Here is a 115343-nt window from a genome sequence, read left to right on the forward strand (position 1 = left end):
TTTTTCGCCCCTTCCTCCTTTTTACCACTTTATTCTTTCTCCTCAGAGTGGGTTTCTACGTTTATGGGCTCTACTTTCTTTTCTTCCGCGGACTCACCGCGGAAGGCCGGAGCTAAAGCCTGCATTAAATGATTCAGGCTTTCGCCGTCTTTGAGTAAATTCATGAGATTAAAACCGGAACCTTTTGCCCCATCTTGTTTCGGATTAACAAATACATCCGCATACTGTAATAATTCGGCAATCTGACCGAACTTCTCCATGCTGTCTGCGATATCTTTTAACTGGCCGGACATCGTTTTGAGGTCAACTTTACCAAACAGGGAAGTTAAGGAAAAACCTTTGTCTTTTTTCTGCAGGCTTTCTTGAGCCAGTCTTAATTTTTCTTCCGCTTCTTTTTCTTTTGCTTTACGCTTTTTATGCCGATGATGACGACTCATATTCTCACTTCCTTCCGCTAACATAATATGTTTTTTTTATTTTTTTGGTGCCCTCTGTAGGATCGGGTGAAGTGAATCCTGGTTTAATAATTTTAGGAAGGATCCATATTTTATTTTTGCTGATCCCGGATGCCGGGAAGAGCGGGTGGGGTTTTCTAAGAGAAAAGCTGCATCCGGAGGACCGAATGCAGCTGTATCAAGTTGGGTGCCATATGTGATTAGTCGTTTAGCACACAGCAGCAGAGAAATTCAAGAACAATCAGGATGATGATCAGATCAACGATGTCGTCAAACATCCCGTTGCAGCCGCCGAGACCGCCTAAAATGCCCATTATGTGATCCTCCTTTATAAATTAGCAGATGCCGTGATCGCCAAGTACGCAAGAGCAGAGGAACTGAAGCACAATCAAGATGATGATTAAGTCAATGATGCAGTCAAAATTGCAGCCGTTGCTTAAACCCCCTAAAATACCCATTTTTTGGCCTCCCTTCTTCAAAATTAATCATGGCCGGATTAGCATTCGCTTTGAACTTCTTCTTCTTCTTCGTCACAGCTTAAAACTCCGCATAAGAATTGAAGAACAATCAAAATGATAATCAAGCAGATAATATTTCCAAATACGTTATTGTTGCAACGATCTGTAACAGCTTCCACTACGGCACAACGTTCTTCTTTTTTGTGGTGGTGGCATTTTTTGCCCATTATGCAACCCTCCTTTCACATTCTGCAGTCATGAACGATAGACCCCGGACTGGAGGACCTTCGTTTTGTCATAGTACATGTTATGAGACTTGACTGATGTTTGACACAATTTGTAGCTAAGAAAAATTATGGAAAAGAAAAATGTTCTCGGGCCTGTCCTGAGGAACCAAATGAAGTTTTCAAAAAATTCTTCTCTTGGAAAAGTATTTTTCTTTTTCGGGGAAGTGATTTATAATGGTGACTGAGTTGTATTGTTGTATTATTTTGTATCTTAAAACGGACTGAGGGATCTAGAGGTGCAAATAAGTGGAATTTTAATCGTTTTCTCACCGTTTTTCGTGTTTATCCCACAACTTGTGCTGTTATATCAATTAATTTCCCGGAAAGAATGGATTCCTAAGAGTTCCTGGACGGCGGGGCTCGGTCTTTTGTTTTTCTGGTCTTTTTTTGTTGGCATTATCAATACCCAGGTGTTCTCCGTTTTGTCGTCCTTGATGTTCTTAGGGTATTTTTCCGTGAGCAGTTTTATAGACAGAAACTGCAGCACTGTGGAGCAGATCGAAGAATTACTCCGATACATATTTCTTTTAACACTGGGTTCCGCTCTATTTGGTCTTTTGGAAAATATGGGCCTGATCAGCCATGCCCCCGCCTGGTGGAAATATTTATTTGGTTTCGTGACCTTGGTGGAAAACGAGGAAAACCTTTTTCGCATTACGGGCACCTTCGGTAATCCCAACCTGGCTGCTTCCTGGTATGCGGTGATGATTCTGGTGGGGTATTATTTTTATCAAAAATCAGGGAAGCAGGAAAAGCCTTGGTTTTTCTGGGGAATCCTGTTACTGGTTGCCGTACTGGTTATGACCGGTTCCCGAGGAGCGTTGATTGGATTACTGATGGGGCTGGTGGTTTATGATCTTTTGGCGGGAAATACTTTTCAGATGGTGATTCGATTACTGGTTTTTGTGTCCATTTTTGCATTTTTGTTTAGCTTTCCGGAATTGTTCCCCCGGGGGGATCTTTTATCCTCCACCATTGATCTGAGGTGGGCAATTTGGGAAAACTGTTTTAACATGTTCTTAAAAAAACCCCTCACGGGATGGGGGATTATGGGGATTTATTTTGCGGATAACAATGTTTATCAGTACTTGCGGGTATTGCATGCCCATAATATGCTGATTTCTTTAGCGGTGATGCTGGGATTAGGCGGCATCCTCATCTTTGTCTGGATGGAAGGAAAATTATTACAGAACCTATGGCTGTTGTTCAGAGATAAATGCCCCCTGGTACCTTTGCTGGCCGGTGTTCAGACCGTGTTTTTCGGCCATGGCATCTTTGATTTTACGATTATGGCACCCCAGATCGGATTATTATTTATCGCTTTTTCCTCTTTTATTAGCGCACTCTCTTGTTCTCGTGACACGCCGGAAGGTCCTTCCCGGTGGTATGGATGGAACCCGTTCCAAGGATCTGAAGGAAGGAACAGCAGGGTAAAGGCGAATGATAAATTTGACTAAACGAAAAACGTTCGTATTTTTATTGACAGGACCGGCAAAGGTTGGTATATTTATGATAGAAAAATAAATATGTTCTGTATAACCGTAGGGATTGGCTTACGGGTTTCTACCGGGCAGCCGTAAAGTGCCCTGGCTACAGAATTCTACCTGAAACGCGGAAAAGTCCGGGATTACATATGTATGCCGGTTTTTTCTTGATGGGTGATTTTGACCCTTTGACCCAACTAGGTTGATTTCGTGGCTAAGCGGGAACTGCCTTTTGGGTCTTTATATTTCTTTGGACTTGAAACATATTTTGGGGCAGAAAGAAAAAAGCTAATAACATGAAAAAGAAAGGTGGAAATTGCATGCGTATAGGGAAGGTAGCTGTGGTGATGGGAAGTGATTCTGATCTGCCTGTCATGAAAGATGCCGTAAAGATCCTGGAAAAACTGGGCATCGATTGTCAGGTCCATGTTTCTTCCGCACACCGGGTCCCCCATAAAACGGCCGCTCTTGCAGAAAGGGCAGAGGAAAATGGGATTGAGGTAATCATTGCGGGGGCAGGAGGAGCCGCTCATTTACCGGGCGTGCTGGCCGCTTTTACCACCATTCCAGTGATCGGAGTTCCCATTAAGACGTCCACGCTGGACGGAGTAGATTCTTTGTATTCCATTGTGCAAATGCCTCCTGGAATACCGGTGGCCACCGTTTCCATTAACGGAGCTAAAAATGCCGGTATCCTGGCCGCCCAGATTTTAGCTTTAAAATATCCTGAAGTGAGAGAGAAAATGAGGGAGTTTAAAAAAGAAATGGCGGACCAGGTGGAAGCAAAAGACCGCAAGTTGCAGGACTTAGGGGTGGACGCCTATTTGGCCGGCATGAAATAATCATTACATCAGTGAGCAAGGGGGAGATAAGACAATGATAGACCGCTATACCTTACCGGAAATGGGCAGTGTCTGGGAGCCGGAAAACCGGTTTCAAAAGATGCTGGAGGTGGAAATCTATGCCTGTGAGGCCATGGTCGATTTAGGCCTGGTGCCGTCTGAAGATTTTGCCATCATCAAAGAAAAAGCCGGGTTTGATCTGAAACGGATTGAAGAAATTGAAGCCGTCACCCGCCATGATGTGATTGCATTTTTGACGGCGGTGGGGGAAAGAGTAGGAGACTCCTCCAAATATATTCACATGGGCATGACCTCTTCGGATGTGCTGGATACCGCTTTATCGGCGCAAATGAAAGAAGCCGCGGAATTATTGCTTGCCCGTCTGCGTAAATTGAGAGATGTGTTAGCCGGGCAGGCCCGCAAACATAAATATACCTTGGAGGTGGGCCGGACCCACGGTATTCATGCCGAGCCGGTGACCTTTGGATTGAAAATGGCTCTTTGGACCATGGAAGTTGACCGCAGTATCGAACGGTTGATTAAAGCAAAAGAGGTGATTTCGGTAGGAAAAATTTCCGGGGCTGTGGGCACCTTTGCCAATATTGATCCCCGGGTGGAAGAACATGTCTGCCGCCGCATGGATTTGAAGCCGGCATTGGTATCGACGCAGATTATTCAAAGAGACCGGCACGCGGAATTCCTGACCACGCTGGCGGTGATCGGCAGTTCTTTGGACAAGTTTGCCACGGAAATTCGGAATTTACAGCGCACGGATATTCTGGAGGTGGAAGAGGCCTTTGCTAAAGGGCAAAAGGGTTCTTCCGCCATGCCCCATAAGAAAAATCCCATTACTGCCGAACGGGTGGCCGGTCTTTCCCGGGTCCTCAGGGGGAACGCGGTGGCGGCCATGGAGAATGTAGCGCTGTGGCATGAACGGGATATTACCCATTCATCTGTGGAAAGAGTAATTATTCCCGACAGTTGTATTGTGTTGGATTATATGCTTCATTTATTCATTCAGGTCATGGAAAACCTGAATGTTTATGCGGATAATATGCGGGTGAATGTAGATAAAACACTGGGTCTGGTTTTCTCCCAAAGGGTGATGCTGGCCCTGGTAGAGAAGGGTATTCTGCGGGAAACGGCCTACGAATGGGTGCAAAGAAATGCCCTTTATGCCTGGCAGACAAAGACGGATTTTCAGTACCTGATTTTACAGGATAAAGAGATTATGTCCTATTTATCCAATGAGGAAGTAGACGGGCTATTTGATTATGATTACCATCTCCGGTATATTGATTTTATTTTTGAGCGGGCGGGTTTGGAATAAAAAACTGGGATGAAAGGGTAATGACCACAAAACAAAAAAATATAAGGAGGATATGAAAATGGTGCAGAAACTAGAGATGATTTATGAAGGAAAGGCAAAAAAGGTTTATAAAACCGACAATCCGGATTTAGCCTGGGTGGAATACAAAGATGATGCCACTGCTTTTAACGGTTTAAAAAAGGGTACGATTATGGGAAAAGGGGAGCTCAACAACAAGATTTCCGCCCACTTTTTTGAGCTCCTGGCCCAAAAGGGTGTGCCGAACCATTTTGTCGAATTAAAATCCGATACCGAACAGGTGGTAAAAATCCTCCAAATTATTATGGTAGAAGTGATCGTACGCAATATTGCCGCCGGTTCCCTGGCGAAAAGATTGGGCCTGGAAGAAGGGACTCCCCTCAAACATACCGTTTTGGAATATTGCTATAAAAATGATGAACTGGGCGACCCCATGATTAATGATTATCATATTGCTGCTTTAGGATTAGCAACAAAGGAACAGATGGCTCAAATCGCGGAAATGGCCTTAAAAGTAAACGAAGTGATGCGGGAATATCTCAAGGATAAAAACATTGATTTAATTGATTTTAAATTGGAATTCGGACTGCACCGGGGAAAAGTGCTGCTGGGAGACGAGATTTCACCGGATACCTGCCGGTTCTGGGACACGGAAACCAAGAAAAAGCTGGATAAAGACCGTTTCCGCAGAGACCTGGGGGATGTGGAAGACGCCTACCGGGAAATTTTAAAGAGACTTCAGGGCGGGGAATAGTTGGTTCTCTGCTGGGGAACGAAATGATATTAGGAGGAAATGGTGTGGCCGACGTGCTAAATTTTGACGACAAGCCGAAAGAAGAGTGTGGTCTTTTCGGCATCTACGGGCCGAATTTAGATGTGGCAAACGTAACGTATTATGGCCTCTATGCCTTGCAGCACAGAGGCCAGGAAAGTGCCGGCATCGCCGTGTCCGATGGCAAGCGGTTTAAAATCCACAAAGATATGGGACTGGTGCCGGAGGTCTTTGATGAAAAGCTGCTGGAACCGATGAAAGGCTTCATTGCCATTGGGCATGTGCGCTATTCCACCACCGGTTCCAGTTTGGTGGCTAACGCCCAACCTTTAAATTTTCGTTATTTAAAAGGCCTAATTTCTCTGGCCCATAACGGGAATCTCACCAATGCCAATGAAATCCGCCACAGGCTGGCCCTGAACGGTTCGGTTTTTCAAACCACCACCGATAGTGAGGTGATCGTGAAACTGATTGCCCGCTATGGACAGGGCTCCATTGAAGAGGCATTGATGAAAACCATGATCGATATCAAGGGGGCCTTTTCTTTACTGGTGATGACGGAAGACAAACTGATCGGGGTGAGAGATGCTTACGGCGTACGTCCCTTATGTATCGGCAAAATGGGCGATGCCTTCATTTTGGCTTCGGAAACTTGCGCCCTGGATACGGTGGGGGCTGAATTCATCCGTGATGTAGATCCCGGGGAAATCGTCGTCATTGATGGAAAGGGGCTCAGAAGTATCCAAACTTTGAAGAATCCCCGCCAGGCTTTTTGTGTCTTTGAATTTGTTTATTTAGCCCGGCCGGATTCTAATTTTTCCGGGCAGAATGTGACTTTGGTGCGCCGGGAAATGGGACGTCAGCTGGCCCGGGAATATCCGGTGGAAGCGGATATTGTCATTCCCGTGCCGGATTCCGGGATTGCCGCTGCTCTGGGGTATGCGGAGGCTTCCGGAATCCCCTATATGGAAGGACTGATGAAAAACCGTTACATTGGACGGACCTTTATCCAGCCGGATCAAAAGATGAGGGAAACGGCCGTCCGCCTAAAACTGAATCCCATCCAGGGAATATTGGAAGGAAAAAGAGTGGTGATGGTGGATGACTCCATTGTCCGGGGGACCACGTGCAAGCAGATTGTGCAAATGCTCAGAAATGCCGGGGCTGTTGAAGTGCACCTGCTCGTAAGCTCACCGCCCATTCACTACCCCTGCTATTACGGCATCGATACCTCGGAACGAAACCAACTCATTGCCGCCAAACGATCTTTGGACGACATCAGGAAGTTTATCGCCGCCGACGGACTCCATTATTTAAGTCTGGACGGCATGCTGAAAGCTACCGGCTTACCGGTGGACAATTTTTGTGCCGCATGTTTTACGGGTGATTATGCCATCGAAATTCCCCAAAACGTGGGCAAGTATTCCATGGAAATTGAGGTGGATTAAGATGGGGACCACGTACAAAGAGGCAGGTGTGGATATTTCTGCCGGCAACGAAGCTGTTTCCCTGATGAAAGCCCATGTAAAGAAGACCTTTCGTCCTGAGGTATTGACGGACCTGGGCAGCTTTGCCGGACTGTTTGCTCTGAATACGCATCAATATAAACAACCTGTCCTTGTTTCCGGAACGGACGGGGTAGGGACAAAACTGAAAATTGCCCTGCTTACAGGGATTCATGATACCATCGGCATCGATGCAGTGGCCATGTGTGTCAACGATATTTTGGTGCAAGGGGCGGAACCTCTCTTCTTTTTAGATTATTTGGCCGTGGGAAAATTAAGCCCGGAAAAAGTAGCGGATATTGTAAAAGGAGTGGCGGAAGGGTGTCTTCAAGCTGGCTGCGCCCTGATCGGCGGCGAAACGGCAGAAATGCCCGGATTTTATGAAGATGAGGAGTATGATATTGCCGGCTTTGCCGTAGGCGTAGCCGACCGGGATAAAATTATTGACGGCTCCCGCATTCAGGCAGGGGATGCGATCATCGGACTTCCGTCTACAGGGCTTCATTCCAATGGTTTTTCTCTGGCCCGGAAAGTGCTTTTGGAGATCGCCGCTCTGAAAGTGGAGGATTATGTGGAAGAATTGGGTCAGACGGTGGGGCAGGCGATGCTGGTGCCTACGCGCATTTATGTGAAAGATATTCTTCCTTTACTGGGCAAATATACCATTAAGGGCATGGCTCATATTACCGGGGGCGGCCTGGTGGAAAATCTGCCCAGGGTTTTTCCGGACGGGGTGCAGGGGGAAATTGACCTGACCACATGGGAAGTGCCGGCTATTTTTAAACTGATCCAAAAGCTGGGTCATGTAGAAGAACAGGAGATGTACCGGGTTTTTAATATGGGCGTAGGATATTGCCTGATTGTTGATCAAACCCATGTGCCAGAAATTTTGAAGCATTGTGCGGGCTCTTTTGTGATGGGCCGGATGGTCCCCGGAGACCGCCAAGTGCACTTGATCGGAGGGGGAAGATGAGATGCCACCCTTACAGCTGGCAGTACTGGCATCGGGCAGGGGCTCTAACCTCCAGGCGATTATTGATGGTATTGAAAAGGACAGGCTGCCTGCCTGCATCAATATTGTGATCAGCGACTGTGCCGATGCTTTTGCCCTGAAACGGGCCCAGGATCATGGCATCCCCTGGGCCTATCTTGACCCCCGTCAGTATGGGAACCGGCAGGACTATGACCGGACTTTGGCAAAAGTAGTGGAGGAGTCCCGGGCTGATCTGGTGGTCTTAGCCGGATTTATGCGGGTGTTAAGCACCTGCTTTTTAGAGCGCTTTCCCCACCGGGTGATTAATATTCATCCGGCTTTGCTGCCCTCCTTTCCCGGCATGCACGGACAAAAACAGGCGTTGGCATACGGGGTAAAAATATCGGGCTGTACCGTGCACTTTGTGGATCATGGAGTGGATACCGGGCCCATTATTGCCCAGCGGGCCGTACCGGTGCGGGATGATGATACGGAAGAGAGTTTATCCCTGCGCATTCTGGAACAGGAGCATCAGCTGTATACCGAGGTGATCGGCTGGATTGCCCAGGACCGGGTGGAAGTAGTGGGGAGAAGGGTGAATATTAAAGAGGCTTTGATAGGAAAGGAAGGTCTTGATCGTGAAAAAGAGAGCCATTATCAGCGTATCCGATAAAACCGGTGTCGTAGAACTGGCAAAAGAACTGGTTCAGTTCGGCTATGAGATTGTTTCCACCGGGGGAACCTATAAAACCATCACACAAGCAGGGGTGGAGGCGACCTATGTTACTGAGATCACAGGTTTTCCGGAGATTCTGGAAGGCCGGGTGAAAACACTGCACCCCCATGTGCACGGAGGGATCTTGGCCAAAAGGACGCCGGCCCACTTGGCTCAGTTGAAAGAGTTGGGCATTGTGCCCATTGATTTGGTCGTGGTAAATCTGTATCCTTTTCGGCAAACCATTGCCAAAGAAAACGTGACCTTGGAAGAAGCCATTGAAAATATTGATATCGGCGGACCGACCATGGTGCGGGCAGCGGCGAAAAATTACCAGTCTGTGACCATTATCGTCAATCCCGCGCGCTATCAAGAAGTGATCAGCCAGTTAAAAAGCGCCGGCACCGTCAATGAGGAAACCAGGTTGCGTCTGGCTGCGGAAGCTTTTGCCCATACCTCCGAGTACGATACCTATATTGCAGAATACCTGAAAAATGTGGCAGGCAGGGAACCGGGATTTCCGGAAACCTTAGTTTTAAGGGGAGAAAAAATTCAAGATCTGCGCTATGGGGAAAATCCCCATCAAAAAGCTGTTTTTTACCGGGAATTCGGCGCTCAGGGAGCCAGTGTGGGTACAGCCAGGCAAATTCATGGGAAGGAGCTGTCCTTCAACAATATTATCGATCTCAACGCAGCGCTGGAACTGGTGCGTGAATTTGATCAACCGGCAGCTGTTGTGATCAAGCATACCAATCCCTGCGGCACCGCTTTGGGGCAAACCTTGGCGGAGGCTTTTGAACGGGCCTTTGACGCCGACCCGGTTTCTGCTTATGGCGGGATTGTAGGATTGAATCGGGCTGTAGACAAAGAAACGGCGGAAAAAATGTCCGGCTCTTTCTTGGAAGCCATTATTGCGCCCGCCTTTACTTCTGAGGCCCGGGACATTCTGATGAAAAAGGCCAATGTAAGATTGTTGGAAACCGGGGACTTTCATCAATCCGGGGTATCCGGCGTTGATGTGAAAAAAGTAAATGGAGGAATCCTTCTTCAGGATGTAGATACAGGCAAGGTATCTCTAAGTGATGTGCAGGTTGTCAGCGAGGTGAAACCAACAGAAGGGGAATTGGCAGAATTGTTGTTTACTTGGAAAGTTGTTAAGCATGTAAAATCCAATGCCATTGTCGTTTCTAAAGATCGGCAGACCATTGGGGTAGGAGCAGGGCAAATGAACCGGGTGGGTTCCGCCAACATTGCTTTTGCCCAAGGAGGAGAAAAATGCCGCGGGGCGGTATTGGCTTCCGACGCTTTTTTCCCTTTCCGTGATACCATCGACCAGGCTGCTCAAGCCGGAATAACCGCCATTATTCAACCGGGCGGTTCCACGCGGGATGAAGAGTCTATTCAGGCCGCCAATGAACATGGTATCGCCATGGTATTTACCGGAATGAGACATTTTAAGCACTAGGCTTACGGATAGGGGAGTGGTTTACTAGATGAAAGTACTTGTTGTAGGCGGTGGGGGGAGGGAGCATGCTTTGGTTTGGAAGCTGTCCCAAAGCCCCAAAGTATCTAAAATATACTGTGCTCCGGGAAATGCCGGGATCTCGGAGCTGGCGGAATGTGTACCCATCCCGGCAGGCGACGTGGAGGCATTACAGGAATTTGCTCTAGATAAAAAAATAGATTTGACGGTGGTGGGACCGGAGGCCCCTTTGATGGCAGGAATCGTCAACAAATTCTCTGCGGCGGGATTGAAGATTTTTGGCCCCTCCCAAGAAGCGGCAGAAATTGAAGGCAGTAAAGCCCTTGCCAAGGAAATCATGGAAAAATATCATATTCCCACGGCTAAATACCAGGTTTTTATAGAGATCGAGCCCGCCATCGCATATATCAAAGAAGTGGGCGCGCCGATTGTGGTGAAAGCAGACGGGCTTGCCGCCGGCAAAGGTGTTATCGTCGCTCAGGATGAAGACACGGCAGTGATGGCAGTGAAAGAAATGATGGAGGAAAAGGCCTTTGGAGAAGCGGGCGCAAAGGTCGTCATTGAAGAGTTCTTAGAGGGAGAAGAAGTAAGCATTCTGGCTTTTACCGACGGGGAACACGTGGTGCCCATGGTTTCTGCCCAGGATCATAAAAGAATTTTTGACGGTGACCAGGGACCGAATACCGGAGGAATGGGGGCTTATTCACCGGCCCCGGTTTATACCGGTGAGATTGCCCAGGTTACAGTGGAAAAGATTCTCCAGCCCACGGTGGCCGGGCTAAAAGCGGAGGGACGTACTTACCGGGGTGTGATTTATGCAGGATTGATGGTAACCAAGGATGGCGTCAAGGTTTTGGAGTATAACGCCCGTTTTGGCGATCCGGAGACCCAGCCGGTGCTCATGCGCCTGGAGACGGATTTAGTGAATATTATAGAAGCTATTTTGGCAGGCCGTTTGTGCGGGCAGGAAATCAAATGGTCCGGCGATGCGGCTGTGTGTGTGGTAATCGCTTCGGGGGGGTATCCCGGACATTATGAGACCGGAAAACCCATTCGCGGATTAGGGCAAGCGGGGCCGGAAGCTTATGTATTTCATGCCGGAACAGCATTCCGGGGTGAGGAAGTTGTTACGTCGGGAGGCCGGGTACTGGGCGTCACCGCAAGTGGGAAGACCGTTAAGGAAGCAATCAACCGGGCATACGGCGAAACAGAGAAAATCCGCTTTGCAGAAATGCATTATCGCACCGACATTGGCGCAAAAGCATTAAACAGAAAATAACCGGGGTCATCGACCTCGGTTATTTTTTCGAATAATTTCTTTCATTTGGTAAAACCTAAAAGGTACGGTTATCGATACCCAAAGGAGACTTTTGCTGTGCTGGAAAAAGGAAAAATTAGTCCGGGGCAGGCCGCCGTCTTAATGATTCTTACTGTTCTGGCGACAGAAAACCTGATCCAACCGACTATTTCCGCCAATTATGCCCGGGCGGATGCGTGGATGCTTACGGTATTTGCAGCGGTTTTCCAACTGGGATTAATTTTTATCATAGATAGAACCGGAAAAATGTTTCCCGGGGAAAGCCCTGTGCACTGGACGCGCACTGTTCTAGGCACATACCTGGGCATGGCCGTGATCATCCTCTATCTGTTTTACCAGCTCTGGCTAAATTGCCTCATCATTCGTACCATTGCTGAGTTTTTACTGACCGCTTTTATGCCGGATACGCCCATCGCGGTATTTGTGATCGTACTCACCTTATTAGCGGCCTGGGTGGTAAAAGCCGGGCTTGAGGTTTTAGTAAGGTGCGCCACCTTTATTATTCCCGTATTTTTAGTAACCTTTTGCCTGATCCTGGTGCTGTTGGTTCGAGAGATGGATCTGTCCCAGATCACGCCGGTGCTGGAACAGGGCATCAAACCCGTATTGAAAGGATCCATCCTCCCTATTGTGTGGCGGGGAGAAATTGTGCTCATGTTTTTTTTGTGGCCCTATTTGAATAGGCCGGAGCAGGGGTTTAAGGCGATGGTGTGGGTGGTCGTGGCCATTACCATCGTGATGTTGCCCACCACCATTGCGGTGACGACTATTTTTGGTCCTACTGCCCCCCACCATATTTTTCCAACTTATGCCCTGGTCAGGTACATCAGCGTGGGACAATTTGTGGAGCGTGTGGATGCAGTGGTCATGGCCCTGTGGATTGCCGGGGCTTTTATTAAAATCGGCGCTTTTTATTATGTGGTCTGTTTAGTGCTTAGCGAACTGCTGAAGTTAAAAGAGTATCAGGCTGTTGTGTACCCTCTCGGCGTGATTCAAGGAGTTTTGTCCATTGCCGTCGCTCCCAATGTCGCTGTCTTGACAAGGATTTTGGACCGGGTAGTGACATCTTCCGGACTAACCTTTGAATATTTAATCCCCATAGTATTGATTGTATGTGCCTATCTGAGAGGGCTGCACCGGAAGCCTCATGATCAAGTACAGGAGAGATAAGAGAATGGTCTTCAAAGGCTTAAAGGAAAAAGTAAAGCGTTTTTTGCACCATGAAAAGCCGGAAAAAAGCAGCGAAGAAGATAATAAGGTGCTCTACGGCGCATTGGACAAAAACGAGGATTATTTCCGGGATCTATTTCGCCGGTGCAGTGACGTGGTTTTTCGCAGTTTTCAAATTTATACGCCCGACAGGATCCGGGTGCTGGTTCTATTTATTGACGGGCTGACCAATCAGCAGGTAGTGAGTGAAAACGTAGTCAGAGCCTTGATGATTCATTATTTAGGGGAAAAGGGGAAATCTTCGGACCCACCTGTGCTACATGCCCAAAACCATGTGATTTCCATGACAGAAGTGACCAGGGAAAAGCGGATGGTGAAACTGGTAAATGCCGTGCTGTCCGGAAATACGATTCTGATCGTAGACGGTCAGTCAGAAGCCTTGATTATCAGCGCCAAAGGCTGGGAGTCCCGAAGTGTTGGGGAACCGCAAGCCGAGCCGCTGGTACGGGGTCCGAGAGACGGTTTTACGGAGAACCTGCGCACCAATACGGCCTTAATCCGCCGGCGTATTAAGAGTTCCCGCTTGAAGGCGGAAGCATTTGAGGTGGGGTCTCTCACCAAAACCGCGATAGCTGTTCTTTACATTGAAGGAATTGCCAATGATAAGGTGGTTGAAGAAGCAAGACGCAGGATCCAAAGGATTAAAACGGACAGTATCTTGGAATCCGGCTATTTGGAGCAATTTATCGAAGACAGCCCCTGGTCGTTTTTTCCCCAGGTTGATGTCACGGAGCGCCCTGATAAAATTTCCGGGAATTTGCTGGAAGGGCGTGTAGCAATATTAGTGGACAATACCCCTTTTGCCCTCATCGTACCGGTATTGTTTCTGCAATTTTTACAGACCCCGGAAGATTACTATGTCCGGCCCTATCAGGCTTCTTTTTTACGCCTGCTGCGTTTTGTGACTTTAAATATTGCTTTATTGCTTCCTTCTTTTTATATTGCCATTACTACTTTTCACCAGGAAATGCTTCCCACTCCTTTGCTCATTTCTATTGCCCAAGCCAGGGCGGGGGTTCCCTTTCCTGCCTTTGTGGAAGCCCTGTTGATGGAGCTTTCTTTTGAAATTGTGCGGGAGGCAGGCCTGCGTCTGCCCCGCCCCATGGGCCAAGCCGTATCGATTGTAGGCGGTTTGGTGATTGGGCAGTCGGCTGTTACGGCAGGGCTGGTATCACAAGCTATGCTGATCGTCGTGGCGTTGACGGCTATGGCCAGTTTTTCCCTCCCCACGGTCCACGCCACAGATGCTTTACGACTGCTGCGTTTTCCCATCATGGTACTTGCGGCCACCTTAGGCCTCTTTGGCGTGATGGCGGCCTTACTGGTGATTTTAATTCATTTGTGCTCTTTGCGGTCTTTTGGCATCCCTTATTTATCCCCCATTGCTCCTGTATCCTTCCGGGACTTAAAAGATGTGCCAATCCGGGTTCCCTGGTGGGCCATGTTTACCCGTCCCCGCCTCATCGGCTATAAAGAGCCGCAGCGTCAGGATTTTTGGCAGATGCCTCATCCACCAAAGAAAAGGGAATAGGGGGGAATGATATGTTTCATCTCAAGAAAGTGGGGGCTGTTTTCTTGTTATGTCTGCTGACAACCGGATGCTGGAGCCGGAATGAAGTAGAGGATTTGGCCATCGTATCGGCAATCGGTATCGACCAGGTACAACAGGGAGATGCGAAAAAAATTCAGTTTTCCGTACTGGTAGTGAAACCGGAGCGGTCTAGCGGGGGAAGCCCGATTGGGGCAGGGACGGCCGGCGGCGTCCCGGGCTGGATTAATTTTGGAGAAGGAAACAGTGTGTTTGACGCCCAGCGCAATCTTTCTACGACGACCCCGCGCAGAATATTTTTAGGACACTCCCGGGTCATTATTTTGGGAGAAGAAACAGCCCGAAACGGGGTAGGGGATATTATTGATTACCTGGAACGGGACAAGGATATTCGGCTCCGGAACTGGGTGGTGGTGTCAAAGAGTTCTGCTTTGCAGACGCTCACACTGGATCCGGTGCTGGAGAACTTGTTTTCCGATGAAGTCAACGATTTGCTTACCTTGAGTGCGCCCAGGGTATCCAAAACCTATGCGGTAGATTTAAAGGATTTTTTGGTGGATTTGGCCTCTCCGGGAAAGGAGGCCGTGCTGCCTTTGTTGGAGGTGCGAGAAATTCCCAAGGAGGTGTCCTTAGAGTCCCAGCAGGGTGGGCAGACAAGGTCCACAAAAAACATCCGTTTGGAAGGATTGGCGGTTTTTTACGAGGATAAAATGGTAGGTGAACTGAAAGAGAGAGAAACCAAAGGCTTTCTTTGGGTGATCGGGCAGGCAAAAACCGGAACCCTTACTTTTTCCGTTCCGAACAAAGGGACTAAAAAGCCGGTTCAGGTAACCGTAGAAATGACCCGGGCCAAATCCCAAATCAAGACGAAAATTCTTAACGGAAAGCCGGATATTTCTGTGAAAATTGTGGCAGAGGGCAATTTGGGAGAATTCTCCGATCCCGAAGCCAGTATCAAGCCGGAGGATATTGCATTCATTAACAAGGCCTATGCCGCACAAATTAAAGAAGAAGCGGAGATGGCCCTCGCCAAATGTCAGAACGAATTCCAATCGGACATTTTTGGATTTGGCAGTATCTTTCATCGGCAGCATGCAAAATATTGGGCCCAATATCAGTTGGAGAAAAACTGGACAAAGATCTTCCCTGAAGTGCCGGTCAAGGTGGAAGTTCAAGCAAATATTCGCAGAACCGGTCTTACATCGGACAGTATTTCTATTGAGTAAGGGGAATGTCCATGCAGATTGCTGCACTATCGGTGCTTTTTTTAATCATCATTGCCCTGGAAGTACCCAGGTTAGTAAAAGGAAAAATGTGGAGAGAACTGGTGGTTTTTTCCGTGCTCTTACTGGCAGGGGCGGGCTTGTCTTACGCCCTGGCCCTGAATATTCCCGTGCCGAACCCCACCAATGTGATGGAAAAATTGTTTGAGCCCGTCAGCCAGTGGATTGACAAAGTCCTTTCCTAGCCTCTAAGTTCAGTCTAAAGTCTAAAGTCAAAAGTCAAAGTTTTTTAACCCGACTTCAAGACTCTTTGATTGACCTTCGACTTTGGACTTTCGGCCTTTGACTCAAGCGTGAAAGGATTGCTGAATAGAACGAGGAGTTTTATGATGAAAAAAAAAGAATATTTGTCCAACAGGCAGATTATTCTGCTCGTTGTCTTTTCCAGCATTTCCACTTCTGTGTTCTTTGTGCCCGGTGAAGCGGTAACGATTGTTTTTCAGGATATTTGGATTTCTATTCTCATTGCCGTAGGGGTGACCGCTTTACTAGGCATGTATCCTTTGGCGGATATGGGGATGCGTTTTTCCGGTCAGTCCATTATCCAATATAGCGGAAAGATCCTGGGGAAAACCGGAGGGAAACTGATGGGTTTGTTATTAACCTTCGGCTTTTTCGAGCTTCACACGTGGACTTTACGGGAATTTAGCGAATTAGGCATTGTCCTTTTGCCGGAAACCCCCTTTTTGATTTTTTTCCTTATCATGTCCATCGTCGTAGCCTTTGCCGTGTTCCATGGCATTGAAGTCATCGGCCGCAGTGCGGAATTTGTTTTTCCTTTGGGATTAATGGTGTTAATACTGGTGGGGATCATGAATATTTCCGACATTAATTTCACGAATCTGCAACCGGTTTTCGAAAATCATGCCGGGAAAATTTTCAATGCCGCTCAGTCCCCTTTAGATTGGCTGACCACTGGGGTAGGTTTCGGGGTATTGACCTACTACTCCAATCAGCCGAAGGGATTAATCAAGGTAGGGCTGGTTTCCAGCGGTTTAAGCGGGGTGATTTTGCTCTTTTTTTCCCTGCTCCTCCTCTGTGTATTTGGCTCCACTATTTTGGGAACCGCCAATTTTCCCATGTTTTTATTGGCCTCCTACGGGAGATTAGGCGGTTTTGAAGCACTAATCATTACCGTATGGTTCAGCTGGATTTTTATCCGGGCAGCCCTATATGCCTTTGTCACCTGTGTCAGTATTACGCATTTGTTTGAATTAAAAGATTTTCGCCTGATTGTTATCCCGGAAACGGTTTTGGCGACCGTTTACAGCTACCAGCAATATAAAAGCTTCATGGAATTATCCTATCACTATAGTATTGGCCATGTTTATTATGAAATTTTTCAACTTTTGTTACCTTTGGCTCTCTGGATGGTTTTTTTGTTGAGAAAGAAAAAAATTACTTGACATCATTTTGCGAATCAGGCAGGAAATTATTATATTTTATGGAATATATAAAGGGTTTCGAGGAGGAATCATAATGGCGGGAAGTAATAAATGGAAAGATCCTTTTGTTGATGCTTTATTTGAAGCAATCATGCTGCTGAAAAATGAGGAAGAATGCTATCGTTTCTTTGAAGATCTTGTCACGGTAGGGGAGGTTAAGTCATTGGCTCAGCGGCTGGAAGTGGCGAAGATGCTGGAGCGTGACGAAACCTATACCAGAATTGCCGAAGTTACCGGGGCAAGTACCGCAACGATCAGTAGAGTAAAAAGATGCTTGAATTACGGGGCTGACGGGTATAAATTGATCTTGCACAGATTGAGGGAAAAGAACAAGGGCGAGTAATCGCCCTTGTTTTTTTGTCACAAAATATTTATCTTGACGGGCAAAACACCGGATGGTAAGATTGCTTTAACGCGTTAATTAGTTAAAGTATAAAAGGAGATTTTTACGGTGCACAAGACGTTTAACCTGCAGATACCCAGCGGGATGAAGGATTTACTGCCTGATGAAGCAAGAAAAAAAAGGAACCTGGAAAATGTTCTCATCGCCAAATTTCTCGACTGGAGCTATCAAGAAGTAATTACACCTGTTTTAGAATATTATGATCATTTAGTCCCGGCGGAGACGCCTGACGACCAATTTTTTAAGCTTATTGACCGGAGAGGCAACATTTTAGCCCTGCGTACAGACATGACGACACCGATTGCCCGGATGGTGTCAACCAGGTTTTCTCCGGAACAATATCCCTTAAGGCTATTCTATCTTTCTAATGTATTCCGCTACGAAAATCCCCAAATGGGAAGACAAAGGGAGTTTTACCAGGCCGGGGTAGAATTAATCGGGGAGTCGGGACCGGCAGCTGATGCCGAGGCAATTGCCCTGGCGGCAGAATGCTTGCGGGAAGCGCAGCTGAAGGGATTTCAGATCAGTATCGGACACATTGATTTTTTTCGCGGTATTGTGAATGAACTTGACGTAGAGGCAGGAGTCAAGGAAAGAATCATTCGCTCCGTGGCGGAAAAAGATTTTGTCGAGCTGGAGATCCTTTTGGAAACCTACCGGGTCAATGCCGAGATGAAAAGCTTGATCCTGTCTTTGCCTTCGATCCGGGGTGATATCAGCGTGGTAGAAAAAGCAGAGAAATTAATCAAGAATCCTATGGCCAAAGCTGCTTTGGAAAACCTGCGGCAGGTCTTCCAATTGCTGCGCGTGTATGGCGTTGATCAGGATGTATTTGTAGATTTTGGCATTATGAGAGACTTTGATTATTACAGCGGCATTGTCTTTGAAGGATACAGCCCCGGAGTAGGCGTCCCCATTTGCGGGGGAGGCCGTTATGATCATTTATTGGGCCAGTACGGGTCTGAGGCGCCGGCAACCGGTTTTGCCATTGGCATAGAACGGTTGATGCTGGCCCTGGAAAAGCAAAAACCCCAGGCCAAACCATTTTTAACAATCGCTCTTCCCAAAGGGAAATTGGGTAGTGAGGCAATTCAGGCCTTGAAGGATGTAGGCTACCCCACGGCAGGCCTGGAAACAGATTCCCGCAAATTGCTTTTTTCCTATCCGGAACACCGGGTGAGATATATCGTTTGCCGCCCCACGGATGTACCGACTTATGTAGACTATGGTGCGGCGGATATTGGTATGGTAGGGAAGGATTCCCTTGTGGAGAGCAATAAGGATGTTTTTGAATTGGTGGATCTAAAATTCGGCTTGTGCCGTTTTGTGGTGGCGGTCCCGGAACAGGTGGCGGAAAACCTGGCTGATGGTGACGGCAAGGTGGCCCTGTCCCATTTTAATCATGCCCGGGTGGCCACCAAATTTCCCCGGGTGGCAGAAACCTTTTTCCGGGATCAAGGTATCCAGGTGGAAGTGGTGAAGCTGCACGGAAATATAGAGCTGGCGCCGATGGTGAATCTTGCAGAGCTGATTGTCGATATTGTGTCCAGCGGTGCTACTTTAAAGGAAAATAACCTGGTTCCCATTGCGGATATTTTTCCTGCTACGGCCCGTTTAATCGCCAACCGGGTCAGCTATCGTATGAAGCATCGTCAGGTACAGGAACTGGCGGAAAAATTACGGGATTTTACCGGTAACGGAGGTGGTAGAGCATGCGAAAATCAGTGATGGAAAGAAGCACGGCAGAAACCAAAATTGAGCTGGCCCTTCATCTTGATGGGCAGGGTAAATATGAAGGAAGCTGCGGCATCGGTTTTTTTGATCATATGCTGGCTTTGTTCTGTACACATAGTCTGTTTGATCTGAAATTAGCCATGACCGGTGATTTGGTGGTGGACGGGCATCACAGCATCGAGGATTTGGGATTGGTGCTGGGGCAGGCTTTGGACCAATCCTTGGGAAATAAAGCGGGTATCTGCCGTTACGGGACTTTTTTTGTCCCCATGGATGAGGCCCTTGTCATGGCCAGCCTGGATCTAAGCGGAAGACCTTATTTCTTATATCATGTGGCGGTAGCTTCACAAAGAGTAGGGGATTTTGAAACGGAACTGGTACCTGAGTTTCTGCGTGCCTTTACTTCCAGCGGAGGCATTACTTTGCATCTTCATAAAATTTCGGGCACCAACAGCCACCATATCCTGGAAGCCGTATTTAAAGCCTTGGCCCGGGCTTTGCGCCAGGCAGTTTCTCCGGATGGGCGGGAAACGGGGATTCCCTCCAGTAAGGGAGTGTTGTAAGAACGGGACCCGGCATTCGGTTACCGGGAAAACATGATGTTACATCGTCCCTTTGGACTTTTTCCAGGAGGTGAATGAAATGATTGCAATCATTGATTATGGCATGGGAAACCTGCGCAGTGTTCAGAAAGGCTTTGAAAAAGTGGGTTATGCCGCTTTTATTACAAACGATCCCCAAAAGGCGCTGGAAGCTTCAGGAGTGGTATTGCCTGGAGTGGGGGCTTTTGAAGATGCCATGAAAAACCTGCGGCACACGGGATTTCTGGACGCCATTAAGCAAGTTGTCCGGCAGGAGAAACCCTTATTAGGGATTTGCCTGGGCATGCAGCTTTTTTTTGAGGAAAGCGAGGAAAATGGTGTCCATCAGGGCTTGGGCTTGCTCTCTGGAAAAGTGGTCAGGTTCCGTTTGCCTGATGACATGAAAGTACCCCACATGGGTTGGAACCAAATCAGAAAAGAAGGAGACTGCCCGATTCTGCACGGGATCTCTTGCGGGGCCTATTTCTATTTTGTTCACTCATTTTATGTGGCCCCGGAAAATTTTGATTTTGTAGGAGCTATAACAAATTACGGTGTGAACTTTGCCTCCGTCGTGGGACGGGGGAAAATATTCGGGGTTCAATTCCATCCGGAAAAAAGCACGGGCCCGGGATTGCATATTTTAAAGAATTTTGGGGTGGTGGCGGCGCAATGATGATGATTCCGGCCATTGATATCCGATCGGGAAAATGTGTCCGGCTGGTTGAGGGAAAACGCCACCGGGAAACCATTTATGCCGATGATCCGGTAGGAGTAGCGAAAGCCTGGGAAGAGGCGGGAGCGGAAATGATTCATTTGGTTGATTTGGACGGAGCTTTTGCCGGCTCTCCCCAAAACTTGCCTGTGGTGGAAGCGGTGATCAAAGGGATCAGAATACCGGTCCAATTGGGCGGCGGCATACGAAAGATGGCGACGATGGAAAAAGTGCTGGCGCTGGGGGTTAACCGGGTGATCTTGGGTACGGCGGCTGTTTCTCATACCGCCTTGGTGGCTGCTGCCTGCGCAAGGTTTGGGGAAAGAATTGTCGTTGGCATTGACAGTAAAAAGGGTTTGGTGTCCATTGAGGGATGGGAGGCCACGGTGCCTAAGACCGATGTGGAATTAGGCCGGGAAATGAAGAAGCTGGGGCTGGCCCGGGTGGTTTACACCGACACGTGCCGGGACGGCACCCTGCAGGGGCCGAATATTGAAGCTGCCGTCCGGCTGGCAAAAGAAAGCGGCTTAAAAGTGATTGTTTCCGGCGGCGTCTCTTCCTTGGAGGATCTCAAAAAGATTAAACAGATGGAACACCATGGTTTAGAAGGGGTTATTATGGGAAAGGCGCTTTATGAAGGAGCCGTTGACTTACGGGATGCCATCAAGCTGGACAGAGGAGAACTGAAACCATGTTAGCGAAACGCGTGATCCCTTGTCTTGATGTGACAGAGGGACGGGTGGTCAAGGGAACCAATTTTATCAACCTGAAAGATGCCGGCGATCCCGTAGAACTGGCGAAACTCTATGATCAGGCGGGAGCAGACGAGCTGGTGTTTTTAGATATTACGGCTTCTTCCGACAGGCGGCGTATTCTGCTGGATGTGGTCAGGCGTACGGCGGAAGAAGTGTTTATCCCCTTTACGGTGGGCGGCGGGTTAAGAAGCATGGAAGATATTCGTCAACTGCTCACGGCCGGGGCGGACAAAGTATCCCTCAATACTTCCGCCGTCCAGAATCCTGCCTTTATCAAAGAGGCTGCTTTAAAATTCGGCAGCCAGTGTATTGTGGTAGCGGTAGATGCCCGGCAGAACGGCAGGGGGGGGTGGGAGGTCTATACCCACGGCGGACGGACCGCTACGGGAATAGATGTGTTGGCATGGGCGAAGCAGGTAGAGAATTTAGGCGCCGGGGAAATACTTTTGACCAGCATGGACCGGGACGGCACCAGGGATGGGTACGATCTGGAATTAACCCGGGCTGTTTCGGACAGTGTCCGCATCCCGGTAATTGCCTCGGGAGGCGTGGGTACCTTGAAACATGTGGCAGAGGGGTTGACGACCGGTGGGGCAAGCGCTGCTTTGGCCGCTTCCATTTTTCACTATGGTGCCTATAGCATCGGAGAAGCAAAAAAATACCTGAGCCTTTGTGGGATAAACGTACGTCCCACAAGTGAGCCGGGGGATTTTCCCTTTATGGAGTCTTTGCAATTCGATCACCGGGGATTAATTCCTGCCATTATCCAAGATCGTAAGTCAAATCAAGTATTGATGATGGCATGGATGAGTAAAGAATCACTGATTCTTACCTGTATATCAGGCTTTACCTGGTTTTACAGCAGGAGCCGGAGAGAATTGTGGAAAAAAGGGGAGACCTCCGGCCATACCCAAAGGGTAGAAGAAATGCATTATGATTGCGATGGGGATACCCTGCTGATCAAAGTGGACCAGCAGGGAGTAGCCTGCCATGAAGGAATATTCAGCTGTTTCCATAATAGAATTAAATAGGGTATTAAATATTTATAGGAGGGAAGCTCATGGCCGTTACCGATTTGGGCGAAGTTCTGGCAGAAGTTTACCAGGTAGTATTAGAACGGAAAGCTGCTCTGCCTGAAGGGTCATATACTACGTATTTGTTTACAAAAGGACAGGATAAGATTTTAAAAAAAGTGGGAGAAGAGGCGGCGGAGGTCATCATTGGCTCCAAGAATCAGGATAAATCTGAAGTAATTTATGAAACCGCTGATTTGCTCTATCATTTGTTGGTCCTTTTAGGGTTCCATGAAATCAGTTTAGAGGAGATTGCTTTGGAATTGTTAAACAGGCGTTGAGAAAAGGTCAGTATAATCACCAGGCAACTGGGAAAATTAAGTATGGCAGTGCCAGCCCTGAAGGGCTGTTTTTTTGTTTATTCTGCAATAATTGGCGGCAGGTAACAGGATTTTATTTTGCTCTGGCGAAAATTAATTATGGGATAAGCGTCAGAGGAGGAGAATATGGATTTACTTGCACATTTAAACCCCCCACAGCAGAAAGCTGTGACAGATACGGAAGGGCCTCTCCTGATTATGGCAGGTGCCGGATCGGGAAAAACAAGAGTTTTAGTGCACCGGGTGGCCTATCTGGTGGAAGAAAAAGAGATTGATCCTGCCCGGATCTTGGCGATTACTTTTACCAACAAGGCCGCCAAGGAAATGAAGGAACGGATTGAGAAGCTGGTGGACAAGGGAAGCCGGAATATGTGGATCGGCACCTTTCATGCCACCTGCGTGCGTATTTTGCGCCAGGATATCGCCAGTTTAGGCTTCAACCGCTATTTTGTCATCTATGATGATGCCGATCAGCAATCTTTAATGAAGAAATGTTTAAAAGAGTTAAATATGGATGATAAAAAATTTGCTCCCCGGGCCATCGCCGCTACCATTAGCAGTGCCAAAAACAAGTGTTGGGATGCGGAAAAATTCAGCCTGATGGCCGGAAATTATTTCGAGACAAAGGCGGCAGAGGTGTACAAATTATACCAGAAAAAGCTTACGGAAAATAACGCCTTGGACTTCGATGATCTGATTATGAAGACAGTGGAGCTTTTTACCCGGAAACCGGAGGTTTTAAGGTATTACCAGCATAAGTTTCAATATATTCTGGTGGACGAGTATCAGGATACCAACCACAGCCAATACCGCTTGATTCAGTTGCTGGCCGCAGGTCATCACAATCTGTGTGTGGTGGGGGATCCGGACCAGTCCATTTACCGGTGGCGGGGCGCGGACATTCAGAACATTTTGGATTTTGAGCAGGACTATCCCCAGGCCCAAACCATCCGGCTGGAACAGAATTACCGTTCCACCCAGACCATTCTTGATGCCGCCAATGCGGTGATTAAACATAATTTTGGACGCAAGGAAAAAAGACTTTGGACGGACCAGGGCCCGGGGAATAAAATTACCTACCGGGCCACGGAAGATGAAAAAGCGGAGGCTTCTTTTGTAGCGGAAACGGCCTATGCCCTCCATGAACAAGACAGATTGAGTTACCGGGACTGTGTGGTCCTGTACCGGACCCATGCCCAGTCCCGTTCCCTGGAAGAAGCATTGATTAAATACAAAATACCTTACCGGATTTTTGGCGGCATCAAATTTTATGACCGCAAAGAAATCAAAGATACCATGGCCTATTTGAAGGTGCTCTCCAATCCGGATGATAGTGTGAGCCTGGCGCGAATTATCAATGAGCCCAAAAGAGGCATCGGCATTTCCACCTGGGAACGGGTTGAGGAAGCCGCAGCAGCAAAAGGGATCAGTGCCTTTGCCGCCCTGGGGGATCCGGATGGTGTTTCCGGCCTGTCCTCTCGGGCTGTCAATGCCTTGCAGGCATTTTATGAGATGATGAATTCCCTGTTGCAGCAAAAGAATGACTTGTTTTTGACCCAACTGGTAGAGGAGATATGGAGCCGGACGGGTTATGAACGGGTACTGGCGGAAGATAAATCTCCGGAAGGAGAAAGCCGGCTGGAAAACTTAAAAGAATTTCTTTCCGTGACAGCGGATTTTGATCGTACCGCCGAGGAGCCGACGTTAGAAAACTTCCTGGCCTTAATTTCTCTCACCACGGACCTGGATTCTCTTCGGGAAGAAGACGAAGCCGTGACGCTGATGACGCTGCATACGGCCAAAGGACTGGAATTTCCTGTCGTCTTTTTAGTCGGATTAGAAGAAGGCGTTTTTCCTCACGGACGCTCCATGCTGGACGAGGAAGAAATGGAAGAAGAACGGCGCCTGTGCTATGTAGGCATCACCAGGGCCAAGGAGAGGCTGTATCTGACCAGAGCTTATCACCGCATGTTGTGGGGAAACAGCCAGTATAACTGTGAATCCCGGTTTATTAAAGAAATACCGGACGAATTGCTGAATACCGGCATGGGGGAAAAATCCCTATCCCCGGAGGCCCCTTCCGGACAGAAAGACTTTACAGCCCCTGCCCGGCCCATGGGGAGCAGCAATTTGTTGAACCTGGGCGATAAAGTACAGCATGCAAAATTTGGTACCGGAGTGATTGTAAAAACCGATGGTTTGGGAGAAAATATGGAAATAAGCGTAGCATTCCCGAACAATGGGATTAAGAATTTTATTGTCAAATATGCGCCGATCAGGAAAATCTAGGAGAGAAGACAGCATCCGGGTACCTGGATGCCGAAATAAGAGGTGTACCGATGAAATTGGAAGAAGCAAAGAAGAGAGTCCATGCCCTGAAAGAGGAAATCCAAGTCCATAACCGGGCCTACTATGAATTGGACCGGCCCACCATTAGCGATGCCGAGTATGACTTGCTGGTGCGTGAATTGGTAGCCTTGGAGACGGCTTTTCCGGAATTGGTCACGCCCGATTCTCCTTCCCAAAGAGTGGGCGGTAAGCCCTTGGAAGGCTTTAAGGCCGTGCGGCACCGGGAACCGTTGCTTTCTTTAGGGAATGCCTTTAGCGGGGAGGATCTTCTGTCCTTTCACCACCGGGTCACACAAGCCGTAGGCGGCGACAAAGTGGAGTATGTGGTAGAATTTAAAATAGACGGCCTAACCGTGGCCCTATCCTATCAAAATAGCCTGCTCGTTACCGGGGCTACCCGGGGTGACGGTGAGGTGGGGGAAGATATTACCCAAAATTTAAAAACCATTGCCACAGTACCTCTGCAATTAAATAGTCCGGTGGCCGTACTGGAAGTCCGGGGCGAGGCCTTTATGCCCAAAAAGGCCTTTCTCCGCTTGAATGAGGACCGGGAAGAAGCGGGTGCACCCGTATTTGCCAATCCCAGAAATGCGGCAGCCGGGTCCTTGCGCCAGTTGGACCCAAAGGTGGCGGCATCCCGTCAGCTCCAGGTATTTGTCTATGATATTCTGTACCTGGACGGAGCAAGCATCGATACCCATGGGGAAGCACTTAAGTACTTAGAACAGCAAGGTTTTTTGGTAAATCAGGAAAGATTTTGTTCCGGAGATATGGAACAGGTAATTTCCTATATTCGGCACTGGAGTGAAAAAAGGCACGAACTGCCCTATGAAATTGACGGCATGGTACTCAAGGTGAATGATTTGTCTCAGCGCCGGGAACTGGGGGCCACCTCCAAAGCGCCCCGCTGGGCGATTGCCTATAAATTCCCTGCCGAACAAGCACGGACCAGGGTCACAGATATTATGGTCCGGGTAGGACGGACGGGCGTATTGACGCCTACGGCCATCCTGGAGCCGGTTCGCTTGGCGGGAAGCACGGTCAGCCGGGCGACCCTGCATAATGAAGATAATATCCGGGACAAAGATATTAAGATAGGAGACACGGTGGTTATTCATAAAGCGGGAGATGTTATTCCTGAAGTGCTAAACGTGATCGCGGATCAGCGCACGGGACAGGAACAGCCATTTACCATGCCGGAAAGATGCCCGGAATGCGGGTCTCAGGTTGTGCGTCTTCCCGGAGAAGCGGCTTTTCGGTGCACGGGGGGAGCTTGTCCGGCCCAGCTCAGGGAAAGCGTGATTCATTTCGTATCCCGGGATGCCATGGATATTGAAGGATTGGGACCTGCAGTGGTTGCCCAACTGCTGGAAGCAGGCCTGGTTAAGGATGTCGCCGATTTATATTTTTTAAGTAAAGAACAACTTCTGGGTTTAGAGCGCATGGGGGAAAAATCTGTCGATAATTTGTTGAAGGCGATTGAGAATAGTAAAGGCAATTCCTTAGCCCAATTAATATTTGCCTTAGGTATTCGTTATGTGGGGGCGAGAACGGGAAAGATTCTGGCGTCAAGCTTGCGCTCTCTGGACCAGCTGGCCACAACCGGGGTGGACCAACTGATATCCATTCCGGAAATCGGCATAAAAATGGCGGAAAGTATTCATGTCTATTTTCGCGAGGAGCAGAATCTCAGGATTCTGGAAAAGCTGAAAAAGGCCGGCGTGAACATGGAAGCCAAAGAAACTCCCGGAGAAATCCTTCTGTCCGGAAAGACCTTCGTGATTACGGGAACTTTGCCCAATTTATCCCGCAAAGAGGCCCAGACCCTGATCGAAGAAAATGGAGGCAAGGTGTCCGGAAGTGTGAGTAAAAACACGGACTACGTGGTCGTGGGTGAGGATCCCGGCTCCAAGTATGATAAGGCAGTTGCCTTAAATATTTCTCTTTTAGATGAAGCACAACTCCTCAAAATGCTCAAAGAGTAGAGAGGCTCCTATTCCGAACCGGAATCAAAATGAATTGGTTCAAACTTTAAGGCATCACTTCTCGACTTAAAATAAAAGTTCTTAGTAAAGTCTAGGAACTTTTTTTATATCATTTAAAAAATTTAAAGGAATTTAGCATATTTAGTCAAATTATGGATAGATATGCAATATTTTAGCACAATTGATGGAGGCAACTATGGAAGCTTTCGTGGCTAGGCAGCCAATCATGGACCGTCAACAAAGAGTGACTTTTTATGAACTGTTTTTTCGGTCGGGACTGGAAAATTTTTTTGATGGCACAGAATACGATAAGGCTACAGCCGATGTCATTGTGAACAGCTTCTTTGTCATAGGAATCAAAAAGTTGACCGGTGGCAAACGGGCTTTAGTGAATTTTACCGAAAACCTCTTAATTAATGATATCGCAAGTATCTTACCGCCGAACCTAATTGGCATTGAAATTCTAGAGACTGTTGAGCCTAGTGATGATGTGATTGCTGCCTGCAAAAAGCTGAAACAGATGGGATATTTTTTAGTATTGGATGATTTTGTATTTGAGGATAGGTTAATGCCTCTCGTGAAGTTAGCAGATATCATCAAGGTGGATTTTTTGAACACCACGATGGCAGACAAAATATCTCTCGTGAAGCGATTTGGCAATAAGCATACCAAATTTTTGGCGGAAAAGCTGGAAGGTCAGGAGGATTTTGAATTTGCCTTTAACCTGGGATACTCCTATTTTCAGGGCTATTATTTTAGCAAACCGGATATTGTGGTCCAACGGGATATTCCCAGTTTTAAAATAAATTACTTGATGCTGCTGAAGGAAATCACAAAGCCGGTGCGAGAACTCAATTTCGACCTGATGGAAATGATTATCAAGCGGGATATTTCTATTTCTTATAAACTGCTAAAATATATTAATTGTATTGGTTTTCAATGTATCTATCGCATTAAATCCATCAAACATGCCCTGGTATTGCTGGGACAGAAGGAAGTCATGAAATGGATCAGCCTCTATATTTTAAAAGGTCTGGGGAATGATAAGCCGGACGTTTTGATGCTGATATCCATTTCCCGGGCCAGGTTTTGCGAACTGCTGGCACCGCTGGGTGGGTTGGAAAAACATAGTTTTGAGCTATTTCTCATGGGCATGTTTTCCATGATCGACGCCTTGATGGATCAGCCAAAGCCCCTCATACTGGAATCTCTTCCCATTTCCGACGAAGTAAAAAATGTGTTGCTGGAGGGCAACGGGAAGTATAGCAATATTTATCATTTGATGCTGTCTTATGAAAAAGGCAGGTGGGAGAGTGTCTCTTCTTTTTGCAAAATTCTTCATATCAGCGAAAAAGAAGTAGCCAAGGTTTATTTGGAGGCAGTGAACTGGACGAATCGCATTATTCTGGCCAATTGCGTATAGAAAACGAAGAAAACCCTTAAAGTAGACTGTAGGTCTTTTTACAAATCACTTTAAGGGTTTCGTTTTAACTGGAGTAGCCGTTAATAATATTTTTTTTCGTTCATGAGCGCCTGAACATAGTCTAAGGTCTCCCCAAAACGCTGGAAGTGGACGACTTCCCTCTCCCTTAAAAATCTCAGGGTATCAATGATCCCCTGATCATCCGTTAGGTGAATCAGATGCTCATAGGTGGCCCGGGCTTTTTGTTCCGCAGCCATATCCTCGGTCAAATCGGCTACCGGGTCTCCTAAACAGGCCACATATTTGGCGGACCAGGGCACGCCGTTGGCATCCGACCAGAACATGCCGTTATCATGCTGGGCATACCAGCCCCCTAAGCCGGCTTCCTCCATTTCTTCCGCAGAAGCCCCTTTAATTAACTTGTAAACCAGCGAGGCGATAATCTCCATGTGGGCCAGTTCTTCCGTGCCGATGTCCGTCAAGATGGCCTTGGCTCTTTCTGTGGGCATACTGTATCTTTGATTTAAGTAACGCAAAGATGCGGAGAGCTCGCCGTCCGGACCCCCGTACTGGGTCACAAGATTCTTGGCCATTTTGATATCCTTGCCGGAAACGCGGGCGGGATACTGCAATTTTTTTTCATAGATCCACATTTATTTTTCCTCCCTCTTTAATCTTCTTCCCATGGCCAAGGGGATTGGATCCATTGCCAGGGAAACTGGCTGGGACTGGAACCGAAATTGGCTAGAGGTCCGTATCTTATTTCATACATGTTCTTTACGTTCATTAATTCCTCCGTAAATCTGTTGTAATCGCATAATGCCTGTTCATTTTCCGGATGGGTGTCCAAAAACAGGTTTAATTCTACGGCGGCGAATTCTAATTCCTGAATTTTTCTCAACAGGCTCCTCCGGTTTGATTTTGACATGATTTTCACCCCCTTATTTCTTTCTCGTCTTGTAAGGCCGGTACAGAGATGGGAAAATCGTTCCTTTTTCCAAGGCTTCATCAAGTGGGTACAGGCATTCGTATTCCTGATAAGGTATATACGCCTGGGCTAATGGTAGCCTTTCCATAGGCATCATGTCTTTTTTTGCCATTATTCTCACTCCTTTTTTAAATTTTCGATACATTCTATTCAAAAAAGCTTGTGTTTGGTGACAACACAGGGCGGTATTGATGATATATAGAAAAATGCGACAGGGGACGGTTCTCCCCTGTCGCACCAGCCAGATTCAAATTAACTTTCTATCCACAAAGGGATCTCAACAGTAACTTTAAACAAATCCCCGTCAATATCGATATTAAATTTCCCTCCCTGGATCGTTGCCAGGCTTTGGGCAATAGAAAGGCCCAGGCCCGACCCTTCTGTGCTTCTGGACGCATCCCCCCGGACAAAACGTTCCGTTAACTGTTCAGGGGGAATGTCGAGGGGATAGGAAGAAATGTTTTTGACAGTTAACAACCCATAGCTTGGATTTTGATCGATATGGAGATATACCCTGGAATGGGGCATGGAGTATTTAACCACGTTGGACAGGAGGTTTTCCACGATACGCCACATGCACTTTCCATCCGCACGAACGAAGGTTTTCTTCTCACCGGCACTCATTCGTATTTCCAGCTCTGCTTGATTAATTTTTTCTTCGTACTCTCCACAGGCTTGCAGCACCAGTTCTTGAAGGTCGACCTTTTCTACCGTGATGGCAAGATTACCGCTGGAGGCTTTACTGGCTTCCGTTAAATCCTCAATAAGCTGTTTTAATCTCTGGGATTTTTCTTCCAAAATGGTTAAATATTCAGCCGCCTTTTCATTATTGAGCTCTTCTTTTTTCAATAAATCCACATAGTTCATAATGGAGGTCAGAGGTGTTTTCAGGTCATGAGAGACATTGGTAATCAAGTCTGTTTTCATGCGCTCACCTTTGATGGCCTCGGCAACGGCATTTTTCAGTCCCCCTTGAATGCTTTGGATGTCTTCCGCAAAACTAGAAAAAGCGACAGATACTTTGGACTGATCCAGGGGATAATCTAAGTTGCCCGTGGATGTTTCTTTGGCGGCTTCCATGATTTGGGTAAGAGACCGCAGTGCCTGAGCGGTAAAATAGATGGCCGCTAAATTGAAAGCGATGATGATAAACCCTGTGAACAGGACGCCCACCGTGTCATTATTTAAAAACCCGGCGATCAAAAATAAAATACCGTTGATCGCTCCGTATGCCAGCAGGAGGCCCAGGGTCCATGCTTTAAATATTTTTCCCTGGAAACACAGGGTGCTAAACCTGACAAGGTAAACAAATAAATGATAGATCAAAGTATTCTTGAAAATAATGCCCTTCTTGTACTGCCTGACCAGGGATAAAAAATAAGTCAGGCCAATCAATAGATCGATACCAAATAGCACCGTTACTAAAATTAATGATCCGTAAAAATCGCCAAAATTAAGACCATTCATCATATCCAGTGAGCATGCTGCGGCAAATAACACCAGCAAGGTGAGCACGTCGCTATAAATTTTATCTACAAAAGTAAGAGCGATTTCACCGCCCTTTTCCCGCCTTCCCGCCACCCCAACCAGGTAGCTAAAGGTGAAAACCAATAGGATCAGTGATCCGATTAATAGAGGGAGGGCATAGGGCAAAAAGTCTTTCATCCTGGAATAAGAGGTAAGGTCCTCATAAAATGCATCCCCTTCTTTTAAAGGTTCTATCACTGCTGCATAATACTCATAGGGAGTGTCGGTCAACATTTGCTTAAGATCTGGATCCAGGGGATACGTGGAATAAGTGTTCTGCTTACCAAGATATACAAAGGAGGGCTGCTTCTTGATGACGGCGGCCGGATCTCCGGAGGTCACATTGGTAAAGGTTTCCCCCGTTTGGGTATTTTTTAGATAATAGGCAAAGTTTACGGTTTGAGCTAGCTCCGTTTTCAGGTAACTCAACCTATTCAGACCTTCCCTGATTTCGTCTTCCGACTGAGCGGAAGCCCTAATATGATTTTCATCCTTAAGCCTTAGCTTTAATTCCAGCACATTATCGGCAAGTCTGGCAAATTCATATTTAAAATCATTGGTTTCAAAATAACTTTTGCTGCGTATTTTTTCTCCATTGTATAATAGAAAAATGCCGCTGCCCAAGCTGCCCATAATCGACAGCCATAAAATAATCACGGCGATAATCTTGATTCCTAGCGCGTATTTAATATCTTTCAATTTTGTATCCAATACCCCACACCACCTTTAAGTATTTTGGCTCTTTCGGATTGATTTCGATTTTTTCCCGAATCCGTCTGATATGCACGGAAACGGTGTTGTCCACAGAACAGGGCAATTCGTTCCAGACATTTTCATAGATTTGTTCTATGGAAAAAACACGGCCCATATTTTTCATGAGAAAAAGCATAATTTTGTATTCCGTAGCGGTCAGCTTCACGGCTTCGCCGTCTACGAGCAATTCTTTGGCATCTGTGTCCAGTTCTAAACCGCCGGTTTTTAAGACGCCGCTTTTATGGGCGATACTGCCCAGGGTCGTGTACCGGCGCATCTGGGATTTGACCCTTGCCATCAGTTCCAATGGATTGAAGGGCTTCGTCACATAATCATCCGCCCCGAAATTGAGACCGGTAATTTTATCCGTATCCTCTGATTTTGCAGACAGGAGGATGATGGGAATATTGAGTTCTTCCCGAATCTTAATCGTCGTAGACAGTCCATCCAGGTCCGGCATCATGATATCCAGAAGCACCAGATGAATTTTGTGTTCTGACAAAGCCTGAAGGGCCTGAGTCCCCGTATAGGCTTTGACAACGCCGTAATTTTCCTGCTTCAGGAATATTTCCAGGGCATCCACGATTGCTTTGTCATCGTCACATACTAATACATTTAACTGATCCATCAGCGTTGGCCTCCAGTGCTTTGTTATTCATTGGTGACACCTTTCCGATTTTCCGCCCAAGAACAAGGTGCTCTTTTCATTGTAAACATTCAGCACACTTTTATCACCTGCCTTTGAGCAGATTATAGCAAGCGAATCTTACGAAGAACGGCTAAAAAACTTACAAGTTTCTTACGATTTGCCGGTTATCATCTATTTGTCGATGACTTCGATGAATTTTTCCGCGGCGACGGGGACGGGGATTCTGGCGTTAGTGATAACGCCTAATTTTCTGGACGGGATTTTCTCTTTGGTTGTGACGACAAATACCTCATCTGCAGCCAGCTCTTTTTCTACGGCATTTTCCATCACGAAGGAGATGCCCAGCCCGATCCTGGTCATTTCTACGAGCAGATCGACACTGCCCAGTTCAATTTCCGGAACGATGCGCACCCCATGGCTGCCTAAAAAATCATCGAAAAACTTCCGTGTCACCGTATCTTTTTCCAGCATTAGCAAAGGATACCGGGCCAATTCTGGGAGCGGAATCTTTTGTCCCTTTAAACCGGAAAAATTGGGGCCGGCAATAAAAACATCCTGAATAGCTTTAATTTTTTTTACCACCGCATTTTCTAAACCGGTTTTCAGGGGCAGATTGATCACGGCAATGTCAACGAAGCCGCTGTTTAAGAGCTCCAAGCACCGGGGAGAGGTCCGGTTGGTGACCTGAATTTTAATTTGGGGATAGAGCTGGTTGAATTTCTTCAGATATGGCAGCAGATAATATTTGCAGATGGTGTCGCTGGCGCCAATTCGTACCGTGCCGTATTTTAAGGAATGCATTTCCTGGATGCCCTGTTCACCGGATTTGATAAAATTAAAGGCTTGTTCGATATGTTTAAACAGGAGCAGGCCTTCTTGGGTTAAGGCTACATGTTTAGAATTTCTTAAAAAAAGCTTACAGTTAAATTTCTCTTCCAAAGAGCGGATGGATTGACTGACGGCGGACTGAGAAATGCACAACCGTTCCGAAGCCGTGGAGAAACTTAAACTTTGGGCCACATGATAAAATACTTTATACAGTTCAAAATTAATGTCCATTTTCTTACCCTCTCCATATTAACTATACTTATAGATAGCATTAGTATGATTAACTACACTTATTAAATATAGTATGATACAATCTAAATGTAAATACTTAGTTTCAGGGGGGATGATGGTGGAAAGCCATGTGCGCAGAGTGTTTGTGGAAAAGAAACCGGGATTTGATCTGGAATCCCGGAGCATATACCTGGATTTGAAAGAGAACCTGGGCATGACGGGTCTGGAGGGGGTTCGGGTGCTAAATCGGTACGATGTCTCGGGAGTGACAGAGGAGGAGTACCGGACGGCCCGCCGTACTATTTTTTCGGAACCGACGGTAGACGATGTGTATGATGAAGAGTTTGTACCGGCCCATGACGAGAAGGTATTTGCCCTGGAATACTTGCCCGGCCAGTATAACCAAAGAGCGGATTCTGCGGCCCAATGTATGGAAATTATTACCCAGAAGGAACGTCCTCAGGTCCAGAGTGCCAAAGTAATTGTCTTAAAAGGAGAAGTTTCTCAGGACGAGTTGAGCAAGGTGAAAGATTATTTCATCAACCCGGTAGATTCCCGGGAGGCAGCGCTGGAAAAACCGGAGACCCTGGACAGGGAAATCCTCCCTCCGGAAGATGTTCCAGTCCTCGCGGGTTTTCAGGAAGAGAGTCCCGAGGGGCTTCAGGATTTGCACGAGAAAATGGGGCTGGCGATGAGCGGGGAAGACCTGGCTTTCTGCCAGACCTATTTTCGGGAGCGGGAAAGAAGAGACCCTACTTTTACCGAAATCCGGGTCATTGATACCTACTGGTCTGATCACTGCCGCCATACGACCTTTTTGACGGCGATTGAAGAGGTGGAGCTTGAAAAAGGATATTTTAGCGTGCCGGTGAACACGGCTTACCGGGCTTATTTATCGTCCCGGGATTTTGTTTATGGGGATTTCCCCAAAGAGGTGTCCCTGATGGATCTGGCCACGATGGCCATGAGGGAGCTCAAGAAGAAAGGAAAGCTGCCTGACCTTGATGAATCCGAGGAGATTAATGCCTGCAGCATAGAAGTAACGGTGGACGTGGACGGGAAACCGGAAGAGTGGCTGGTGATGTTTAAAAATGAGACCCATAATCATCCCACGGAAATTGAACCTTTTGGAGGCGCCGCTACCTGCCTGGGCGGGGCGATCCGGGATCCTTTATCCGGACGGTCCTATGTTTACCAAGCCATGCGGGTGACGGGCAGCGGTGATCCCCGCACCAGGATCGAGGACACCTTGCCCGGTAAATTACCCCAGCGCAAAATTACCACCGGAGCGGCGGCAGGCTATAGTTCCTATGGGAATCAGATCGGTCTTGCTACCGGTCAGGTGGCGGAGGTTTATCATGAGGATTTTGTTGCCAAGAGAATGGAAATTGGCGCCGTGATCGGGGCGGCGCCCAAAAAGAATGTGGTGCGCCAAAAACCGGAGGCAGGAGATGTGGTGATCCTTCTGGGCGGGCAGACCGGCCGGGACGGCATCGGCGGTGCTACCGGGTCCTCCAAAGAGCATACGGAAGAGTCTATTCTGACCTGCGGCGCGGAAGTGCAAAAAGGAAACCCGCCTACGGAGCGCAAGATTCAAAGGTTGTTTCGCCATCCCCGGGTCAGCACCATGATCAAAAGATGCAATGATTTTGGGGCCGGCGGGGTTTCCGTAGCCATTGGCGAACTGGCGGAGGGTTTGGAAATCAACCTGGATGCGGTGCCTAAAAAATATGAGGGCTTGGATGGTACGGAACTGGCCATTTCCGAATCTCAGGAACGGATGGCGGTGGTGGTCGCCGCGCAGGACGCAGAGGCTTTTATCCAGTATGCCCGGGAAGAAAATCTGGAAGCGGTGATCGTCGCTGCTGTTTCCGGCCAGAGAAGGCTGAAAATGTTCTGGCGGGGAAAGCCCATTGTGGATATCAGCCGGGATTTTCTGAACACCAACGGGGTGAAACAAAAAACCCGGGTTTCCGTAGCAACTCCCGGGGAAAGTGAGAATTATTTCCGCACTATTCCCCCCAGGGTGGGGGCTCAGCTGCCTGACTTGAAGCAGGCCTGGCTGACAAATTTGCAGGGTTTAAACGTGTGCAGTCAAAAAGGACTGATCGAGCGGTTTGACAGCACCATCGGCGCCGGTACCGTATTGATGCCCTTTGGCGGGAAATACCAGGCCACACCTGCGGAAGGAATGGCAGCGAAAATTCCTGTGCTGACGGGAGAAACCCAGACGGGCACCGTGATGACCTATGGGTATGATGCGGAACTGGCCAAGTGGAGTCCCTTCCACGGCGCTTTATATGCCGTGACGGAGGCTGTGGCGAAAATAGTGGTGATGGGAGGAAGCTATCAGAAGACCAGGCTTTCTCTGCAGGAGTATTTTGAAAAATTGGGCAAAGAACCGTCCCGATGGGGAAAACCCTTCAGCGCTCTCCTAGGGGCCTTTTATGCCCAGAAAAAACTGGGCATTGCCGCCATCGGGGGCAAAGACAGCATGTCCGGAACTTTCCGGGACTTAAATGTGCCGCCCACTTTGGTGGCTTTTGCCGTGAGCACCCTCGACGTCACCAAGGTGATTTCGCCGGAGTTTAAACAGGTGAACAGTAAAGTGGTTTACCTGCCTTTGGTGTGCGACGAATACGAGTGCCCTGATTTTGGGGAACTGAAGGCTGTTTTTGCCAAAGTGGAAGAACTGATCCAATCGGGAGCTGTTTTATCGGCCATCACCATAAAATCGGGGGGATTGGCGGAAGCGGTCACGAAAATGTGCCTGGGCAACCGGATCGGTGTTTCTTTCTGGAATGAGATGGACCACGAGACCCTGTTCTCCCCCGACTATGGATCGATGGTCCTGGAAATCGACGAAACTGTTCAGGTCAAAGATGTGATGGGAGAAGTCACCTATGAAATCATCGGCCATACGCTCAAGGATGCGGTGATTGCCGTGAACGATCTGGAGATCGGCTTAGAAGAAGCCGGCGCGGCCTGGGAAAAGCCCTTGGAAAAGATCTTTCCCACTAAGACGGAGGCCGTCCCCGGCCAGCCAAAGCAGGCGGCCTTTCCCCACCGCTGCCTGCACAAACCGGCCATCAAAATCGCGCGCCCCAAAGTATTTATTCCGGTATTTCCCGGCACAAATTGTGAATACGATACGGTGCGCTCCTTTGAAAAGGCGGGGGCCCAGGTGGAGACCATGGTCGTGCGGAATCTTTCTCCGGCCGATATTGCCCAATCCATCGCCGAAATGGTAAAAGGCATTGAGACTGCCCAGATCGTGATGCTGTCGGGCGGGTTCAGCGCCGGGGACGAACCGGATGGTTCGGGAAAATTCATTGCGGCTATGTTTAGAAATCCCTGGGTCAAAGAAGCGGTGACCAAGCATCTGAAAGAAAAGGACGGCTTGATGCTGGGGATCTGCAACGGCTTCCAGGCTTTGATCAAGCTGGGCCTGGTTCCATACGGAGAGATTATCGATCTTACGCCGGACTGTCCTACCTTAACCTATAATAAAATTGGCCGCCACGTGTCCTGTCTGGTGCAGACAAAGGTGGTTTCGACCCTGTCTCCCTGGTTTCACAATATGCAGGTGGGAGATAGGCACACCATTGCCGTTTCTCATGGGGAAGGGAGATTTGTCGCAAATGCCCAGGTGATGGAAACGATGATGGCCCAGGGCCAGATTGCTACCCAGTATGTGGATTTTGAGGGGAATCCCAGTTTTGATATCCGGTTTAACCCTAACGGTTCGGTGGAGGCTGTGGAGGGGATCACCAGTCCGGATGGACGGGTTCTGGGCAAAATGGGGCATTCGGAAAGAATGGCCCCCCATGTGGCGGTAAACGTGCCGGGTGAAAAGGACCAGCCTATTTTTGCCGCCGGCGTGAACTATTTTAAATAAATATACGGGTGACGAAATACTGGCAAGCAAGATGGGTTTTATCTATCTTGCTTGCCAATATATTCGATTACTGAGTTATCAATTTCGTAACGATCCGGTGTAACTAGCTGAAAGACTATCCGTTCTTTTGGCTTAGCTGGATGAATATCTGCTAAGTCAATACTTAGTACTTGCAAACCAGTCCCTTTTGGCTCGGTTATTAATACTACTTGATTTTTTTGGGTCAATATTTTTTTGACATTTGACTGCATTACAACAATAATTATTTTATCAAAAGGCCCGTCGGTTTTTATATGAAAAGACTTACTTTCCTCATCAATCCCTAAATCATGAACAAAGTCATAGAAAACTGATGCAGTACAATAGCTTGTAAAAATACGATGGAGGGCATAACTCATTCTTGTTGGGACACGACTCCAACGTCCACCAGATACCGTACTATGCCAATAAGATTTATAAGCTAATCTTTCCCAATCAGGATTATGATAAATAAAATTTAAAGCAATTTCTCTTCCATTATTTATAACTTCTGAAATTGGTTCAATTACCGAAGGTAAATGATCCTCAGATCTTAGCCGATCCTGTATATCCTCTGGTTTTTCAGGCTCTAATCGATGTAAACGTTGAAGTAAATTATTACTTTCATAGTTTTTTACTTCAGTAACTGTATTAATTTTTGGGATTAAATATAATAGTAATACGAGTATAACTGCTGATCCAAAAACAGACACGACAATTATATACCCTTTAAGATATTTCACATCATACACCTTCCGGATCATTTTTTCCCTGAGAGAAGGGTGTTTATTTTATGCAGTTAGTATAATTTGTATGCAAAAAACACAAACAAACTTAGAGCCTACCCGGAACGGGGTGGCTTATTTTTTTGTTTTATGATAAATTAAAGGAAAATATGGGGATAGCATCAGCCATCGCATGATGGGAGCCAAAATTAGGCACCATAAGGTGGGATGAATTTTAGAAACGAGGGAACTTCATGATTGAACTGATCAACGTCAGTAAAAGTTACGGGGGACTGGTGAAAGCGGTAGATAACCTGAATTTGACCGTCTCGCCGGGAGAAATAATCGGCTTTCTCGGACCAAACGGGGCGGGCAAGACGACCACGCTGAAAATGGTTACCGGCATCCTAAAACCGGACCAGGGCGTGATTCGCATCAATGATATTGATATCCAAAAGGACCCTTTAAAGGCCAAAATGCAGTTCGGTTTTGTCCCTGACAGTCCGGATATGTTTTTGCGCTTGAAGGGTCTGGAATATTTGAATTTTATGGCGGATATCTACCAGGTTTCCCAAGAGGACCGGAAGGAAAGAATCGGCTCTCTTACGGAGCGGTTTGAGCTCAAGCACGTATTGCTGGACCAATTGCAGAGTTATTCCCACGGCATGAGGCAAAAAATCATTCTTATGGGGGCATTGCTGCACAATCCTTCCGTGTGGATTCTCGACGAGCCTCTGACCGGGCTGGATCCCAGATCTTCCTTTATTCTTAAAGAAATGATGAAAGAACATGCCCAGAGGGGAAACACCGTTTTCTTTTCCACCCATGTTCTGGAGGTGGCGGAAAAGCTGTGTGACCGGGTAGCCGTGATCAATAAGGGGAAATTGGTGTTTCACGGCACGCTAGAGGAAATGAGAGCACACTTCTCGGCACATGAATCGTTGGAACATATGTTTTTGGAGATGACGGAACATGAATAAGCTCCTGGTATTGACAAAAGTATTGCTCAGAAATTCCCTGGACTCTTTTGGAAAAGTGCCCAAAACGAAAAAGCAACTGGGGAAAACCATTTTTCTCGCAGTCTTGTTGTTCTTAGCCTTTTCCCCGATGGTGGCAGGTTTCGGTTACCTGATCGCCCGTTCTTATGATGCTTTGGCGGCGATTGGGCAGGCCGGAGTGCTTTTGCATCTAAGCCTTTCTGTGGTATCAATGATCATTTTTGTTTTTGGGTTGTTCTATGTGATCAGTATTTTTTATTTTTCGAAAGACATAGAAAATCTTCTTCCCCTTCCTTTTCGTCCTTGGCAGATTCTGGGAGCCAAGTTTTTAGTCACCCTCTGCTATGAATATTTTACGGAATTAATCTTCCTGGCGCCTGTTTTCATTGCCTTTGGCCTGAAGAGCGGTGCGGGTATCCTTTACTACTTGTACGGGTTGATCCTGTTTTTAACTTTGCCGATGATTCCTTTATGTTTAGCCTCTATGATCATGATGGTTTTAATGCGCTTTACCGGCCTGGTCAAAAACAAAGACAGATTTCGCATGATCGCCGGCATCGGAGGCCTTCTATTTGGCCTGGGCATCAATATTTTCTTTCAGAAATTTGCCGGCACAGCTTTCCAGGGGGAGCAGCTGGTGAAACTAATTATGGAAGGAAATAATTCTCTTTTAAAGCTCTCCTTCGGCATCTTTCCCCAGACCAGACTGGGTGCCTTAGCCCTGGTATCCGGAGGCTGGGAGGGCCTGATGGATCTCTTCTGGTTTCTGCTCATAACAGCTTTTGGCATTGCCTTGTTTTCCTTCCTGGGAGAAGCCCTCTACTTCAAAGGTGTCATGGGTGTTTCCGAGACTGCGGCGCGCCGAAAAGTCCTGGATGATCAGGGGTTGGCAAAGGCAACGGTGCCAGGTTCCGTGATCAAGTCTTATACCTTAAAGGAACTAAGGGTGTTGTTCCGCACCCCGGTTTACTTCATGAATTGTGTGCTGATGAACTTTATTTGGCCGGTATTCCTCTTGATTCCCTTCTTTGCCCAGCCGAATCTGCGCCACCAGCTTAGTCAGGTCGAAGGTCTGATCAATCATCCGGAAAGGATGGGGTTTGTTTTAACGGGCGTTTTTGCCTTGAGTGCTTTTGTGACGGCGTCTAATCTCATTACCCCGACCGCTCTTTCCCGGGAAGGGGGAAACATTTTTGTGGCCAAGTACCTGCCCGTGAGTTACAAAAAACAGCTTTTGGCCAAGGTTCTTGCCGGGGTGGTGATGGGACTGGTGGGCACATGCATGATGCTTTTGGTGGGAGCCGTGCTGATTCATCCCCCTGGCTATCTCCTAATCCTGTCGTTACTATCCGGATTATGGGGCGTCTTATTCAGCGCCTTGTCCGGCATGGTTCTTGATGTGCATTTTCCCAAGCTGCACTGGGATAATGAACAAAAAGCGGTGAAGCAAAACATGAATGGGATCATTAGTATCCTGATTTCCGCAGTATGTGCCAGCTTGACGGTTTTTGGCGCGGTGAAGCTTCATTTAGGATTGTGGTCTGCCTTTTTAGCGATTATGATCGTTTTTGGGGTGATCAACGGCTTGCTGTACCTATATTTGAGCACAAGAGGGGTTAAATTGTTTTCTGCTCTGGAAAAGTGATGAAGGATGAGGGGGAGTGGGGCGTGGATATAAGCAGGGAGAAATCTGAAAAAGATGGGATTTTCGCCCATGAATAGTATCCAGGAACTGTTTGGACCAAGACAAATCATCGCTGCCGTGCGCAATGAAGAGCAACTGCGTCAGGCGGTTCATGCTCCGGTAGCAGCTATTTTTTTGCTCCATGGAAATATCAATATTCTGAGTGATTATGTGGATTACGCCAAGGGTTACCGTAAGCCGGTTTTCCCCCATATGGATTTGATGGGAGGGATTGCCGGGGACCGGGCCGCTGTGGAATATTTGGCCCGGGTGATTGCCCCGGACGGCATTATCACCACCCGCAGCACCTTGATTAAAGTGGCCAAAAAGCAGGGATTAAGGACTATCCAGCGTTTGTTTCTCGTAGATTCCACGGCAGTGGAGACAGGTATCCATGCGGTGCGGGAAAACCAGCCCGACGCCGTGGAAGTAATGCCCGGCCCTTTGCCCAAGATTATCCGGCATATTAAGGGAAAAATGGGACGTCCCGTGATTGCCGGCGGTTTGATTGAAGACAGGGAGGATATCCGGCAGGTTTTAGATGCGGGAGCTTGTGCGGTATCTATTGGCAATCCTGAATTATGGTGCTATAATGAAGGTATCTGAATAGGATTAATTGTGGTGGAGATGAGGAGAACCACAAGCACGGGGTTTATGAAACCCCTGCTTGTGGTTTTTTTATTTGAAATCATGGGAGGGGAGACAAATTGGAAACGCAAGTGGTGGTAATCGGCGGGGGAATCACGGGGGCAGGAATTCTGCGCGACCTGGCGATGAGAGGGATAGAGGCGGTGCTGGTGGAAAAGGGGGATTTGGCCCATGGTACCTCGGCCCGGTTTCATGGATTGTTACATAGCGGGGCCCGCTATGCGGTAACGGATCCGGCATCAGCTCAGGAGTGTATCCGGGAAAATCTAATCCAGAAAAAGACGGCGGCCCATTGTATCGAAGACACGGTTGGCGTGTTCATCCAGTTGGCGGAGGATGATCCCTGCTTTGTCGCCCAGTGGCAGAAGGCCTGTGGAGACACGGGTATTGATATCAAGGAAATAGACTGTGCGGAGCTGCTCAAAAGAGAACCCAATTTAAGCCCCGTAATCATCCGGGCATTTCAGGTCCCTGATGCGGCAGTGGATGGTTTTAAGCTGATTCAAGACAACGTCCTTGCCGCGAAACAATATGGGGCAAAAGTTTTGACCTATGGGCAGGCCGTTTCCCTGGCTGTCTCATCCGGGCGGGTCTGTGGCGTCACTGTGCGCAGGCCCTCCGGGGACGAAGAATTCATCTCATGCCAAATCATTGTCAATGCGGCCGGCCCCTGGACCGGGGAAATAGCCGCTTTGGCCGGCCTCAAGCTGAACCTGGTTCTGAACAAAGGAACCCTTTTGGCCTTTAACCACCGGCTCACAAACACCATTATCAACCGCTGCCGCCGGCCCGGTGACGGGGATATCCTGGTACCGCACCATACGGTTTCTATTTATGGCACCACATCCGTAAACGTCACCGAACCGGATACCGACGCAGGGGTTTATGAGGAAGTGGGCCGCCTCCTGGCCCTGGGGCGGCAGATGATCCCCTTGATGGAGGAAGCACGAATTCTCCGGGCCTTTACCGGCGTGCGGCCTTTGTACCAGCCGGACGGGGAGCCGGGGGACGGCATGGGAAGAGAGGTGACCCGGGACTTTTTTGTCATCGATCATGAGGAAGAAGATGGGTTATCCGGGTTGGTATCCATTGTGGGCGGGAAATTTACCACCTATCGTTTGATGGCGGAAAGAACGGTAAATTTGGTCGCGGAAAAGCTGGGGAATAAGGCGCCTTGCCGCACGGCCGGGGAGGTTTTACCGGGCAGCAGGTGCCAAAGGGAGGAAAGACCGGCGCCTGATCAGGAAAATCAGGTGATTTGCGAGTGCGAACAGGTCACGGAAAAACAGCTGGAGCAGGCCATGGGGGGAGAAGGCTGGTTCACTTTAAACGATTTAAGGAGAAAAACCAGGATGGGCATGGGTACCTGCCAAGGAACCTTTTGCACCTACCGGGCTTTGGCGGTGGCGCAGAAAGACCAAAACCGGATGCACCTGAACACCCTGGGCTTAGTGCAGGATTTGTTGGGGGAAAGATGGAAGGGGATGCAGCCTGTTCTCTGGGGACCTGGGGTGAAAGAAGCGGAACTGATGCGCGCCGTCTACTCGGATATTTTAGATATGGAAGGACTTGATGCTCAGGATGAATAGTACCTATGATGTGATTGTGCTGGGGGGAGGATTAGCCGGTCAGGTCGCTGCTCTAACGGCAAAGACGCCCCAAAACAGGGTGCTCCTGGTGACAAAAGGATATGGGTCTTTTTATTACGGTCCCGGGGTGATTGATGTGTTAGGCCGCCGGTGCGGGAAGCCGGTTGTCCAGCCTTGGGGACAAATAGACCAGCTGCGTGTGCTGCATCCCTATCGTATTTTGGGAGAACAAAGGGTCCGGCAGGCGATAGACCTATTTGCCCGGCACCTGGGGGAAAACGGTTTTCCTCTCCTGGGCGGGAGCCAGGGGAAAAATCTCCTGCTTCCTACCGCTTTAGGCAGTATCCGGCCCACATACTTAGCGCCTTTAAGTATCGCCCAAGGTGAGGTCAGGCAGGAGGGAGATGTGAAAATTTTAGGGTTCGAGGATTTTCCTTACTTTTCTCCACAACTGGTGGCGGCGCATCTGAGCCAAGGGCTGAACAGGTTAGGCATCACCAAAAAAGTAAGCTGGGGAACGGTCAAGCTGGGCTTGGGCAGGCAGCGCCCCATATCTTCCTATGATGTAGCATTATGGCTGGATCACGCGGATCATCGCCGCTCTTTCATCAACGAACTTTTGTCCCAACTAGGGAGGGAGGAAAGGATCGGCTTTCCCGCCGTTCTAGGACTGACGCAGCACCGGGAAGTTGTGGACCGGCTCGAGCAGGAATTGGGCAAAAGAGTCTTTGAAATTCCCACCATTCCGCCCAGCGTTCCCGGCATCCGCCTTCATGAGAGCCTGTCCGGGCTCCTGAGAGAAAAAGGAGTGGAAATGTGGACCGGGTATCCTGTGATCGGTGCCACGATAAGAAGAAATTATATCCAGGAAGTGCAGGTTGATGTTCCGGGAAAGACCAGGAGCTTACAGGGAAACAGGTTTATTCTGGCCACCGGGGGATTAGGCGGCGAGGGGCTCCTTTCCGGCCCCGGCTGGGTAAAAGAGCCGGTCTTTGATCTTCCGGTTTACTTCCACCCCCATGTGGACAAATGGAGCCACCGCCACCTGTGGAAAGAACAGCCCTATGCCTGTTTCGGTCTCCGGGTTGACAGCAAAATGCGCCCCTTGGACGGGGAAGGCAATGTGTGTTTTACCAACCTTTTTGCCGCCGGCAATATTTTGGCCTTTTTTGACTCTACGGCGGAAAAGAGCAGTTCGGGGATTGACATTGCCACCGGAATCACTGCCGGCAGGGCATGCCGGGAGGAGGTGGAATGTGGTGCATCTGCATAATTTTTCTGTTGATCAGTGCTTAAAATGCAGTACCTGTAATACCGTGTGCCCGGTGTATGCGGTAAATGAAAAATATCCCGGACCCAAATTTTTGGGACCGGAAACAGCAAGGCTGAAGAAATCCAAACCGGTAGCGCATGCCGCAGCAGACTATTGTACGGGCTGCCGGCAATGTGAGCTGGTTTGCCCCAACGGGGTGCCCATTACCCATCTGGCCCAGGAAGCAAAAAACTGGGGGAAAAAGCAAAAAGGAATTCCTTTGAGAGACTGGATCTTGGGGCATAACCAGTGGGTGAGCAGTCTGGCATCCCGGGTAGCCCCTCTGACAAATTTGGTCCTGGGCTTAAAATTGGTGCGGCGCTTAGGGGAAAGAACTTTAGGGCTCAAGAACCGGCCTTTTCCTACTTACCATCGGCCTTTTTCCTTTCGCCATAAAGGGGTCAGGAATGCGGAACGGAAGGTTGCTTTTTTTACCGGCTGCTATGGCCGCTATAATGGGACCGGTGTTGCCCAATCGGTGGTAAGTGTACTGGAAAAATGCGGTGTAGAGGTGGTGGTTCCTCCCCAAAAGTGCTGTGGCGTACCCATGCTGTCCAACGGGTTGATAGAAGAGGCGAAAAATAATGCTGTCTTTAATCTGAAGGTTTTGCATGAATTAGTGGAGCAGGGTTTTCAGGTGGTTACTTCCTGCCCGAGCTGTGCTTTAAGCCTGAAACATGACTATGCTTTACATTTTAATTTACCCCAGGCAGCCCAAGTGGCCGCCCATGTGTATGATATTTCCGAGTTTTTATGGCATCATGGCTTGCTTCAGGAGCAAGAATTAAAACCCCTGAAAAAACGGTTCTTCTATCATCAGCCTTGCCATACGAAAGCGCAAGGTATGGGCTCTCCCGCAAAGGATTTGCTCAGCCTGATTCCTGAGCTGGAACTGGCGGTTCGGGAGCAAAAATGTTGCGGCCAGGCCGGTACTTATGGGTTCAAGAAAGAAAAATATGACACCTCTTGGGCCATTGCCTCCCCGCTTTTTCAGGATGTGGCAGCATGCAGGGTAGAGGGCATCGTCACCGAATGCGGCATGTGCAGCCTGCAACTGGCTCATGGGACCGGCAAGAATGTTTTCCACCCGATGGAGATATTGGATCAATCCTTGAAAGGGTAGTAATTTTAGGCAAGCCGGCGGGGATAGCAGGAATGTTCCTGTATCTGGACGAATTATATCACTATTTATAAAGGTGGTGACAATTGATGGAGGATAAGTTATCTGCTCTGGAGCGAGAAAACAGGTGGCTGAAAACTGTTTTGGATGCCATCAATGAAGGTGTCCAGCTTACCAATGTAGAGGGTGTCACCGTTTTTTATAACCATGCCTGCGAGAAGTTTGAAGGCTTAAGCAGGGAAGAGGTGATCGGCAAAAGAATCACCGATGTCTATGATGTGACCGAAGAAAGCAGCACCCAGCTGAATGTCTTGCGCACGGGCAAGCCCGTCATCGAGCAATACCATCAATATCATACCTTTGACGGCAAAAAAGTAGATGTGATTGCCAGCACCTATCCTTATTTCGACGGGGACAAAATTGTGGGCGTCTACTCCGTAAACCGGGACGTGACCAAAATGAAAGAATTCTTGTTCCGCACCATTGAAATGCAAAAACGGCTGAATTCCGGCCAGGGGAAGAAGAAGAGGAACGGGACCAGCTTTACTTTTGAAGATATTATTGGCATCAGCGATACTATCAAACAAGTCATTTCTTCGGCGAAGAAAATAGCGCGCAATAATTCCGCAGTACTGATTTACGGAGAAACGGGAACAGGGAAAGAGCTTTTTGCCCAAAGCATTCATAATGGGAGTGTCTTTGCCGACGGTCCATTTATTCCCATCAACTGCGCGGCCATTCCGGAGACCCTTTTGGAAAGCCTGTTATTCGGCACGGTCAAAGGGGCTTTTACCGGTTCCGTGGAAGCCCCCGGATTGTTTGAGCAGGCGGAGAACGGCACCTTATTTCTGGATGAAATCGATTCCATGACCCCTCATTTGCAGGCTAAATTATTACGGGTGATTCAGGAGAAATCCGTGCGCCGGATTGGGGACAACATCCAGCGCATAGTGAACTGCCGCATTGTCAGTGCCACCAACAAGGATCCTTTAGAAGCGGTCAAAGACGGTCTCATCCGCCAGGACCTATACTATCGTTTGGGGGCGGTCACTCTTCCCATTGCTCCTCTTCGGGAACGGGCGGAAGATATTATTTTGCTGGCGGATTATTTTTTAAAAAAGTACAATAAACAATTCGGCACTTCTGTGGATAAGATCAATGACCAATTAATGAATATTTTTCTCACCCATCCTTGGCCGGGCAATGTCCGGGAACTGGAAAATGTCATGGAAAGCGCCCTCAATATGGTCGATACCCAAGAAGTATTGTTGGGTGTAGAGCACCTGCCCCTCTATTTGCGTAAAAGGTTTGCCGGCCAGGCCCACAGCTATCAGGCTTTGACGAAATCCGGAGGCACCTTGAACGAGATCTTGTCTGAAGTAGAAAAAAAGGTCATTGAGGATACGCTAAAAAGAAACGGCGGCAATATTTCCCAAACCGCACAGGATTTGGGGATCTTTCGTCAGGCCTTGCAGTACCGTATCAAAAGATTTAACATCAATGTGGGAGAGACAAGGCAATCGGTTTGATCAAGAAATACCTTGGTTGAATGCAATCATTTATTGCGGATGCAACCGGAAATTGCATGTATTGCACGCGGTATTTATGTGACGTACTTTTGTTTTATGCAATGTAATATTGCTATTTCCTCTGGGATCAGAGGAATTTTTATTTTTATCTCCCCTAAAATTAGACGGTTTTGCTGGCTTTTTCGCTTGGCATAAAATTTGCATGATTTTAAAAAAGCAGATGAGACTCTTGGCAAGGAGGTGTAATTGTCTCCAGGGTAGTAAGGGCATACTATGGGATAAAGAAAAAAAGAGGAGGATGAATGATGAAGAATCTTAGACCAATTGCATTTTGGCCACCGGTAATTCTTTTTGTAGCGGCAGTGATTTTGAACTTGGTCAACAAGGATGCTTTCAGTGCCATGATCAATGGGGCCAACAGCTGGCTGATGGGTAATTTTGCCTGGGCTTTTGACCTGGGCGTATTGGTTATGCTTGCCGTCATTATTTATGTTATGTTCTCCCGATTCGGTGATGTGAGAATCGGAGGCTCCAAAGCCGTACCCTTATTCGACAGTGTCCGGTTTTTTTCCATCACGTTGACCACCATTATTGCCATTGGTATCTTGTTTTGGGCGACTTCCGAGCCCATGTACCACCTCACGGCACCTCCCGAGTCACTGGGTATTGAGCCGAACAGCCCCCAAGCGGCTATTTTTGCTATGTCTACCTTGTTCCTCCACTGGACTTTTTCACCCCTGGCGATTTATGCCATCGTCACCGTGACATTTGCTTTTGCCTATTATAACATGAAGAAACCTTTTTCCCTTGGCTCCGCCCTTTATCCCGTGTTTGGCGAAAAGGCCATCGGCGCCTGGGGACAAGGGATCGATGCCGTCTGTGCCTACGCTCTCGTAGCAGGTATGGCCGCTTCTCTCGGTACGGCGGTTCTGGCCATATCCGGAGGTATTAATTATCTCACGGGTGTACAAACGGGAGCATTCCTCTGGTTGGTTGTTGACATTGCAGTGATTGCCACCTTTGTTATTTCTTCCATCACAGGGTTGTTCAACGGGATCAAAAAGCTTTCTGAAATCAATACCATTATTTTTATCGGTCTCACTGTATTTGTATTTATCTTTGGCCCTGCAGCCTATATGCTCAATTTAGGTACGGAAGCCTTCGGGGATTTCATGAGGAACTTTTTCACCAAGAGCTTGTTCACCGGGGCGGCGGCAAACGACCCCTGGGGAGGCTGGTGGACCATTTTCTACTGGTGCAACTGGCTGGCCTGGTCTCCCGTTACCGGCATGTTCCTGGGCAGGATCTCGTACGGGCACACCATCCGTAAAACTTTAGTGGTGACCTTCCTCCTTCCTGCTGTATTCACCATCTTCTGGATGATGGTGTTCGGCGGCGCTGCCATCAATCTCCAATTAGCCGGAGCAGGCATTGCCGATGCTATGGCCAATGGACCGGAGTTTGCCGTGTATGCCTTCCTGGCCAAATATCCTATTGCCGTTCTAACTATTCCCATCTTTATATTCACCATGTTCCTCTCCTATGTCACGGGAGCCGATGCCAATACCACGGCTCTGGGCGGCTTAAGTACCACAGGCATATCGCCGGAAAGCCCGGAACCTTCTATGCTCATAAAAGTGTTCTGGGGAGCGATTCTCGGCGCGGTGGCCTGGATTATGATTTCTACGGCAGGAGTTGACGGCATCAAGATGCTTTCCAACCTGGGCGGCGGTCCTGCCTTGATCCTGGAATTAATTATGACCGTAAGCCTGCTTAAAATGGCCGCTAATCCGAAAAAGTACGATGTGTTCAAGGACGACTATATGGCGGACGGCACGCCCATTAAATCAGAGGCGCTGCCTGCCCTGACTTCCAAGAAGCATGCGTCGGAGAATACGGCGGCTGAAGTTTAACCACAAGTGAATTATAATTTGGCCTGCTTTTCGAGCCCCTTCATTGGGGCTCTTTTTAAATACGGCAAAAAGCAAAGTGTGCGCAAAAAATATCTTATTGCATGCAATAAATAATTGCACAAAGAAAAATCTTAAGAAATTTGATATGCGCAATAATATATTGCATTCGGCTTACCTGGAGTGGATCCGGAATAGATTTGCTTTTGGCCTCAGGCCGCCAAAAAATCTGGGCTCGAGAGACTTTTGTTGATTTTGTAGGAAATGGCATGATTATTGCATATTTCATTTATATCCTTATTTCTGGGATCTGAGTTATGGACGCTTTTATTATGAAGGAGGATGAGAGAATGACAGATGATGTAAGAACATTTAATGCCACCAAGTACCAGGTTTTAACGCCGGAAGAGGCACAGGAAGTGCATTCCACAAGTTTAACCATTCTTGAAGATATTGGCACCATCGTGCACCATGATGAAGCGATTGCTCTTTTGAAAAAAGCAGGAGCTTATGTGGAAAACGGGAACCGGGTCTATTTGCCTACTTCTTTAGTGGAATGGGCGATTCGCACAGCTCCCTCCCGGGTGGTGGTCTATGACCGTAATGGGAAACCTGCCATGTTTCTGGAAGGCTACAAATCGTATTTCGGCACAGGCTCCGACTGCCCCAGTATTTTAGACAGCTTTACCGGAGAAAAACGGAGATTTTTATATAAAGATGTGGAAAATGCAGTCACCCTTTGTGATTATCTGCCTCATATTGATTTTACCATGTCCATGGGCTTAATTTCCGATGTAAAAAAAGAAGTGTCCTACCAGCATGAATACGCCGTGATGATCCGGAACAGCACCAAACCTCAGACTATCACGGCGGCGGACAAAGAATCCCTTGACGATATTGCGGAAATGGCGGCTGCTGCAGTAGGGGGCCGGGAAGTTCTGAGCAGAAAACCCATTTTTGTGCTTTATGATGAACCTAGTTCACCCTTGCAGCACTCAACGACGGCCCTGGAGAAACTGTTGTATATGGCTGAGCACCGATATCCCACCAACTATGCTCCGGGGATGATGGCCGGGGCTACAGGACCCATTACCATGGCGGGTGCGGTTGCTCAGGCCAATGCGGAAATTCTTACCGGACTGGTAATCCACCAGTTAAAAAATCCTGGTGCTCCCTTTGTATTTGGGGCGGGCATGTCACCTATGGATTTAGTCAGCATGCAGCCTACTTACTCTGCCCCGGAAGCCATGGTAGAACAAGCCGGTATTTGTGATATGGCCCGTTATTATCAGCTTCCTTCCTGGGGATTTGCCGGATGCAGCGCTGCGAAAGTTCCTGATGAGCAGGCCGTGATGGAAGCGACAAATTATATTATGATGGCCGCTTTATGCGGGACCAACCTCACCCACGATGTGGGTTACCTGGAATTTGGCTTAACCTATTCCTTTGATCTGCTCGTCATGTGCAACGAGTTCATCGGTCAAGTGAGGCGGTTGCAGCAGGGAATCCAGGTGAATAAAGAGTATCTTGCCCTTGATGCGGTGCGCCGCATTGGCCCGGGGGGACATTTCCTGGGTGATGAGCATACCTTTAATCACTTCAGAGAAAATTGGAAGCCGGATCTTACCGACCGCAATACCTATGAGGCCTGGATCGCCAACGGCGGTACCACCATGGGGCAGCGCACGAAAGCCCGCATCCAGTATATTTTGGAGAATCATAAACCCCAGCAAGTCGCTCCGGAAGTAAATAAAGTCATTGATCAAGTGTTAAATAAAGCCGAAGGAAGAATCAGATAGCAGAAGGGACTGAAGGTTACAATGCCTGATAAAGATAAAAAGATACATTATGGGACCCTTTCGGTGCGGGCCGGCCAGAATCCTGAGCCGATCACCGGCGCTATTGCGGCGCCTATTTACCAAACGACAAATTACCAGTTCCGGGACGTGGAAGACGGGGCAAAAAAGTGTGAAAGCATTTACAACGGGTACTGCTATACCCGGTTAGGCAACCCCACCATTGCCATATTGGAAGAAAAAATGGCTGCCCTGGAAGGGGCGGAAGAGGCCCTGGCTTTTACCACCGGGGTTGCCGCCATCAGCGCCCTGCTCTTTTCCCAACTGAAGCAAGGCGATCATGTGGTGGTTGACGACACTTCCTACAGCGCCACCCGCTACCTTTTTGACAATCTTTTAGCCAAGTTCGGGGTAGAAGCCACCTTTATCGATACCTCTGTGGTGGAAAATGTGGAACCGGCGATCCGGCCCCATACCAAGATGATTTATTTTGAGTCCCCCGCAAATCCCACGGTCAAGGTGGTGGATATCAAGGCGATTGCCGAGATCGCCAAAGCCCATCACTTGCTTTCGGTGATCGACAGCACCTTTGCCTCTCCCATTATTCAGCGGCCCTTGGATTTGGGCATCGATGTGGTGATGCACAGTGCCACCAAATTTATCGGCGGCCACGGCGACGTGATGGGAGGAATCCTGTGTGGCAAAAAAGAATTAATTAATTTTATTCGGGATGATACCTACAAAAATATGGGCGGCGTGATTATGCCCCTGGATGCTTTTTTGCTGATCCGGGGTCTCAAGACCTTGGAAGTCCGGGTGCAAAAACATTGCGCCAATGCCATGGCCGTAGCCAAATATCTGGAAGCCCACCCCAAAGTGGACCGGGTGTATTACCCCGGGCTGCCTTCCCATCCCCAGCATGAGCTGGCAAAGCGTCAGATGAACGATTTTGGCGGCATGATCACCTTTGAGTTGAAAGGCGGCCTGGAGGCAGGCGTTACCTTTATGAACAGCCTGAAGTTCTGCCGCTTGGCGGTGAGCCTGGGCGATGTGGACACATTGATTCAGCATCCTGCTTCCATGACCCACTGGTATGTGAGCCGGGAAGAAAGGATCAAAGCCGGGATTCAGGACGGTTCCGTGCGCATGTCTGTCGGCATCGAGGATGCGGAAGATATCATTTTGGATTTGGAGCAAGCCTTGGCACAGGTGTAAAAAAACCTAAGTACTTTTCGGGATCCGGGTACCGAATACCCGGGTTCGGCGCCACCCAATAGACAAAATCCTTGCGGCGCAAGGGTGGAAGTAAAAAAAGTGGAGCTAGGGGGGATGTGGGCTTGAAAAAGCGGTATGTGCTGGCTTTAGACCAGGGAACGACCAGTTCCCGGGCCATACTTTTTGACTGGAACGGACAAATTAAAGGAATCGCCGGGCAAGAATTTAAGCAGATTTATCCCCAACCCGGGTGGGTCGAGCATGACCCAAAGGAAATTTGGCAAAGTCAAATGCAGGTGGCCAGGAGAGTTCTCTCCGAAAATTATGTACTTCCCAATGATCTCGCCGCCATTGGGGTAACCAATCAGCGGGAAACTACCATCCTGTGGGATAAGCATACCGGAGAACCGGTGCATCACGCCATTGTCTGGCAGTGCCGCCGGACGGCTCCTTTTTGTGAGACCTTGCGGGAAGAAGGCTGGACCGCTTCCATCCGGAAAAAAACCGGGCTGGTCTTAGATGCCTATTTTTCCGGCACCAAAATTAAATGGATCATGGACCATGTTCCCGGTTTGAGAGAAAAGGCGGCGGCCGGGGATATCCTCTTTGGCACGGTGGATTCATGGCTCATCTGGCATCTTTCCGGCGGCAAAGTACATGCGACGGATTTTTCCAATGCTTCCCGGACCATGCTTTTTAACATTCATGATCTGGTGTGGGATCAAGAAATTCTGGACCGGTTGGATATTCCTGAGGCGATGCTGCCCCAGGTCCTGCCTTCCAGTACAGTGTACGGATACACCGACCGGAAGCTGTTCGGCGCGGAAATTCCCATTGCCGGAGTGGCCGGGGACCAGCAGGCAGCCTTGTTCGGACAGACCTGTTTCGAGACCGGGATGGCGAAAAATACCTATGGCACGGGCTGTTTTATGCTGATGAATACGGGAGAAAAAGCCTTTTCTTCCGATCACGGGCTTTTGACGACCATTGCCTGGGGCCTGGATCATCACGTGGAATATGCCCTGGAAGGCAGCATTTTTATGGCCGGAGCAGCAGTACAGTGGCTCCGGGATCAACTGGGCCTGATCCAGCATGCGGCCCAGACGGAACAGATGGCCCAGGCGGTGGAAGATACCGGCGGCGTCTACCTGGTACCGGCCTTCGCCGGGCTGGGGGCCCCTTATTGGGACATGTATGCCCGGGGCACCATTGTGGGCATGACCCGAGGCACCTCAAAAGAGCATATTGTGCGGGCCACCCTGGAATCTATTGCGTACCAGACCCGGGATGTGCTGGAGTTGATGGCGGAAGAGTCGGGGATGGAAATAAAGAGCCTGAGAGTAGACGGAGGAGCGGTGCAAAACGACTTTCTCATGCAGTTTCAGTCCGATCTTCTGGGGGTGCCGGTGGAAAGACCGGTTGTTGCGGAGACGACCGCTCTGGGTGCCGCCTACTTAGCCGGTCTGGCTACCGGTTTTTGGACCAGCCGGCAAGAAATAGCGGAAAAGTGCCTGCTCGCCAAGCGCTATCTGCCCCAGGCGGATGAGAAAAAAATGGGCCAATTGTATGGGGAATGGAAACGTGCTGTGGAGAAAGCCAAAGGATGGATCATAGCGAGGAGTGAATAATTGTGCGCATGAAGGTAGAAGCTTTAACACAAGAACAGCTTGGGGAGATCCATCAGGCGACGCTGGATCTGCTTGAGAAAAAAGGTGTTGCCATCCACCATACCCCGTCCCGGAGATTATTTCAGCAATACGGTGCTTTGGTGGAGGGGGAGACGGTGCGCATTCCGGAAACGCTGGTCGCCGAGTTTCTCAAAAAGGCGCCCAGGTCCTTTTCTGTGGCCGGTCGTAATCCGGTCCGGAATATTCAAATAGGTGAAGAATATCAACCTGTCTTAGGCCCGGCGGCCGGCGCCGTGTTTGTTTCCGATCTGGAAAAAGGGAGACGCCCCGGAGGATTAAAAGATTTACAAAATCTCTTGGCCTTATCCCAATTAAGTGACTATATTGGGGTTGCTACGGCCGGGATCCTTACGCCGGCCGACTTGGCACCGGAAAACCAGCACCTGACCCAGTTGTGGGAGACCGTCAAAATGAGCGATAAGCCCATCATTGGGTTATCTCTCGGGGCTAAAATATCTGAGGACAGTATCCAGATGGCGAGAATTGCCGCCGGGGATCAGGGCGCCCATTACGTGATCGGTATTGTCAACAGCCTTTCTCCCTTGGCCTGGGATGAAAGAATGCTGGAGGCGATTTGGGCCTATGCCGGTAAAGGGCAGCCTTTGGTGATCGCCTGCTGTTCCATGGCCGGGTTCACTTCTCCCACCACTTTGGCATCCACATTGGTGCAGAATAACGCGGAAGTGATCAGCGGAATGCTCCTGGCCCAGCTGATTCATCCGGGAACACCGGTGGTTTACGGGAATACCTCTACCATTACGGATATGCTTACCATGAACCTCTGCATCGGCGCGCCGGAATATGCTCTGCTCTCTACTGCCTGCGCCCAGCTGGCCAGGTTTTACGGCGTACCTTACCGGAGCGGCGGCGGGCTCACCGATGCCAAAGAGGTGGATGCCCAGGCGGGCATTGAGGCGACGACAAACTTGTTGTTTACCATGGCCAATAACGTTGATTTCGTGCTCCATGCCCTGGGGATTATGGAATCCTTCCTCAGTATCAGCTATGAGAAATGGGTAATGGATGAAGAGATCTGGGGGCGGATGCTCCATATCTGCCGGGGGATAGGTGCACTGCCCGGGGGGGCGGTGGATTTACTCAGCACAGTCGGTTCCACAGGCCATTACCTGGATCAGCCGGACACCCTGTTAAATTTCCGCCATGTTTTTTCCCGGCCTGCTCTGTCGGACCGGGGCAACTGGGACAGCTGGGTGAAAAAGAAAAAGACTTACCCGGAAGCGGCTCACGAAATCTGGCAGGCCCGGGTGCGAAATTTTACGCCGCCCGCATTGCCGCCTCAGGTGGAATCAGAACTAAAACAATATATCAAGGATGTGAAAAGATAGGGGGGCAGATGATGCGTCATAAAGTAACGATTCAGACATTACGGGACAAAGTGGAAAAAGGTCAGAAAATTACCATGATCACCGGTTATGATTATCCCATGGCCCTATTGGAAGAACGGGCAGGAATCGATATTATTCTGGTGGGAGATTCTCTGGGCATGACTGTGTTAGGGTACGATTCTACCTTGCCGGTAGAAATGGATATCATGCTGGAGCATGCCAAAGCCGTCCGGCGGGGAGCTCCCACGGCATACGTGATTGGGGATATGCCTTATATGTCTTACCAGGTTAGTGTGGAGGAAGCGGTACGCAATGCAGGCCTTTATATGAAGGCCGGTATGGATGCGGTGAAATTGGAAGGGGGCCGTAATGTGGCAGATGTCATTGCCGCCCTGACCAAGGCCACCATCCCTGTCATGGGCCATCTGGGCCTTACGCCCCAATCCATCGCCATGCTGGGCGGATTTAAAGCCCAGGGCCGGGATATTGGGGCCGCAGAGGCCTTGATTGCCGATGCCAAAGCTTTGGAAGAAGCAGGCGCCGTGAGCATCTTGCTGGAAGCGGTACCGCCAGAGGTGGCCAAGATTATTACCGAAAGGGCCAATATTCCCATTATCAGCATTGGGGCAGGCCCCAACTGCCATGGCCAGTTGCTTATTGTTCACGATATGCTGGGCTTCTTCGACGCTTTCACCCCCAAGTTTGTCAAGAAATATGCCGACCTGAACAAAATCATTTTGGACGCCCTGGGCCAGTATGTTCAGGATGTAGAAAGCGGGACTTTCCCGGCGGAAGAGCATTTCTATAAAATGCCCAAAGAGAGTTTGGCCAGTTTCCAGGAAAAATACGGAAAATAATGATTTAAAAAATTGATTGCGGAGGTTGACCGGTCATGTTCGAGCATTTATTAGCGGACCGCATGAACAGTCTTGCCGGTGAGTCTGCCTTTCAGGTACTGGCTGCGGCCAACAAGCTGGAAGCTCAGGGCAAAAAGGTGATTCATTTTGAAATTGGCGAGCCGGATTTTCCCACGGCAAAAAATATTGTGGAAGCAGGAAAAACCGCCCTGGACCAAGGATATACCACCTATTGCCAATCCCAAGGACTGGTATCCCTCCGGGAAGCTATCGTGGCATATACGGAGAAATATAAGGGGATCAAGTCCGCCAAAGAGGAAGTGGTGGTGGCGCCGGGGGGAAAGCCGATTATTTTCTATACCATCTGTGTCCTGATCAATCCTGGGGAGGAGGTAATTTGCCCCAATCCCGGTTTTCCTACCTACGAATCGGTGATCCGGTATGTAGGAGGAGTACCTGTACCGATCAATCTGGAAGAAAAAAATGATTTTAGAATTGATGTGCGGGAACTGATTGCTAAAATTACCCCGAAGACGAAGCTGCTCATCTTAAATTCTCCCTCAAATCCTACGGGAAGTTTTCTCACGGCAGACGACCTGAAAGAAATTGCCGAAGCGATCAAAGACAAAGATATCTTTGTCCTGTCTGATGAAATCTATAGCCGGATTGTTTATGAGGGTTCGGCAAAATCCATCGCAACTTTGCCCGGCATGAAGGATAAAACCATTATTCTCGACGGCTTTTCCAAGACCTATGCCATGACGGGATGGCGCCTCGGCTATGGGATTATGCATGAAGACATCGCGGAGAAGATGACAAAGCTCTTGATCAATTCCAATTCCTGCACCACCCATTTTGTGCAGATTGCCGGCATAGAAGCCTTAAAGGGTCCCCAAGATTCGGTGGACGCCATGGTGCAGGAATTCAGACACCGGCGAGAGGTCATTGTGGACGGTTTGAACGCCATGAAAGGAGTTAGCTGCAAAAAACCGGACGGCGCTTTCTATGCCTTTCCCAACATTACGGGTACCGGGTTAAAGAGCAGTGAATTGGCCCATTACCTGCTCCATGAGGCAGGCGTAGCCGTGCTGGACGGAGCGGCTTTTGGAAGTGCGGGAGCAGGATATATCCGCTTATCTTATGCCACGTCTTTAGATTTGATTTATGCAGGACTAGAAAGGATCGAAAAGGCGCTGAAAAAATTATCCAAATAATGAAAAGAGTTTTAGAAGAATAGTTGAAAAACGTCGATTCATATTGAAAGAAGCGCCTTAGGCGCTTTTTTTGTCTGAACTACTCGGAAAGTTCTTGGTATTTGAGAAAGGGAAATTTATCCTTTTTGCGGAATATTAAATAAACGAAAAATAAATTGAAGAACAGCATGTCCCAGGGTATACCAAAAATGACAAAGATAGGATATAATGTAACACATGGCACAGAATATATTTCCCAATTAATTATAATTGATATAATTTAATATCTCTAATATTGGCAAACTAGCTGAAAGGCTGGGGCGCAAAGTCAGGAGTCTAAAAGCGTTAGTTTATGCTATGATTGTCCGACTGCGAAGGATAAAATCTTTTGCAGTTTTTTTATTGGGTAGATTTCCTTTGCAGGAAGGAGATTTGTCATTCAATTACAACATCCTTGACGGAATTAAAATAAAAGGAGGCATCTACAATTGGAAGTACAAATGGAAGCTAATATGAAACACAAAATGGAAGTACAAAGCAAAAGAAAATCATTTCTTGGGAAGGTATCCACAGGTTTTGGTATAGCTATTTGTATCGTTCTTGCCTTTATTTTCATTATTAATGCAACGCTTATTGCCAAGTCATACATATATCCCGATAAAGTTCCTGATTTTATGGGATATAAACCGTTTATCGTCTTATCCGGTTCTATGGAACCGGAGATTATGACCGGTGATCTGATTGTCACAAAAGAAATTGCTCCGGAAAATATTAAGGTAGGAGATGTGATTTCTTTTCGTGTAGATCAAGATATTGTAGTATCTCACAGGGTGACGGAAATCCAGACGGAAGGAGGGTTGTCTTTTTTAACCAAAGGTGATGCCAATACCGGGATGGATGCAACACAAGTTTTGCCGGAAAAAATTGAAGGGATATATCTTTGGCGGGCAGCAGGTATGGGCCAATTTGCCCTTTTCCTCCAAACGCCCATCGGCATGCTGCTTTTTGTAGTGACGCCCCTCTGCCTGTTTATTATCTATGATATTGTCTCCAGAAGCAGGCACAGCAGGAAAAAGAGCACCCGGGAAGCAGAACTGGAAGCTGAGCTTGCTGCATTAAAAGCAGCAAAAGAGGGAGGTAATAGTAGCGGGCAACTAAATCAATAGACAAAAATTGATAAGAAAGTTGATTATTACATAAAAAATAATTTTAAGAGTGGGGTGATGGATGAAGCGAAGGGAAAAGTATTGTTAAGCACCCATTTCTCGAATTTCCCAGAAAGGGTTTCTGCCCATGAACAACGTTGCTATACAAAAATCTTATGAAAGGAATGAAAAAAGTGACTAAGCGAAACAAGGTTTTTAGAATTGCCTTTTTGCTTCTCGTGCTCAGCATGGTTTCCACCGTGATGATATCTGGGACGTTTGCTAAGTATACCAGCGAGTATGCGGGGCAGGACACAGCGCTGGTGGCGAGATGGGATTTTCAAGCTTATGAAGGAACGACCGGACTCGGAGATCCTGACGCTGATCCAGTACAGCAATTAGATTTATTCAAACACGAGTATGATGTACACATCAATCAGGCTGATGGAGTTGATTACATTATTGCACCTGGCGTGAATGATGAATTTACTATCAAAATGTCTTTTCTCTCAGATGTTGATGCAACAGTAACAGTAGGATTTACCAAAACCGCAGATGTAGCAACTGACAATCTGCCGATCGAATACTCTGTAGATAATGGTACCACATGGGTATCGTTGACTGGCTTAGCGAACGCCTTTGCGGAAAAGGTTGATTTAGCAGTTGATGGTGATGGTGACCCTATTAACACAAAAGTTACCGCGCATTCTGGAAATACCTTTACCTTTGAAAAATCTGGTATAGATGATGCTGCTGCCACAGTAATTACTCAAGTAGTTAAGTGGAGATGGGCATTTGACACTGCAGAACAGGGCGCATCTTATGCTACTGGACTCGGGTCAAGTGATACTGTTGACACAGGCTTTGGAAATACTTCTGCAGACGGTGGAGCTACACGTACCACCTATGTTTTAAATGTCTCGGTCAAGGCAGACCAAATACAACCTACAACAATCTAATTTCGTTTACAGGAGAGCCAGCGGCTCTCTTGGAGAGGCCGTATAGTGCATGCTGCTTCTCCAAGGCAGCTGAAACAAAACTTGAAACCGGGGTGATTTTCTGGATCAGGCAGTGAAACAAGAAAATAGAGAGAACAAACGGAAGAATTTTCTGCTCTATCTCATTACCACCATCATTATTGTCTATATTGCCGTGCCCACCTATGGCATTATCCGTGACCTGGGCTCAGGGGAAGCAGTATTTATTTTAAATTCACCCATCCGCGATGTGAATATGGCTAGGCCGGAGCTGGGTTTTTTTGACCGGATACACGACTTTCTTTTTCCTCCCCAAGAGGTTCCCGTGCCGATTTTGCAGCGCATTGATTTAAAAGGCAGGGTTGTTTATACGGACAGAACCCCTTATATTAACGGAATAGTCGAGCTTAAGAGTGAACCGCGCTATACTCGAACTGATGCAGGGGGATATTTTTTCTTTATAGATGTTGAGGCGGGCGCGCATACCGTTAGCGTACTTGACGAGGCGGGAAATGTGCTGGCAAGATGCCATATTGAAATTGAGCGCACCATTCAGGTAAAGGACGCCGAGTTAGTTCGCCTTCCCGATGGTACGCTTGTTTTTCAGGTGGCGGTCGATATTAGAGTACTGGAAATTACCCTGTTTCTAAAAAAAGGCCCGGACGGGGGCATCACCGGTATCGACAGAGTTGAATTGGGTATTACTCCTGATCGGGAGGCTGAGTCAATCCCTCAGGAGGAACCTGAAGTACCCCTGGTTGAACCTCCTGTTGAGCCAGTGGAGCCTGCAGAACCACCGGAAGAATCCAATAAGCCGCACAAGCCTAAACCAACACCATCCGGTTTTGATGTTTTTGACTCGGCTACCACTGCCCGGTACGGCAGAGAGAGTGCGGTAAGTGTCAATATTTTCGGTACGGGAAAGCGTATCGCCCCCGGAATGAAGGGAAGCTACCAATTTACGGTAGACAACAGAGGGAACGATTCTCCCTCACTTTACGATGTGACTTTTACTCCCATTGATACACTCCCGGCACCCAACAAAATCCCCATGCGCTACCGCCTGAAAGCAGACGGGGTATATGTAGCAGGAGACAATAACACCTGGTGTACCCCGGCGCAGCTTTATCAGGATACGATACTGGCAGGAAAGAGCCACGTGAAATACACGCTGGAATGGTACTGGCCGGAAGGGGCAAGAGACAATGATTATGCCGCCTTCGGCGGTAACCCTAATTATTCATACAGCCTGACCATTAAGGTTACGGCGCAAATCCAGTAAGGAGGCTCCCAACACTTTGCTGCCAAAATACAAAAAGATGCTGACAACGGGTTTTGTTTACCTTACTTTTGGCCTTTTATCCCTCTTTATTCTCATAAACCTGTTTTTGGGCATTAATAAGGCGATTACCCACAACCCTGTGCCCAAGGTGTTTGGCATCTCACCTTTGATCGTGATGTCCGGATCAATGGAGCCTGCCATTTATCCAGGTGATGTGGTGATAATCTGGGAGCAGGCGGCGGAGAAATATAAAATAGGCGATATTGTCACCTATTTAGTGGGGCAGACCCCTTTTACCCACCGCATAGTGGGGGAAGAAAACGGACTCTTCATTTTAAAAGGGGACAGCAACAATACCGTGGATGACACGGTATCAGCCGATCGGTTTGAGGGCAAGGTGCTTTTTACTGTTCCCAAAATAGGCGTGGCTATTGTATTCTTTAAAAAGCCTGCCGGTATGGCGGTGCTGGTGATGCTGCTTCTCTTATATATTAACGGCGGGGATCTGTATAAAAAGGTGCGTGGTACAGTGAGCAAATAATGGGGTGGCGATTAATGAAGCTGAGGAGAGTTTTGATAATACTGATTGTTTTGGTACTGATAAGCTCAGCTTTTTTCTCATCATCTTTGGCTAGATTTACCGATGAATTTGCCGGATCAGATACTGCCTTGATTGCCAAATGGAATTTTGGGGCGCGGGGCGAAGATGACACTGCGGGTGAGTTTTATAATAAAGGATTTACTTTTGATTTGTTTAACGCCGAGAGTGTGGAACCAATGGACTTTGGGGTGAAGAGCTTTACTTTTACCGGGGGCGGCTCTGATGTAGCTATTCTCTATGATGTACAGATGAATGCCGACGATTTATTATGGCTGACCGAAGGGACTGTTGCGAAAACAGTGCGTACCGCTGTTTACGCTCCCTTTGTTTTTAAAATTATTGCTGAAATTAATGATGGGGCAGTTGATACGGCTCCCCCAGTTTTTTCTCCCCCGGATTATGACAGCGGTTGGTTTAGACCGGTGGACATTACCACCGATGAGGATGGGTATTTCAGTATTTTTGACCATACGAACGGAGAACCTTTTTTTTCACCCGGCAGTATGGACTCAGTTACGGTGACTGTCTACTGGCAGTGGAATACCTCATGCTATATCAATGATACCGGCACTGCGTTTGTATCACCGGATACATCCACGGAAATCAGCGAAACATATTTGCCTTATTATCAAGCGGCATATGATGAATATTACGGCCCGGGAGGTTTGGAAGACCGGCGTGAAGCGGCAGCCGATGCGGTCAGTGACTATTTAGACGAGCATGGCAGTCCAGCCAGCGACGGCACCTGGGAACATGATGTGGATTGTGAATTGTCGGATGAGGAACATAACTCGGAATATGAGTCCCTTGACCCGGAAGCAAAAGAAGATTACCTTTTGGAACATGGAGGCACAGACGACGGTACGGGTGGGATTACCTGGTCAGCCCATAGTGTGCTCTGTTCCGCAGATCATTTTCGCGAATATAACGATCTGGTAGATGAGGAGCATGATGCCATTGATGCCTGCGAGACCTCCCTGATGGCCGCCTATGACGATTATGACACCCTGGCTGCTGATGCCTTAGCCGCCAAGGAATCTGTGAAAGTGATTTTCCGCATCAAAGGGGATCAAATCGCACCGGAACAAAACATGTAGACTGCAAGGTGGTGGGAAAATGAAATTAAAACTGAGATATATTCTATTTTATATTTTTATCTTGACATTGGCTGCCATGGGCATTTCCTTTTCCCGATTCAGCACTACTTTAACTAATTCCGGAGCAGAAAACACCACGCCGCCGGATATTGAATTTTCCACATGGGTACTGGATTATCACGCGGCATCCGTTTCTTTAGATAATATGTTTCCGGGAGATACCAGGACCATTGCCATCTGGGTGAGAAATTGGCAAGCGGGAGACCCGGTAAAAATAAGCGGTTACACGCAAAATTATAACCTGGAATTGGAAACAACGGGAAACCTTCCCTTAGAATATACCTTGGCGGATGACGAAGGTAAGGAGGTAAACCTAAGCCGTCCGGATTCCTTCCGTTATATCGGTGAGACCCAACAGCTTTCTGCTGATATGCCTGAAACAAAGGAATATCTGCTAAGCATTTCCTGGCCGGTAGAAAAGAAAGACTTTCGTTACAGAAATGAAATCGATTATCTGGAACTAAAAATAAGGGCTGTGCAAGCAGAAGGAATTTGATAATGGGGGGATAGACAGCAATGGGTTTTCTGAAAAACAACGGTCATAAATTTGCACTTGGTGTCCTACCCGCCATGACGATGCTGGTGTTGTTTTCTACGGTGGCTTTGGCAAGCTACATGCATCATGCTCTGCTTAATACCTATATTGCCGCTTCCGGGGCAGAATTCTATTTTACCAGTGACCTTTTGACAGATCAGACAACGGTTCCTGCCTATCAAATCACCCATGACTGGCAAACAGGCGCTGATGCAAACATCCGCTTTCAGCTCCGTAATTTTGAAAACCCTCTCCATATATCGAATAGAGAGATCTCGTACATTGTAGTGCCGGAGCCGGTGGGTGCAAGTATCAGCGGAACTATTCCCCCGGGCGGATCTGAGGGACAAATAGTTACGATATCTGTGCCTTCACCGGCCAATCCCAACATGCCTTTGGAAGTGACGGTGACGGCAACCGCTACCTCACCTTACTCAAAAACCCTCCAGGGAAAGTTTATTATCACCCCGGCTATATCTTATCAAATGGCGGAAAACGCAGGTTCTCCTGTCGCTGTTCTAACTATTAACTTGGCCCCAAATACGGAATTTAACCGGGATGTGATGATTACCTGGCCGGAAGGAGCCAACCCTGACATGACCAATCCCATCGTCATCGGCAGGACAATAGAAGAGAGAACTCTGACAACTTCCCTTAATACGGCGGCTATCTATGAACTGGTTTTCTTTAAGAATCATCCGGAAGATGATTATGGGGGCGTAACGGTGACAGGACTTTAAGGAGCACTATTATGCATAATAAAGTAATCAAAAAAAACAGATTAATCATGGGGCTGCTATTTGGGATATTTTTTCTCTGTACCTTTTTGGCTTTTTTGCTTTTTGAAGCCAACGTGGCCTCTGCGGTAAGTCCGGAATGGACTGGGGGAATTGCGGCAAACTTTGCCGGCGGTACAGGAACTGAAAACGATCCCTATTTAATCAGCACCGGGGAGCAGCTGGCCTATTTTTCCCAGCGGGTTAATGCCGGGATAACCTATGCCGGTAGTTTTATCCAGCTGACCCAGGACATTCTTCTCAACAGTATGAATGCTGACGGTACCTTTGTATCCGCCTCGCCAAGACAGTTTACAAAAATCGGCAGCAATTTGAGGAAGTTTCAAGGGCAATTTAATGGAGCAGGCTATGAAATAATCGGCTTGTATATCGATAAACCAAATGAAAGCTACCAGGGACTGTTTGGCTATGCCGACACAGGTAGTATGATTCGGAACGTAAGCATATCGGGAAGGATATCCGGAAAATCTCAAACAGGATGTGTGGCCGGCTATACAAATGGAGGAATCAGCAACTGCACAACAAACTGTGCGGTAATATCCAGCGGTGGCGGGAAGAACTATACAGGAGGCGTAACCGGGGAGGCCGGGGCGGGCAGCAAAATAATCGACTGCACTGTTTCAAGGGCTGTATCAGGGTACACTTATGTGGGCGGCGTGGCTGGTAAAACAGAGGGTGAGATAACGAGATGCAGTGTCAATGGTACGGTAACAGGCTCTTATGATTACGTGGGCGGCATTGCCGGATATGCCGGTACCGGCAGCAAAATAATTGACTGTACTGTTTCAGAAGACATATCGGGAAATAATATGTATGTGGGCGGCGTGGCCGGTAAAACTGAGGGAGAGATATCAGGATGCAGCGTTAGCGCTACCATCACAGCACCTAATAATAGCTACATCGGAGGTATCGCAGGATATGCAGCCGGTATCGGCAGCAAAATAACCGACTGCACTGTTTCAGTAATTGTAAATGAAGCAAATGGCGGAGGCTATGTGGGCGGCGTGGCTGGCAGAACTGACGGAGAGATAAGGGGATGTACCGCCAGTGTTACAGTGACAGGACCTAATAGTTATATCGGAGGTATCGCTGGATATGCTTACGGGGCGGGCAGCAAAATCAGCGAATGCACCGTTTCAGGAACTGTAACAGCAGCAAGCGGTTTCGGTTATGTGGGCGGCGTGGTCGGTAAAACAGACGGAGTAATAACGGAGTGCACTAGCGATTGCACGGTAACAGGTTTAGGCCAACATAACGTGGGAGGCGTAGCAGGATATGCCGGCACTGAAAGTGTTATAAGCAATTGTTCATCTGCTGGGGATGTATCGGGAATAGCTGAGATAGGCGGCGTGGTGGGTTACACGGATGGCGTCGTTACAATTTGCATCAATACCGGCACTGTGAACGGGAGTAACGGTCACACAGGAGGTGTGGTCGGGGCGGCGGGCGGAAACAGCACTGTTAGCAATAGTTTTAATTCAGGAGCAATTGATGGGGGGAACGGTCAAGGCGGAGTAGGCGGAATAGTAGGCTATGCTAACCCGGATTTTACCATATACCATAACTTAAGTGTAGGTACAGTGGAGGGTAATCAATTGGTGGGGGGCGTTGTCGGCAATGGCAATGCCATTCATAATGATAACGCCTGGAATAACTATTATCTAGATTACGAAGGTGCTCCGGATGGAACAAACAGCGGTGATGTCCTGAATAATGACGGCGCTTTACCCATCGGGGATATGACATGGGAAGAAGTCTACGATCGTTTGGACGATGATGAGGGCGAGGGAGTATGGTCCCAGGATATGGATGATAATGGGATTCCAAAGCCGGAAGTTACTGTTGCTGAGGGTGAAATAGTAAGCTCAAAAATAAAAGAAGGCAAATATTATACAGCAGCATTTCCTGAGGCTACTTCGATCACTATCACTTCAGACAGCGTTTTTACTGGAGCCTTTAACGTGCACTATAATGAGGCCTGTAACCTGGCAACCCAAACCATTGGTTTGATGAATGGGGAGACGGTAGTAACACTGCCGGCCGGCACCTCAATTATTATGCTGGTTGATGGTGCTTACTATTATAAAAACATGGAAACTGCTTTAGGAACAAGGCTCCCCTTGAATGAGTTTTATCATATGGGCAGTGGGACGTTAAAATATGCTCCTGCAGAATCAATTCCGGCTGGAGCTACGAAGGAATACTTATTTATCTTTGATTTTTCCAAAACTGCTGGTGGTATTGCAGCTGGTACTTACCATATTAAGCTTTTGCCTGCACATGGTACTTTTTCGGGTACTATGCCCACTGTCGCCGTTGCAGGAAAGAACGCCTACACGCTCACAGCTAGCAGCGGGACAGATAGGTTTACGGTTAGCCTGGGGAGAGTCTTAGCTCCCGGTTATGATTTTAAGACAGATGGAAAAATATCTGCTTTTGAATTCTGTTTGGTAAATGATGAGGCAGTAGTACCACTGCCAGTCGGAACAAAGATTAATGGCAACCTAATTTTTGCAGCCCTACCATATGTCTTTATTACAGCTGCTTTTGAAGATAATATAAACATTTCATTAGACATGTCAGATTGTGCAGTTCCTCTTCCGCCAGGGAATTATACAGTGCAGGTTAAAGCATATGCTTGTTCAAATGTCATGTATCCCCGGAACGGTTATGTGCTGCATAGCGGCACGGCAGATGTTGCATTAACAGCACCAATACAGTATGCCATTAAGGCAAGTGCGGAAACGAGGGTTTTTGACCAGACCTCATCTCCCATTCCAGTAGAATTTAATATCCAAACGCTAGGCGCAGAAAGAGTCAAGGTAACTTTGCAGCGCAAATATGGCATGGTTTACGCCAATATTCAGGATCAGGTGAATCAGCCGGTAACGATTACGGATGGGATCGCTATCTTGAATATACCTGCCGGCTACGGAAAAGGAACATACCGCTTTGTGCTTAATCTCTGCGATGACAATGGCACAGAGAAGGCACAGGCAGCACAAAGTATGATCATAAAATAAATCATTTAACCGCAGGGCGGTTTGTTTTTTTGTAGGAATTTGTAATGGAAAACCCTTGCGTAAAGGGCTTTTCTGTACTTGTCAGGAAGTATAAAAATTTATAGGTAACAAGTATAAGTGCAACTAAGGCTTCCGCCGGCGCAGAGGTTTGGCGCAAGCCAAGTTTTCTAATAAAAATATTTTTAATAGGATTAAGCGGAAGAAGGAAAACATATCCTGATAGCGAATGATAATGAAGAGATCCAAAATCAGGAAGGGGGCTTTTTACAATGATGCTTAGCTGTGATAAGTGCGGAAAAGAAGTGGCCAGTGAAGATGTTTATGATGTAAATGGTCAAAAGCTTTGTGAGAGTTGTGCCATTGGGAGCAGCAGCCAAAAGAGTCCTTCCAAACCTTGCGGACCGGGGTCCGGTGCCTAAATAACAGGCCAGCCTTTTCAGGCCGGCTTTTTTTATTATTCCTCAGAGGGTGGACGTGGAGAAAAGAATGGAGGAGTAAAGTATGAAGTACACTTTTTCCAAAATTGTAGACATTCCCAAGATCCAAGCGCTGATGGAAGAGTTTTATTTAGCTACCGGGATCCCCTGCGGTATCATTGATACTGACGCCAACATCTTGGTATCTGTGGCCTGGCAGGATATTTGCACCAAATTTCACCGGAAAAATGCCCAAGCGCTTTCATTATGCCATGAAAGCGATATGTTTATTAAGGATCATTTAAATTCCGGCCAGCCCTATGTTTGTTATGAATGTCCCCTTGGATTAATTGAGGCGGCTGCTCCGATTATGATTGACGGAGAACACCTGGCCACTATTTTCCAGGGGCAATTTTTTTTCCGGGCTCCGGACATCAAACGCTTTTATTTGCAGGCCCGGTTGTATGGCTTTGATGAAAAGGATTACCTGGCCGCTTTAGAAAAAGTACCATTTTTGACCCCGGAAAAGCTGTATGCCATCATGGGCTTCTTTCGCCAGCTTGCTGAGTTATTGGCTTATATGGGATTTGCCAATCTCAAACTTTTGGAATCAAAGGAAAAGGTCGTGCAGGAAAGTGAGGACAGGTTAAAGACGATCATTAATAATTCTCCCTGTGTGGCGATTCAAAGTTATGATCTGGAGGGAAAGGTCCTGTTTTGGAACCAAGCCTCGGAGAAAATGTTTGGGTGGACGGAAAAAGAAACCGTGGGAAGAACTCTCCGTGAAATTATGCGTGATGAAAACAATGAAAAAGAGTTTCAGGACATCCTTCAGGCGTGCGGAAAATCAGAAAACACCTATGGACCCTTTGTCTGGAACATAACGAATAAAAACGGCATCGAAAAGAGCTTTCTTTCTACCGCGTTCCCCATCCATTATGACAACGAAAAAACGGAATTCATCCGCATGAATGTGGACATTACCGAACAGAAACAGATGGAACAAGAGTTTATCCGGTTTGATCAGCTAAACTTGATCGGAGAAATGGCTGCCAGTATCGGGCATGAGGTGCGGAATCCCATGACTACGGTACGGGGGTTTTTACAGCTGCTTCTCGGCAAAGATGATTGCCGTACTTATCATGAATATTTCCACTTAATGATTGAAGAACTTGACCGGGCTAATGCCATCATTACGGAATTTCTCTCTTTAGCGAAAAGTAAAGCCGTAAAATTAGAGATGAAGAGTTTAAACGCCATTATTGCCGCTCCCCTGATTGATGCCAATTCCTTGTTATATGGGCAAAATTTCCGCTGGGAATTAGGAGAAATACCTCATTTAGCCCTGGACGAGAACGAAATACGCCAGTTAATTTTAAATCTTACCCAAAACGGGATTGAGGCCATGTCCCCGGGGAAAAGCCTTACCATCTCCACTTTCAAAGAAAGCGCTGAAGTGGTTTTATCGGTGCAGGATGAAGGGAAGGGGATCAGAGCGGATCTGCTGGATAAATTGGGCCGGCCTTTTCTGAGTACCAAGGAGCACGGGACAGGACTGGGGTTAGCCGTCTGCTACAGTATTGCCGCCAGGCATCATGCCCGAATCACCGTAGAATCTTCGCCGGAGGGAACGACTTTTTTTGTCAGATTTAAGGTATAATACTTGGTAAGGTTTTCTTATTTCAGAGCAAAGCGGGGATAACGTGGATAGTTATACGGAAAAAGCCGTTCAGGAGTTAAAACAATGGCAGCGAAAAATGACCAGGAAACCGTCCCTCACGGGGCGTTTGTCTAAAGGCTGGCAGAATAAGGTCAACAATATCATTCCCGAAAAAGTGCATGCGGTGTTGACGAACGCCATCAAACATATGGTCCGGGCGGTATTAATCGGTTCGGAATTTATCACAAAAAGCCCCCTCACCGAGGAAATGTCCTTCGAAGCAAGGGAGGCCCTCATCCAGGATAAAATTAATTTTTATAAAAAGGCGGCTGCGGCGGAAGGAGCAGGAACGGGAGCCGGGGGTATATTTTTAGGATTGGCCGATTTTCCCTTGCTCTTAAGCATCAAAATAAAATTCCTATTTGATGCGGCCGGTCTATATGGGTTTGATGTGAGAGATGTCAAAGAGCGCCTATATATTCTGTACATTTTCCAGCTGGCTTTTTCCAGCGAAAAAAGACGAGGGGAAGTATACCACCATATTTTGCACTGGGATGAATGGGTGAAGACCCTTCCGGCCAGTGTGGACAACATTGACTGGCGCCTTTTTCAGCAGGAATACCGGGATTATATTGATTTGGCCAAAATGCTGCAATTGGTTCCCGGAATCGGCGCTTTTGTGGGGGCTTATGCCAATTACCACTTACTGGATAAGTTGGGGGTAACGGCGATGAATTGCTACCGGATGCGCCTTCTATTGAAAAATGATGAAGAAAAAGGAGATCCCTTGTATCCTAAGGAGTGAGCCCTATAAATAAAAGCGGCCTAAAGGCCGCTCTATTATGGATATAAGCAAATAAGGTGAATGGATTTATCAGGTTTATCCGGTACCCCGGTTCCTGAAAAGCCCTTTGGGCTTTTTTATTTTGTGATCGCTTTAATCGCTTTGTCTAAAGAACCATCTTCAATTTGGGCAAGGGCCCTGTTAAAACGGTTTAATCCGTATGGCCAGTATTCGTCGTAAGGCTTGCCGTTGTCGATTTGCAGCACAGACCATAAGGCCCAAAGGTAATCACAGAGATATTTATTAATCACGACACGGCCGTAATTCTCTTCAGAAATTTCTCCCCCATAGTATTCGCTTAAGAAAACGTTTTCTTCTTCTTTACTGAGGCTGTTCTCTAAAGATAAAGCGGCCAAGTCAAAATTGGCATCATTCATACCGGCATATTCCCAGTCGATGAGATAAAGCTTGTCCTCACCAACGACCCAGTTTTCCGGCAGGGTATCATTGTGGCAAGGTTTTTCCTCATAAGGATTTTTTTCGTAAGCAGCTTTAATCTCCAAATATTTTCCCCAACAGGTATCATTTGGCTCATAGGTAACCAATTTTTTCGATTCAACTAAAGCGGCATAATTTTCTACTTCTTGAATCAGGTCAAATTTTGAAGCCAATTTTTGACCGCAAGTATGGTAAGCTTTAATCACCTTAGCTGTTTCGATGAGCCAATGAGTCCCATCATGAAAATCAGGGATGTGCAGCGTTTTTCCGTCAATATAGCCGGCGACCTGGTCCCCGGTAACATCGTTGTGATAATAAATGGGACAGTTGATCCCCAGATCGGCCATGAGCAAGGCGTTGTGATGTTCTGCCGGCCGGTTAATAAACTGGGAGGTTCCGGCGCCGGCCACCCGGATGGCATAAGCCACATTGTCAATGGTCACTTTGTAGTTAGAATTGGTTAAACCTCCGGGCAACGGTTCAATGCTTTGAATCCTTTTTTCGTCAAAGTAGGGGATGCTGCTGATCATTTTGTATATATATCCAATATGATCTAATCTGATTTCGGAATCAATAATCACTTTTTCTTCCATCTGCTTAATCTCCTTTTTCAAATTAAAGTTTGTGGATCGCTCATATCATGAAGGGAATATTGATACGATGATGATAAACTTAGACAGCCCCTCCTTGGTCGATATTTGTATATAAATGTCGAAGCCCAATCTAGTTTATAATAGGTAGGTGTTTGAATCAAGTTCAATTTTTTGTTCAATTTGTTTGATTTATTGTTCGGCATCCCAAAGAGATTTTTCATGGAGAAGGCTTGGGGACATTTTTGTCGAAATAGAAAAATGATCAAAAAGAAAGGCAAAAGAGGAATTGTCTCTGACAATTCGCCAGGGAAAGGAAGGAATGTTTGTTGAGTAAATATTGGAGCAGGATTGCCCAATCGATGGAACCATATATTCCAGGTGAACAGCCCAAAGATAAAAAGTATATTAAATTGAATACCAACGAAAATCCTTACCCGCCGTCCCCCAAAGTGCTGGAGTCCCTCCGGGCGGCTGCGGACCCCAGTCTCAGGCTTTATCCCGATCCCACCTGCGACGAATTACGGACGCAGATAGGCCGCTTTTATTCTCTGAGGAAAGAAAATGTTTTTCTGGGCAACGGGTCCGATGAAGTGCTGGCTTTTTGTTTTTTGGCTTTTTTTAATCCGGAAAAACCGATCCTTTTTCCCGACGTAACCTATAGTTTTTATCCTGTTTATGCCCAGCTTTTCAAAATTAACTATGAATCGGTGCCTTTGGATGATCACTTTTCCCTTCCCGTAGAGAGGTTTCTCACCAAAAACGGGGGAGTTATCTTTCCTAACCCCAATGCTCCCACGGGAAAATATCTCTCCTTGGATCATGTGAAAACTATTCTTGTGCACAATCCGGACAGTGTGGTGATTATCGATGAGGCGTATATCGATTTTGGCGGAGCATCAGCGGTGTCTTTGATGAGGGATTTTCCTAATTTGTTAGTGGTGCAGACCTTTTCCAAATCCCGCTCTTTGGCAGGCTTACGGATCGGCTTCGCTCTGGGACATGAGGATTTAATCGCAGGATTGGATCGGGTGAAAAATTCTTTTAATTCCTATACCTTAGACCGCCTCGCTTTGATTGGGGCCCGGGAAGCGATCAAGGATGAAGCCTATTTTCATGAGACCAGAAATAAAATCATCCAAACCAGGGAAAAAGTGTCTGCGCATTTAAGAAAACTGGGTTTTCAGGTGGTACCGTCCCAAGCAAACTTTATTTTTGCCACCCATGCCCAGGTGAAAGCAAATGCCTTATTCCAGCACCTGAGGGACAGGGGGGTGCTGGTGAGATATTTTAACAAGCCCAGGATCGATAACTACCTGCGCATTACCATCGGTACCGATGCGGAAATGGCTGCCTTTTTACAAAAAGCGGCAGAAATTATATCTTTTCTTGGCTCTTAACCAGGCCGGCAGAAGCGATAAACTTGATGGCATCTTCCACGGACATATCCAGCACGGTGACCATTTCTTTGGGTACCAGGACCAGGTTCCCCGCCCACTGCATGGATTGCATCAGGTAAACCGAAACATAACCGTCTAATCCGAACCTGTCCAGCTCTTCGTTGGTGATGAACCCTAATAGTTTTATGTCGGAGCTGGGGATATGGACCAGGGCCAGCTGGGAGAATCCTTTTTTGCCTTCCGTAAAAGTGGAAATGGTATCCCGTACCGTGGTATAAATAACTTTTACCAAAGGAACATTGGTAAAAACCATATCAATATAACGGAACAATTTTTTGCTGAACCAGTTTTTGGACAACATGCCTACAAGGGTAATAACGGCTACCGCTAATAAGATGCCCATCCCGGGATAGGTGGGGATGGCAAAGATTTTTAACAGGCCGGCAGCCAGGCTGTCCATGAGGGCGCCTACCTTATATACGATAAAAACCGTAATGCCTACCGGAGTAATCAATAATAATCCCCGTAAAAAGAATTTAACTAATTTTTTCAAAATAATTCCTCCTTGAAGAGCTATTAGATTATTGCCAGAAAATACAAGTAATAAACTTCCCGGTAATAAAGAGTAAGGTTTTTGATGACTGGAGGGCTTGTTAATAAAATTATACAAAAGTTCTCTCTGCAAAAGAAGGTAAAAATACCCTTCATGTCAAAAAATCATAGATAAACAAAATTTTAGGAGAAGGTTTTATGTTTGCGGATCTGCATACCCATTCTTTTTATTCCGACGGCACAAATTCACCGCAAGAAATCATTAGCCTGGCAAAAGCCAGGGGTATCCGGGCCCTGTCTCTCGTGGACCATGATACCGTGCAGGGGATCCCTGATTTTCTCTCGGCAGGGGAGAAACAAGGTGTGGAAGTGATTCCCGGACTGGAAATATCCACATCCATTCAAGGGAAGCGCATTCACATTCTGGGTTATCACATAGACTGTGAAAACCCCTTTCTGGCTGAGTTTTTGTCTCACATCTCCCGGGCCCGGACGGAAAACACCAGAATGATTCTCGATAAGTTGAATCAGATGAATTGGCTGGATTATCCCTGGGAAAGGGTGAGGGAACTAAATCTGGGAAGAGCATGGGTGCACAGCAGTCATGTTTTTCGAGCCATGATGCAGGATGGATTTTATGCCGATTGGGACCAGTGGATGGACTTTTACTACCGCTATTTCGGTAAAAGCAGCCCGGCCTATTTAGACATCGAGGGGTTTACTCCGGAGAATGCCATCGATGTGATCATCAAAGCCCAGGGCATCCCTGTTTTGGCGCATCCCAAGCTGATCGGGGATGATGAACAAATTAGGCCCCTGGTGGAACATGGGCTAAAAGGGATAGAGGTGTTTTATCCCGCCCATGATGCCGCTGATGTGATCAAATACGGAGAGATGGCCGGGAAGTATGGCCTGGTTATTACCGGAGGAACCGATTGGCACGGCAAAGGTACGGAATGGAAGGTAAATCTGGGTGACTGCGGCATCGATGCAGCGCTGTTCACCCGCTTGAAGACATTTCGGCTCCAGGAAGAAAAAACCTCAGAAAAAGGGAAGGGGAAGAAGGGTTCATCATGCTAATTAACCTATTAAAGCCGGGGGATGCTGTGTTAGGATTTTTCCTGCTCAAATCCATGGAATGTAAAACATCCAGCAATAATAAAAAGTACTTGGATTTAACCCTGGCGGATAAAACAGGGGAAATTAACGGGAAACTGTGGGATTGCACCGAAGAGGATGAAACCGGTTTCCATGAGCATATTTTGGTTAAAGTCAAAGGTCTGATCGGAGAATGGCAGAACAGGCTGCAGTTGAAGATTGAAAAAATTAGGCCGGCTGGTCCTCAGGACGAGGTGAGCATGGAAGATTTTATCCCTACGGCGCCGGAGAGTTCCGAACAGATGTACGGTGTGGTTTTGCGCTACGTGGAAGAAATAAAAAACAAAGATATTCAGAAAATTGTCTCCCGCATCATCGCGGAGAAAAAAGACAGGCTGCTGTTTTATCCTGCGGCCAAGCAAAACCACCATGCCGTTAAAGCCGGACTGCTCTATCACATTAAGACCATGCTGGTGGTGGCTGAGAAGCTTAGCACCGTATATCCCTGGATTAACCGGGATTTGCTCTATGGGGGAATTATCCTGCACGATATGGGGAAAATTGATGAAATGGCAGCGGGTGAAATCGGCTTAATTGTTGATTATACCGTAGAAGGGCAGCTGCTGGGCCATATTGTTCAGGGTATTAAAGAAATTGATCAGATCGCCAAAGAAGAAGGCGTTGACGAAGAAGTATCCCTGCTCCTGCAGCATATGCTTCTGTCCCATCATTATGAGCCGGAATTTGGCAGCCCGAAAAGACCGATGATCCCGGAAGCAGAACTGCTTCATTATATCGACATGATTGATGCCAGAATGTTTGATATGAAGAATGCTCTGGAAAATACGACTCAGGGTCAATTTTCTGAACGGGTGTGGGTGCTGCACAATAGAAAATTATACAAAACGTCTTTTCATCCTCCGGAGGGAGGAGATTTTGAGCACGCGGAGAGGAGGGGCTAGGTTGAAAATAGTTTCATGGAATGTGAATGGACTGAGAGCGGTGCAAAAAAACGGTTTCCTGGATTGGGTGCAGAAAGAACAACCGGATATTTTATGCTTGCAGGAAACCAAAATACAAGAGGATCAACTGACAGAAGAACTGAAAGGGATCCCCGGCTATCAGGCTTATTTTTCTTTTGCCCAGCGTAAGGGCTACAGCGGAGTAGCTACTTATGTGAAAGAAGAACCCTTATTTGTGCGGTATGGCATTGATGACCCTAAATTTGACGGAGAGGGCAGGATCCTGATCACGGGGTATGCCGATTTTACCCTGTTCAATATTTACTTCCCCAACGGACAAAAGGATGATCAGCGTCTCAACTATAAGATGGAATTTTATGACGCCGTGCTTGCCTATTGTGATCAACTGGTCAGTCAGGGGTCAAAGCTAATTATCTGCGGGGATTACAATACGGCCCATCAGGAGATTGACCTGAAAAACCCCAAATCCAATGAAAAAAGGTCCGGTTTTTTGCCGGAAGAGCGGGCCTGGATGGATAAGTTTAGCGCCCACGGTTATATCGATACCTTCCGGTGGTTTTATCCGGACCTGGTGAAATACTCCTGGTGGAGCTACCGGTTTAACGCCCGGGAAAAGGGTGTGGGATGGAGAATTGACTACCATTTCGTTTCCCAGAATCTGATCGAGAAAATTAAAAAGGCGGACATTCTGGATGATGTTATGGGCTCCGACCACTGTCCGGTGATCATTGAATTATAGCACTTGTTTGAAGAAGCCTGATTAGGAGGGGGAATTTTGTGACACAATATAAAGCAAGATTTGATGCCTGCTACGGACGGTTTAAAAACGATCTGGAGCGGAATGCCGCCCGGTTGAAGGTGAAGCTGATTTATGCCGAAATGCAGAAAAGAAAGCAGGTCCTGGAAGAAGAATTGAAAGAGATTGAAAAGATAGAAGGGGCGGAACAAAAAAGATTTACGGAGACCTTTATGGATATTTTGGAGTAGCTTCAAAAGAAGATACAGGAGGTTTAAAGGTATGGAAGGGACTGTAAAGGCATTTATCGAGATCCCCAAAGGGAGCAACAACAAATATGAGTATGATAAAGAAAAGGGAGAATTTGTCCTGGACCGGGTATTATACTCCCCCCTGCATTATCCCGGAGATTACGGATTTATTCCGGAGACACTGGCGGATGACGGTGATCCGGTGGACGTGCTGGTTTTGGTTACCAATCCCACTTTCCCGGGCTGTACCATGCGGGTAAAGCCCATTGGAGCCCTTCTGATGGCAGACGACAAAGGCGAGGATATTAAAGTGCTTTGCGTGCCTGTGGCCGACCCCAGAATGTCCCAGTTTACCGACCTGGATGCCCTGCCTGCCCACACCTTGAAAGAGGTGGAATATTTCTTTTCCATTTACAAGGACCTAGAAGAAAAACAGGTCATTACCAGGGGCTGGAAAGATGTTTCCTTTGCGTGGCAGGTAATTGAGAAAGGAAAAAAGGCCTATCCCCGGGCCAAATAACACCTAAGACAAAAATAGGATGGATATCCAAAATAAAAAGAGTCAACTGATGATGAGTTGACTCTTTTTTGTCCCGTTATTCTTCTCCCTATCCCGGTAACCGGGCCCCGAAAAAAGGCTTGTCCTTTTTAAAACACTCTTCTTGCCGTTACGTAACGGCTCTCATAATATTCTTCCGAAAGAGCCGAGATGATTACGCCCTTGGAAGTTGTGCTGGCATGGATAAAATCACCGTCCCCAATATAGATGCCCACGTGGGAAATTCCCCTGCCGGAAGTCTTAAAGAAGACGAGATCGCCGGGAATCAGGTCCCGCTGTTTCACCCGGTCTCCTTCATCGGCCTGGTCAGCTGAACTATGGGGCAGGTCAATCTCAAAATGACTGAATACAAAACGGATAAAACCGGAGCAGTCAAAGGAATCCGGTCCTGATGCCGCATAGGAATAGGGATATCCTAAAAACTCTTCCGCATAATCAATAATTTCAGCGGCAAGATCGTCCGCCTCGGCTTCTTCAGGATCATTGCCATTGTTATCATTATCGTCATGGGTTCGGTCGTCTTTCCGGGAGGCCAAGGATTGATTTTGCTTGGAAACAGGAATGAGCAAGGTCTGTCCGATCTGGAGGGCGTTGGGATTCACCGTCTTATTTGCGGCAATAATGTCCGCAATCGCTACCCCTTCCGTTCGGGCGATACTGGTAAAGGTATCACGCGCTTTTACTACATATTTCTCATATTGTGTTCCGTCCGCCGCCCCTTCATTATTTTTTGCCGGCGGTGTAGATAGATTGTTATTTTTACCGGGTATGAGAAGGGTTTGTCCAATCTGCAATTTATCGGGATTAGACAATTTATTATAATTAACGATATCTTGGACTGTCACATGATAGATAGAAGCAATTCCGGATAAGGTTTCGCTGGCTTTCACAACGTGGACAACATTTGCGTTCTGGGTGGGGTTTGCGGCCAAAGCCGGACTCGAAAAGGCCAGGGGAATGAAAATTGCGGCAATAATTGCGAATTTGCGCACTTCAGCTCCTCCAAATCATCTTTTGTTAGATTTTTTACTTATTCGCCGTTTATTGCTAAAATCCTGTCATTTCATGAATATTTATGTAAAAATAGTATTAAGTAATAATTTATGACCCTAAATAGGGATGAAATATGGTAAACTTTAAAAAAATTATAAAAACAGGGAAACATTTCTTTTAGCTTTGTACGTCTATATGAATGACTTTTGTTTTCACAACGAAACAGATAGGTGCATGGATGAGGTCAAAGAAGCAGAAAAATAGAGGGAGAGAAATAATGGACACGGAAAACGAGAAAAAGATTACGAAGTTGGCTAAATTTCGTCTCGGGGTGAAAAAGTGGTCCCGGAGGGGTAAATGGGTAATCCCCATTCTGGTCGTGGCAGCGGTAGCGATATATTTTATTTCGCACCGCAGCGAGAGCAATGGGCTGCCGGTAACGACAACGAAAGTAGAAAGACAGGATATGGAACAGACCGTGGTGGCGAATGGACGGTTGGACGCGGTGACCAAACAGGAGTTTTTTGCTCCTGTAGACAGTATTTTGATGGATTTGTCCGTGAAGGTGGGGGATGCCGTAAAAAAAGGGCAGAACCTGGGCCGGTTGGATACCTTAGGACTGCAGCGGGATTTGGAGGAAGCCAATGCGGATTTGGCGGCCAAAAAAGCTGCCTTGGCCAAAGCCCGGGCTGTTAATGACCAAATTGACTTAAAACACAAAGAAACCCAGTATTCTCAGGCAAAGAAGCATTACGAACGCGTCAAAAGCCTTTACGACCAGGGCGCGGTGACAGCGGAAGACCTGGAATCAGCCGAGACAGAATACGTGGGCGCGGAAAAGGAATATCTGGAAGCCTCTGCGCTGATCGGGGAAAAGGCAACGGAGAGTGAGGTTTCTTCCTTGCAGGCCCAAGTGGATTTGGCGGAGCAAGAAGTGGCCCAGGCGGACGAGCGGGTAAAGCTGGCCTCTTTTATTGCCAACGGAGATGGGGTTGTGCTTTTTGTGGGGGCAGAAAAAGGAAGCCAGGTGCAGGAAGGGACCAGACTGATCGTGGTGGGAAACACGGATGCCCTGGAGGTTACGGCAAATGTGAATGAAATGGATGCGGGCAGTCTGAAAAAAGGCCAGCCGGTAAAAATTGAATGCGCCGTGTTGCCGGAAAAAGAATTTACGGGCGAAGTGAGCCGGGTCTCCAATGCCGCCATTACGTCCGACAACCAAGGAAATGAAGGAGTATCCTTGCCGGTTACCGTGAAGCTGACGGGAGACACCGCCGGCCTGAAACTGGGCTTTACGGTGGATTTATTAATCACCACCATGAAGGAAGAAAACTTGCTGACGATTCCGGTAGAGGCCATCGTCAGCCAGGAAGAGACAAAAATGGTATACGTGGTGGAGAACGGGACGGCGCGGAAAAGAAACATCCGCACCGCTTTGGGAAATGAGTTGTATGATGTGGTGATTTCCGGCTTAAAAGAGGGAGAAGAAATCATCCTGAATCCTCCTCCGGAGCTCCAGGATGGCCAAAAAGTGCTGGTCAGCCCGGAGCAAAAAACGAGCAGCAGGTAAGAGGAGGGGAAAATCATGATCAAAATTCATGATTTAAGGAAAACATATTTTACGGGCCGGGTCTCAGTGGAAGCATTGCGGGGCATTTCTTTTCATGTCAAATCGGGAGAATTCGCCGCGATTATGGGACCCTCCGGCTCCGGAAAGTCAACCTTGATGAATTTATTGGGCTTGTTGGACCGCCCCACAGGGGGGTCGTACTTATTGGATAATGTGGAAACGGCAGGAATGAACGAGAAAGAACTGGCCAAAGTACGCAACCGAAAGATTGGTTTTGTTTTTCAAACCTTTAATTTATTGCCCCGGTTGACAGCCCAAAAAAATGTCGAGCTGCCCTTGATCTATGGCGGTGTTTCATCCGGCAACCGGGCGAAAAAGGCTGCTTTGGCATTAGAGCGGGTAGGACTGTCGGACCGCAAACACCATTATCCTAATGAGTTGTCCGGGGGGCAGAACCAAAGGGTGGCCATTGCCCGGGCCCTGGTCAACCATCCCGCTGTGATCCTGGCCGACGAGCCTACAGGAGCCCTGGATACGCGCACCGGGGAGGAAATTATGGCGATTTTTCAGGAATTGCACCGGGAAGGGGCCACCATTGTCCTGGTCACCCACGAAGCCGATATTGCCAGGCATGCCCAACGCATTCTCCGCTTTCGGGACGGGCTGCTGGTGCATGATGAAGCGGTGGAAAATCCTGTCCAGGCCAGGACGGGAACATCCGATCAACCAGCGGAGGGGGCATAACCGATGAATTTATGGGAGTCTTTCGGATTAGCCGTGGAGAGTATTCGGGCCAATAAAATGCGCTCCTTTTTAACGACCCTGGGCATCGTCATCGGCATCACTGCGGTGATCATCGTCATGGCTATTGGTCAGGGGGGACGGGCGATGCTGATCAGCGAAATGGAAAGGTTCGGCACAAATTTATTTGCCATCTATGTGAATTACGAGGACGGAGAGGGCACCCGGCAAGGGGATTTTTCTGACCTGGATATTGAGGTGATTAAACAGCTGGTGCCTGAGGTGAAATATCTTTCTCCCGTCCGCTATGATATGATGCACGTGCGGGGCACCCGGGGGGAACAGTCCGCCGAAGTCATCGGCACCAACGGGGATTACGACGAGATCAGAAATTTCGATTTCAGATGGGGAAAGTACTTTTCCCGCACGGATGAGGAGATGGGGCGGCGCGCGACAGTTTTGGACGAAGAACTTGCCGTGGAATTATTTGGATACGGCAACCCGGTAGGGCAGCGGGTGATGCTGAATGGGAATGCGGCTACCGTAATCGGGGTATTGAAAAAAGAAGAATCTGTTTTGGGCTGGAATTCGTCGAAACGGGCCTATATTCCCTACTCCATGACCAAAAGTATTACCGGGTGGGACATGATCCACCAATTGGAGGGGAGTGCCCGCAGCAAGGAAGATGTCAATCTGGCCATGGAACGGGCCAAAAAAATCCTGGAACGGCGTCACCATGTACCCGGCCATTATCTCTCATACAGCATGGAACAGGAAATGCAGTCGGCCAACAAGATTACGGGAATTATGACCCTGGTCGTGAGCGCGATTGCGGGGATTTCCCTTTTTGTGGGGGGAATCGGGGTGATGAATATTATGCTGGTGTCGGTGACGGAGCGTACCCGGGAAATCGGTATCCGTATGGCCCTGGGCGCTTGCCGCCGGGATATACTGGGCCAGTTTCTTATTGAGGCTGTTTGCATCTGTGTTTTCGGCGGCATCATGGGCATCATTCTAGGATATGGCGGGGCCAGCTTAGTAGCCCTTTTTGCCAAATGGCCGTCCCTGGTTTCCGGGAAAACGATCTTGGTGGCATTTCTATTTTCCGCCAGCGTGGGGTTGTTTTTCGGCATCTATCCCGCCAATAAGGCGTCCAAATTGGATCCCATTGAGGCTTTGAGAAGAGACTAAAGGCCGGGACCCTCAGGTGTTCTTGCCATTTAATGGTTTGGTCTGCTATAATCCCGTATTTGACACTTGATCAAAATAAAAATCCTGCAAAGCCTTGATTTGAAAGGTTTTGCAGGATTTAATGTATGTGTAAAAAGTGCGTACTTTTTTTACTTTTTCGTTTCTTTAAAAATTTTTTTCATGATGCTTGTTGCAACAATCTGATAGTCCGTGCGAAAGCCAAAAGCATCATGAAGCGCATCGGTAAAATCTGTTCTTGTGTAGGTTGGAACATACCCTTCGTTTTTAACTTCTAGAAAATCCATATCTCTCAGCCCGCCAATAATCTCGTGGCATGTGAAATTTTCGTTGAGCCTCTTTTCAAGTAGCCTAAAAATAATTAGCGATATAAAGCAAGTGGTAAAATGCGCTTCAATCCTGTCATCATTGCTTAAGTACACAGGTCTTGCTTTGAATTCGCTTTTCATAATCCTAAAGCATTCTTCGATCTCCCATCTCCTGTGATTTACCTTGATGATTTCAGATACATCATCCTCAAGGTTTGTGCAAATTCCATAAAAACCATCAAAGGCTTCTTCTTTCTGGATGAGAGTAGAATCAATGCTGTAGATCTCTTTTTCTGCGACTTCTCCATCAGGAGTACAGCTTGTTTTATGAATAAACCTTTTGTAATCGTTAGGATTGCATTTCTTAATTTTTATTGGGTTTGCATCTATAACCTTTTGGGCACGTTCTATTTGAGAGTTACGGATTTTACGCTGATAATCCCTGTATTTGATAGAGTAGGTTACAATAAGCCTTTGTTCAAAACCGTTTTCTTTGATCCAACGTTCCTTGTAAAAAACTTTAGCTCGTATTTTGGCTTTATCTTCAGTAGTGGCTTTATCTATCATTTCATCAAGCTTGGAAATGTCATAGGTTTTTTCGCTATCTGGAAGTTTCCAGCCATCTGGAGCAAGAGCCCATTTTTTTAGGTGCTCTTTTAATTTTTTAATAGACTGAGTTGTAATAAACGCCCGTCCATCTTTGTCGTTAAACTTTCGATTATCTTCGGAAGCAAGGCCTGCATCAGTACAGACGATGAATTTGGAAAGTTCAAAATCGGATAAAATCTTTTTTTCCAATGGCTTTAAAGTCAGCTGCTCGTTCATATTACCCCTGTTAATGCTAAAAGCCAGAGGAATGCCATCCCCGTCCATGAATAGTCCCATTTGGACTATTGGGTTTGGTCTGTGTTCTTTTGACGGACCGTATTGTTTACTGCCGTCTTCCTGTTCTATTTCAAAAAAGTAATTGGTGCAATCATAGTAAAGTACACTGGTGTTTCTTTTGGAAACCTTAAGGCTGTTTTCATACAAAGAGGACTGAATAAAACCTGTTTCCTTGGAAAGCACTTCAAGAGCTCTGTATATTTGATGTAAATCAAAATTAGGCTGCTCAATAAACCTTTTAGAAAGCTCGTATGTTGCAAGTTTTGAGGAAGGGAAGATAACTCTGCCGTAAATTAACCTTGAGAGAATTGAATCCAGGTCAAAATCAAATTTGTACCTTTGGGAAATATCTTTACAGATCTTATGAATTCCGAGTTCGTGATAAATCTTTTGCAGAAATAGATATCCGCCGTTGAAGGAACGCTGTTCGTCTTTCGAAATAATTTTAGATTGCTCGAAAGGAACAAGTATTTTCCGTATTTGTTCCTTTTCTTTTTCATTCAATTTTCTTATATATTCTTTAGCCCACTCATATGGATCTGCACCATTAAGTTTTTCCCTGAGTTCAGTTTCGGTTCCAAGTTTCTCAACAGTAATTGTGCGTTCTTTCTTATTCATATAAACAGTTTTTGTAACATAAAGTGAAGCTGAATTTTTTGAACGTGATACCTTTAATCTCATAAGCAATCCTCCAAACTACTTATATTATAACATATCACGCGTTATCACGCAATTGGAAGTGCGAAAATTTGACAAAAAAATAAGCCTATCTCAAGGCTTTCAGGGATTCTTTCTTTATTCAACTGTCAAAGGCCCGAGCTTAGTAGCCCTTTTTGCCAAATGGCCGTCCCTGGTTTCCGGGAAAACGATCTTGGTGGCATTTCTATTTTCCGCCAGCGTGGGGTTGTTTTTCGGCATCTATCCCGCCAATAAGGCGTCCAAATTGGATCCCATTGAGGCTTTGAGAAGAGACTAAAGGCCGGGACCCTCAGGTGTTCTTGCCATTTAATGGTTTGGTCTGCTATAATTAACAATAGTGTTTAGCTTGTCAAAGGATGGTGAAACAATGGCTATTTCCCTAAAAGATGTGGAGCACGTGGCCATGCTCGCTCGTTTGGAATTAACGGCAGAGGAAAAAGAAATGTATACCGGGCAACTGAATGCCATTTTGGAATACATCGGGAAGCTTCAGGAACTGGATACCAGCCAAATCCCTCCCACGGCCCACGTGTTGCCCATACATAATGTGTTACGGGAGGATCAGGTCCGTCCCTCCATGGACAGAGCAGAGGTGCTCCAAAATGCTCCCTATGAGGAAGAGGGTCAGTTCCGGGTGCCGAAGATCGTTTAAGGTTTCAAAAGGAGGTTTTGTAGATTGAGTTTATTCCGGCAGACGGCCCATGAACTCCATGGGCTTTTGATGAAAAAAGAAATTAGCTCTTACGAACTGGTCCAAAGCATCTATGAGAGAATAGACCAGGTGGAAGAGAAAATTCATGCCTTTACTTTCCAAATAGAGAAAGATCAGGCCTTGGCCCGGGCCAGGGAAGTGGATGCCCGCATCACCCGGGGAGAAAGGCTCCCTTCTTTAGCCGGCATCCCCATGGCTTTAAAAGACAACATGTGCACAAAGGGAATTCCCACAACTTGCTCTTCTAAGATCCTGGACCGTTTTGTTCCTCCCTATGACGCCACGGTGGCAAGAAAGCTAAGGGAAGCCGACAGCATCCTGGTGGGGAAATTAAATATGGATGAGTTTGCTATGGGATCCTCTACGGAAAATTCCGCATTTTTTCCTACGAAAAACCCCTGGAATCTGGACTGTGTTCCCGGCGGCTCCAGCGGCGGTGCGGCAGCTGCCGTAGCGGCAGACGAAGTAATCTTTTCTTTAGGATCAGATACCGGGGGATCCATTCGCCAGCCCGCTTCTTTCTGCGGGGTGGTAGGCTTGAAGCCTACCTATGGTTCTGTTTCCCGGTACGGTTTGATTGCTTATGCTTCCTCTTTAGACCAAATCGGGCCGGTCACGAAAGATGTCACGGATTGTGCTTGGGTGCTGAATGGGATCGCCGGATATGACGGCAAGGACTCTACTTCGGCAGAAGTGGCCGTTCCTGATTACCGGGAGTGTCTCACCGGCGAGGTAAGGGGAATGAAGATCGGTATCCCGAAAGAATACTTTGGGGAAGGGTTACAAGCCGAAGTGAAAAATGCCGTGCTGGATGCCGTCCATAAGCTGGCGGATTTAGGCGCAGAGGTGGAGGAAGTTTCCCTGCCCCATACGGAATACGCTTTACCTGCCTATTATCTGGTGGCATCGGCGGAGGCCAGTTCCAATTTGGCCCGCTATGACGGGGTGAGATATGGTCATCGGGCCAGGGAGATGCAGGATATTGTAAGCATGTTTAAGAGAACCCGGGACGAGGGTTTCGGTGCGGAGGTAAAAAGGCGCATTATGTTGGGCACCTACGCCTTGAGTTCCGGATATTATGATGCTTATTACTTAAAGGCTTTGAAAGTACGGACCCTGGTGAAACAGGATTTTGACCGGGCTTTTGAAAAATTTGACGTATTAATCAGCCCGACCGCTCCTACCGTGGCCTTTCAATGCGGGGAGAAAGCCAATGATCCCTTGGCCATGTATTTATCTGATGTCTGTACCATCCCCATCAATCTGGCCGGTATCCCCGCCATTTCTCTGCCCTGCGGTTTTTCTCACGGGCTGCCTGTAGGGCTCCAGATGATGGGCAAGGCTTTTGGAGAAGAAGCCATTCTGCGCGCCGCTTTTGCCTACGAGCAATCGGCCGGATCGAACAATCTCAAGCCTAACCTTTCCGGGGAGGTGGCATAAGATGAGTTTGGACCAGTATGAAGTGGTCATTGGTTTAGAAGTTCATACGGAGTTGAAAACCAATACAAAAATATTCTGCACGTGTACTACGGAATTCGGCGGGGACCCCAATACCCATGTCTGCCCGGTCTGTTTAGGGCTTCCGGGCGTTCTCCCCGTATTAAACAAGAAGGTAGTTGATTTTGCCATTAAGGCGGGCCTGGCTTTAAACTGCCAGATTGCCGAGTTTTCCAAATTTGACCGGAAGAATTATTATTATCCCGATCTGCCGAAGAACTTTCAAACGTCCCAGTATGACCTGCCCATCTGTGTCCGGGGCTATCTTGATATTGAGGCGGATGGGGAGCAAAAACGCATCGGCATTACCAGGATCCATATGGAGGAAGACGCGGGAAAACTGGTTCACGCCGGGGCGACCATCTCCACCTCCCATTATTCTCTCGTGGATTATAACCGGACGGGTGTGCCCCTCCTGGAAATCGTCTCGGAACCGGATATGCGTTCTCCGGAGGAGGCCCGGTCCTACCTGGAAAAATTGAAGGCGATTCTGGAATATACGGAGGTTTCCGACTGCAAAATGCAGGAAGGTTCCCTGCGCTGTGATGCCAATATTTCCGTCATGCCTAAAGGCAGTACCGCTTTGGGAACCAGGACGGAAATCAAGAACCTGAATTCCTTCCGGGCCCTGCAGCGGGCTTTGGAATACGAGATTCAACGTCAAATCGACGTGGTGGAAGAGGGCGGGGAAGTTGTCCAGGAAACCCGGACCTGGGATGATGGGAAAGGCATCACCCTGTCTTTAAGAAGCAAGGAAGAGGCACATGACTACCGTTACTTTCCCGAGCCGGATCTGGTGCCCCTGGTGATCAGCAGGGAATGGGTGGAAAATATCCGGAAAACCTTGCCGGAACTGCCCCAGGCCCGCAAAGAAAGGCTGATAGCCCAATACGGCCTTCCGGCCTATGACGCCTCCATTATTACCGGCTCCAAAGCCCTGGCGGATTTTTTTGATGCTTGTGTGCAAGATTATCCGGAAGCCAAAGTGGTGAGCAATTGGCTCATGGTAGAACTGATCCGCCTATTAAATGCGGAGGATAAGGACATTGCCGAATCTCCCATTACGCCGGACATGCTGGTGGGGATGCTGAAATTGATGGACAAGGGGACCATCAGCGGAAAAATTGCCAAGACGGTATTTGAAGAGATGTTCAAGACAGGGAAAAAGCCGGAAGAGATCGTCAAGGAAAAAGGATTGGTGCAAATTTCCGACGCGTCGGCCATCGAGGCCATGGTGGAGGAAGTCCTGGCGGCCAACCAGAAGTCGGTGGAAGATTTTAAGGCAGGTAAAACACAAGCCCTGGGCTTTTTGGTGGGCCAGGTGATGAAAGTATCCAAGGGGAAAGCCAATCCCGGCATGGTCAATGCCTTGCTCACGGAAAAGATGAAGTAAAGCCGGGGATTGTTTTTGAGATGTATGATCGTGAAAAAGCTGCCGGACATGGTGTCCGGCAGCTTTTTCACTTTATTGGCAGCTACTCCTCCCAATTTTGATCATCCAGCGGGATTTGTATTTCGATGGCAGGAGAGGTTACGTCGAAAACATCTCCCGCAATCATCGTTGAAACATCACCAAGGTGGAAGGCTGTTAATGGGATGGTGATCGTGGTGCCGGCGGCCACGCTTTCTTCTTTTGCCGTGAGTATCATTGTTTTCAAATGAACATCTTCAAATTCACTTCCGGCAATGCCGATATCACGAATTTCGTCCTCACCTGCCCTGGCAGTGAAGGAATTGCTATTTGCGTCCTCAATGCTTTCGACTATTCCGTTCCAATCTTCGTCGCTAAAAATATGATTATTATACTTAAATGTAATGGTATAAACCGAATCAGATACACTTACCGATTCCACCATGAGCTGCTTCTGCAAATTGTCCAGATAGTTACCGACATTAATGGCATTGATATCAATGTGTCCCGGTAATGTATCATCTTGATATGCGTTCGTGTCTGAAAGCCCGAAAGCATTAAAATTATGATAACAATCGTTAAGCATATACTGCTGCTCCGCAACGGCAGCTTCGTAACCATTGCGCGTAATCCAGGGCTGATCCATGTCCCGGGAGTTTTTAACGATGCCCAATAATGGAAAGCTGGTATACCAGTCCGACCAAAGATCCATATAAGCCTCTTGTACTTCTTGATAGGTACCCTCCAGATCCTCCGGAACATTATGGGGGTTTTTTTCATCATTGTTTTCCAACGGGTACAAATACTGCTTTAAACTGTGAATCCCGTTTGTGTCGTTATTGAGCATATTGATGGATCCATACAAGGGCAATACTTTGCCATCTTCTCCATAGGCCTGGTCAATAAAATACTGGGCTTTGGCAATGATGTTTTGAATCAAGGCATTTGCATTGTTTCCGCTGATCGTGGCCAGACCCGGCTCCACAGCTTTTACATAACCGATACTGCTATTGGCGTTTGATGAATTATCCTCAATGATAACCGGGGTTTTTACATCAATTGATTCAATCTGGCTTATTCCTTCGCCAACGATCCGGATGGTATTATCTGGAATGGCGGTTTGATCATCAACAGTAATATTCCCTAACGCCGAGTCTCCTTGGATATGAATACTGTGGCTGCCCCCTCCGTTAATAATGGTGTTGCCGGATGCAGTTACATTGTTTATGGCAGCATCCCCAATACCGATCTCACGCCCAAAGGTCAGATCGCCAACTATTTTCATATTCTTCAGGGTTATACCTGCCGCTTTAATAGTAACACTGCCGGTAATAGCTGCTGTTCCTGAAGCAGGCCCATAGGTGCCTGACGTAGTAAAATCATATGAATTATTGTATATTTCACTTGTATTCGGTGCATCGGAAGCAGTATTATCAAACACTGAAACAGCATCGGCACACATAACCTGTATTTGATATGTTTTTGTACTGCCGTTCTGTGCGGTCACGACAATTTCAACCGTGTTTAAGCCGGATGAAAGAGCTACCGGACTTGATGCATCGGTATTGTTTACCTTCGCTGTGGCATGGCTTTCCGCCGTCGCCGGAGTGACCATGATACTATTTGTATGGTCTGGTAAAGAGACATAGTATTGGGTAGTATTGGAAACAAATACAGGGTAAAGTGTTCCGGCAGATAGTGCAATTCCAGTCAAGTCTGCATTGGCGGATGAGGTATGTGCAGAACCGCCGCCGCCGCTGCCACCTGTAGCAGCGGCGGTGGTGATGATGGCAGACCCTCCGGCAACGGCATTTCCTCCCGCGGTCACACCGGTGACACCTTGCCCTACGCTTACTTTAGTCCCTAGAGTATCCACTTTTACATCATTGGCTTTTGCCTCCACATTGGTGACAGCGCCGTTTCCCATAATATCGGCCTGAGCATGGGCAATAACCGTTTCAACTATAGCGCCCTGAGCTGTGCTAATGATGGTACCGCCCGCCGTTTGTGCCACATTGATCTTGGAAACGGTGCCACTGGTCAGGATTAATTCGGCTTTTGTCTCCGCATTTAGAGTCTGGATATTTCCCTTCACCTCAACACTTGTTGTACTGCTTTTATTGCCTATCACAGTTACCTCTCCAAAGCTGCCTTCCAGTATAACCTGGGAGCCCGCTTCCAGCTTCTGGACAGTGGTGCCTTGGTCGGTGACGATGCGGACTTCATAATTGACATTATCAATTATCATGGTCCCATTGATCGTCGAGCCATTGATCACATGGATAGAGTTCTTGCCGCCGCCGCGCACAACGGTGCGGCCTTCCACTTTAACCCCATCTAGGGTTACGTTTCCTGTGCCCACTCCGTCGCCAATGATCAGGTCGCCCTTTACTGTGACACCCTTTAAGGTCACCTCCGGTACATTGATCATCACATTGCCGTCGGCAACGGTGGTGTATGTGCCGGGTGCTTGAATGTAGGTTTTTAAAATATGATGCATGGCTTGGGCAAATTCAGCACGTGTGACGTGGGCAGTTGGGTCTAATTTGCCCTCTCTGCCCTGGATATATCCGGCTGCAACAAGGGCGGCAAGTTCAGGCTTCGCCCAATCGCTGATTTGGGATTTGTCGCTGAATTGGTCAAGGGGGCCGTAATCGGTGCTTTTGAGCTTGAAGGCCCGGGCCAGTGCTGTAAAGGCTTCCTGCCGGGTAATAAAATTCTCGGGACCCATTTGGTTGCCGTTTCCCTTGAATGTGCCCATCTGTACCGCCTTTGCCATGTCGTCGGCATACCATTTTCCGGCGGAAACGTCGGTGAATTTGGAAATGCTGCCTTTTTGGGATGCGCCGAAGGCACGGTTGACGATGGCGGCCATTTCTCCCCGTTTTAGGTTGGCATTGGGCATGATTTTGTTGTCTGAACCGGTGAGCAAACCATGGGAAATAGCTGCCTCAATTGCTGCTTTTGACCAATTGTCCGGGATGTCGGTTAAATCACCAGGGGGTGCCGCCAGCACAGGAATTGCGGTATAAAGGAGCAATACAAGGGCGAGCAGCAGATCCATCATTTTTCCTGTTCTCATTCTAACTTTACCATAAGACCTTTTTTTCAGCATTGCCGGGAGGAAATTCTTTTCCACAATCAAATCACTCCTTTACTTTTGTGAATGTCCTTTGACGGATTTATTTTCTTTATCCCCTTTCCATTAAAGCGGTATTTCCGCGTTTTCTGCGCACTAGATGAAAACATGTTTACACCTCCCCAAATTATGTTTAAAATAGCATCTATAGCAACAGTCTAGCAAACAATTGCAATATTTTTGTGATATCATGCCGGATGTTGGGAAATGGTAATCTAGGTCAAAATATAACCCTTGAAGGTGATTCTATGTCTCGCATACCGCCGGCTTACGGCCAGATCGTACCCCCCCATATCAAAAACCTGCTGATCCGCCCCCGTTTGCATCACCTGGGTCAGCAACTGCTGTCTCATCCTATCACCACTGTCGTAGCACCGGCCGGGTACGGCAAAAGCGTTTGGGTCTCTTCCCTCCTGGAAGAGCAGGATTGGCCTCTTACGGCCTGGCTCAATCTGGAGCAACGGGATGGGGAGCCTTCAAACCTGCTTTATCACCTGATTCATGCCGTCAAAAGGGTGGTGCCTGCATTTGGTACTGAGTCCCTGCGCACGCTGACCAGCCTGGAAAACCTAACCCGTGACTGGCCGGTTGCTGTCACCGCCTTTTTGGCAGAACTCCCTTTAGACCGGGAACTAGTCCTGGTCCTTGATGATGTCCATCTGATTCATGAAAATGAGGCAGCATGCGCGATTCTTGACCGTATCCTGCGCTGGCTTCCGGATCACATCCATCTGGTGCTGATCAGCAGAAGCAATTTACCGTTAAAATTATACCGCCAAGAGCTTAACGAAAATCTGCTGGAAATCCGGGGCAGCCAGCTCTTGTTTGGCATTGAGGAAGCCCGGTCCTTGTTTTCCTTAATGGGACTCACGCTGACAGAGGAGGAAATAGCCGCTGTCCATGCCTGGACGGAAGGATGGGCGGTTGGTCTGCGCCTGGCAGGAATCTACATGAAACAGTCGGGGGACCAGCCGGATAAGGTGATCCGGGCTTCCCGGCAGGAAGACTCCAGGTTGTACCAGTATTTGAGCAACGAATTGCTGGCGACGCTGCCGGCCCACCTGAAGGATTTTTTACTGAATTCCTCGCTGCTCCCCTACCTGGAAGCAGAACTGTGCCAGGCAGCTTTTCTCTGCACCGACAGCTTGGGAATGCTGGAACAGCTTCATAGATACGGCTTGCTGAGCCGGGTGGAAGGCCGGCCGGTTACCTGGCGCATCCATCACCTGATCGGTGCCTACCTGGCGGACAGGGCGGGAGAACTTCTATCCCCGGCTTATATTGGTACTGTGCACAGCCGGGCCGGTGCTTTTTTTGAACAGAAAGGGGATATTGACCGGGCCATCGAGCAAGCGGTGATTTGCGCCGATTGGCCTAGGGCGGCCCATTTGATTCATCACTATGGCTACGATTACTTTACCGGCACGGGCCGTTTGGACGGGCTTTTCAAGTGGATCGGACAACTGCCGGAGAAACTGGTAGCTGGGGATCACTGGCTTCTTTATTATAAAGGGAAAAGTATGATGCAAATTGACGACGTGGAAGCAATAACCATCTTATCCGCTTCCATGGACTGCGCCGTGGAAAAAGAGGATGTCAAATGTGAGGCTTGCTGCCTGCTTGCCATGATCAGCTCATCCGTCTTCAGTGGTGATTATAAAAAAGGAAAAGAACTAGGCCGGCGCCTTTTGGCAAAGCCCTCCCTGTTAACGGATCCCCGGTCCCGCGGGGCAGCCCTGACCGCGGCGCTCTGGAACGCCATGTATACGGACGACTTGCCCCAGGGACTTAAGCTGAGCCGGCTTGCCCTCCGGCTCGAACTTAACCCGGAATTTAAAATGAATGTACTTTATATGTCCGCTTTCATTCATTATCGTTTGGGCAATTTATCCTATGCCCGCCAATTAATTGAAGAGGCTCTGGACATGCCTTTTGTCCAGGAAAATGAGCGCTGTCTGATAACGGGGTATACGATTTTGATTCTTGTCGTCAACTTTAGCGAGGATCATACGTCTTTTGAGGAAATCTGCCGGCAAATCCTGCGTATCGGGGAAAAATATCACATGCCCATTCATACAGGCCGTGTTTACCTGAACCTTGGCTATAAAAATACCAGAGCAGGAAACTTTATGGAAGCCCGACGCAATTTTGCCCTTACCTACGATTATTTTATGGCGGGAGGAGGCACTTCCATTGCCATCCAAGCAGCTCTTCTCAATATGCTGCCCCGCATTCGAACCGGGGAAAATGCGGGAGAACTCCTACAGGAAACCGAGAACCTATTAGCCAGGTTTCAGGCTTTCCCTTATGGCCAGGGTATTGATTATTATACATTTACCTTAGGCGGTATTGTGGCCCTGGAAGCCGGAGAGCTTGATCTGGCCCGGCAGTGGTTTGAAAAATCCGCCGGGCGCTGGCGCCAGAATGAAGCTAAGCAGAACCTGGCAGCTACCAACTTGCTGCTGGCCCACGTCCACTTGCTTCAGGGCGATGAAAAGGCTGCGGACAGTCTCCTGGGCCAGGCTCTGGGTACGGCGGAAGCCGGCCAGTGGGTAAATTTCTGGGAATGGAACGATGAAACGGTTTACACCATGTGTCGCCGGGCGGTACTGAAGAATATCCACATAAACTGGGCGGTCCGGCTGCTGAGCCGGTGGTTTCCCCTCCGTTCACGGCGGGAACTGGGCTGCCTGCTGCTGTCACCCCATAAGCAGCAGCGTGCCTGCGCCGTCTCTCTCTTTCAAGACCGGGCCAGGGAAGAGGGAATGACGGTGATCTACGCATTTTTTCTGGGTGGATTTCGCCTTTTTATTAACGGATGGGAAATTGACAAAAAGGAATGGAAAACCCGGCGGGCGGAAAAACTGGTCAAATGCCTGCTGGCGGACAGGCGGGATCATACCAAGGAGGAACTTATCGAGCAGCTTTGGCCCGGCAGTGACCTCCCGGCCGGAGACGCCAGCTTGAGAACGACCTTAAACTATGTGCGCAAAGTTTTGGCCGGGTCCGGCGCAGATGAAGACAGCGTGGTCCTGCGCCGGGGTAAAGTTTATCTGAACCCTCGAATGGAGGTCTATTGCGATTATGAATTTTTCACGGCCGAGGTTCAGCAAGCCGTGCATTACCTGGAAACGGGCAGCCCTTACGGGGTGATCGCTTTGGATCAGGCAGTGCGCTTATACCGGGGCACCTTTTTACCGGAAGACGTCTACGAGGATTGGGCCAATCCTATCCGCAACCAGTTGTACCGCCGCTACCTGGACGCCCTGCTGAAGCTGGCCCATGCCCATTATGCCCAAAATAATTTAACGGCGGCGCTGGAAGCCTGCCGCCAATATTTGGCTGCTGAACCGGTGGATGAACCGGTAGTAAGACTGGCTATGGAGATACTGGGGCAGGCGGGGAAAAGACAGAAGGCCTTGTCTATGTACCATGAACTGGCAGTTACGATGGAGAGGGACTACGACACCGTACCGGAACCGGAGACTGTAAAGCTCTATCACCTCATCCGGAACGGAAGCGAATAAAAAAGCCCTTTGAGGGCTTTTTTTATTCCGCTTTCATATTTCCCGTATCCAGCAGTCTTTTATGCCAGGACAGGGCTTCATCGAGCACATGGGGCGTATGTTGAAACTTTCCTTTACAGGCTCTTTCGAAGTAATCCCACAACATGGGCTGGTAATCAGGATGGGCGCATTTTTCAATAATGGTTTTGGCCCGTTCTTTGGGGCAGAGTCCTCTCAAATCGGCAAAACCTCGTTCCGTGACAATGACCATGACATCGTGTTCGGTATGGTCGTGGTGGGATACCATGGGGACAATGGAAGAGATGGCTCCCCCTTTCGCTGTGGAGGGGGTGGTGAATACGGAAATATAGGCGTTGCGGGCAAAATCTCCCGATCCGCCGATGCCGTTCATGATTCTGGAACCCATAATGTTGGTAGAGTTTACGTTGCCGTAGATGTCGGCTTCGATGGCGGTATTGAAGGCCAGGACGCCCAGCCTTCTGATTACTTCCGGATTGTTGCTGATTTCCATGGGGCGCAGGATGATCTTATCTCTGTAAAAATCAATGTTTTCTTTGAATTTTTTCAAACCTTCCGGTGAAGGGGAAACAGCTGTGGTGGAAGCTGCCTTTACTTTTCCTACGTCAATTAAATCCAGAACGGCATCCTGCACGACCTCCGTATAAACCCAGAGATTCTCAAAGCTGGATTCCTTGAGACCGGCCAGAACCGCATTTGCCACGGAACCAACCCCAGACTGGATGGGGAGAAGATTTTCCGGCAGTCTGCCGGCGGAAACCTCTTGTTTTAAAAAGTCAATTAAATGTTGGGAAATCTGCTGGGAGGTCTCATCCACTGCCGCAAATTTTTTGCCTTGGTCGGGAATATCCGTGATCACCACTGCGGCAATTTTCTCCGGTGTGCAAGGAATATAGGTGGTGCCGATGCGGTCATCGGGTTTGGTGATCATAATGGGTTTTCGAAAAGGAGGTTTTTCCACGGAATAGACATCGGCCATACCTTCGAATCCCAAAGGATGGCTCAGGTTGATTTCCACAATGACCTGATCGGCCATTTCCACGAAGGTAGGGGAACCGCCCAGGGAATTACCGGGAATCAGATTGCCTTCCTCCGTAATAGCTACTGCTTCAATGATGGCCAGGTCGACTTTCGGCACAAAACCGTTTTTTACGTATTGGGAAAAATGGCTCAGATGCATGTCGGTATAGGCGCAGGTTCCGGCGTTAATGCGCTTTCTTAACGATTCATTGGTTTGATAAGGATATCTCCGGCATAAAAAATCTTCTTGGGCCAGGATGCCGTCCAGTTCCTCGCCCACAGATGCACCTGTATATAATCCAATCCGGATTTTTTCTCCGGATTTTTTTAACCTTTCCACCAAGGCCAGTGCCACTGCCTTGGGATAACTGGACAGGGTAAATCCGCTGGTCGCGATATTCATCCCATCTTTAATTAACAATGAGGCTTCGTTGGGCGACATAATTTTTTGAATGAGGTGGTGATTTCTGATTCTTTGTTCCACCATGGCTGATGACCTCCTTTTTGCCAATAAATATGACACACTTCTACACAAAAAGGGAAAATCCTTTAAGTATACAGTATAAATTCTTCTTATTGCAGGATTTGCGTCTTTTCAGAATGGCTTTCATGTGGTATTATTGCAATATTAAGAATTTTTCTACAGATACGATCTTAATCAATAAGTGCTAAATTGGGGGGATAATTATGTCAAAGAGCATTTATATTGTGGATACCACTTTGCGGGATGGAGAACAAACCGCAGGCGTGGTTTTCGCCAACCAGGAAAAGGTCCGGATCGCCCAACTCTTGGATGATATGGGGGTAGACCAAATCGAGGCCGGGGTGCCGGTGATGGGCGGTGATGAGCAAGAAGCGATCAAAAAGATTGTCGGTCTCAAGTTAAAGGCCAGTATCATGGGATGGAACCGGGCGGTGATCGGCGACATCAAAGAATCATTGCGCTGCGGGGTGGATTCCGTAGCCATCTCCATTTCTACCTCCGATATTCACATTAAACATAAGCTCCAAAGTACCCGGGAAGAAGTATTACACAGAATGGTCAAGGCCGTGGAATTTGCCAAAAAGGAAGGCGTGTACATCTCTGTGAACGCGGAAGACGCCTCCCGGTCGGATCTGGAGTTTCTCACTCAGTTTGCTATCGAAGCCAAAAAGGCAGGAGCAAACCGTTTGCGTTATTGTGATACGGTAGGAATCATGGAGCCCTTTTTAATCTATCACCAGATTAAAGAGTTAAAAAAGGCCGCCGATATTGATATTGAAATGCACACCCATAATGATTTCGGCATGGCCACGGCAAACGCTCTGGGCGGCATTAAGGCCGGTGCCAATTGGGTGGGTGTGACCATGAATGGCTTGGGGGAACGGGCAGGCAACGCGGCCTTAGAAGAAGTGGTTATGGCCCTGAAGCATTTATGGGATATTGATCTTCATTTTAAGACGGAGCGTTTCAAGGAAGTAGCTGAATACGTGTCCCAGGCATCGGGCCGGAATTTACCGGTGTGGAAAGCCATTGTCGGCTCCAATATGTTTGCCCATGAATCAGGGATTCATGCCGACGGAGCCATTAAAAACCCGGCCAACTATGAGGCCTTTTCGCCGGAGGATGTGGGTCTGGAGCGGCAGATTGTGATTGGAAAACATTCCGGCACCAAGGCCATCATGATGAAGTTTAACGAATACGGCATCACCTTAGACGACGAGGAGGCCGGGGAAATCCTTCCCCGCATCCGGGCTGCTGCCGTTGATTTAAAAAGATCCCTCTTTGACAAAGAGCTGGTGTATATTTATGAGGAATGGCAAAGAGAAAAATAAGACCCAGAAAGCGTAATTTTTTTGCATTCAAAAACGCGGCCGGAAGGAAACGGCCGCGTTTTTTCATTATTCTGTCCCTAACGCTTGATGGTAAATGACCAGTTGGACCCATTGTTGTTGTCCCAATTATTGGCACTGTCTTTGAAACAGAAGTTGAATAGGCCATCCTGTGCCATGGTAACATCGCAGGTACATCCGTTAGCGGTATTGTACATAGGCAGATCTTGAACATTATTCCAACTAGAACCGAAACCACAGTGTAAATAAACCTGGTCCGCTCCGCATTGTTTTAATAAACCTTCATAAGTGATGCGGCATTTTTCACCGACTTGGTCGGGCATGGGGTCAAGTCTGATTCCTTGATTGCTTAACTGGTACATTTTTTTCCTCCTTCATCATGAAAATTATTTTGGTCCCTATTTAGGATTTCCTCCGGGTCCGGTTCTTATTAAGCCTTTTTTTCCCATACATAAAACATTTTGTTTACCGGAATATTAATAATGGTAAAAAGCTCAGGAAAATATTTATCTAGGGGGAATGAAATTTGGACAAAAAGTGGACAAATTTTGCCAAAAATGATGATAGATTACGGCTGATGCGGGAGGCGGAATATCCCGGCGGCGTGGTAGTCGATCCTACGCCCATTACCGCCGGGGCCAAAGTGACCGTTCTGTATTACGGGTTATTGGCAGAATCCGGTGCCGGCGAAGTGTTTTTACATACCGGCTATGGCCCTAACGACAGGTGGTATGATGTGTATGATTTTAAAATGGGAAAGACTACCCGGGGATTTGAAAAAACTTTTGACGTGAACGATCCCACCCGATTAAATTTCTGTTTTCACGACAGCGGAGGAAATTGGGACAATAACGCCGGAAGCAACTGGAGCTTTGAAATTCATACCGGCAATCAATAAAAGCTGTTTGAGAAATAGGTTTTATCCTTCTTGCACGTTTTTTGGAAAGCGCAGCACGTGTTGCGCTTTTTTACGTAGTCTAATGAGAGGGGAGAAAGCAATGCGCATTTTGATGCTTTCTTGGGAGTTTCCCCCCCACAATGTAGGTGGATTGGGCAGGCATGTCTATCATCTGACGAAAGATCTGGCTGCTCAAGGGGAAGAAGTACACCTGTTGACCGGTTCCGCCCAAGGAGCTCCTGAAGAGGAAATGATCAATAACATTAAGGTTTACCGGGTTAATAGCCTCAATCTGCCTTCCCGGGATTTTGTGACCGGGGTTCTGCAATTAAATTTTGCCTTAATTGAAAAGGCGATCAGCGTCATGGAAAGCCAGGGGCCTTTCGATTTGATTCATGCCCATGATTGGCTGGTGGCATTTGCGGCCCGGGCCGTGAAACACGCCTACAAAATTCCTTTGGTGGCGACGATTCATGCCACGGAATATGGGAGAAACCAGGGATTGCATAATGATGTCCAACGCTATATCAGTGACGTGGAGTGGTGGCTCACCTATGAAGCATGGAGAGTGATTGTGTGCAGCCGTTATATGAAATCAGAACTCCAAAGAATTTTCCAACTCCCCGAAAATAAAATTCATGTGGTGCCCAACGGGGTGGATATCGGCTCCTTTCAATCGGTAGGGCATTCCTTTAACCGGAAAAACTATGCCCATGACCAGGAAAAAATGGTCTTTTTTGTAGGACGGCTGGTTCCGGAAAAAGGACTGCATATTCTCTTGGATGCCGCTCCGAAAATCTTGCATTACTGTCCGGACGCGAAATTCATCATCTCCGGTACGGGCCCCAGCGAAGAATACCTGAAAAAGAAAGCACATATGATTAATATTAGCTCCAAGGTGTATTTTACCGGTTACATCGATGATGCGATCAGGAACGGTTTCTATAAAAACGCCCATGTGGCCGTTTTTCCCAGCCTTTATGAACCTTTCGGCATTGTGGCCTTGGAGGGTATGGCGGCAGGAACCCCGGTGGTGGTAACGGACGTAGGAGGATTCAGTGAAGTCGTGGAACACGGGGTGGACGGGTTGAAAGCATACCCCAATAATCCCAATTCTCTGGCGGATAACATTATTCACTTGTTAAAAAATCCGGAATATGCAAATACATTAAAATCAAGAGCCTATCAGAAAGTGGCCACTCATTTTTCCTGGAGCAAAATTGCCTGGAAAACGAAAGAAGTCTATCAAAGGGTACAGGAGGAGGCAAGGCAACATCAGTGGGAGACAGGGCCGGTTCAAGCACAAACCGGGTCCCAGGAAAGGATCAGTGTACTGAATGCCTTCACCGGGCTTCTTAAATCACACTAACAGGAGGAGATGCTATGAAAGCCATTATTATGGCTGGTGGTGAGGGGTCGCGTTTGCGTCCTTTAACCTGCGACAGGCCGAAACCGATGGTGCCTGTGATGGACCGGCCGATAATGCAGCATATTGTAGAGTTGCTCTATCGCCATAATTTTGCCCATGTGGGGGCAACATTAATGTATTTGCCCGAAGATATCAAAGATTTTTTTGGCGACGGGTCCGATTTCGGTATCAAAATGCAATATTTTGTGGAAGAAAGTCCTTTGGGTACGGCAGGAAGCGTAAAAAATGCCCAGGAGTTTTTGGATGATACTTTTTTGGTTATTAGCGGTGATGCCCTAACCGATTTTGATCTTAGCGCCATCATGGACTTTCACAAAACGAAAAAAGCGGCTGTGACGATTGTGCTGACCAGAGTTCCTAACCCGCTGGAATATGGGGTGGTAATTACCGATGCCGATGGATGCATCAAGCAGTTCCTGGAGAAACCCAGTTGGGGTGAAGTGTTCAGTGATACGGTAAATACAGGCATCTACGTGATCGAGCCGGAAATCCTAAATTTTATTCCGCCGGCTACCAGCTTTGATTTCAGCAAAGATCTTTTCCCCCTGCTTTTGCGCCAAGGGTATCCTATTTTTGGCTGCGTCATGCCGGGATATTGGTGTGATATCGGCAATCTTTCCCAATACCAGCAAGCCCATTATGATATTTTGGCCGGCCGCACGGGCATTGTTCCCGGGGGGGCCCAGCTTGCTCCGGGGATCTGGGTGGGTAAAGGTGCGGAAATTCATGAGGAAGCGCGCCTGGAATCCCCTGCCTTTATCGGCCAGGATGTAAAAATCGGTAAGGATGCTTGTGTGGGAAGTTTTTCCGTCATTGGTGCCAATAGTATTTTAGACGAAGGAGTCTCTTTAAAAAGAAGCATTATCTGGAATAATGTTTATTTGGGTAAAAAGGTTACCTTAAGAGGCGCTTCCGTGTGCAACCGGGTAAAAATTAAATCTCACGCCGCTGTTTACGAAGAAGCAGTGATCGGGGACGACACGGTTTTAGACAGCTATACCGCTGTCAAACCGGGGGTAAAAATCTGGCCCCATAAAACCGTGGGAAAAGGGACGATTTTAAAGGAAAGTCTAATCTGGGCGGAAAATGTCAAAAAGAATTTGTTTGGCGCAAACGGCGTATCGGGAACCATCAATGTGGACATCACCCCGGAAGTTGCCGTACGCTTGGGAGCAGCCTTCGGATCCTGCAGTAAAAAAGAAGGTCAGGTAACGGTGACAGCCGACGGGTATCCTTGTGCCCAAATGATCAAGAATGCCCTTGCCGTGGGACTTTTATCAACAGGATGTCATGTTCTTGATTTGGGAAAAACCGTGACACCGGTCAGTCGATATGGGGTAAGAACATTGGGCGTGCACGGGGGAATGCACGTGAGCACGATGGACCATGGGGAAAAAGTTTGCATTACTTTTTTTGACCGGAAAGGAGCAAATATTTCTAAATCCGAGGAACGAAAAATTGAGAATGCTTTTTTCCGGGAAGATTTTCGCCGGGTCACAGGAACTCAGGTGCCCAATTTAAATATCTATCCGGATATTGTCAGTGCCTATTATGAAGACCTGATCAAGTCGGTGGATGTTGATCAATTAAAGAGTTTCCGGCTGCGCATTTTTGTTGATTATGATCCGGTCAATTTTGGGGCATACTTGCCTGGTATGTTGGAAAAATTAGGCTGTGAAGTGATCCTGTCGGAACGGATCCAAAATGAGACCCTGTTAAAATACGATGGAAAATGGCAGCGGGATCAGGTCCTTCATCTGAAATGTGACTTGGGTGTGGTGATCAGCTCCGACGGAGAATATCTGGTTTTGATCGACAGCAATGGGACCATTATTCAGGAAGATCTTTTTACTGCTCTGGTATCCCTGATTCTGCTCAAGACCAATACTCCCTGTACAGTGGTGATACCTGTTACCGCTTCCCAGGTGATTGAGCAAATGGCCCGTCAATACCAAGGTACCGTCATCCGTACCAAAACGGCCCGACAGTTTTTTATGGAAAAAGTATTGTCTGAACAGATGAGCAATAGCCAGACTGGTTATCAGCAGTTTTCCATGCAATTTGATGCCATTCATGCCTTTGTCAATATTCTGGAATATTTAGCCAAAGAAAAAACCACCTTATCTGTTTTGATCGGTGCCGTTCCCGAATTTTATGTCTCCCGCCGGGAAATTGAATGCCCCTGGGATGCCAAAGGAACCGTGATGCGCCGGCTCATTGAAGAGCATGAAAGAGAGACGGAATTGTTGGACGGCGTCAAAGTACGGCATGAAAACGGCTGGGCTTTAGTTCTTCCGGATTCGGATGAACCTGTGTGCCGTATTTTCAGTGAAGGTACCAGTATGGAGGTTGCGGAAGAATTGACGGCCATGTATGCAGATAAAGTGAATAATTACCGAAAAGAGTAACTTAAAAAAAGCGCGTACCATTTACTAAAACTCCCCTGATGCTATTATTGATCCCCCCAATAGTGAAAGGGGTTTTTTTTGTTGCCGTCTCAAAATTTTTTTCACATTTTGTACTTACGGACAAAATGGACGGGTATTTTCATATCAAAAAAAGTCCGGACATATGGAAAATTCCGAATATATGGATTTATGTTTTTAAAACTTTTTAAGCATAGATACTATTCCGCCCATAATAGCTGAATAAACAGTTGGCGAGTTGGTGGTTATTGTTATGGCATGAAATTGCAAATAACAGAAGTATAAAATTTGGAGGTGATCGTATGGAGGGGTAAATAATCTTTCCTTAATATGTGTAATATGAAACGGATATGATCGGATTTAAGTGCAAAACACAGGGTGGATTGCTAGAAGGATTTTATGTTTGCAGTTTATTATTTTACGAGGAGGAATTGAGATGACGACATCTGCGCAATTAAGAGAACAAATGAAGGGTGTACAAAGTATCGTAATTACACCGTTTAAAGAAGATTTTTCTTTAGATATTGAAGGCTTAAAGCAGAACCTGGAGAGAATGATTAACTTTGGTTCCAATGGGATGGTTATAGGGGGCAGTTTAGGAGAATTTTCTTCTATGACCATGGAAGAAAGAAAGCTTATCTTCAAAATTGCCGTCGATACGGTGAAAAGTAGAATCCCTGTTGTGTGCAATGTTTCAGATAGCTATATTGAAAGAACAATTCAGTTGGCAAAATATGCCAAGGAAATTGGCGCCGATGGTGTCATGTGTACACCACCTTACTATCAGAAAGTAAGTGAAGAGGGAATGTACCAGTTCTATAAAGCCTTAAATGATGCCGTTGATATTGGTATTATGGCCTATAATACCAGCCGCTCCGGAAACCATATGACCCCAAAATTTATTGCCAGAATTGCAGAAATTCCTAACGTAGTTGCCTGCAAACAAGGTACCCGTGATATTGAAGAATTGGAAGAAACCGTATACCTGGCTGGTGACAAAATTACACTCATTTGCGGGAGTGAAGTAATGGCAGTCCCTTGCTTGGCCATGGGATATAAAGGCACTACTTCTACGAGCTCTTCCTTCATGACCGAGATGATCGTTGCCATGTACAAAGCAACTCAGGAAGGTGACTACAAAAAAGCAGCGGATATCTATTTTAATGGCTGGGGCGAATATCGCCGTTTTTTAAAGAAAGGCGGTATGCCTGCTACTGCAAAAGCAGCTATGAATATTCTGGGAATTCCTGCCGGCCCCACTCGTTTACCCTTTCTTGAACTCAGTGATGATCTGAAAAAAGAGCTTAAAGGTATTTTAGAAAGAATGGGATTGTTAAAGTAATACAGGCATAGTTCTGTCTGCAAAAGTCTTAACTGATTCAAACTAAAATAACTAAAGGCTGTAATGTTTCGTCGTTACAGTCTTTAGTTGAATTAATGGTTAAAAGTCATAATCATATAAATATTTTATGAAGAAAAAGGAGGAAAATCAAAAACTTAGAAGAAATAGAGATAATGTGATAATATCACATGATGATATTGATTCTTGCTTAGGTGATCATGCACCAGCCCCAAACGTACTATATTTTTCATAAGTAAAAAAAGAGCGTCTAAAAAACTAAAACTTTTTGATCCAAAAATATTCTAAATATTTAAGAAGGTGTTTTGCATGAAAAAACAAAGCGGGACATTTTGGGGTTATCCCAGAAAAGACGGGGAGGTTGGCATTAGAAATCATGTGGCAATAATTGCGGCAATGGATAATTCAAATCCCATTGTAAGGAGAATCGCGCAACAGGTAAATGGTGCAGTAGCAGTATGTTGTAGCTATGGACGCGGACAGGTTGGTGAAGATTATGAACAGCACGTAAGAATAATGTCTGGATTAGGCAGTCATCCCAATGTCCATTCAGCTGTTGTGGTAAGTCTGGAGCCCAAAACTGCCTGGCACATTGCGGAACGGATAGAAAAAACCGGTCGGCCCGTAGAAGTAATTGCCTTGGAAGACGAAGGAACGATCATGGCTACTTATAAGGGCGTTCGGGCAGCAGGAAAATTAATTGCGATGGCGACGGAGGAGTCTAAAGTAGAATACCCGCTTTCTGAGTTGGTAATTGGTCTGGAATGTGGGGGATCCGATAGTAGTTCCGGAATTATAGCTAACCCAGTGATCGGTTTACTATCCGACCAATATATAGATATTGGTGCTACGGTTATACTCTCCGAGACTGTAGAATGGATGGGAGCGGAACACTTATTAGCAAAAAGAGCCGTTACGGCCGAATTAGGAAGAAAAATAATTGATGCCGTAAAATGGTATGAGGATTATGCGTTGTCTGTTGGCATTGATATCCTGGGCACCAACCCTGCCCCGGATAATATTGCAGGGGGCTTAACGACAATAGAAGAAAAGGCTCTTGGCGCAATTAAAAAAGGAGGTAGCAAAGAAATAAAGGAATTGGTTCAATGCGGGTATAAACCTTCCAAGAAAGGGCTTATACTGATGGACGCGCCCCCTCCCGGTGTGGAAAATACCACAGCTATCGTTGCAGGAGGTGCCCATATCGTTCTTTTTGCAACGGGAAGGGGCAATCCCATTGGCAATCCCGTTGTGCCGACGGTTAAGATCACCGCGAATCCATTTACGATGGAAAAACTTCCGGACAATATTGATGTAGATCTTAGTCCTGCCTTGACAGGGATAGAAACTCTGGAAGAAGCTGCTGCGAGACTCAATTTAGAGGTAGGAAAGTTTATTAATGGTAAATTCTCAAAGACTGAAATTTTCGGAGATCTTGAAGTATCCGTAACCCGAATCGGATTTAGCGTTTAAGGAGATGGAAAAAATGCACATAGAAATTCCATATGGTAAAGGTAAAATACCCGTTGAAATTCCCGAAAGGAATCTTATGCTTATTGCGACACCGGCAGGGAAATCTTCCCATGTGATCAATGAAGATGAAGAAATACGGAAAGCTTTATCTAATCCAATAGGAACGGATACGTTAAAGAATCTCGCTGCAAAACTCAGCCCGGAGGATAAGGTGGTAATCTTAACAAGTGATTATACAAGGCCTACTCCTTCAGAAAGGATTATTCCTTATCTTTTAACTGAAATGAAGGAGGGGGGGGTTAGTTCTAAGCAAGTCACCGTAGTTTTTGCTTCAGGGCTGCATCGACCTATGACAAAAGAGGAGATGGATAAAGCACTGGGAGGACTAAGGAACGAAGTAAACGCGATATCTCATGATGCCTATCAACATGAATGTGTTCCCATAGGGATATCGAAAAATAATACTCCGATAGAGATAAACCGGGTCGTATTTGAAGCAAAATTAAAAATTTCCATAAGTACCATAGAGCCTCACCATGCAGCCGGTTGGTCGGGCGGGGGGAAAAATGTGATGCCTGGGATTTCAAGTAGCAAATCAATTTATGCGCACCATAAACAAATGCTTAGCCCGGGTGTTGCCATAGCAGTATTTGACGGGAATCCCTTTCGCGAAGATATTGAGGATATTGCATGTAAAGCGGGAATTGATTTTATCTGTAATGTGATTCTCACAGAAGATAAAAAGATTTCTCAGGCGTTTTGCGGTCACGTGGTAAAAGCGCATCGTGCAGGAGCAAAGGTTTGCGAGAAATGCTTATCAATAGAGGTGCCGGAATTGCCGGACATCGTGATCGCTACGCCCGGGGGTGCGCCCAGGGATAATAACCTTTGGCAGACAGAGGGTAAAACCTTAACAAGAATTAAAGACATAATACGGCCAGGGGGTATCATCATACTGGTTTCCGAGTGTTCAGAGGGAGTCGGCCAAAAGGAGTTTCAAAAGGATATCGAGACCCAACTATCGACAGGTGATTTACAAAAAGTCATTGATACAATTGCGGAAATGCCTTTTACTGTACAGACAAATAAAACAGCGAGAATAGCTAAATTACTGCAAAACCAAGAGATATATTTTGTGACTTCGGAAACGATGCAGAAAGTTTTTACAAATCCGCCTTTTCGCATGTTTTCTTCTTTGCAGGAAGCTTTCGATGCGGCAGTTAAAAGTATGGGAGAAACGGCCAAGGTATTGGTAGTGCCTGAGGCGCCTGGCATTGTTTTGAAGCTGCCCAGTTTAAAATAATGTTAAAGGGGAGTGAGTTTATGATGGATAGCATGAAAAGGTTAGTCTCGTTATCTGCAGAAGACAATGCCGCTACGGCACTTTCTGATATTTCCCCGGGAGACGAATGCTGCCTGGAAGTTGCAGGTAATAAATATAAATTTAATGCCGAAGAAGGGATACCCTTTGGTCATAAAGTAGCATTAATTGATTTTCAACCGGGGGATCAAGTAATAAAGTATGGCGAAATAATTGGCAGAGCTACTAAAACAATAAAAAAAGGCAGTCATCTTCATATTCATAATGTCGTAAGCGACCGTGTCGTTAAATAAGGAAAACAAATTGAACCTTTTAATTGGTGGGGTTTTCTTTCAACATAAAGAAGAAGATAGAGGAGTGAGTGATAATGAGTTATGCAGTTAAGATTAATGCAGATTGGTGTAAAATATGTAAAGTTTGCATTGATTTTTGTCCCAAGAATGTCCTTTATATCTCGGCAGAAAACCAGGTTGCCGTTAAAGATAGGGAAAGTTGTACGGGATGCATGATGTGTGAGTACAGATGTCCGGATTATGCGATCAGAGTGGAGGCGAACTAAAGGTGAGTAAGAAGCAGCTAAAAATGATGCAGGGAAATGAAGCCTGTGCAGAGGCAGCAATAGCTGTGGGTGCCCGGTTTTTTGCCGGTTATCCCATCACACCGGCTACGGAAATAGCGGAAACATTAGCAAAATTACTGCCCCAAAACGGGGGTTCATTTATTCAAATGGAAGATGAGATCGCCAGCATGGCTGCGGTAATAGGTGCTTCAATTGGCGGGGTAAAAAGCATGACTGCCACAAGTGGCCCGGGATTTACCCTCAAACAGGAGAATATTGGTTACGCTGCGATGGTGGAAATTCCATGTGTCGTTGTTAATGTGCAAAGAGGAGGCCCCAGTACGGGTTTGCCTACCCTGCCGGCGCAGATGGATGTGATGCAGGCCAGATGGGGGACCCATGGTGATCACCCCATTGTGGTTCTTACCCCTTCTACAGTATATGAGTTTTACAATCTTACGATCAAGGCATTTAACTTTTCTGAGATACTGAGAACACCGGTGCTTATCCTTTCTGATGCGGTGGTAGCCCACTTAAGGGAAAAAGTAGAACTACCCGACCCGGCCGATATTGAGATCATTAATAGAAAAAAAACGACAGCTCAACCTGATGTGTTTTTGCCCTTCAGAGCCGACGCCGATGGTGTCCCGCCATTTGCCGATTATGGGACAGGTTACAGATACCATATGACCAGCAATAATCATGATGAATCTGGAGCACCGGCAACGAATAACCACAAAGTAGCGGAAACACTGTTACGCAGATTGCATGATAAGGTAGAGAAAAGACGGGCGGAAATTATCATAACGGAAGAAATCATGATGGATGACGCGGAAATTGCTATCTTTGCTTACGGGTGTACCGCTCGGTCCGCTTATAGTGCCGTGGAAATTGCCCGGGAAAGCGGTATTAAATTAGGGCTTATGAAAACCCAAACATTATGGCCTTTTCCCAGGGAAATCATAGAGAAGTTTGCCAGCAAGGTTAAAGCCATCATCGTACCAGAAATGAATATGGGACAAATAGTGGGTGAAGTGGAAAAGGCTGCCTGTAAAGAAACCAGGATAATACCTTTAAATAAATTTGATGGAAGAATGATCACGCCGAATGAAATTATAAGTATTGTCAAAGAGGTGATATAAATGGCTATCCATACTCAGGACTATCTGCGCATTGATAAAATGCCTCATATTTGGTGTCCGGGCTGCGGTACCGGTATCATAGACGGAGCATTAGTAAGAGCGATCGGAAATTTAGGCTATGACCGGAACAATGTGATGGTGATTACCGGTATTGGCTGTTCCGCAAGAACAAACGCAATTCTTGATTTTAATACCTTCCAAACTACACATGGCAGAGCGTTGGGGTTTGCCACCGGGTTTAAGCTGGCAAGACCGGAAATGAAAGTAATAGTTATTACCGGAGATGGCGACGGCGCCGGTATTGGCGGCAATCACCTCATCCAGACGGCAAGAAGAAATATTGATATCACCACCATTTTGATTAATAACAGTATCTATGGCATGACAGGCGGTCAGTACTCCCCTTTAACACCGCTGGGAAGCTATGCAACTACTGCGCCTTACGGCACGGTAGAGGATTCCTTTGATGTATGCAAATTAGTAGAAGCAGCCGGCGCAACTTATGTGGCCAGGGCAACTGCCTACCATGTTACGCTTTTAGAAAAACTCATCATGAAGGCGATAGAACACCGGGGTTTCTCTTTTGTTGAAGCGATAAGTCAGTGCCCTGTCGGATTTGGACGCCGCAATAAAATGAAAACACCTACGGAAATGCTGAAATGGCAAAAGGAAAATGCGATAAATATAAAAGCGGCCTCTAATTATAGTGAGGAACAGCTTGCCGGAAAGTTCTTCATTGGTGAGTTTGTTGTGAAGGAAAAATCTGAATATATTGAAAGATACAATGCTTTAAAAGCAAAAGCACAAAAAAGGGGTGAATAATGTGGAGAGAAAAGAAATAGTCCTTAGCGGCTTTGGCGGTCAAGGAATTATTTTGGGTGGCCTTATTTTGGCGGAAGCAGCTGCGATATATGACGGTAAAAATGCGACCCATAATCAGTCGTATGGTCCGGAAGCCAGGGGAGGGGCCTGCAAATCTGAGGTAATTATCAGTGATAAAATGATTCACTATCCGGAAATTGAAGAACCTGATATCCTTGTTGCTTTGACGAAAGAAGCGGCAAGAAAGTTTGCCCATCATTTAAGACAGGATAGTATCGTACTGATTGATACCTGTGTGGGAGAAATAAAAGCAGGTGAAAATGTAAAAGTCTACGCTCTTCCCATTATTGAAACAGCAGCCCATGAATTGGGCAATGAGCTTGTTGCGAATATGGTGACCTTAGGCGCCTTGGCTCAAATTACCAAAATTGTTAGTAAAGAGGCGCTTGAAAAAGCATTGCTGTCCAGAGTACCCAAGGGCAGTGAAAAATTAAATAAAGATGCCCTGGATAAAGGATTTGAACTGGGAAAGATGGTGAATTAGCAAATGAAACTCCTCGAATATCAAGGCAAAGAAGTGCTTTCGAGTTGGAATATCCGGGAACCGAAGGGAAAGGTGGTAAATAACAAGGAAGAAGCTGTCCGGGTCTTTCATGAATTAGATGAAAAAGCTGTCATTAAAATTCAGGTGCCTGTTGGCGGCAGGGGCAAGGCCGGTGGGGTAAAAGTACTGAAAGAGGATGATGATATTCATTTATTTGTAGACAAATGGTTAGGTAAAGAGTTTAAGAGTTTTTCCGTGGAAAAATTTGTCGTGGAAGAATCTTTAGAAATTGAAAAAGAAATGTATATTAGTTTTGCTTTAAATCCTCAAATGGGCGGGCTGACTTTTATATTTTCCCAGGAAGGCGGGGTTGACATAGAAGAAATAGCCGCAAAAAGACCAGAAATGGTTTTGAAGATTAATCTAGACCCTGCACAAGAATATAAGGAATATTTTTTTCGAAAGGAATTAAGGAAGTTTGGTTTGCACGGCCAAGAACTAACCCAAATATCCGCCCTTGCCGCAAAGCTTTACGATAACTTCGGGAAGAATGATTTGGTGCTTGTTGAAATTAATCCCCTTGTGATATTAAAAAATGGGGAAATCTCTGCCGCAGACAGCAAAATAGAAATTGATAACAGTGGGCTGTTTAGACAAAAAAGACTTCAGGTGTTTAATGAAAATACATATAAAACCGAAGCCGAAAAAGAAGCAGAAGATATTGGCGTTACTTACGTTAAGCTAGACGGAGATATTGGTATTATTGCCAGTGGCGCCGGATTAGCCATGGAAACCATTGACTTAGTTAATGCGGCGGATCTAAGAGCAGCTAATTTTTTGGAAACAGGCGGGGGAATAACCAAAGAATTAATCCATAGCGCATTAAACCTGGTTGTTCGAGACGAAAATATCAGAGCGGTAATAGTTAGCTTATATGGTGGTGTAAATCCGCTGATAGAAGCGGCGAAAGGAATCGTAAGCGCAAAGGAAAGTTTTAACAGGAAAATTTTTATCGTCGTGAAAGCGCTTGGTAATCAGCAGGAAGAATGCTGGAGGATACTAGAAAGCGCAGGAATCCCGGTTGTCAAAAATCATCGTTCCGAAGATGTGATTAGGGTATTAAAGGGTCTACTGGAGGGAATAGAAAGATGAGTATTCTTTTAACAAAAGATACTAGGGCGGTTATTCAGGGCATTTCGGGGAAAATTGGAAGTGTGCAGGCAATGTGGATGAAAAAGTATGGTACCAATATTGTGGCTGGCGTGACCCCCGGAAAAGGCGGCATTAAAATTGAGGAAATCCCTGTTTGTGATGATGTGGCAGAGACGGTTGAAAAATATGGGGCAAACGCTGCGGTGCTGTTTGTCCCGGCTCCTTTTGCAAAAGATGCCGTATTAGAGGCCGTTGACGCAGGTATTAAATTAATCGTATGTGTTCCTGAGCATATTCCGGTAAATGATACATTACTCATGAGAGCGAAAGCGCAAGAAAAGGGGGTAATCTTAATCGGACCTAATACACCGGGCATTATCAGTCCGGGTATTGGCAAATTGGGCATCATGCCGGCTAATATGTTTAACAAAGGCGGTATCGGTCTTATCTCTAGAAGTGGCACATTATCCTATGAAGTAGCGGGTTATATTAACGAAGCGGGTTATGGTGAAAGCACCATGATTGGTATTGGTGGTGACCAAATTCGGGGAACCGATGCCTCTTTTCTTTTAAAAGAATTTGAAGAAGACCCTGAGACAGACATGGTAGTCTTAGTAGGCGAAATTGGGGGAAGCTTTGAGGAAGATGCCGCTGCTTTTGCTAAAACTATGAAAAAACCGGTGATTGCATTTATTGCCGGGAAAAATGCTCCTGCGGGGAAAAGGATGGGTCATGCGGGGGCCATAATTACTGGCCATCAAGGAACGGTAGAATCAAAAACCAAGGCATTACGGGAAGCTGGAGTTATGGTTGCGGAACGTATCCCGGATATTACCAGCATGATTCATAAAATATATGGGAAGTAGTATTATCGGAGCAATATAATGGCAAAGGGATGGAACGGACTACAATAAATATGCCTTCTGTGTGTGAATCACTTTAATTATTTGACCATATGTTGTAGTATTAAAAAAAGAAAAAATACAATAACTTATATGATGACATTATAAGATCTAAATGACATTAATAATCACGGTATATTAAAGAATGATACCAATACAGGAGGAAAAGTGCATGCTAATTAAGCGAAATAAGCTATACGAGGAAGTAGTAGAGAAAATATTAGAGATGATAAAGCAAAAGGAAATTGAAGAAGGCGAAAAATTTCCAACCGAAAAGGAATTATCGGCTATGTTTGGTGTCAGCAGAATGGCCATAAGAGAAGCACTTTCCGCACTGCAGGCTTCCGGTGTTGTTGAAGTTAAACATGGTTCCGGGACGTATTTAAAAAATATTAATGATGACGTAATTATTAAACCTATTGCACGGGAATTGATTGCTCAAAAAGACAATTTATTAGATCTATTTGAGCTGCGGAGAGGTATTGAAACGGAAGCTGCAAGTTTGGCTGCTGTTAGAGCTTCTGATGAACAAATTAGCAAACTTAAAGAGGTACTGGCGCAAACAAGAAAAGCCCTGTCTGAAGGAAAGATGTTGGTTTCTGAGGACTTTGAATTCCATTTTGCGATTGTAGAGGCGACCAATAATAATACTTTCATCAAGGTCTATAACACGATTGCCAATAGCTTTTATGAGGGGCTTTCTTCTACTCATGAGATACTACAACAACGGTTAGGGCCGAGAGTGGTTGTATTAAGCGAACATGAAGAGATACTTAAATATATTGAAAAGAAAGAGCCTGAGTTGGCTAGAAGGGAAACTAGAAAGCATTTGGATAATGCATATGCCAGATTGGTTCAAGAATTGGAATGGGTTAATAGTAGAGTGAGGTGTTAGAGGTGGAGTTACCAAGGATTGTTAAAATCCGCCAGCAGCTGCCTAGACCCAAATTAGCTGACCCCATTGGTAAAGTCACTGAAGAGCTTAACAAATTAAATATACGGAACAAGGTAAATGACGGGAAATTAATTGCCATAACCGGCGGCAGCAGAGGTATTGCCAATATAAACTTAATATACAAGGAATTAGCGGATTATGTCAGAAAAGAGGGTGGCCGGCCCATCATTATTTCTGCTATGGGCAGTCATGGGGGAGGGACAACGGCAGGTCAAAGGGAAGTATTGGCACATTTGGGCGTTACTGAGGACCTAATAGGATGCCCCGTTATGGCATCATGCGACATTGAACTGATCGGTAATACATCAACCCACCATCTTCCCGTGTATTGTGCCAAAGAGGCTATTACGGCCGATGGCTTAATCGTTGTGAACAGAGTAAAAGCGCACACTGCCTTTAGAGCTCCCAGAGAATCCGGTCTGCTGAAAATGCTGGCCATAGGGCTTGGCAGGACTCCAGGGGCAGATGCTATTCATTCCCGTGGTACAGAAGAAATCGGCAGTATTATTCTAGAACTTTCCAGAATAGTGAGGGAAAAAGTAAATGTGATCGCAGGGTTGGCGATTGTAGAGAATGGATATGAAGAAACAGCAGTTATTGAAGGCCTTTATCCGGCTCAATTTGAAGCGGCAGAAGAAAGATTGCTCAAATATGCCAAAGAGTTAATGCCGAGAATTCCTTTTGATACTTTAGATCTTTTACTGATTGATGAAATGGGAAAAAATTATAGTGGTACTGGCGTGGACACCAATGTAATTGGAAGATGGAGAATTCATGATGTAGAGGAGCCGAAGAAACCTAAAATTAAAAGAATTGGTATCTTGGATTTATCTCATGCTTCCCACGGAAATGCGAATGGGATAGGTCTGGCCGATTTTACTACGCAACGATTAGTGCATAAAATTGATTACCAAGCTACTTATTTGAATTGCTTAACGACTGGTTTTGTTTTAAGAGGGATGATTCCTGTAACTCTGGACTCAGATAAGAAATTGATAGAATCGGCATTAAGAACTTTACACCTTGCTAAACCCGAACGGGCAAAAACTTGCTGGATTAAAAATACCTTATTTTTGGATGAAATGTACTGTTCTGAAAGCTTACTGCCAGAAATAATAGGAAATGCAAAATTAGAAGTGGTTGGAGATATACAGAATCCAAGATTTGATTGGGCAGATAATCTGATCAGGAGTTAATGAGGCCCATGGAATATAATCAAGCAAATTCCCGGTACGATGCAGTGAATTGTACCGGGTTTTGATTTTTCCCTGCACCTTGATAAAAAGGGTTACTTATTTTTCGACAAAAAAATAAATTGTTCCATTTTGAAAAGAGGATAATTCTATATTATATAGAATATATTATATAGAATATAGAATCATTCGGTAAAGTCAAAATAAAATAGATAAGTAGGCGAAAATATGGAACTAAAAAAAATAAACCCCCCACAAATAGGTAGGAAAACACTATCAGATCAAGTTTATGAGTTTTTAAAGGGAGCGATCATTTTCCAAGAGATACCACAGACAAAATTAGGTGTTAAATTAAATGAAACTGAATTGGCCTCTCTTTTAGGAGTTAGCCAAACCCCGATACGAGAAGCGTTAAACATGCTTCGGAAGGAAGGCCTTGTTTTAGGCAACTCGTATCAAGGTTCAACAGTTATTGATTTTTCCATAGAGGATATTGATAACATTTTTGAAATGCGGGAAATTTTAGAGATCACTGTGATCAGACATGCGTATCGTAAGTTTACCAAAGAAGACTATGAAAAACTTGAAGAAATTTTAAATGAATACGAAAATGTTTATTCTGATTTAGATTTTAGAGAAATATCAGAAGTAAATAACCGATTTCATAATTATTTAGTTGATAAATCAGGTAATAAATGGCTAAAAAAATTTTTGGATAGTATTAATGATTACTTAATTATGGTCAGGTCACCCATCATGAAAACAAGGAAAGAAAACAAGGGACTAGATAATAGAGAAGCCATCATTGAACATAAGGAAATATTAAATGCTTTAAAAAATGGTGACTTAAATCAAGCTGAGATGGCCATGAAAAAGCATATTAATCGGGTAAAAAAGGAAATATGCGTATATCTTGAAAAACGTGATGCAGACATGCCATTGAAGGAATAATCTGGGCCGAATCCCAGTTAATTTAATAACTAAATTGGAGGAGATATTTATGTGGAACGGAGTAGGTAAAATGGCTTGGGAAGGTATTATTACAGATCCTTATACAGGCAGAAATGCTGAAAAGCCCAGACGGCAAGGAAAGACAATCATATCTGACCTAGGATATGGGTTGGGGGAGATAAAGGACTTTTTGGAAAATTGCGGGCAGTACATAGACCGGGCTAAATTGGCTTTCGGCACTACCGTTATTTACTCTAAAGATTACTTAAGAGAAAAAATTAAGTTATACAAAGAATTCGGTATCGACGTTAATCCAGGTGGGACTTGTGCTGAGATTGCTATTTACCAGGGAGTATTTGAGCCGTTTTTAGAAAAAGCAAAGGCAATGGGATTTACAACCATTGAAATATCTGACGGAACAATAAAAATGGATGATAAGGTTAGGACAAGTGTAATAACGAAGGCTTTAGAAGCTGGGTTTGAGGTTATTTCAGAAGTTGGCAAGAAACATATATCAGAACAGTTGGAGATACAAGAAGCGATTAGACAAATCAAGAGGGATTTAGAGTTGGGTGTTTCTTCGGTAACAGTGGAGTCAAGAGGATCCGCAAAAGGGATCGGGATTTATGATAAAGATGGAAAAGTGAAGGCTGATGATGTAGAAGCGATGTTAGCTGCAGGTATTGATCCCCAAAATCTCACCTGGGAAGCACCAACAAAAGATGGACAAGAGTTTTTTATAAGTTATTTTGGCAACAATGTGAATTTGGCTAATGTTAGGTATTTTGAAGTGATTGCTTTAGAGGGATTGCGCCGTGGCTTGAGAGGGGATACCTTGCATAAAATAGTTAATAACTTGCTGTAATATAAACAAATTAAAAGGGGTATAGAAATATGTCTTATTTTACAGATAATTCAAATCATAAAACTCTTTACGCGCAGACGAGGAAATTTGTTGAGGCCAATATTGCTGTTCATTCAAACTGTACTGAATTGATTTATCCTGATATGTATATGGATCCTGAAGTGCAGAAACGGCAGCCTGAAAAGTGGCGCAGCGTTAATGGCTTAGGAGTAAGTCAAATAGTTGACCCTGCCGGGAAACCGGATGCGGTATTATATGTACTAAATGAAAGCGGCCCTAACTCTGACCTTCGTTTATTATACCATGAAAACGAATATGTCATTGCCGGTCCCTTGCTTGAGTTAGAAAAGAATCCGCCGGATCGCCGCTATACTGTTTATGGTTGTGGCGGCTTACTGACTAAAATTATGGTGACCACCCTGGAGGATCATCATGGCATTTGTAGCTTGCATGCTACAAGCATGTATTCTGAAAAAGACAATCATCTGCTTTTAGCGATCGGCGGGCCGGGCGCAGGTAAGACGATCCTATTATTGGAAGCCTGCCTGCGCAAAGGTTATAAGGTCTTAACGACAGAATATACGCATTTTAAAACTGCGGGGGATAGCATTATTTTCTATAAAGGATCTCTTTTTGACAATGTGAGAGTGGGAAATTTAATATATGATTTTCCCGAGTATGAAGCAATCTGGGGCAAAGAAATTATTACGGATACAAAAAATGTATGGGATACAAAAGTAGCTTTAGATTTTCAACCATTACAGGTGGAAGAAAATAAAATTATTAATCCTGAAGTTACAATTGTTTTTCCTAAAATTGAAAGTCAAAGGACAAGTGCTGATATCCAAACCATATCCTCCTATCAAACCCTATTCCAATTTTTTCTCAATGCAGGTGAACAAATAAATCGGCCTAGACTACTCTATGGGAGACTGCCTTTTTCATCCTTTGACAGTAAGAATAGAGGTATGCGGCGCCTCAAGCTGGTGCAAGATTTTCTTGATCAAGTCAATTTACGCGCGGTAAAAACAATTTTTGCCGGTGTGAAGAACTCCTGGCCGCTGTAAACGAAAACACTTAATCTCTTAATTAAAGGAGGAAAAATGAGACATACAAAAATACTTGCGACGATAGGGCCGGCATCATTTTCCGAAAAAGTATTAACTGAATTAATATCAACGGGGATCAGTGGCTGTCGAATTAATTTTTCTCATACCAGTTTTGAAAAAGCGGAAGAATTAATTTGGAAAATCCGCAAAGTTAGTGAAAAGCTTGCTAAACCTATTTGTATCCGGCAGGATCTGCAGGGGCCTAAAATAAGAATTGGGGAATTAGCGCAAGAGGAAGTGGTTTTACGGAGAGGCCAAGCCTTCAAACTTGCTCTGGGAAATATCATCGGTGATCAGGAATGTGCCGGTGTAGCTCAAAAAGAGTTTATGGAGGCTTTGCAGCCGGGAGCTACAGTGGTCATAGGCGATAACGAATTAAAGCTTGAGGTTATACATAAGGAAAGAGAAAGTGTTGATTGTAAAGTCATTATTGGCGGGGCGCTTAAACCCCAAAAGGGTGTAAGTGCGCCGGGTACTTTCATTGATTTTAAGGGTTTAACTAAAAAGGATTTAAGTGACTTGGATTTTGGGATCAGGCAAAAAGTTGACTGTGTTTCCATGTCTTTTGTACAAAGTGCTGATGACATTTATCGCCTAAAAGAAATTATTCGCGAGCAAAGTTCCCAGGTACCTGTTATTGCGAAAATTG

The 115343-nt window shown here is 46.8% G+C and carries 101 protein-coding genes, 2 pseudogenes and 2 riboswitches (1 of these 105 running past the window's edge); of the genes and pseudogenes, 85 read left to right on the forward strand and 18 right to left on the reverse strand.

The annotated features are described in order from the left end of the window. Window positions 1–29 precede the first annotated feature (29 nt). From DCMF_RS00005 to DCMF_RS00010, 3 genes are all read right to left on the reverse strand, one after another. Window positions 30–437 carry a hypothetical protein gene (locus DCMF_RS00005; RefSeq protein ID WP_148132527.1) on the reverse strand — a complete coding sequence of 136 codons (408 nt, stop codon included), beginning with the start codon at window positions 435–437 and terminating at the stop codon, window positions 30–32. A gap of 353 nt (window positions 438–790) precedes the next feature. Beyond that, the gene (locus DCMF_RS29985; RefSeq protein WP_257790939.1) at window positions 791–913 is read right to left on the reverse strand and encodes a hypothetical protein; all 123 of its coding nucleotides are present in this window, start codon (window positions 911–913) and stop codon (window positions 791–793) included. Window positions 914–951: 38 nt separating this feature from the next. Continuing rightward, window positions 952–1140: a hypothetical protein gene (locus DCMF_RS00010; protein WP_148132528.1), complete on the reverse strand. Its 189-nt coding sequence runs from the start codon at window positions 1138–1140 to the stop codon at window positions 952–954. A 482-nt stretch (window positions 1141–1622) separates the two neighbouring features. On the opposite strand from DCMF_RS00010, the gene DCMF_RS00015 reads away from it, so the two are divergent. From DCMF_RS00015 to DCMF_RS00130, 26 genes and pseudogenes are all read left to right on the forward strand, one after another. Next, window positions 1623–2657 carry an O-antigen ligase family protein gene (locus DCMF_RS00015; protein ID WP_148132529.1) on the forward strand — a complete coding sequence of 345 codons (1035 nt, stop codon included), beginning with the start codon at window positions 1623–1625 and terminating at the stop codon, window positions 2655–2657. A 54-nt stretch (window positions 2658–2711) separates the two neighbouring features. Continuing rightward, a riboswitch (purine riboswitch) is annotated at window positions 2712–2813 on the forward strand. Between the two features lie 191 nt (window positions 2814–3004). Then, window positions 3005–3526 carry a 5-(carboxyamino)imidazole ribonucleotide mutase gene (purE, locus tag DCMF_RS00020; RefSeq protein ID WP_148132530.1) on the forward strand — a complete coding sequence of 174 codons (522 nt, stop codon included), beginning with the start codon at window positions 3005–3007 and terminating at the stop codon, window positions 3524–3526. 34 nt (window positions 3527–3560) lie between these two features. Beyond that, window positions 3561–4856 carry an adenylosuccinate lyase gene (gene purB, locus DCMF_RS00025; RefSeq protein WP_148132531.1) on the forward strand — a complete coding sequence of 432 codons (1296 nt, stop codon included), beginning with the start codon at window positions 3561–3563 and terminating at the stop codon, window positions 4854–4856. A gap of 61 nt (window positions 4857–4917) precedes the next feature. Then, the gene (gene purC / locus DCMF_RS00030; RefSeq protein ID WP_148137671.1) at window positions 4918–5628 is read left to right on the forward strand and encodes a phosphoribosylaminoimidazolesuccinocarboxamide synthase; all 711 of its coding nucleotides are present in this window, start codon (window positions 4918–4920) and stop codon (window positions 5626–5628) included. Between the two features lie 23 nt (window positions 5629–5651). Next, window positions 5652–7094 (forward strand): amidophosphoribosyltransferase, encoded by a 1443-nt coding sequence (purF, locus tag DCMF_RS00035; RefSeq protein WP_148132532.1) that lies wholly within the window; start codon window positions 5652–5654, stop codon window positions 7092–7094. 1 nt (window position 7095) lies between these two features. Then, window positions 7096–8124 carry a phosphoribosylformylglycinamidine cyclo-ligase gene (gene purM, locus DCMF_RS00040; protein ID WP_148132533.1) on the forward strand — a complete coding sequence of 343 codons (1029 nt, stop codon included), beginning with the start codon at window positions 7096–7098 and terminating at the stop codon, window positions 8122–8124. 1 nt (window position 8125) lies between these two features. Continuing rightward, a complete protein-coding gene (gene purN, locus DCMF_RS00045) occupies window positions 8126–8797 on the forward strand; it encodes a phosphoribosylglycinamide formyltransferase (protein WP_148132534.1) in 672 nt (223 codons plus the stop codon). Beyond that, window positions 8763–10304, forward strand: coding sequence for a bifunctional phosphoribosylaminoimidazolecarboxamide formyltransferase/IMP cyclohydrolase (gene purH, locus DCMF_RS00050; protein ID WP_236860148.1), 1542 nt, complete (start codon window positions 8763–8765; stop codon window positions 10302–10304). Before purN ends, purH begins: the two co-directional genes overlap by 35 nt. A gap of 28 nt (window positions 10305–10332) precedes the next feature. Continuing rightward, the gene (gene purD / locus DCMF_RS00055) at window positions 10333–11601 is read left to right on the forward strand and encodes a phosphoribosylamine--glycine ligase (RefSeq protein ID WP_148132535.1); all 1269 of its coding nucleotides are present in this window, start codon (window positions 10333–10335) and stop codon (window positions 11599–11601) included. Between the two features lie 96 nt (window positions 11602–11697). Further along, the gene (locus DCMF_RS00060) at window positions 11698–12810 is read left to right on the forward strand and encodes a GerAB/ArcD/ProY family transporter (RefSeq protein ID WP_148132536.1); all 1113 of its coding nucleotides are present in this window, start codon (window positions 11698–11700) and stop codon (window positions 12808–12810) included. A gap of 4 nt (window positions 12811–12814) precedes the next feature. After that, window positions 12815–14401, forward strand: a complete 1587-nt coding sequence (locus tag DCMF_RS00065; RefSeq protein ID WP_148132537.1) for a spore germination protein — start codon at window positions 12815–12817, stop codon at window positions 14399–14401. 11 nt (window positions 14402–14412) lie between these two features. After that, on the forward strand, window positions 14413–15645 hold the full coding sequence (locus DCMF_RS00070; protein ID WP_148132538.1) for a Ger(x)C family spore germination protein: 1233 nt from the start codon (window positions 14413–14415) through the stop codon (window positions 15643–15645). 11 nt (window positions 15646–15656) lie between these two features. Beyond that, a complete protein-coding gene (locus DCMF_RS00075) occupies window positions 15657–15887 on the forward strand; it encodes a hypothetical protein (RefSeq protein ID WP_148132539.1) in 231 nt (76 codons plus the stop codon). Window positions 15888–16028: 141 nt separating this feature from the next. Further along, a complete protein-coding gene (locus tag DCMF_RS00080; protein WP_148132540.1) occupies window positions 16029–17108 on the forward strand; it encodes a GerAB/ArcD/ProY family transporter in 1080 nt (359 codons plus the stop codon). Between the two features lie 73 nt (window positions 17109–17181). Continuing rightward, complete coding sequence (locus DCMF_RS00085) at window positions 17182–17490, forward strand: YerC/YecD family TrpR-related protein (RefSeq protein WP_148132541.1); 309 nt, start codon at window positions 17182–17184, stop codon at window positions 17488–17490. A 144-nt stretch (window positions 17491–17634) separates the two neighbouring features. Beyond that, window positions 17635–18558: pseudogene (hisZ, locus tag DCMF_RS29455) on the forward strand (ATP phosphoribosyltransferase regulatory subunit); the annotation flags it as partial. Then, complete coding sequence (hisG, locus tag DCMF_RS29460; RefSeq protein ID WP_236860286.1) at window positions 18556–19278, forward strand: ATP phosphoribosyltransferase; 723 nt, start codon at window positions 18556–18558, stop codon at window positions 19276–19278. The pseudogene hisZ and the gene hisG, both read left to right, overlap by 3 nt. After that, entirely contained in the window at window positions 19263–19847 is a 585-nt protein-coding gene (hisB, locus tag DCMF_RS00095) for an imidazoleglycerol-phosphate dehydratase HisB (RefSeq protein WP_148132543.1), read from the forward strand. Before hisG ends, hisB begins: the two co-directional genes overlap by 16 nt. 79 nt (window positions 19848–19926) lie before the next feature. Then, a complete protein-coding gene (hisH, locus tag DCMF_RS00100; RefSeq protein ID WP_148132544.1) occupies window positions 19927–20541 on the forward strand; it encodes an imidazole glycerol phosphate synthase subunit HisH in 615 nt (204 codons plus the stop codon). After that, window positions 20538–21278: a 1-(5-phosphoribosyl)-5-[(5-phosphoribosylamino)methylideneamino]imidazole-4-carboxamide isomerase gene (hisA, locus tag DCMF_RS00105; protein ID WP_148132545.1), complete on the forward strand. Its 741-nt coding sequence runs from the start codon at window positions 20538–20540 to the stop codon at window positions 21276–21278. The genes hisH and hisA overlap by 4 nt, the downstream gene beginning before the upstream one ends. After that, window positions 21272–22024 (forward strand): annotated as a pseudogene (gene hisF / locus DCMF_RS00110) (imidazole glycerol phosphate synthase subunit HisF); the annotation flags it as partial. The gene hisA and the pseudogene hisF, both read left to right, overlap by 7 nt. A 30-nt stretch (window positions 22025–22054) precedes the next feature. Then, window positions 22055–22366: a phosphoribosyl-AMP cyclohydrolase gene (hisI, locus tag DCMF_RS29465; RefSeq protein WP_236860287.1), complete on the forward strand. Its 312-nt coding sequence runs from the start codon at window positions 22055–22057 to the stop codon at window positions 22364–22366. 29 nt (window positions 22367–22395) lie between these two features. Beyond that, entirely contained in the window at window positions 22396–22689 is a 294-nt protein-coding gene (hisE, locus tag DCMF_RS00115) for a phosphoribosyl-ATP diphosphatase (protein ID WP_148132547.1), read from the forward strand. 165 nt (window positions 22690–22854) lie between these two features. Next, window positions 22855–25017, forward strand: a complete 2163-nt coding sequence (gene pcrA / locus DCMF_RS00120; RefSeq protein WP_148132548.1) for a DNA helicase PcrA — start codon at window positions 22855–22857, stop codon at window positions 25015–25017. Between the two features lie 50 nt (window positions 25018–25067). Continuing rightward, window positions 25068–27062, forward strand: coding sequence for an NAD-dependent DNA ligase LigA (gene ligA, locus DCMF_RS00125; RefSeq protein ID WP_148132549.1), 1995 nt, complete (start codon window positions 25068–25070; stop codon window positions 27060–27062). A 196-nt stretch (window positions 27063–27258) separates the two neighbouring features. Then, window positions 27259–28485 carry an EAL and HDOD domain-containing protein gene (locus DCMF_RS00130; RefSeq protein ID WP_214658982.1) on the forward strand — a complete coding sequence of 409 codons (1227 nt, stop codon included), beginning with the start codon at window positions 27259–27261 and terminating at the stop codon, window positions 28483–28485. 80 nt (window positions 28486–28565) lie between these two features. On the opposite strand, the gene DCMF_RS00135 is transcribed toward DCMF_RS00130, so the two are convergent. From DCMF_RS00135 to DCMF_RS00160, 6 genes are all read right to left on the reverse strand, one after another. Next, window positions 28566–29138, reverse strand: a complete 573-nt coding sequence (locus tag DCMF_RS00135) for a manganese catalase family protein (RefSeq protein WP_148132551.1) — start codon at window positions 29136–29138, stop codon at window positions 28566–28568. Between the two features lie 17 nt (window positions 29139–29155). Further along, entirely contained in the window at window positions 29156–29413 is a 258-nt protein-coding gene (locus tag DCMF_RS00140) for a spore coat protein CotJB (protein ID WP_148132552.1), read from the reverse strand. Window positions 29414–29426: 13 nt separating this feature from the next. After that, complete coding sequence (locus DCMF_RS00145) at window positions 29427–29585, reverse strand: spore coat associated protein CotJA (protein ID WP_148132553.1); 159 nt, start codon at window positions 29583–29585, stop codon at window positions 29427–29429. 140 nt (window positions 29586–29725) lie between these two features. Continuing rightward, window positions 29726–31711, reverse strand: a complete 1986-nt coding sequence (locus tag DCMF_RS00150; protein WP_148132554.1) for a sensor histidine kinase — start codon at window positions 31709–31711, stop codon at window positions 29726–29728. Then, complete coding sequence (locus tag DCMF_RS00155; protein WP_148132555.1) at window positions 31686–32381, reverse strand: response regulator transcription factor; 696 nt, start codon at window positions 32379–32381, stop codon at window positions 31686–31688. The genes DCMF_RS00150 and DCMF_RS00155 overlap by 26 nt, the downstream gene beginning before the upstream one ends. A gap of 192 nt (window positions 32382–32573) precedes the next feature. Next, a complete protein-coding gene (locus DCMF_RS00160; protein ID WP_148132556.1) occupies window positions 32574–33461 on the reverse strand; it encodes a LysR family transcriptional regulator in 888 nt (295 codons plus the stop codon). A gap of 115 nt (window positions 33462–33576) precedes the next feature. On the opposite strand from DCMF_RS00160, the gene DCMF_RS00165 reads away from it, so the two are divergent. Then, entirely contained in the window at window positions 33577–37359 is a 3783-nt protein-coding gene (locus DCMF_RS00165) for a phosphoribosylformylglycinamidine synthase (protein ID WP_148137673.1), read from the forward strand. A gap of 38 nt (window positions 37360–37397) precedes the next feature. Here DCMF_RS00165 and DCMF_RS00170 read toward each other — a convergent pair whose 3' ends face one another. Beyond that, window positions 37398–38120 (reverse strand): hypothetical protein, encoded by a 723-nt coding sequence (locus DCMF_RS00170; RefSeq protein WP_148132557.1) that lies wholly within the window; start codon window positions 38118–38120, stop codon window positions 37398–37400. A 236-nt stretch (window positions 38121–38356) separates the two neighbouring features. On the opposite strand from DCMF_RS00170, the gene DCMF_RS00175 reads away from it, so the two are divergent. The 25 genes from DCMF_RS00175 to DCMF_RS00290 all read left to right on the forward strand — a co-directional run bounded on the left by DCMF_RS00175 (window position 38357) and on the right by DCMF_RS00290 (window position 69385). Continuing rightward, window positions 38357–39082, forward strand: coding sequence for an ABC transporter ATP-binding protein (locus DCMF_RS00175; RefSeq protein WP_148132558.1), 726 nt, complete (start codon window positions 38357–38359; stop codon window positions 39080–39082). Continuing rightward, entirely contained in the window at window positions 39075–40745 is a 1671-nt protein-coding gene (locus tag DCMF_RS00180; RefSeq protein WP_148132559.1) for a putative ABC transporter permease subunit, read from the forward strand. The genes DCMF_RS00175 and DCMF_RS00180 overlap by 8 nt, the downstream gene beginning before the upstream one ends. Window positions 40746–40814: 69 nt before the next feature. Further along, window positions 40815–41390, forward strand: coding sequence for a glycerol-3-phosphate responsive antiterminator (locus DCMF_RS00185; RefSeq protein ID WP_148132560.1), 576 nt, complete (start codon window positions 40815–40817; stop codon window positions 41388–41390). A 101-nt stretch (window positions 41391–41491) separates the two neighbouring features. Further along, on the forward strand, window positions 41492–43021 hold the full coding sequence (glpA, locus tag DCMF_RS00190; RefSeq protein ID WP_148132561.1) for an anaerobic glycerol-3-phosphate dehydrogenase subunit A: 1530 nt from the start codon (window positions 41492–41494) through the stop codon (window positions 43019–43021). Then, window positions 43005–44294 carry an anaerobic glycerol-3-phosphate dehydrogenase subunit GlpB gene (glpB, locus tag DCMF_RS00195; RefSeq protein ID WP_148132562.1) on the forward strand — a complete coding sequence of 430 codons (1290 nt, stop codon included), beginning with the start codon at window positions 43005–43007 and terminating at the stop codon, window positions 44292–44294. Before glpA ends, glpB begins: the two co-directional genes overlap by 17 nt. Continuing rightward, window positions 44281–45456 (forward strand): anaerobic glycerol-3-phosphate dehydrogenase subunit C, encoded by a 1176-nt coding sequence (locus DCMF_RS00200; protein WP_214658983.1) that lies wholly within the window; start codon window positions 44281–44283, stop codon window positions 45454–45456. Before glpB ends, DCMF_RS00200 begins: the two co-directional genes overlap by 14 nt. A gap of 86 nt (window positions 45457–45542) precedes the next feature. Then, the gene (locus tag DCMF_RS00205; protein ID WP_148132564.1) at window positions 45543–46982 is read left to right on the forward strand and encodes a sigma-54 interaction domain-containing protein; all 1440 of its coding nucleotides are present in this window, start codon (window positions 45543–45545) and stop codon (window positions 46980–46982) included. Window positions 46983–47284: 302 nt separating this feature from the next. Next, entirely contained in the window at window positions 47285–48895 is a 1611-nt protein-coding gene (locus DCMF_RS00210; protein WP_236860149.1) for a BCCT family transporter, read from the forward strand. 347 nt (window positions 48896–49242) lie between these two features. After that, a complete protein-coding gene (locus tag DCMF_RS00215; protein WP_148132565.1) occupies window positions 49243–50691 on the forward strand; it encodes a trimethylamine methyltransferase family protein in 1449 nt (482 codons plus the stop codon). 21 nt (window positions 50692–50712) lie between these two features. Further along, window positions 50713–51903, forward strand: a complete 1191-nt coding sequence (locus DCMF_RS00220) for a trans-sulfuration enzyme family protein (RefSeq protein WP_148132566.1) — start codon at window positions 50713–50715, stop codon at window positions 51901–51903. A 122-nt stretch (window positions 51904–52025) separates the two neighbouring features. After that, entirely contained in the window at window positions 52026–53531 is a 1506-nt protein-coding gene (glpK, locus tag DCMF_RS00225; RefSeq protein ID WP_148132567.1) for a glycerol kinase GlpK, read from the forward strand. An 8-nt stretch (window positions 53532–53539) separates the two neighbouring features. After that, entirely contained in the window at window positions 53540–54937 is a 1398-nt protein-coding gene (locus DCMF_RS00230) for a trimethylamine methyltransferase family protein (RefSeq protein ID WP_236860288.1), read from the forward strand. Window positions 54938–54948: 11 nt separating this feature from the next. Further along, complete coding sequence (panB, locus tag DCMF_RS00235; RefSeq protein ID WP_148137675.1) at window positions 54949–55794, forward strand: 3-methyl-2-oxobutanoate hydroxymethyltransferase; 846 nt, start codon at window positions 54949–54951, stop codon at window positions 55792–55794. Window positions 55795–55829: 35 nt separating this feature from the next. After that, window positions 55830–57008, forward strand: coding sequence for a pyridoxal phosphate-dependent aminotransferase (locus tag DCMF_RS00240; RefSeq protein ID WP_148132569.1), 1179 nt, complete (start codon window positions 55830–55832; stop codon window positions 57006–57008). A gap of 266 nt (window positions 57009–57274) precedes the next feature. Then, window positions 57275–57364: riboswitch (cyclic di-GMP riboswitch) on the forward strand. A gap of 111 nt (window positions 57365–57475) precedes the next feature. Then, entirely contained in the window at window positions 57476–58153 is a 678-nt protein-coding gene (locus DCMF_RS00245) for a signal peptidase I (protein WP_236860150.1), read from the forward strand. Between the two features lie 173 nt (window positions 58154–58326). Next, window positions 58327–59091, forward strand: a complete 765-nt coding sequence (locus DCMF_RS00250; protein WP_214658984.1) for a hypothetical protein — start codon at window positions 58327–58329, stop codon at window positions 59089–59091. 112 nt (window positions 59092–59203) lie between these two features. After that, window positions 59204–60391, forward strand: a complete 1188-nt coding sequence (locus DCMF_RS00255; RefSeq protein ID WP_148132571.1) for a carboxypeptidase-like regulatory domain-containing protein — start codon at window positions 59204–59206, stop codon at window positions 60389–60391. Between the two features lie 16 nt (window positions 60392–60407). Further along, a complete protein-coding gene (locus tag DCMF_RS00260; RefSeq protein WP_148132572.1) occupies window positions 60408–60932 on the forward strand; it encodes a signal peptidase I in 525 nt (174 codons plus the stop codon). A 14-nt stretch (window positions 60933–60946) separates the two neighbouring features. Further along, window positions 60947–62089 (forward strand): hypothetical protein, encoded by a 1143-nt coding sequence (locus tag DCMF_RS00265; RefSeq protein ID WP_148132573.1) that lies wholly within the window; start codon window positions 60947–60949, stop codon window positions 62087–62089. Window positions 62090–62108: 19 nt separating this feature from the next. Then, window positions 62109–62645, forward strand: coding sequence for a hypothetical protein (locus DCMF_RS00270; protein WP_148132574.1), 537 nt, complete (start codon window positions 62109–62111; stop codon window positions 62643–62645). A 20-nt stretch (window positions 62646–62665) separates the two neighbouring features. Beyond that, the gene (locus DCMF_RS00275) at window positions 62666–63424 is read left to right on the forward strand and encodes a hypothetical protein (protein WP_148132575.1); all 759 of its coding nucleotides are present in this window, start codon (window positions 62666–62668) and stop codon (window positions 63422–63424) included. An 11-nt stretch (window positions 63425–63435) separates the two neighbouring features. Beyond that, complete coding sequence (locus DCMF_RS00280; RefSeq protein WP_148132576.1) at window positions 63436–66504, forward strand: GLUG motif-containing protein; 3069 nt, start codon at window positions 63436–63438, stop codon at window positions 66502–66504. Between the two features lie 269 nt (window positions 66505–66773). After that, the gene (locus tag DCMF_RS28990; protein WP_214659442.1) at window positions 66774–66923 is read left to right on the forward strand and encodes a hypothetical protein; all 150 of its coding nucleotides are present in this window, start codon (window positions 66774–66776) and stop codon (window positions 66921–66923) included. 82 nt (window positions 66924–67005) lie between these two features. Further along, complete coding sequence (locus tag DCMF_RS00285; RefSeq protein ID WP_148132577.1) at window positions 67006–68580, forward strand: PocR ligand-binding domain-containing protein; 1575 nt, start codon at window positions 67006–67008, stop codon at window positions 68578–68580. A 43-nt stretch (window positions 68581–68623) separates the two neighbouring features. Then, on the forward strand, window positions 68624–69385 hold the full coding sequence (locus DCMF_RS00290; protein ID WP_148132578.1) for an EcsC family protein: 762 nt from the start codon (window positions 68624–68626) through the stop codon (window positions 69383–69385). A 116-nt stretch (window positions 69386–69501) separates the two neighbouring features. Here the strand turns inward: DCMF_RS00290 and DCMF_RS00295 are convergent, their stop codons facing one another. Then, window positions 69502–70455, reverse strand: a complete 954-nt coding sequence (locus DCMF_RS00295) for a choline kinase family protein (RefSeq protein ID WP_148132579.1) — start codon at window positions 70453–70455, stop codon at window positions 69502–69504. Window positions 70456–70781: 326 nt separating this feature from the next. Here DCMF_RS00295 and hisC point away from each other — a divergent pair, with 326 nt between their 5' ends. Beyond that, window positions 70782–71852 carry a histidinol-phosphate transaminase gene (gene hisC, locus DCMF_RS00300; RefSeq protein ID WP_148132580.1) on the forward strand — a complete coding sequence of 357 codons (1071 nt, stop codon included), beginning with the start codon at window positions 70782–70784 and terminating at the stop codon, window positions 71850–71852. Here hisC and DCMF_RS00305 read toward each other — a convergent pair. Then, window positions 71830–72405: a DUF502 domain-containing protein gene (locus DCMF_RS00305; RefSeq protein WP_148132581.1), complete on the reverse strand. Its 576-nt coding sequence runs from the start codon at window positions 72403–72405 to the stop codon at window positions 71830–71832. The two genes, hisC and DCMF_RS00305, sit on opposite strands and share 23 nt — an antisense overlap. A 197-nt stretch (window positions 72406–72602) precedes the next feature. Here DCMF_RS00305 and DCMF_RS00310 point away from each other — a divergent pair, with 197 nt between their 5' ends. From DCMF_RS00310 to DCMF_RS00330, 5 genes are read left to right on the forward strand one after another with little or no spacing between them, the layout of a single operon-like run. Next, window positions 72603–73484: a PHP domain-containing protein gene (locus DCMF_RS00310; RefSeq protein ID WP_148132582.1), complete on the forward strand. Its 882-nt coding sequence runs from the start codon at window positions 72603–72605 to the stop codon at window positions 73482–73484. Beyond that, on the forward strand, window positions 73478–74464 hold the full coding sequence (locus DCMF_RS00315) for a 3'-5' exoribonuclease YhaM family protein (protein WP_148132583.1): 987 nt from the start codon (window positions 73478–73480) through the stop codon (window positions 74462–74464). Before DCMF_RS00310 ends, DCMF_RS00315 begins: the two co-directional genes overlap by 7 nt. 1 nt (window position 74465) lies before the next feature. Continuing rightward, on the forward strand, window positions 74466–75224 hold the full coding sequence (locus DCMF_RS00320) for an exodeoxyribonuclease III (protein ID WP_148132584.1): 759 nt from the start codon (window positions 74466–74468) through the stop codon (window positions 75222–75224). A gap of 38 nt (window positions 75225–75262) precedes the next feature. Next, entirely contained in the window at window positions 75263–75472 is a 210-nt protein-coding gene (locus DCMF_RS00325) for a hypothetical protein (protein ID WP_148132585.1), read from the forward strand. Window positions 75473–75503: 31 nt separating this feature from the next. Beyond that, the gene (locus DCMF_RS00330; RefSeq protein ID WP_148132586.1) at window positions 75504–75992 is read left to right on the forward strand and encodes an inorganic diphosphatase; all 489 of its coding nucleotides are present in this window, start codon (window positions 75504–75506) and stop codon (window positions 75990–75992) included. Between the two features lie 128 nt (window positions 75993–76120). Here the strand turns inward: DCMF_RS00330 and DCMF_RS00335 are convergent, their stop codons facing one another. Beyond that, window positions 76121–77023: a C40 family peptidase gene (locus DCMF_RS00335; RefSeq protein WP_148132587.1), complete on the reverse strand. Its 903-nt coding sequence runs from the start codon at window positions 77021–77023 to the stop codon at window positions 76121–76123. Between the two features lie 278 nt (window positions 77024–77301). Here DCMF_RS00335 and DCMF_RS00340 point away from each other — a divergent pair, with 278 nt between their 5' ends. From DCMF_RS00340 to DCMF_RS00350, 3 genes are read left to right on the forward strand one after another with little or no spacing between them, the layout of a single operon-like run. Continuing rightward, complete coding sequence (locus DCMF_RS00340) at window positions 77302–78594, forward strand: efflux RND transporter periplasmic adaptor subunit (RefSeq protein ID WP_148132588.1); 1293 nt, start codon at window positions 77302–77304, stop codon at window positions 78592–78594. A gap of 15 nt (window positions 78595–78609) precedes the next feature. Further along, window positions 78610–79338 carry an ABC transporter ATP-binding protein gene (locus tag DCMF_RS00345; protein WP_148132589.1) on the forward strand — a complete coding sequence of 243 codons (729 nt, stop codon included), beginning with the start codon at window positions 78610–78612 and terminating at the stop codon, window positions 79336–79338. 3 nt (window positions 79339–79341) lie between these two features. Continuing rightward, window positions 79342–80526 (forward strand): ABC transporter permease, encoded by a 1185-nt coding sequence (locus DCMF_RS00350; RefSeq protein WP_148132590.1) that lies wholly within the window; start codon window positions 79342–79344, stop codon window positions 80524–80526. A 149-nt stretch (window positions 80527–80675) separates the two neighbouring features. On the opposite strand, the gene DCMF_RS00355 is transcribed toward DCMF_RS00350, so the two are convergent. Both DCMF_RS00355 and DCMF_RS30300 read right to left on the reverse strand, forming a co-directional pair. Continuing rightward, window positions 80676–82418, reverse strand: a complete 1743-nt coding sequence (locus tag DCMF_RS00355) for an IS1634 family transposase (RefSeq protein WP_148132591.1) — start codon at window positions 82416–82418, stop codon at window positions 80676–80678. Window positions 82419–82532: 114 nt separating this feature from the next. Next, the gene (locus tag DCMF_RS30300; RefSeq protein ID WP_335582376.1) at window positions 82533–82655 is read right to left on the reverse strand and encodes a hypothetical protein; all 123 of its coding nucleotides are present in this window, start codon (window positions 82653–82655) and stop codon (window positions 82533–82535) included. A gap of 148 nt (window positions 82656–82803) precedes the next feature. Between DCMF_RS30300 and gatC the strand changes: the two genes are divergently transcribed. Genes gatC through gatB form a run of 3 tightly spaced genes read left to right on the forward strand, consistent with a single transcriptional unit; the run spans window position 82804 to window position 86038 of the window. Further along, window positions 82804–83088, forward strand: a complete 285-nt coding sequence (gatC, locus tag DCMF_RS00365; protein WP_148132592.1) for an Asp-tRNA(Asn)/Glu-tRNA(Gln) amidotransferase subunit GatC — start codon at window positions 82804–82806, stop codon at window positions 83086–83088. Between the two features lie 24 nt (window positions 83089–83112). Continuing rightward, window positions 83113–84588, forward strand: coding sequence for an Asp-tRNA(Asn)/Glu-tRNA(Gln) amidotransferase subunit GatA (gene gatA / locus DCMF_RS00370; protein WP_148132593.1), 1476 nt, complete (start codon window positions 83113–83115; stop codon window positions 84586–84588). 1 nt (window position 84589) lies between these two features. Beyond that, complete coding sequence (gene gatB, locus DCMF_RS00375) at window positions 84590–86038, forward strand: Asp-tRNA(Asn)/Glu-tRNA(Gln) amidotransferase subunit GatB (protein WP_148132594.1); 1449 nt, start codon at window positions 84590–84592, stop codon at window positions 86036–86038. An 82-nt stretch (window positions 86039–86120) separates the two neighbouring features. Here the strand turns inward: gatB and DCMF_RS00380 are convergent, their stop codons facing one another. Beyond that, window positions 86121–89195 carry an S-layer homology domain-containing protein gene (locus DCMF_RS00380; RefSeq protein ID WP_148132595.1) on the reverse strand — a complete coding sequence of 1025 codons (3075 nt, stop codon included), beginning with the start codon at window positions 89193–89195 and terminating at the stop codon, window positions 86121–86123. Between the two features lie 248 nt (window positions 89196–89443). On the opposite strand from DCMF_RS00380, the gene DCMF_RS00385 reads away from it, so the two are divergent. Further along, window positions 89444–92722 (forward strand): BTAD domain-containing putative transcriptional regulator, encoded by a 3279-nt coding sequence (locus tag DCMF_RS00385; RefSeq protein ID WP_214658985.1) that lies wholly within the window; start codon window positions 89444–89446, stop codon window positions 92720–92722. A 22-nt stretch (window positions 92723–92744) separates the two neighbouring features. Here the strand turns inward: DCMF_RS00385 and DCMF_RS00390 are convergent, their stop codons facing one another. After that, entirely contained in the window at window positions 92745–94247 is a 1503-nt protein-coding gene (locus DCMF_RS00390; RefSeq protein WP_148132597.1) for an acetyl-CoA hydrolase/transferase family protein, read from the reverse strand. A gap of 200 nt (window positions 94248–94447) precedes the next feature. Between DCMF_RS00390 and nifV the strand changes: the two genes are divergently transcribed. After that, entirely contained in the window at window positions 94448–95575 is a 1128-nt protein-coding gene (gene nifV, locus DCMF_RS00395; RefSeq protein ID WP_418219614.1) for a homocitrate synthase, read from the forward strand. 77 nt (window positions 95576–95652) lie between these two features. Here the strand turns inward: nifV and DCMF_RS00400 are convergent, their stop codons facing one another. Continuing rightward, on the reverse strand, window positions 95653–95955 hold the full coding sequence (locus DCMF_RS00400; protein WP_148132599.1) for a carbohydrate-binding protein: 303 nt from the start codon (window positions 95953–95955) through the stop codon (window positions 95653–95655). Between the two features lie 164 nt (window positions 95956–96119). On the opposite strand from DCMF_RS00400, the gene DCMF_RS00405 reads away from it, so the two are divergent. From DCMF_RS00405 to pyk, 19 genes are all read left to right on the forward strand, one after another. Next, window positions 96120–96491: a carbohydrate-binding protein gene (locus DCMF_RS00405; protein WP_335582377.1), complete on the forward strand. Its 372-nt coding sequence runs from the start codon at window positions 96120–96122 to the stop codon at window positions 96489–96491. Between the two features lie 100 nt (window positions 96492–96591). Next, window positions 96592–97860, forward strand: a complete 1269-nt coding sequence (locus tag DCMF_RS00410; RefSeq protein WP_148132600.1) for a glycosyltransferase family 4 protein — start codon at window positions 96592–96594, stop codon at window positions 97858–97860. 14 nt (window positions 97861–97874) lie between these two features. Beyond that, window positions 97875–100328 carry a mannose-1-phosphate guanyltransferase gene (locus tag DCMF_RS00415; RefSeq protein ID WP_148132601.1) on the forward strand — a complete coding sequence of 818 codons (2454 nt, stop codon included), beginning with the start codon at window positions 97875–97877 and terminating at the stop codon, window positions 100326–100328. A gap of 454 nt (window positions 100329–100782) precedes the next feature. Further along, window positions 100783–101688 carry a 4-hydroxy-tetrahydrodipicolinate synthase gene (gene dapA, locus DCMF_RS00420; RefSeq protein ID WP_148132602.1) on the forward strand — a complete coding sequence of 302 codons (906 nt, stop codon included), beginning with the start codon at window positions 100783–100785 and terminating at the stop codon, window positions 101686–101688. Window positions 101689–102015: 327 nt separating this feature from the next. Then, a complete protein-coding gene (locus tag DCMF_RS00425) occupies window positions 102016–103179 on the forward strand; it encodes a UxaA family hydrolase (RefSeq protein WP_148132603.1) in 1164 nt (387 codons plus the stop codon). 13 nt (window positions 103180–103192) lie between these two features. Beyond that, window positions 103193–104482, forward strand: coding sequence for a nickel-dependent lactate racemase family protein (locus DCMF_RS00430; RefSeq protein WP_214658986.1), 1290 nt, complete (start codon window positions 103193–103195; stop codon window positions 104480–104482). 20 nt (window positions 104483–104502) lie between these two features. After that, complete coding sequence (locus DCMF_RS00435) at window positions 104503–104793, forward strand: UxaA family hydrolase (RefSeq protein ID WP_214658987.1); 291 nt, start codon at window positions 104503–104505, stop codon at window positions 104791–104793. Window positions 104794–104867: 74 nt separating this feature from the next. Beyond that, window positions 104868–105059, forward strand: coding sequence for a 4Fe-4S dicluster domain-containing protein (locus DCMF_RS00440; RefSeq protein ID WP_148132605.1), 192 nt, complete (start codon window positions 104868–104870; stop codon window positions 105057–105059). A 2-nt stretch (window positions 105060–105061) separates the two neighbouring features. Then, window positions 105062–106201, forward strand: coding sequence for a 2-oxoacid:acceptor oxidoreductase subunit alpha (locus DCMF_RS00445; RefSeq protein WP_236860151.1), 1140 nt, complete (start codon window positions 105062–105064; stop codon window positions 106199–106201). Then, the gene (locus DCMF_RS00450) at window positions 106202–107023 is read left to right on the forward strand and encodes a thiamine pyrophosphate-dependent enzyme (protein ID WP_148132607.1); all 822 of its coding nucleotides are present in this window, start codon (window positions 106202–106204) and stop codon (window positions 107021–107023) included. Between the two features lies 1 nt (window position 107024). Next, window positions 107025–107567, forward strand: a complete 543-nt coding sequence (locus DCMF_RS00455; RefSeq protein WP_148132608.1) for a 2-oxoacid:acceptor oxidoreductase family protein — start codon at window positions 107025–107027, stop codon at window positions 107565–107567. Window positions 107568–107570: 3 nt separating this feature from the next. Next, window positions 107571–108719, forward strand: coding sequence for an ATP-grasp domain-containing protein (locus DCMF_RS00460; protein ID WP_148132609.1), 1149 nt, complete (start codon window positions 107571–107573; stop codon window positions 108717–108719). Further along, entirely contained in the window at window positions 108716–109585 is an 870-nt protein-coding gene (gene sucD / locus DCMF_RS00465) for a succinate--CoA ligase subunit alpha (protein WP_148132610.1), read from the forward strand. The genes DCMF_RS00460 and sucD overlap by 4 nt, the downstream gene beginning before the upstream one ends. Window positions 109586–109793: 208 nt before the next feature. Continuing rightward, on the forward strand, window positions 109794–110516 hold the full coding sequence (locus DCMF_RS00470) for a FadR/GntR family transcriptional regulator (RefSeq protein ID WP_214658988.1): 723 nt from the start codon (window positions 109794–109796) through the stop codon (window positions 110514–110516). 2 nt (window positions 110517–110518) lie between these two features. Continuing rightward, the gene (locus tag DCMF_RS00475) at window positions 110519–111772 is read left to right on the forward strand and encodes a nickel pincer cofactor-dependent isomerase, group 22 (RefSeq protein ID WP_214658989.1); all 1254 of its coding nucleotides are present in this window, start codon (window positions 110519–110521) and stop codon (window positions 111770–111772) included. Window positions 111773–111997: 225 nt separating this feature from the next. After that, window positions 111998–112720, forward strand: a complete 723-nt coding sequence (locus DCMF_RS00480) for a GntR family transcriptional regulator (protein WP_148132613.1) — start codon at window positions 111998–112000, stop codon at window positions 112718–112720. Window positions 112721–112769: 49 nt separating this feature from the next. Continuing rightward, window positions 112770–113585, forward strand: coding sequence for a phosphosulfolactate synthase (comA, locus tag DCMF_RS00485; protein ID WP_148132614.1), 816 nt, complete (start codon window positions 112770–112772; stop codon window positions 113583–113585). A gap of 29 nt (window positions 113586–113614) precedes the next feature. Further along, a complete protein-coding gene (locus DCMF_RS00490) occupies window positions 113615–114652 on the forward strand; it encodes a DEAD/DEAH box helicase family protein (RefSeq protein ID WP_148132615.1) in 1038 nt (345 codons plus the stop codon). 36 nt (window positions 114653–114688) lie between these two features. Beyond that, window positions 114689–115343, forward strand: partial view of a pyruvate kinase gene (gene pyk / locus DCMF_RS00495; protein WP_148132616.1) — the 5' portion only. It continues 686 nt past the right edge of the window; only the first 655 of its 1341 coding nucleotides appear in the window; it begins with the start codon at window positions 114689–114691; its stop codon lies beyond the right edge, outside the window.

Source organism: Candidatus Formimonas warabiya, assembly GCF_002777255.1.
Classification (GTDB): Bacteria; Bacillota; Dehalobacteriia; order Dehalobacteriales; family Dehalobacteriaceae; genus Formimonas; species Formimonas warabiya.

Coding starts and splice junctions, on each gene's coding strand:
- ligA (WP_148132549.1), top strand. CDS start 25,068: ATGAAATTGGAAGAAGCAAAGAAGAGAGTCCATGCCCTGAAAGAGGAA.
- DCMF_RS30300 (WP_335582376.1), bottom strand. CDS start 82,655: ATGCCGAAAAACAACCCCACGCTGGCGGAAAATAGAAATGCCACCAAG.
- DCMF_RS00415 (WP_148132601.1), top strand. CDS start 97,875: ATGAAAGCCATTATTATGGCTGGTGGTGAGGGGTCGCGTTTGCGTCCT.
- DCMF_RS00215 (WP_148132565.1), top strand. CDS start 49,243: ATGACAGATGATGTAAGAACATTTAATGCCACCAAGTACCAGGTTTTA.
- DCMF_RS00220 (WP_148132566.1), top strand. CDS start 50,713: ATGCCTGATAAAGATAAAAAGATACATTATGGGACCCTTTCGGTGCGG.
- purN (WP_148132534.1), top strand. CDS start 8,126: ATGCCACCCTTACAGCTGGCAGTACTGGCATCGGGCAGGGGCTCTAAC.
- DCMF_RS00315 (WP_148132583.1), top strand. CDS start 73,478: ATGCTAATTAACCTATTAAAGCCGGGGGATGCTGTGTTAGGATTTTTC.
- DCMF_RS00005 (WP_148132527.1), bottom strand. CDS start 437: ATGAGTCGTCATCATCGGCATAAAAAGCGTAAAGCAAAAGAAAAAGAA.
- DCMF_RS00350 (WP_148132590.1), top strand. CDS start 79,342: ATGAATTTATGGGAGTCTTTCGGATTAGCCGTGGAGAGTATTCGGGCC.
- hisI (WP_236860287.1), top strand. CDS start 22,055: ATGGAGTCTTTGCAATTCGATCACCGGGGATTAATTCCTGCCATTATC.
- gatC (WP_148132592.1), top strand. CDS start 82,804: ATGGCTATTTCCCTAAAAGATGTGGAGCACGTGGCCATGCTCGCTCGT.
- hisE (WP_148132547.1), top strand. CDS start 22,396: ATGGCCGTTACCGATTTGGGCGAAGTTCTGGCAGAAGTTTACCAGGTA.
- DCMF_RS29985 (WP_257790939.1), bottom strand. CDS start 913: ATGGGTATTTTAGGGGGTTTAAGCAACGGCTGCAATTTTGACTGCATC.
- DCMF_RS00265 (WP_148132573.1), top strand. CDS start 60,947: ATGAAGCTGAGGAGAGTTTTGATAATACTGATTGTTTTGGTACTGATA.
- DCMF_RS00410 (WP_148132600.1), top strand. CDS start 96,592: ATGCGCATTTTGATGCTTTCTTGGGAGTTTCCCCCCCACAATGTAGGT.
- DCMF_RS00075 (WP_148132539.1), top strand. CDS start 15,657: ATGCAGATTGCTGCACTATCGGTGCTTTTTTTAATCATCATTGCCCTG.
- DCMF_RS00340 (WP_148132588.1), top strand. CDS start 77,302: ATGGACACGGAAAACGAGAAAAAGATTACGAAGTTGGCTAAATTTCGT.
- panB (WP_148137675.1), top strand. CDS start 54,949: ATGCGTCATAAAGTAACGATTCAGACATTACGGGACAAAGTGGAAAAA.
- purD (WP_148132535.1), top strand. CDS start 10,333: ATGAAAGTACTTGTTGTAGGCGGTGGGGGGAGGGAGCATGCTTTGGTT.
- DCMF_RS00145 (WP_148132553.1), bottom strand. CDS start 29,585: ATGGCAAAAAAAGACATGATGCCTATGGAAAGGCTACCATTAGCCCAG.
- comA (WP_148132614.1), top strand. CDS start 112,770: ATGTGGAACGGAGTAGGTAAAATGGCTTGGGAAGGTATTATTACAGAT.
- DCMF_RS00355 (WP_148132591.1), bottom strand. CDS start 82,418: ATGAGATTAAAGGTATCACGTTCAAAAAATTCAGCTTCACTTTATGTT.
- DCMF_RS00180 (WP_148132559.1), top strand. CDS start 39,075: ATGAATAAGCTCCTGGTATTGACAAAAGTATTGCTCAGAAATTCCCTG.
- DCMF_RS00390 (WP_148132597.1), bottom strand. CDS start 94,247: ATGGTGGAACAAAGAATCAGAAATCACCACCTCATTCAAAAAATTATG.
- DCMF_RS00295 (WP_148132579.1), bottom strand. CDS start 70,455: ATGGAAGAAAAAGTGATTATTGATTCCGAAATCAGATTAGATCATATT.
- DCMF_RS00385 (WP_214658985.1), top strand. CDS start 89,444: ATGTCTCGCATACCGCCGGCTTACGGCCAGATCGTACCCCCCCATATC.
- DCMF_RS00430 (WP_214658986.1), top strand. CDS start 103,193: ATGCACATAGAAATTCCATATGGTAAAGGTAAAATACCCGTTGAAATT.
- purB (WP_148132531.1), top strand. CDS start 3,561: ATGATAGACCGCTATACCTTACCGGAAATGGGCAGTGTCTGGGAGCCG.
- pcrA (WP_148132548.1), top strand. CDS start 22,855: ATGGATTTACTTGCACATTTAAACCCCCCACAGCAGAAAGCTGTGACA.
- DCMF_RS00205 (WP_148132564.1), top strand. CDS start 45,543: ATGGAGGATAAGTTATCTGCTCTGGAGCGAGAAAACAGGTGGCTGAAA.
- purM (WP_148132533.1), top strand. CDS start 7,096: ATGGGGACCACGTACAAAGAGGCAGGTGTGGATATTTCTGCCGGCAAC.
- DCMF_RS00160 (WP_148132556.1), bottom strand. CDS start 33,461: ATGGACATTAATTTTGAACTGTATAAAGTATTTTATCATGTGGCCCAA.
- DCMF_RS00400 (WP_148132599.1), bottom strand. CDS start 95,955: ATGTACCAGTTAAGCAATCAAGGAATCAGACTTGACCCCATGCCCGAC.
- purF (WP_148132532.1), top strand. CDS start 5,652: ATGATATTAGGAGGAAATGGTGTGGCCGACGTGCTAAATTTTGACGAC.
- DCMF_RS00240 (WP_148132569.1), top strand. CDS start 55,830: ATGTTCGAGCATTTATTAGCGGACCGCATGAACAGTCTTGCCGGTGAG.
- DCMF_RS00460 (WP_148132609.1), top strand. CDS start 107,571: ATGAAACTCCTCGAATATCAAGGCAAAGAAGTGCTTTCGAGTTGGAAT.
- hisA (WP_148132545.1), top strand. CDS start 20,538: ATGATGATGATTCCGGCCATTGATATCCGATCGGGAAAATGTGTCCGG.
- DCMF_RS00345 (WP_148132589.1), top strand. CDS start 78,610: ATGATCAAAATTCATGATTTAAGGAAAACATATTTTACGGGCCGGGTC.
- nifV (WP_418219614.1), top strand. CDS start 94,448: ATGTCAAAGAGCATTTATATTGTGGATACCACTTTGCGGGATGGAGAA.
- DCMF_RS00140 (WP_148132552.1), bottom strand. CDS start 29,413: ATGTCAAAATCAAACCGGAGGAGCCTGTTGAGAAAAATTCAGGAATTA.
- glpB (WP_148132562.1), top strand. CDS start 43,005: ATGCTCAGGATGAATAGTACCTATGATGTGATTGTGCTGGGGGGAGGA.
- DCMF_RS00425 (WP_148132603.1), top strand. CDS start 102,016: ATGAAAAAACAAAGCGGGACATTTTGGGGTTATCCCAGAAAAGACGGG.
- dapA (WP_148132602.1), top strand. CDS start 100,783: ATGACGACATCTGCGCAATTAAGAGAACAAATGAAGGGTGTACAAAGT.
- hisH (WP_148132544.1), top strand. CDS start 19,927: ATGATTGCAATCATTGATTATGGCATGGGAAACCTGCGCAGTGTTCAG.
- DCMF_RS00470 (WP_214658988.1), top strand. CDS start 109,794: ATGCTAATTAAGCGAAATAAGCTATACGAGGAAGTAGTAGAGAAAATA.
- DCMF_RS00330 (WP_148132586.1), top strand. CDS start 75,504: ATGGAAGGGACTGTAAAGGCATTTATCGAGATCCCCAAAGGGAGCAAC.
- sucD (WP_148132610.1), top strand. CDS start 108,716: ATGAGTATTCTTTTAACAAAAGATACTAGGGCGGTTATTCAGGGCATT.
- DCMF_RS00210 (WP_236860149.1), top strand. CDS start 47,285: ATGATGAAGAATCTTAGACCAATTGCATTTTGGCCACCGGTAATTCTT.
- hisB (WP_148132543.1), top strand. CDS start 19,263: ATGCGAAAATCAGTGATGGAAAGAAGCACGGCAGAAACCAAAATTGAG.
- DCMF_RS00285 (WP_148132577.1), top strand. CDS start 67,006: ATGAAGTACACTTTTTCCAAAATTGTAGACATTCCCAAGATCCAAGCG.
- hisG (WP_236860286.1), top strand. CDS start 18,556: ATGCTGGCCCTGGAAAAGCAAAAACCCCAGGCCAAACCATTTTTAACA.
- DCMF_RS00155 (WP_148132555.1), bottom strand. CDS start 32,381: ATGGATCAGTTAAATGTATTAGTATGTGACGATGACAAAGCAATCGTG.
- DCMF_RS00080 (WP_148132540.1), top strand. CDS start 16,029: ATGATGAAAAAAAAAGAATATTTGTCCAACAGGCAGATTATTCTGCTC.
- DCMF_RS00490 (WP_148132615.1), top strand. CDS start 113,615: ATGTCTTATTTTACAGATAATTCAAATCATAAAACTCTTTACGCGCAG.
- DCMF_RS00135 (WP_148132551.1), bottom strand. CDS start 29,138: ATGTGGATCTATGAAAAAAAATTGCAGTATCCCGCCCGCGTTTCCGGC.
- DCMF_RS00270 (WP_148132574.1), top strand. CDS start 62,109: ATGAAATTAAAACTGAGATATATTCTATTTTATATTTTTATCTTGACA.
- DCMF_RS00185 (WP_148132560.1), top strand. CDS start 40,815: ATGAATAGTATCCAGGAACTGTTTGGACCAAGACAAATCATCGCTGCC.
- DCMF_RS00275 (WP_148132575.1), top strand. CDS start 62,666: ATGGGTTTTCTGAAAAACAACGGTCATAAATTTGCACTTGGTGTCCTA.
- DCMF_RS00310 (WP_148132582.1), top strand. CDS start 72,603: ATGTTTGCGGATCTGCATACCCATTCTTTTTATTCCGACGGCACAAAT.
- DCMF_RS00085 (WP_148132541.1), top strand. CDS start 17,182: ATGGCGGGAAGTAATAAATGGAAAGATCCTTTTGTTGATGCTTTATTT.
- DCMF_RS00230 (WP_236860288.1), top strand. CDS start 53,540: ATGAAGGTAGAAGCTTTAACACAAGAACAGCTTGGGGAGATCCATCAG.
- DCMF_RS00165 (WP_148137673.1), top strand. CDS start 33,577: ATGGTGGAAAGCCATGTGCGCAGAGTGTTTGTGGAAAAGAAACCGGGA.
- DCMF_RS00440 (WP_148132605.1), top strand. CDS start 104,868: ATGAGTTATGCAGTTAAGATTAATGCAGATTGGTGTAAAATATGTAAA.
- DCMF_RS00280 (WP_148132576.1), top strand. CDS start 63,436: ATGCATAATAAAGTAATCAAAAAAAACAGATTAATCATGGGGCTGCTA.
- purE (WP_148132530.1), top strand. CDS start 3,005: ATGCGTATAGGGAAGGTAGCTGTGGTGATGGGAAGTGATTCTGATCTG.
- DCMF_RS00130 (WP_214658982.1), top strand. CDS start 27,259: ATGGAAGCTTTCGTGGCTAGGCAGCCAATCATGGACCGTCAACAAAGA.
- gatB (WP_148132594.1), top strand. CDS start 84,590: ATGAGTTTGGACCAGTATGAAGTGGTCATTGGTTTAGAAGTTCATACG.
- DCMF_RS00070 (WP_148132538.1), top strand. CDS start 14,413: ATGTTTCATCTCAAGAAAGTGGGGGCTGTTTTCTTGTTATGTCTGCTG.
- DCMF_RS00175 (WP_148132558.1), top strand. CDS start 38,357: ATGATTGAACTGATCAACGTCAGTAAAAGTTACGGGGGACTGGTGAAA.
- DCMF_RS00435 (WP_214658987.1), top strand. CDS start 104,503: ATGATGGATAGCATGAAAAGGTTAGTCTCGTTATCTGCAGAAGACAAT.
- DCMF_RS00450 (WP_148132607.1), top strand. CDS start 106,202: ATGGCTATCCATACTCAGGACTATCTGCGCATTGATAAAATGCCTCAT.
- DCMF_RS28990 (WP_214659442.1), top strand. CDS start 66,774: ATGATGCTTAGCTGTGATAAGTGCGGAAAAGAAGTGGCCAGTGAAGAT.
- DCMF_RS00480 (WP_148132613.1), top strand. CDS start 111,998: ATGGAACTAAAAAAAATAAACCCCCCACAAATAGGTAGGAAAACACTA.
- DCMF_RS00065 (WP_148132537.1), top strand. CDS start 12,815: ATGGTCTTCAAAGGCTTAAAGGAAAAAGTAAAGCGTTTTTTGCACCAT.
- DCMF_RS00010 (WP_148132528.1), bottom strand. CDS start 1,140: ATGGGCAAAAAATGCCACCACCACAAAAAAGAAGAACGTTGTGCCGTA.